General features: G+C 72.2%; 105 protein-coding genes (1 of these 105 only partly in view). 65 read left to right on the top strand and 40 right to left on the bottom strand.

Translation table 11 applies throughout. The features are described 5' to 3' along the window. Positions 1 to 207: 207 nt before the first annotated feature. The 5 genes from DRV96_RS04975 to DRV96_RS04995 form a co-directional block, all read right to left on the bottom strand. Positions 208 to 1,128: an ABC transporter permease gene (locus DRV96_RS04975; protein ID WP_119288441.1), complete on the bottom strand. Its 921-nt coding sequence runs from the start codon at positions 1,126 to 1,128 to the stop codon at positions 208 to 210. Next, the gene (locus DRV96_RS04980; protein ID WP_119288443.1) at positions 1,125 to 2,210 is read right to left on the bottom strand and encodes an ABC transporter permease; all 1,086 of its coding nucleotides are present in this window, start codon (positions 2,208 to 2,210) and stop codon (positions 1,125 to 1,127) included. The genes DRV96_RS04975 and DRV96_RS04980 overlap by 4 nt, the downstream gene beginning before the upstream one ends. Further along, positions 2,203 to 3,753, bottom strand: a complete 1,551-nt coding sequence (locus DRV96_RS04985) for an ABC transporter ATP-binding protein (protein ID WP_119288445.1) — start codon at positions 3,751 to 3,753, stop codon at positions 2,203 to 2,205. The genes DRV96_RS04980 and DRV96_RS04985 overlap by 8 nt, the downstream gene beginning before the upstream one ends. A 64-nt stretch (positions 3,754 to 3,817) precedes the next feature. Further along, complete coding sequence (gene guaD / locus DRV96_RS04990; protein WP_235823289.1) at positions 3,818 to 5,125, bottom strand: guanine deaminase; 1,308 nt, start codon at positions 5,123 to 5,125, stop codon at positions 3,818 to 3,820. After that, positions 5,122 to 6,087 (bottom strand): LysR family transcriptional regulator, encoded by a 966-nt coding sequence (locus tag DRV96_RS04995; protein ID WP_119288447.1) that lies wholly within the window; start codon positions 6,085 to 6,087, stop codon positions 5,122 to 5,124. The genes guaD and DRV96_RS04995 overlap by 4 nt, the downstream gene beginning before the upstream one ends. A 95-nt stretch (positions 6,088 to 6,182) precedes the next feature. Between DRV96_RS04995 and xdhA the strand changes: the two genes are divergently transcribed. The 22 genes from xdhA (at position 6,183) to DRV96_RS05105 (ending at position 27,956) form a co-directional block, all read left to right on the top strand. Further along, entirely contained in the window at positions 6,183 to 7,736 is a 1,554-nt protein-coding gene (xdhA, locus tag DRV96_RS05000; RefSeq protein ID WP_119288449.1) for a xanthine dehydrogenase small subunit, read from the top strand. Positions 7,737 to 7,752: 16 nt separating this feature from the next. Beyond that, on the top strand, positions 7,753 to 10,170 hold the full coding sequence (gene xdhB / locus DRV96_RS05005) for a xanthine dehydrogenase molybdopterin binding subunit (protein ID WP_119288451.1): 2,418 nt from the start codon (positions 7,753 to 7,755) through the stop codon (positions 10,168 to 10,170). After that, positions 10,167 to 10,976 carry a xanthine dehydrogenase accessory protein XdhC gene (gene xdhC / locus DRV96_RS05010; RefSeq protein WP_119288453.1) on the top strand — a complete coding sequence of 270 codons (810 nt, stop codon included), beginning with the start codon at positions 10,167 to 10,169 and terminating at the stop codon, positions 10,974 to 10,976. Before xdhB ends, xdhC begins: the two co-directional genes overlap by 4 nt. 39 nt (positions 10,977 to 11,015) lie before the next feature. Continuing rightward, positions 11,016 to 11,921: a LysR family transcriptional regulator gene (locus DRV96_RS05015; RefSeq protein WP_119288687.1), complete on the top strand. Its 906-nt coding sequence runs from the start codon at positions 11,016 to 11,018 to the stop codon at positions 11,919 to 11,921. A gap of 27 nt (positions 11,922 to 11,948) precedes the next feature. Further along, positions 11,949 to 13,229 (top strand): LysR family transcriptional regulator, encoded by a 1,281-nt coding sequence (locus DRV96_RS05020; protein ID WP_119288455.1) that lies wholly within the window; start codon positions 11,949 to 11,951, stop codon positions 13,227 to 13,229. A gap of 86 nt (positions 13,230 to 13,315) precedes the next feature. Then, positions 13,316 to 14,488, top strand: a complete 1,173-nt coding sequence (locus tag DRV96_RS05025; RefSeq protein WP_119288457.1) for an ABC transporter substrate-binding protein — start codon at positions 13,316 to 13,318, stop codon at positions 14,486 to 14,488. Between the two features lie 92 nt (positions 14,489 to 14,580). Then, positions 14,581 to 15,447, top strand: coding sequence for a branched-chain amino acid ABC transporter permease (locus DRV96_RS05030; RefSeq protein ID WP_119288459.1), 867 nt, complete (start codon positions 14,581 to 14,583; stop codon positions 15,445 to 15,447). After that, complete coding sequence (locus tag DRV96_RS05035) at positions 15,444 to 16,409, top strand: branched-chain amino acid ABC transporter permease (protein ID WP_119288461.1); 966 nt, start codon at positions 15,444 to 15,446, stop codon at positions 16,407 to 16,409. The genes DRV96_RS05030 and DRV96_RS05035 overlap by 4 nt, the downstream gene beginning before the upstream one ends. Then, positions 16,406 to 17,182 (top strand): ABC transporter ATP-binding protein, encoded by a 777-nt coding sequence (locus DRV96_RS05040; RefSeq protein ID WP_119288689.1) that lies wholly within the window; start codon positions 16,406 to 16,408, stop codon positions 17,180 to 17,182. Before DRV96_RS05035 ends, DRV96_RS05040 begins: the two co-directional genes overlap by 4 nt. Continuing rightward, positions 17,179 to 17,916: an ABC transporter ATP-binding protein gene (locus DRV96_RS05045; RefSeq protein ID WP_119288463.1), complete on the top strand. Its 738-nt coding sequence runs from the start codon at positions 17,179 to 17,181 to the stop codon at positions 17,914 to 17,916. The genes DRV96_RS05040 and DRV96_RS05045 overlap by 4 nt, the downstream gene beginning before the upstream one ends. A 4-nt stretch (positions 17,917 to 17,920) precedes the next feature. Further along, the gene (locus tag DRV96_RS05050; RefSeq protein WP_119288465.1) at positions 17,921 to 18,646 is read left to right on the top strand and encodes an alpha/beta fold hydrolase; all 726 of its coding nucleotides are present in this window, start codon (positions 17,921 to 17,923) and stop codon (positions 18,644 to 18,646) included. A 27-nt stretch (positions 18,647 to 18,673) separates the two neighbouring features. Beyond that, positions 18,674 to 19,105, top strand: a complete 432-nt coding sequence (locus DRV96_RS05055) for a nuclear transport factor 2 family protein (protein WP_235823290.1) — start codon at positions 18,674 to 18,676, stop codon at positions 19,103 to 19,105. A gap of 152 nt (positions 19,106 to 19,257) precedes the next feature. Continuing rightward, entirely contained in the window at positions 19,258 to 19,947 is a 690-nt protein-coding gene (locus DRV96_RS05060; protein WP_235823291.1) for a substrate-binding domain-containing protein, read from the top strand. A gap of 22 nt (positions 19,948 to 19,969) precedes the next feature. Continuing rightward, positions 19,970 to 20,995 carry an amidohydrolase family protein gene (locus DRV96_RS05065; protein ID WP_119288467.1) on the top strand — a complete coding sequence of 342 codons (1,026 nt, stop codon included), beginning with the start codon at positions 19,970 to 19,972 and terminating at the stop codon, positions 20,993 to 20,995. An 18-nt stretch (positions 20,996 to 21,013) separates the two neighbouring features. Next, the gene (gene ligK, locus DRV96_RS05070; protein ID WP_119288469.1) at positions 21,014 to 21,697 is read left to right on the top strand and encodes a 4-carboxy-4-hydroxy-2-oxoadipate aldolase/oxaloacetate decarboxylase; all 684 of its coding nucleotides are present in this window, start codon (positions 21,014 to 21,016) and stop codon (positions 21,695 to 21,697) included. Then, entirely contained in the window at positions 21,697 to 22,623 is a 927-nt protein-coding gene (locus DRV96_RS05075; RefSeq protein WP_119288471.1) for an NAD(P)-dependent oxidoreductase, read from the top strand. The genes ligK and DRV96_RS05075 overlap by 1 nt, the downstream gene beginning before the upstream one ends. Positions 22,624 to 22,627: 4 nt before the next feature. Then, on the top strand, positions 22,628 to 23,560 hold the full coding sequence (locus tag DRV96_RS05080) for an amidohydrolase family protein (RefSeq protein WP_119288473.1): 933 nt from the start codon (positions 22,628 to 22,630) through the stop codon (positions 23,558 to 23,560). 5 nt (positions 23,561 to 23,565) lie between these two features. Then, positions 23,566 to 24,009 (top strand): protocatechuate 4,5-dioxygenase subunit alpha, encoded by a 444-nt coding sequence (ligA, locus tag DRV96_RS05085; RefSeq protein ID WP_119288476.1) that lies wholly within the window; start codon positions 23,566 to 23,568, stop codon positions 24,007 to 24,009. A 10-nt stretch (positions 24,010 to 24,019) separates the two neighbouring features. Then, on the top strand, positions 24,020 to 24,883 hold the full coding sequence (locus DRV96_RS05090) for a class III extradiol dioxygenase subunit beta (protein ID WP_119288478.1): 864 nt from the start codon (positions 24,020 to 24,022) through the stop codon (positions 24,881 to 24,883). Position 24,884: 1 nt separating this feature from the next. Then, the gene (locus tag DRV96_RS05095; RefSeq protein ID WP_119288481.1) at positions 24,885 to 25,850 is read left to right on the top strand and encodes a Gfo/Idh/MocA family oxidoreductase; all 966 of its coding nucleotides are present in this window, start codon (positions 24,885 to 24,887) and stop codon (positions 25,848 to 25,850) included. A 60-nt stretch (positions 25,851 to 25,910) separates the two neighbouring features. Next, complete coding sequence (locus DRV96_RS05100; RefSeq protein ID WP_119288483.1) at positions 25,911 to 26,912, top strand: Bug family tripartite tricarboxylate transporter substrate binding protein; 1,002 nt, start codon at positions 25,911 to 25,913, stop codon at positions 26,910 to 26,912. Between the two features lie 102 nt (positions 26,913 to 27,014). Beyond that, positions 27,015 to 27,956, top strand: a complete 942-nt coding sequence (locus DRV96_RS05105; RefSeq protein ID WP_235823292.1) for a helix-turn-helix domain-containing protein — start codon at positions 27,015 to 27,017, stop codon at positions 27,954 to 27,956. 9 nt (positions 27,957 to 27,965) lie between these two features. Here the strand turns inward: DRV96_RS05105 and DRV96_RS05110 are convergent, their stop codons facing one another. After that, positions 27,966 to 28,877, bottom strand: a complete 912-nt coding sequence (locus DRV96_RS05110; RefSeq protein ID WP_119288486.1) for a LysR family transcriptional regulator — start codon at positions 28,875 to 28,877, stop codon at positions 27,966 to 27,968. Between the two features lie 123 nt (positions 28,878 to 29,000). Between DRV96_RS05110 and gcl the strand changes: the two genes are divergently transcribed. From gcl to DRV96_RS05150, 8 genes are all read left to right on the top strand, one after another. Then, positions 29,001 to 30,791 carry a glyoxylate carboligase gene (gcl, locus tag DRV96_RS05115; RefSeq protein WP_119288488.1) on the top strand — a complete coding sequence of 597 codons (1,791 nt, stop codon included), beginning with the start codon at positions 29,001 to 29,003 and terminating at the stop codon, positions 30,789 to 30,791. 11 nt (positions 30,792 to 30,802) lie between these two features. Next, positions 30,803 to 31,582: a hydroxypyruvate isomerase gene (gene hyi / locus DRV96_RS05120; protein WP_119288490.1), complete on the top strand. Its 780-nt coding sequence runs from the start codon at positions 30,803 to 30,805 to the stop codon at positions 31,580 to 31,582. Positions 31,583 to 31,607: 25 nt separating this feature from the next. Further along, positions 31,608 to 32,507, top strand: coding sequence for a 2-hydroxy-3-oxopropionate reductase (gene glxR, locus DRV96_RS05125; RefSeq protein WP_119288493.1), 900 nt, complete (start codon positions 31,608 to 31,610; stop codon positions 32,505 to 32,507). Positions 32,508 to 32,509: 2 nt separating this feature from the next. Further along, positions 32,510 to 33,826, top strand: a complete 1,317-nt coding sequence (locus DRV96_RS05130) for a glycerate kinase type-2 family protein (RefSeq protein ID WP_119288495.1) — start codon at positions 32,510 to 32,512, stop codon at positions 33,824 to 33,826. Positions 33,827 to 33,939: 113 nt separating this feature from the next. Further along, positions 33,940 to 34,461, top strand: a complete 522-nt coding sequence (locus DRV96_RS18750; protein WP_210756973.1) for a prepilin-type cleavage/methylation domain-containing protein — start codon at positions 33,940 to 33,942, stop codon at positions 34,459 to 34,461. Between the two features lie 18 nt (positions 34,462 to 34,479). Then, positions 34,480 to 37,314 carry a putative bifunctional diguanylate cyclase/phosphodiesterase gene (locus DRV96_RS05140; protein ID WP_119288498.1) on the top strand — a complete coding sequence of 945 codons (2,835 nt, stop codon included), beginning with the start codon at positions 34,480 to 34,482 and terminating at the stop codon, positions 37,312 to 37,314. A gap of 81 nt (positions 37,315 to 37,395) precedes the next feature. Next, positions 37,396 to 38,376 (top strand): aromatic ring-hydroxylating oxygenase subunit alpha, encoded by a 981-nt coding sequence (locus DRV96_RS05145; protein WP_119288500.1) that lies wholly within the window; start codon positions 37,396 to 37,398, stop codon positions 38,374 to 38,376. Between the two features lie 2 nt (positions 38,377 to 38,378). After that, positions 38,379 to 39,440, top strand: a complete 1,062-nt coding sequence (locus tag DRV96_RS05150) for an adenosine deaminase (protein WP_119288502.1) — start codon at positions 38,379 to 38,381, stop codon at positions 39,438 to 39,440. A 22-nt stretch (positions 39,441 to 39,462) separates the two neighbouring features. On the opposite strand, the gene DRV96_RS17985 is transcribed toward DRV96_RS05150, so the two are convergent. The 3 genes from DRV96_RS17985 to DRV96_RS05160 all read right to left on the bottom strand — a co-directional run bounded on the left by DRV96_RS17985 (position 39,463) and on the right by DRV96_RS05160 (position 41,886). Then, a complete protein-coding gene (locus tag DRV96_RS17985; RefSeq protein ID WP_162910953.1) occupies positions 39,463 to 39,639 on the bottom strand; it encodes a hypothetical protein in 177 nt (58 codons plus the stop codon). 87 nt (positions 39,640 to 39,726) lie between these two features. Continuing rightward, positions 39,727 to 40,878: an alpha-hydroxy acid oxidase gene (locus DRV96_RS05155; protein ID WP_119288505.1), complete on the bottom strand. Its 1,152-nt coding sequence runs from the start codon at positions 40,876 to 40,878 to the stop codon at positions 39,727 to 39,729. Positions 40,879 to 40,959: 81 nt separating this feature from the next. Further along, positions 40,960 to 41,886 carry a LysR family transcriptional regulator gene (locus DRV96_RS05160; RefSeq protein WP_119288507.1) on the bottom strand — a complete coding sequence of 309 codons (927 nt, stop codon included), beginning with the start codon at positions 41,884 to 41,886 and terminating at the stop codon, positions 40,960 to 40,962. Positions 41,887 to 41,939: 53 nt separating this feature from the next. Here DRV96_RS05160 and DRV96_RS05165 point away from each other — a divergent pair, with 53 nt between their 5' ends. Continuing rightward, positions 41,940 to 42,386, top strand: a complete 447-nt coding sequence (locus DRV96_RS05165) for a YbaN family protein (RefSeq protein ID WP_119288509.1) — start codon at positions 41,940 to 41,942, stop codon at positions 42,384 to 42,386. Here the strand turns inward: DRV96_RS05165 and DRV96_RS05170 are convergent, their stop codons facing one another. The 5 genes from DRV96_RS05170 to DRV96_RS05190 all read right to left on the bottom strand — a co-directional run bounded on the left by DRV96_RS05170 (position 42,387) and on the right by DRV96_RS05190 (position 48,097). Beyond that, on the bottom strand, positions 42,387 to 43,397 hold the full coding sequence (locus DRV96_RS05170) for a 2-dehydropantoate 2-reductase (RefSeq protein WP_119288510.1): 1,011 nt from the start codon (positions 43,395 to 43,397) through the stop codon (positions 42,387 to 42,389). Further along, the gene (locus tag DRV96_RS05175; RefSeq protein WP_119288511.1) at positions 43,394 to 44,917 is read right to left on the bottom strand and encodes a tripartite tricarboxylate transporter permease; all 1,524 of its coding nucleotides are present in this window, start codon (positions 44,915 to 44,917) and stop codon (positions 43,394 to 43,396) included. Before DRV96_RS05175 ends, DRV96_RS05170 begins: the two co-directional genes overlap by 4 nt. Positions 44,918 to 44,924: 7 nt before the next feature. Next, a complete protein-coding gene (locus DRV96_RS05180; protein ID WP_119288512.1) occupies positions 44,925 to 45,431 on the bottom strand; it encodes a tripartite tricarboxylate transporter TctB family protein in 507 nt (168 codons plus the stop codon). Between the two features lie 31 nt (positions 45,432 to 45,462). Next, positions 45,463 to 46,443: a Bug family tripartite tricarboxylate transporter substrate binding protein gene (locus DRV96_RS05185; RefSeq protein WP_119288513.1), complete on the bottom strand. Its 981-nt coding sequence runs from the start codon at positions 46,441 to 46,443 to the stop codon at positions 45,463 to 45,465. 127 nt (positions 46,444 to 46,570) lie between these two features. After that, a complete protein-coding gene (locus tag DRV96_RS05190) occupies positions 46,571 to 48,097 on the bottom strand; it encodes an acyl--CoA ligase (RefSeq protein ID WP_119288516.1) in 1,527 nt (508 codons plus the stop codon). A 239-nt stretch (positions 48,098 to 48,336) separates the two neighbouring features. Here DRV96_RS05190 and DRV96_RS05195 point away from each other — a divergent pair, with 239 nt between their 5' ends. Continuing rightward, positions 48,337 to 49,164: a Crp/Fnr family transcriptional regulator gene (locus tag DRV96_RS05195; protein ID WP_119288518.1), complete on the top strand. Its 828-nt coding sequence runs from the start codon at positions 48,337 to 48,339 to the stop codon at positions 49,162 to 49,164. A gap of 100 nt (positions 49,165 to 49,264) precedes the next feature. Here DRV96_RS05195 and DRV96_RS05200 read toward each other — a convergent pair whose 3' ends face one another. Beyond that, positions 49,265 to 50,104, bottom strand: a complete 840-nt coding sequence (locus DRV96_RS05200; RefSeq protein ID WP_119288520.1) for a class III extradiol dioxygenase family protein — start codon at positions 50,102 to 50,104, stop codon at positions 49,265 to 49,267. 18 nt (positions 50,105 to 50,122) lie between these two features. Continuing rightward, entirely contained in the window at positions 50,123 to 50,479 is a 357-nt protein-coding gene (locus DRV96_RS05205; protein ID WP_119288522.1) for a protocatechuate 4,5-dioxygenase subunit alpha, read from the bottom strand. 119 nt (positions 50,480 to 50,598) lie between these two features. Here DRV96_RS05205 and DRV96_RS05210 point away from each other — a divergent pair, with 119 nt between their 5' ends. Beyond that, the gene (locus DRV96_RS05210) at positions 50,599 to 51,516 is read left to right on the top strand and encodes a LysR family transcriptional regulator (RefSeq protein ID WP_119288524.1); all 918 of its coding nucleotides are present in this window, start codon (positions 50,599 to 50,601) and stop codon (positions 51,514 to 51,516) included. Positions 51,517 to 51,528: 12 nt separating this feature from the next. On the opposite strand, the gene DRV96_RS05215 is transcribed toward DRV96_RS05210, so the two are convergent. Next, the gene (locus tag DRV96_RS05215; protein ID WP_235823293.1) at positions 51,529 to 52,485 is read right to left on the bottom strand and encodes an AraC-like ligand-binding domain-containing protein; all 957 of its coding nucleotides are present in this window, start codon (positions 52,483 to 52,485) and stop codon (positions 51,529 to 51,531) included. A 219-nt stretch (positions 52,486 to 52,704) separates the two neighbouring features. Here DRV96_RS05215 and DRV96_RS05220 point away from each other — a divergent pair, with 219 nt between their 5' ends. The 9 genes from DRV96_RS05220 to DRV96_RS05260 all read left to right on the top strand — a co-directional run bounded on the left by DRV96_RS05220 (position 52,705) and on the right by DRV96_RS05260 (position 63,673). After that, entirely contained in the window at positions 52,705 to 53,916 is a 1,212-nt protein-coding gene (locus DRV96_RS05220; RefSeq protein WP_119288526.1) for an amino acid ABC transporter substrate-binding protein, read from the top strand. 99 nt (positions 53,917 to 54,015) lie between these two features. Then, a complete protein-coding gene (locus DRV96_RS05225; RefSeq protein ID WP_119288528.1) occupies positions 54,016 to 54,897 on the top strand; it encodes a branched-chain amino acid ABC transporter permease in 882 nt (293 codons plus the stop codon). Between the two features lie 17 nt (positions 54,898 to 54,914). After that, complete coding sequence (locus DRV96_RS05230; RefSeq protein ID WP_119288530.1) at positions 54,915 to 55,934, top strand: branched-chain amino acid ABC transporter permease; 1,020 nt, start codon at positions 54,915 to 54,917, stop codon at positions 55,932 to 55,934. Positions 55,935 to 55,992: 58 nt separating this feature from the next. Further along, positions 55,993 to 56,769, top strand: coding sequence for an ABC transporter ATP-binding protein (locus DRV96_RS05235; RefSeq protein ID WP_119288699.1), 777 nt, complete (start codon positions 55,993 to 55,995; stop codon positions 56,767 to 56,769). Continuing rightward, positions 56,769 to 57,572: an ABC transporter ATP-binding protein gene (locus DRV96_RS05240; RefSeq protein ID WP_119288532.1), complete on the top strand. Its 804-nt coding sequence runs from the start codon at positions 56,769 to 56,771 to the stop codon at positions 57,570 to 57,572. The genes DRV96_RS05235 and DRV96_RS05240 overlap by 1 nt, the downstream gene beginning before the upstream one ends. A 16-nt stretch (positions 57,573 to 57,588) precedes the next feature. Beyond that, positions 57,589 to 59,043, top strand: a complete 1,455-nt coding sequence (locus DRV96_RS05245) for an aldehyde dehydrogenase (RefSeq protein ID WP_119288534.1) — start codon at positions 57,589 to 57,591, stop codon at positions 59,041 to 59,043. A 184-nt stretch (positions 59,044 to 59,227) separates the two neighbouring features. After that, a complete protein-coding gene (locus tag DRV96_RS05250; protein ID WP_162910954.1) occupies positions 59,228 to 60,988 on the top strand; it encodes a putative bifunctional diguanylate cyclase/phosphodiesterase in 1,761 nt (586 codons plus the stop codon). Next, positions 60,981 to 61,400, top strand: coding sequence for a BLUF domain-containing protein (locus DRV96_RS05255; protein WP_119288539.1), 420 nt, complete (start codon positions 60,981 to 60,983; stop codon positions 61,398 to 61,400). Before DRV96_RS05250 ends, DRV96_RS05255 begins: the two co-directional genes overlap by 8 nt. Before the next feature lie 173 nt (positions 61,401 to 61,573). Next, entirely contained in the window at positions 61,574 to 63,673 is a 2,100-nt protein-coding gene (locus DRV96_RS05260; protein ID WP_235823294.1) for a TonB-dependent receptor family protein, read from the top strand. A gap of 8 nt (positions 63,674 to 63,681) precedes the next feature. Here the strand turns inward: DRV96_RS05260 and DRV96_RS05265 are convergent, their stop codons facing one another. The 5 genes from DRV96_RS05265 to uraH form a co-directional block, all read right to left on the bottom strand. Continuing rightward, the gene (locus DRV96_RS05265) at positions 63,682 to 63,891 is read right to left on the bottom strand and encodes a 4-oxalocrotonate tautomerase (protein WP_119288543.1); all 210 of its coding nucleotides are present in this window, start codon (positions 63,889 to 63,891) and stop codon (positions 63,682 to 63,684) included. Between the two features lie 24 nt (positions 63,892 to 63,915). Further along, complete coding sequence (locus DRV96_RS05270; protein ID WP_119288545.1) at positions 63,916 to 64,668, bottom strand: class II aldolase/adducin family protein; 753 nt, start codon at positions 64,666 to 64,668, stop codon at positions 63,916 to 63,918. A gap of 22 nt (positions 64,669 to 64,690) precedes the next feature. Next, positions 64,691 to 66,184, bottom strand: a complete 1,494-nt coding sequence (locus DRV96_RS05275) for a nucleobase:cation symporter-2 family protein (RefSeq protein ID WP_119288548.1) — start codon at positions 66,182 to 66,184, stop codon at positions 64,691 to 64,693. 90 nt (positions 66,185 to 66,274) lie between these two features. Beyond that, a complete protein-coding gene (locus DRV96_RS05280) occupies positions 66,275 to 67,486 on the bottom strand; it encodes a urate hydroxylase PuuD (protein WP_119288550.1) in 1,212 nt (403 codons plus the stop codon). A 280-nt stretch (positions 67,487 to 67,766) separates the two neighbouring features. After that, positions 67,767 to 68,117 (bottom strand): hydroxyisourate hydrolase, encoded by a 351-nt coding sequence (gene uraH / locus DRV96_RS05285; protein WP_119288552.1) that lies wholly within the window; start codon positions 68,115 to 68,117, stop codon positions 67,767 to 67,769. Between the two features lie 148 nt (positions 68,118 to 68,265). Here uraH and DRV96_RS05290 point away from each other — a divergent pair, with 148 nt between their 5' ends. From DRV96_RS05290 to DRV96_RS05345, 12 genes are all read left to right on the top strand, one after another. Then, a complete protein-coding gene (locus DRV96_RS05290; RefSeq protein ID WP_119288555.1) occupies positions 68,266 to 69,015 on the top strand; it encodes a GntR family transcriptional regulator in 750 nt (249 codons plus the stop codon). Between the two features lie 16 nt (positions 69,016 to 69,031). Continuing rightward, a complete protein-coding gene (puuE, locus tag DRV96_RS05295) occupies positions 69,032 to 69,994 on the top strand; it encodes an allantoinase PuuE (protein ID WP_119288557.1) in 963 nt (320 codons plus the stop codon). 82 nt (positions 69,995 to 70,076) lie between these two features. After that, the gene (gene uraD / locus DRV96_RS05300; protein ID WP_119288559.1) at positions 70,077 to 71,855 is read left to right on the top strand and encodes a 2-oxo-4-hydroxy-4-carboxy-5-ureidoimidazoline decarboxylase; all 1,779 of its coding nucleotides are present in this window, start codon (positions 70,077 to 70,079) and stop codon (positions 71,853 to 71,855) included. Further along, positions 71,852 to 73,099 carry a M20/M25/M40 family metallo-hydrolase gene (locus DRV96_RS05305; RefSeq protein WP_119288561.1) on the top strand — a complete coding sequence of 416 codons (1,248 nt, stop codon included), beginning with the start codon at positions 71,852 to 71,854 and terminating at the stop codon, positions 73,097 to 73,099. Before uraD ends, DRV96_RS05305 begins: the two co-directional genes overlap by 4 nt. A 118-nt stretch (positions 73,100 to 73,217) precedes the next feature. Beyond that, positions 73,218 to 74,264 carry an ABC transporter substrate-binding protein gene (locus tag DRV96_RS05310; protein WP_119288563.1) on the top strand — a complete coding sequence of 349 codons (1,047 nt, stop codon included), beginning with the start codon at positions 73,218 to 73,220 and terminating at the stop codon, positions 74,262 to 74,264. Next, the gene (locus DRV96_RS05315) at positions 74,264 to 75,124 is read left to right on the top strand and encodes an ABC transporter ATP-binding protein (protein ID WP_119288566.1); all 861 of its coding nucleotides are present in this window, start codon (positions 74,264 to 74,266) and stop codon (positions 75,122 to 75,124) included. The genes DRV96_RS05310 and DRV96_RS05315 overlap by 1 nt, the downstream gene beginning before the upstream one ends. 7 nt (positions 75,125 to 75,131) lie before the next feature. Then, on the top strand, positions 75,132 to 75,899 hold the full coding sequence (locus tag DRV96_RS05320; protein WP_119288701.1) for an ABC transporter permease: 768 nt from the start codon (positions 75,132 to 75,134) through the stop codon (positions 75,897 to 75,899). Next, a complete protein-coding gene (locus tag DRV96_RS05325) occupies positions 75,900 to 76,397 on the top strand; it encodes a nucleoside deaminase (protein WP_119288568.1) in 498 nt (165 codons plus the stop codon). Positions 76,398 to 76,680: 283 nt separating this feature from the next. Further along, the gene (locus DRV96_RS05330) at positions 76,681 to 77,283 is read left to right on the top strand and encodes a UbiX family flavin prenyltransferase (protein WP_119288703.1); all 603 of its coding nucleotides are present in this window, start codon (positions 76,681 to 76,683) and stop codon (positions 77,281 to 77,283) included. A gap of 118 nt (positions 77,284 to 77,401) precedes the next feature. Next, positions 77,402 to 78,280: an urease accessory protein UreD gene (locus DRV96_RS05335; protein WP_235823295.1), complete on the top strand. Its 879-nt coding sequence runs from the start codon at positions 77,402 to 77,404 to the stop codon at positions 78,278 to 78,280. Between the two features lie 30 nt (positions 78,281 to 78,310). Then, positions 78,311 to 78,901, top strand: a complete 591-nt coding sequence (locus tag DRV96_RS05340; RefSeq protein ID WP_235823296.1) for a DUF2721 domain-containing protein — start codon at positions 78,311 to 78,313, stop codon at positions 78,899 to 78,901. 34 nt (positions 78,902 to 78,935) lie between these two features. Next, positions 78,936 to 79,295, top strand: a complete 360-nt coding sequence (locus tag DRV96_RS05345) for a hypothetical protein (protein ID WP_119288572.1) — start codon at positions 78,936 to 78,938, stop codon at positions 79,293 to 79,295. 59 nt (positions 79,296 to 79,354) lie between these two features. Here the strand turns inward: DRV96_RS05345 and DRV96_RS05350 are convergent, their stop codons facing one another. After that, complete coding sequence (locus DRV96_RS05350) at positions 79,355 to 79,807, bottom strand: hypothetical protein (RefSeq protein WP_210756974.1); 453 nt, start codon at positions 79,805 to 79,807, stop codon at positions 79,355 to 79,357. A gap of 134 nt (positions 79,808 to 79,941) precedes the next feature. On the opposite strand from DRV96_RS05350, the gene DRV96_RS05355 reads away from it, so the two are divergent. Both DRV96_RS05355 and DRV96_RS05360 read left to right on the top strand, forming a co-directional pair. Beyond that, positions 79,942 to 81,234 carry a solute carrier family 23 protein gene (locus tag DRV96_RS05355; RefSeq protein ID WP_119288574.1) on the top strand — a complete coding sequence of 431 codons (1,293 nt, stop codon included), beginning with the start codon at positions 79,942 to 79,944 and terminating at the stop codon, positions 81,232 to 81,234. A gap of 151 nt (positions 81,235 to 81,385) precedes the next feature. Then, a complete protein-coding gene (locus DRV96_RS05360; protein WP_119288577.1) occupies positions 81,386 to 84,667 on the top strand; it encodes an EAL domain-containing protein in 3,282 nt (1,093 codons plus the stop codon). Between the two features lie 12 nt (positions 84,668 to 84,679). Here DRV96_RS05360 and urtE read toward each other — a convergent pair whose 3' ends face one another. The 7 genes from urtE to DRV96_RS05395 form a co-directional block, all read right to left on the bottom strand. After that, on the bottom strand, positions 84,680 to 85,372 hold the full coding sequence (urtE, locus tag DRV96_RS05365; RefSeq protein WP_119288579.1) for an urea ABC transporter ATP-binding subunit UrtE: 693 nt from the start codon (positions 85,370 to 85,372) through the stop codon (positions 84,680 to 84,682). Positions 85,373 to 85,376: 4 nt separating this feature from the next. Further along, positions 85,377 to 86,255 carry an urea ABC transporter ATP-binding protein UrtD gene (gene urtD, locus DRV96_RS05370; RefSeq protein ID WP_119288582.1) on the bottom strand — a complete coding sequence of 293 codons (879 nt, stop codon included), beginning with the start codon at positions 86,253 to 86,255 and terminating at the stop codon, positions 85,377 to 85,379. Further along, positions 86,252 to 87,373, bottom strand: a complete 1,122-nt coding sequence (urtC, locus tag DRV96_RS05375; RefSeq protein WP_119288585.1) for an urea ABC transporter permease subunit UrtC — start codon at positions 87,371 to 87,373, stop codon at positions 86,252 to 86,254. Before urtC ends, urtD begins: the two co-directional genes overlap by 4 nt. 10 nt (positions 87,374 to 87,383) lie before the next feature. After that, a complete protein-coding gene (urtB, locus tag DRV96_RS05380; RefSeq protein ID WP_119288587.1) occupies positions 87,384 to 88,979 on the bottom strand; it encodes an urea ABC transporter permease subunit UrtB in 1,596 nt (531 codons plus the stop codon). A gap of 135 nt (positions 88,980 to 89,114) precedes the next feature. After that, entirely contained in the window at positions 89,115 to 90,392 is a 1,278-nt protein-coding gene (gene urtA / locus DRV96_RS05385) for an urea ABC transporter substrate-binding protein (protein ID WP_210756975.1), read from the bottom strand. Between the two features lie 219 nt (positions 90,393 to 90,611). Beyond that, positions 90,612 to 91,562 carry a response regulator transcription factor gene (locus tag DRV96_RS05390; RefSeq protein WP_119288589.1) on the bottom strand — a complete coding sequence of 317 codons (951 nt, stop codon included), beginning with the start codon at positions 91,560 to 91,562 and terminating at the stop codon, positions 90,612 to 90,614. Next, entirely contained in the window at positions 91,537 to 95,055 is a 3,519-nt protein-coding gene (locus DRV96_RS05395; protein WP_119288591.1) for a hybrid sensor histidine kinase/response regulator, read from the bottom strand. The genes DRV96_RS05390 and DRV96_RS05395 overlap by 26 nt, the downstream gene beginning before the upstream one ends. An 86-nt stretch (positions 95,056 to 95,141) precedes the next feature. Between DRV96_RS05395 and ureA the strand changes: the two genes are divergently transcribed. From ureA to ureC, 4 genes are all read left to right on the top strand, one after another. Further along, positions 95,142 to 95,444 carry an urease subunit gamma gene (gene ureA, locus DRV96_RS05400; protein WP_119288592.1) on the top strand — a complete coding sequence of 101 codons (303 nt, stop codon included), beginning with the start codon at positions 95,142 to 95,144 and terminating at the stop codon, positions 95,442 to 95,444. 61 nt (positions 95,445 to 95,505) lie between these two features. After that, positions 95,506 to 96,132, top strand: coding sequence for a HupE/UreJ family protein (locus DRV96_RS05405; protein ID WP_119288594.1), 627 nt, complete (start codon positions 95,506 to 95,508; stop codon positions 96,130 to 96,132). A gap of 1 nt (position 96,133) precedes the next feature. Further along, entirely contained in the window at positions 96,134 to 96,439 is a 306-nt protein-coding gene (locus DRV96_RS05410; protein ID WP_119288596.1) for an urease subunit beta, read from the top strand. Between the two features lie 76 nt (positions 96,440 to 96,515). Further along, positions 96,516 to 98,243 (top strand): urease subunit alpha, encoded by a 1,728-nt coding sequence (gene ureC, locus DRV96_RS05415; protein ID WP_119288598.1) that lies wholly within the window; start codon positions 96,516 to 96,518, stop codon positions 98,241 to 98,243. Positions 98,244 to 98,259: 16 nt separating this feature from the next. Here the strand turns inward: ureC and DRV96_RS05420 are convergent, their stop codons facing one another. Further along, positions 98,260 to 98,646 carry a type II toxin-antitoxin system death-on-curing family toxin gene (locus tag DRV96_RS05420; RefSeq protein WP_119288601.1) on the bottom strand — a complete coding sequence of 129 codons (387 nt, stop codon included), beginning with the start codon at positions 98,644 to 98,646 and terminating at the stop codon, positions 98,260 to 98,262. Further along, positions 98,643 to 98,867, bottom strand: coding sequence for an AbrB/MazE/SpoVT family DNA-binding domain-containing protein (locus DRV96_RS05425; protein WP_119288603.1), 225 nt, complete (start codon positions 98,865 to 98,867; stop codon positions 98,643 to 98,645). Before DRV96_RS05425 ends, DRV96_RS05420 begins: the two co-directional genes overlap by 4 nt. A 66-nt stretch (positions 98,868 to 98,933) precedes the next feature. On the opposite strand from DRV96_RS05425, the gene ureE reads away from it, so the two are divergent. From ureE to lysM, 4 genes are read left to right on the top strand one after another with little or no spacing between them, the layout of a single operon-like run. Further along, a complete protein-coding gene (ureE, locus tag DRV96_RS05430) occupies positions 98,934 to 99,533 on the top strand; it encodes an urease accessory protein UreE (protein WP_119288605.1) in 600 nt (199 codons plus the stop codon). Positions 99,534 to 99,539: 6 nt separating this feature from the next. Then, positions 99,540 to 100,238, top strand: coding sequence for an urease accessory protein UreF (locus DRV96_RS05435; RefSeq protein ID WP_119288608.1), 699 nt, complete (start codon positions 99,540 to 99,542; stop codon positions 100,236 to 100,238). Next, the gene (gene ureG, locus DRV96_RS05440; RefSeq protein ID WP_119288610.1) at positions 100,235 to 100,894 is read left to right on the top strand and encodes an urease accessory protein UreG; all 660 of its coding nucleotides are present in this window, start codon (positions 100,235 to 100,237) and stop codon (positions 100,892 to 100,894) included. Before DRV96_RS05435 ends, ureG begins: the two co-directional genes overlap by 4 nt. Before the next feature lie 43 nt (positions 100,895 to 100,937). Further along, complete coding sequence (gene lysM / locus DRV96_RS05445) at positions 100,938 to 101,441, top strand: peptidoglycan-binding protein LysM (RefSeq protein WP_119288613.1); 504 nt, start codon at positions 100,938 to 100,940, stop codon at positions 101,439 to 101,441. A 31-nt stretch (positions 101,442 to 101,472) separates the two neighbouring features. Here the strand turns inward: lysM and DRV96_RS05450 are convergent, their stop codons facing one another. Genes DRV96_RS05450 through DRV96_RS05465 form a run of 4 tightly spaced genes read right to left on the bottom strand, consistent with a single transcriptional unit; the run spans position 101,473 to position 104,533 of the window. Further along, a complete protein-coding gene (locus DRV96_RS05450) occupies positions 101,473 to 102,498 on the bottom strand; it encodes a S49 family peptidase (RefSeq protein ID WP_119288616.1) in 1,026 nt (341 codons plus the stop codon). Positions 102,499 to 102,511: 13 nt separating this feature from the next. Continuing rightward, positions 102,512 to 102,913 (bottom strand): Rieske (2Fe-2S) protein, encoded by a 402-nt coding sequence (locus DRV96_RS05455; protein WP_119288618.1) that lies wholly within the window; start codon positions 102,911 to 102,913, stop codon positions 102,512 to 102,514. After that, a complete protein-coding gene (locus DRV96_RS05460; RefSeq protein ID WP_235823297.1) occupies positions 102,906 to 103,562 on the bottom strand; it encodes an HAD family hydrolase in 657 nt (218 codons plus the stop codon). Before DRV96_RS05460 ends, DRV96_RS05455 begins: the two co-directional genes overlap by 8 nt. After that, on the bottom strand, positions 103,562 to 104,533 hold the full coding sequence (locus DRV96_RS05465; protein ID WP_119288623.1) for an RluA family pseudouridine synthase: 972 nt from the start codon (positions 104,531 to 104,533) through the stop codon (positions 103,562 to 103,564). Before DRV96_RS05465 ends, DRV96_RS05460 begins: the two co-directional genes overlap by 1 nt. A gap of 653 nt (positions 104,534 to 105,186) precedes the next feature. Between DRV96_RS05465 and DRV96_RS05470 the strand changes: the two genes are divergently transcribed. Continuing rightward, complete coding sequence (locus DRV96_RS05470; RefSeq protein WP_119288625.1) at positions 105,187 to 108,021, top strand: Rne/Rng family ribonuclease; 2,835 nt, start codon at positions 105,187 to 105,189, stop codon at positions 108,019 to 108,021. Between the two features lie 42 nt (positions 108,022 to 108,063). Here DRV96_RS05470 and DRV96_RS05475 read toward each other — a convergent pair whose 3' ends face one another. The 4 genes from DRV96_RS05475 to DRV96_RS05490 all read right to left on the bottom strand — a co-directional run. Then, a complete protein-coding gene (locus DRV96_RS05475; RefSeq protein ID WP_119288627.1) occupies positions 108,064 to 110,238 on the bottom strand; it encodes a 3-hydroxybutyrate oligomer hydrolase family protein in 2,175 nt (724 codons plus the stop codon). Between the two features lie 124 nt (positions 110,239 to 110,362). Then, complete coding sequence (nagZ, locus tag DRV96_RS05480) at positions 110,363 to 111,421, bottom strand: beta-N-acetylhexosaminidase (RefSeq protein ID WP_119288629.1); 1,059 nt, start codon at positions 111,419 to 111,421, stop codon at positions 110,363 to 110,365. Between the two features lie 8 nt (positions 111,422 to 111,429). Continuing rightward, the gene (acpS, locus tag DRV96_RS05485; RefSeq protein ID WP_119288631.1) at positions 111,430 to 111,825 is read right to left on the bottom strand and encodes a holo-ACP synthase; all 396 of its coding nucleotides are present in this window, start codon (positions 111,823 to 111,825) and stop codon (positions 111,430 to 111,432) included. After that, positions 111,822 to 112,299, bottom strand: partial view of a pyridoxine 5'-phosphate synthase gene (locus DRV96_RS05490; protein ID WP_119288633.1) — the 3' portion only. The gene runs 314 nt beyond the window's last position; only the last 478 of its 792 coding nucleotides appear in the window; its start codon lies beyond the right edge, outside the window; its stop codon occupies positions 111,822 to 111,824. The genes acpS and DRV96_RS05490 overlap by 4 nt, the downstream gene beginning before the upstream one ends.

Here is a 112,299-nt window from a genome sequence, read left to right on the forward strand (position 1 = left end):
CGCCGCACCCTCGTCCCAGCGCACGTGCATGCGCCCGCCCAGCGTGTCCACCACCTGCGGCGCGCCGGCCGCCACTTCGGCCGCCAGGGCCACCTCGCGCATGCGTTGTTTGCTCTCACCCATCGGGTGAGTGTGCCAAGACCCGTCAAAGCCGCGCCAGTGCTCGCTTAGCGCGCGATGACGGACGGTGAACTGCTGGATTCAGGATTATGAGCCGGCGTGGAAGGGCCTCCCGAGCGATGCGGGCATGTTGACGCGGATCCACAGCGGGTTGCGGCTGATCAGCGCGAGCACGACGATCGTCGCCAGGTACGGCAGCATCGCGAGCAGCTGGCTCGCGACCTGCACGCCCATGCCCTGCAGCGAGAACTGCAGCATCGTGACGCCGCCGAACAGGTAGGCCCCCAGCAGCACGCGCCCCGGGCGCCAGGTCGCGAACGTCGTCAGCGCCAGCGCGATCCAGCCGCGCCCGGCCACCAGTCCCTCGACCCACAACGGTGCGTAGACGACCGACAGGAAGGCGCCGGCGACGCCGCACAGTGCACCACCCGCCGTCACGGCGGCCAGCCGGATCCAGCGCACGCGGTAGCCGAGCGCGTGCGCCGACTCGGGCGACTCGCCGACCGCGCGCAGCACGAGGCCGGCGCGGCTGCGGTAGAGGAACCACGCCACCGCCACCGCGAGCGCGATCGCGACATAGGCCATCGGGTGCTGCTTGAACAGCGCATCGCCGACGAACGGCAGGTCCGACAGCCCCGGCACCGCGAAGGACTCGCGCGCACCGAGCGTCTTGCCGACGAACTCCTTGCCGACGAAGGCCGAGAAGCCGGCGCCGAACAGGCTCAGCGCGAGTCCGGTCGCGTACTGGTTCGTGTTGAGCCAGATCGCGAGCACGCCGAAGCACACCGCGAGCACCGCGCCCGCAGCCGCGCCGGCGGCGAACGCGACCCAGTCGTTGCCCGTCGTCAACGCCACCGCGAAGCCGGTGACCGCGGCCACCAGCATCATGCCTTCGGCGCCGAGGTTGAGCACGCCGGACTTCTCGTTGAGCAGCAGCCCCAAGCTCGCGAGCGCGAGCGGCGTGCCCGACGCGATCGTCGCGGCGACGAGCAGCGCGATCTCGTTCACGCCGACCTCCGCACCGCGCCCGCCCAGCGCACGCGGTACTGGATCAGCGTGTCGCACGCGAGCAGCAGGAACAGCAGCAGCCCCTGGAACACGCCCGACAGCGCGTTCGGCAGCCCCAGGCGCGACTGGCCGAGCTCGCCACCGATCAGCATCATCGACAGCAGCACGCCCGAGAACACGATACCCACCGGGTGCAGCCGCCCGACGAACGCGACGATGATCGCCGTGAAGCCGTAGCCGGTCGACACGTGCGGCGTCAGCTGCCGCAAGGGCCCGGCGACTTCCATCGCGCCGGCGAGCCCGGCCATCGCGCCCGACAGCAGCAGGGCCGTCCACAGCGCTGCGCGCGACGAGAAGCCCGCATAGCGCGCCGCCGCCGGCGCCAGCCCGCCAACTTGCAGCTGGTAGCCGCGCCACGAGCGGAACATGAAGACCCAGAACGCGAGCACGAGCACGAGTGCGACGACGACACCGACGTGGGCGCGGTAGCCGGTGACGAGCGCCGGCAGCCAGGTCGACGCGTCGAACGTCGGCGTCTGCGGGAAGTTGAAGCCCTTCGGGTCTTTCCACGGCCCGAACACGAGGTAGTTCAGCAGCTGCTGCGCGACGTAGACGAGCATCAGGCTGACGAGGATCTCGTTGGCGTTAAAGCGGTCGCGCAGCACGGCGGTGAGCGCGGCCCACGCGGCGCCACCGAGCACGCCGCCGGCGAGCACCAGCGGCGCGTAGACGCCGCGCGCGCCGGTCACGCCCTGCCCGTGCAGCCACAGCGCGACGCCGCCGCCGGCGATCGCGCCGAGCAGGAACTGGCCCTCGGCGCCGATGTTCCACACGTTGCTGCGAAAGCACACCGCGAGCCCCAACGCGCACAGCACGAGCGGCGTGGCCTTCAGCGCGACCTCGCTGACCGCGCGCGGGCCGTTCAGCGGCTCGACGAGGTAGATGCGCAGCCCTGCGACCGGATCCTTGCCGAGCCAGGTGAACAGCGCCGCCGCGATCACGGCGGTCAGCGCGAGCGCGACGAGCGGCGACAGCCACGCCATCGCCCGCGAGGGCTCGGCGCGCGCCTCGAGCCTAAGCATGCGCGGCCTCCCCGGCCGGCAGGTCCTCGCCGGCCATGCGCTTCGGCCCGCCGGGCCACAGCCCGCTCATCCACGCGCCGATCGTCTCGACCGTCGCGTCGCGCACCGCCACCGGCGGCGACACGCGTCCCTGCGCGATGACGACCAGCCGGTCGGCGATCTCGAACAGCTCGTCGAGCTCCTCGCTGACGACGAGCAGCGCGCAGCCGGCGTCGCGCAGCGCGAGCAGCGCCTGGCGGGTCTGCGCCGCCGCGCCGACGTCGACGCCCCAAGTCGGCTGCGCGACGATCAGGCACTTCGGCTGCGCGTCGATCTCGCGCCCGACGATGAACTTCTGCAGGTTGCCGCCCGACAGGCTGCGCGCCGGCGCGTCGGGGCCGCCGGCCTTGACGCCGAAGCGCTCGATCAGCCGCTGGGCCAGTGCGCGCATCGCGCGCTGGCGGATCCAGCCCGCGGCAGCGAGCGGCTCGGTGCGCGTGAGCAGTGTGTTCAGCGCGAGCGACAGCGTCGGCACCGCGCCGCGGCCGAGCCGCTCCTCGGGCACGAAGTGCAGCCCGAGCCGTCGCCGCGCGCGCGGGCCGGCGCGCGCGATGTCGCTGCCGAACAGCGTCACGCTGCCCGGCGCGGCACGCGGGTCTTCGCCCGACAGCGCCGCCATCAGCTCCTGCTGCCCGTTGCCCGAGACGCCGGCCACACCGACGATCTCGCCGGCGTGTACCGTCAGGTCGACGTCGCGCAGCTCGACGGCGAACGGCGACGACCGCGGCAGCGCGAGGCGCTGCACGCGCAGCACCGGCGCGCCGGTGTTCGCTGTGCGGTGCTGCAGCGGCGGCGGCTCGGCGCCGATCATCAGCCGGCTCAGGCTCGCGTTGGTCTCCTGCGCCGGGTCGACGACGCCGGTGACGCGGCCGCCGCGCAGCACGGTGCAGCGGTGGCACAGCGCGCGGATCTCGTCGAGCTTGTGGCTGATGTAGAGGATGCTGCAGCCGCGCTGCGCGAGCTGGCGCAGCGTGACGAACAACTTGTCGACCGCCTGCGGCGTCAGCACCGAGGTCGGCTCGTCGAGGATCAGCAGCTTCGGCTCGGTCAGCAGCGCGCGCACGATCTCGACGCGCTGGCGCTCGCCGACCGACAGGCTGTGCACCGGGCGCAGCGGGTGCACCTCGAGCCCGTAGGTGCCGGCCAGCTGCTCGATGCGGCGCGTGACCTCGGCCAGCGACATCGACTTGTCGAGCCCGAGCCACACGTTCTCGGCCGCGGTCAGCGTGTCGAACAGCGAGAAGTGCTGGTAGACCATGCTGATGCCGAGCTGCCTCGCCTGCGCGGGGCTGGCGACCTGCACCGGCCGGCCGTCGAAGCGCATCTCGCCGGCGTCGGGGCGCACGGCGCCGTAGACGATCTTCATCAGCGTGCTCTTGCCGGCGCCGTTCTCGCCGAGCACGGCGTGGATCTCGCCCGGCTCGACGCGCAGGTCCACCGCGTCGTTGGCGACGACGGCCGGGTAGGCCTTGCGGATGCCGCGCAGTTCCAGGCGCAGGGTCATGGTCGTCTCGGTCGGGGGATCGCTCGGGGCCAGGGTGCGCATTGTCGCCAGCGTCGCGGCGGCCTCAGTCGGCACGGGCGTGCTGCAGCCGCCCGCCGACGTAGGTGGCCACGAGGTTGCGCTCGTCGCCGAGCGTGATCCACGCGAACACGCGCTCGTGCAGCGTGCGCGCGAGCGCGTCGCGGTGTGTCGCGACCGGGCCGACCGCCCAGTCCCACACCGCGAGGTCGGCCATGCGGCCGGGCTCGAGCGAGCCGATCTCGTCGTCGAGACGCAGCGCGCGCGCCGCCCCGCGCGTGGCCGCGTACAGCGCCTTCCACGCCGTCAGCCGCACCCCCTGCAGCGCCTGGATCTGGTACGCGGCAGCCAGCGTGCGCAGCATCGACAGGCTCGTGCCGCCGCCGACGTCGCTGGCCAGCGTCACTGCGGCACCGGCGGCTTCGAGCGCGGTCCAGCGCAGCAGGCCGCTGCCGAGGAACAGGTTCGACGTCGGGCAGTGCGCGACCTGCGCGCCGGTGGCGGCGAGCAGCGCGCGGTCGGCGTCGTCGAGCCAGATGCCGTGCGCGAGCACCGTGCGTGGCCCGAGCAGCCCGTGGCGGTGGTAGACGTCGAGGTAGCTGCGCGCCTCGGGGAACAGCTCGGCGATCCACGCGACCTCGGCGCGGCTCTCGGCGACGTGCGTCTGCAGGTACACGCCCGGGTGCGCGGCGAGCAGCCGTCCGGCCATCGCGAGCTGTTCGCGCGTGCTCGTGGCGGCGAAGCGCACCGTCAGCGCATACGCGAGCCGCCCGCGGCCGTGCCAGCGCGCGATGCCGTCGAGGCAGTCGCGCTCGGCGCCGGCCACGTCGTCGGTCAGGCCCGCGGGCGCATGGCGGTCCATCAGCACCTTGCCGGCGATCATGCGCATGCCGCGGGCTTGGGCCGTCTCGAACAGCGCGTCGGCCGAGGCCTTGTGCACCGTCGGGAAGACGACGGCGGCCGTCGTGCCGTGCGCGAGCAGCGCGGCGACGAAGCGCTCGGCGCCGGCACGCGAGACCGCGGGGTCGGCGTAGCGCTGCTCGGCCGGGAACGTGTAGGTGTTCAGCCAGTCGAGCAGCTCGGTGCCGTAGCTCGCGATGACGTCGAGCTGCGGCATGTGCACGTGGGTGTCGACGAAGCCGGGCGTCACGAGCCGGCCACGGTGGTCGACGCGCGGCCAGCCGTCGCCCGGGTCGGCGCGCGTGCGCCCGGCGATGCGGCCGTCCTCGACGAGCAGCCACGCGTCGGCGTCGAAGCGCACCGCCGGCGTGTCGACGGCGCCGAACCCGGGGTCGTCGACGACGTCGAGCAGGTCGCCGCGGATCGCGAGCCGCTGCACCGCGCCGGCCGTCACGGCATGGCCCTCGCGCCCTGCGCCTGCAGCTCGCGCGCGAGCGTGCGCACCTGCTCGCGCAGCCAGCGCCCGGCCGCACTGGCGTGCGACAGGTCGTGCCACAGCTGGTAGTACACCAGCGGCGGGAACGCCACCGGGCAGCGCACGATGCGCACCGGGAACTGGCCGACGTAGCGGCTGCAGAACAGCCGCCCGGTGGTCAGCACCAGCCGCGAGCGCGCGACCATCAGCGGCACCAGCCCGAAGTGCGGGCTGCGCACCGCGACGTGCCGCGCCAGGCCCTGCGCGGCCAGGTGCTCGTCGATCACGCCGGGCGTGCCGGCGTGCAGCGGCGTCGGTGCGACGTGTTCGGCGGCGAGGTAGCGCTCGGCCGTCCAGCCGCGCGGGTTCGTCGCCGCCGGGTGGTCGGCCGCGACGAGGCAGACGACCTCGTCGGCGAGCAGCCGACCGAGGTGCAGCTCGCCGGGCGGGCGCAGCCAGTTGCCGATCACGAGGTCGATCTCGCCGTGCGCGAGCGCGTGGCGGTAATCGAACTCGCGCGACAGCGGCAGGATCTCGACGCGCGCGTCGGGCGCGTCGCGCTTGATCCGCGCGACGAGCTCGGGCAGGAACAGCGGGTCGAGGTAGTCGCTGGCGGCGATGCGAAACGTCAGCCGCGTCGTCGCCGGGTCGAACGCCAGCGCCGGCGTGCGCGCACCGAACAGCTGCTCGGCGTGCCGCAGCAGCGCCTCGGCCGGCGCGAGCAGCTCGAGCGCGACCGCGGTGGGCGCCATGCCGGTGCCCGAGCGCACCAGCAGCGGGTCGCCGACGAGCTCGCGCAGGCGCCTGAGCTGTGCGCTGACCTGCGGCTGCGTGGTGGCCAGCTTCAAGGCGGCCCGCGAGACGCTGCGCTCGGTGATCACGGTGTGCAAGACCCTGACGAGGTGGAGCTCGATCTTGTCGAAGGCGGCGCGCCCTGCCATACGTTCATTTCGATAGCCGATATTTCAATTCTGATATGGACAAACGGCGTCGGGGCAGTACCTTTGCAGCCACGCCCACCCCGCTCACCCGAGGCATGAACACCCGTCCGATCCGCTTCTTCCACCGCGGCGCCGTCGTCGAGGTCGACGGCCTGCCGCCGACGACGAGCGTGCTCGCGTGGCTGCGCGAGCACGCGCGCTGCACCGGCACCAAGGAAGGCTGCAACGAGGGCGACTGCGGCGCGTGCACCGTCGTCGTCGCCGAGCTCGCCGAGCGCGCCGACGCGGTCGGCACGCCGTCGGCGCGCGCGACCGTGGTCGGGGGCCTGAGCCTGCGCACCGTCAACGCGTGCATCCAGTTCCTGCCCACGCTCGACGGCAAGGCGCTGCTGACCGTCGAGGACCTGCAGCGCATCGCCGGCGGCGGCCTGCATCCGGTGCAGCAGGCGCTCGTCGAATGCCACGGCTCGCAGTGTGGCTTCTGCACGCCCGGCTTCGCGATGTCGCTAGCCGCCACCTACGAGCGCCACTGCGAACGCGGCACCGCGCCGACGCGCCAGCAGCTCGCCGACGACCTGGCGGGCAATCTGTGCCGCTGCACCGGCTACCGGCCGATCCTCGACGCCGGCCAGCGCATGCTCGAGCTGCCGCGGGTGCGGCTCGACACTGCGCCGATCGCGAGCGCGCTGCGCACGCTCGCCGCCGACCCGCCGCTCGCCTACGCGGCGCCCCACCCCGCCAACGGCCGCGTCGAGCGCTATCTCGCGCCGCGCAGCGTCGACGCGCTGGCCGCCGCCTACGCCGCCGAGCCGCAGGCGCGGCTGCTGGCCGGCAGCACCGACATCGGGCTGTGGGTCAACAAGCAGTTCCGCGACCTGCCGGTGCTGATCCACGTCGGCGCAGTCGACGCATTGAAGCGCATCGACGAGCACGACGGCGTGCTCGCGATCGGCGCCGCCGCGCCGCTGGAAGACGCCTGGGCGGCCCTGGCCGCGCGCATCCCGACGCTCACGGATGTGTGGCTGCGCTTCGCGTCGCCGCCGGTGCGCCACGCCGGCACGATGGGTGGCAACGTCGCCAACGGCTCGCCGATCGGCGACAGCGCGCCGGTGCTGATCGCGCTCGGCGCGCGCGTCGTGCTGCGCCGCGGCGACCGCCGGCGCACGCTCGCACTCGAGGATCTGTACGTCGACTACATGGTCAATCGCCTCGAGCCCGGCGAATTCGTCGAGACGATCGAGGTGCCGCTGCCGGCGCCGCCCACCGCGGTGCGCGCGTACAAGCTCAGCAAACGCTTCGACTGCGACATCTCGGCGGTGTGCGCGGGGCTCGCGGTGACGCTCGAGGGCGACCGCGTCGCCGACGCGCGCTTCGCGTTCGGCGGCATGGCCGCGATCGTCAAGCGCGCCGCGAACGCCGAAGCCGCGGTGCGCGGCCAGCCGTGGACCGAGGCCACGGTGCGCGCCGCGATGGGCGCGCTCGAGCGCGACTTCACGCCGCTGACCGACCTGCGCGGCAGCGCCGGCTACCGCATGCGCGCGTCGAAGAACCTGCTGCTGCGGCTGTGGCTCGAGACGCGCCCCGCGCAGCCGCTGCCGCCTTCGGCGACGCAGGTGTGGGCGACGATGCCGCACACCACAGCCGCCTGAGCCGGGAGACACGACGATGAACAAGCCCGTCGACCCCTTCCTCGAGGCGCCGCTCGCCGCGCCCTTCGTCGACCGCGCGGTGCACGCGGCACGCCGCCTCGACGCCGCGGCGGAGGCCAAGCGCCACGACGCCGGCGCGCGCGTGGGCGTCAGCCGCCCGCACGAATCGGCGCACCTGCACGTGGCCGGTGTCGCGACCTACGTCGACGACATCGCCGAGGTCGACGGCACGCTGCACGCCGCGCTCGGGCTGTCGCCGCTCGCGCACGGGCGGCTGAAGGCCGTCGACGTCGCGCGGCTGCGCGCGCAGCCCGGCGTCGTCGCGGTGCTGACGGCGGCCGACATCCCGGGCGTGAACGACTGCGGCCCGATCGTGCACGACGACCCGATCCTCGCCGACTGCGAGCTGAAATACCTCGGCCAGCCGGTGTTCGCGGTGATCGCGACCGACCGCGATCTCGCGCGCCGTGCCGCGGCGCTCGCGAAGGACGTGATCGACGCCGAGCCGCTGCCGCCGGTCCTCACGGCGCGCGAGGCGCACGCAGCGCGGCAGTACGTCGTGCCGCCGATGCAGCTCGCGCGCGGCGACGCGCACGCCGCCATCGCCGCCGTGCCGCACCGCCTGCAGGGCTCGTTCAGCCTCGGCGGCCAGGAGCAGTTCTATCTCGAGGGCCAGATCAGCTATGCGGTCCCGCAGGAGGACCGCACGTTGCTCGTGCACTGCTCGACACAGCACCCGAGCGAGATGCAGCACGTCGTCGCGCAGGCGCTGGGCTGGCACGCGCACCAGGTGCAGGTGCAGTGCCGGCGCATGGGCGGCGGCTTCGGCGGCAAGGAGTCGCAGTCGGCGCTGTTCGCCTGTGTGGCCGCGGTGGCGGCGGTGACGCTGCAGCGCCCGGTCAAGCTGCGCCTGGACCGCGACGACGACTTCCTCGTCACCGGACGGCGACACGGCTTCGAGTTCGACTGGGACGTCGGCTTCAACGACGACGGGCGCCTGCTCGGCGTCGACATGACGCTGATCGCCAACGCCGGCTGCAGCGCCGACCTGTCGCCGCCGGTGATGACGCGCGCGCTGTGCCATGTCGACAACGCGTACTGGCTGCCTCACGTCGACCTGCGCGGCTACTGCGCGAAGACGAACACGCAGAGCAACACCGCGTTCCGCGGCTTCGGCGGGCCGCAGGGGGCGCTCGCGATCGAGATGATCCTCGACAGCGTCGCGCGCCGGCTCGGCCGTGACCCGCTCGACGTGCGGCGCGCCAACTTCTACGGCGTCGGCGAGCGCAACGTGACGCCGTACGAGCAGATCGTCGAGGACAACGTGATCCACGACCTCGTCGCGCGGCTGGCCGCGCAGTGCGACTACGCGCGCCGCCGCGCCGAGATCGCGGCGTTCAACGCCGCGAGCCCGGTGCTCAAGCGCGGCCTCGCGTTGACACCGGTCAAGTTCGGCATCTCGTTCAACGTCGCGCACTACAACCAGGCCGGTGCGCTGGTGCACGTCTACACCGACGGCAGCGTCCTCGTGAACCACGGCGGCACCGAGATGGGCCAGGGGCTGAACACCAAGGTCGCGCAGGTCGTCGCGCACGAGCTCGGCGTCGGCTTCGAGCGCGTGCGCGTCACCGCCACCGACACGCAGAAGGTCGCCAACACGTCGGCCACCGCCGCGTCGACCGGCAGCGACCTCAACGGCAAGGCCGCGCAGGACGCGGCGCGGCGCATCCGCGAGCGCCTGGCGGCGCTGGTGGCCGCCAAGCACGGCGTCGAGCCGGCGAGCGTGCGCTTCGCCAACGACTTCGTCGAGGCAGGCGGCGTGCGGGTGCCATTCGAGGAAGTCGTGCACGAGGCCTACGTCGCGCGCGTGCAGCTGTGGAGCGATGGCTTCTACGCGACGCCCGGACTGCACTGGGACCGCGAGCGGCTCAAGGGCAAGCCGTTCTTCTACTTCGCGTACGGCGCGGCGGCGAGCGAAGTCGTCGTCGACACGCTGACCGGCGAATCGAAGCTGCTGCGCACCGACGTACTGCACGACGTCGGCACCTCGCTGAACCCGGCGGTCGACATCGGCCAGATCGAGGGCGCGTTCATCCAGGGCATGGGCTGGCTGACGATGGAAGAACTCGTCTGGCACCCGAAGACCGGGATGCTGACGACCCACGCGCCGAGCACGTACAAGATCCCGACCGCCAACGACTGCCCGCCGGTGTTCAACGTGCAGCTGTACGAGAACGCCAACGCGGCCGACAGCATCCACCGCAGCAAGGCGGTCGGCGAGCCACCGCTGCTGCTGGCGTTCTCGGTGCTGCTCGCGATCCGCGACGCGGTCTCGGCCGTCGGCGGCCACCGCGTCGACCCGCCGCTGCGCGCGCCGGCCACGCCCGAGGCGGTGCTCGACGCGATCGACGCCGTGCGCGCCGCCACGGCATGACGTTCGCCGCGCTGCGCGCCACCGCGCAGGCCTGGCTGGACAGCGGCCGGCCGGCGATGGAGGTGCAGGTGCTCAAACACCGCGGCTCGGTACCGCGCGAGGCCGGCACGCGCATGCTGGTGGCCGCCGACGCGGTGGCCGGCACGGTCGGCGGCGGCCACCTCGAGTGGCTGGCGATCGAGCGCGCGCGGCGGCAGCTGGCCGAAGGCGCGACCGCGGTCGACGACTGGGCCGTCGCGCTCGGGCCCTCGCTCGGCCAGTGCTGCGGCGGCGCGCTCGTGCTGCGCACGCAGCCGCTGACCGCCGCGTCGCTCGCTGCGTGGCCCGAACCGCGGCCGCGCTTCGTGCTGCAGCTGTACGGCGCCGGCCACGTCGGCCGCGCGATCGTGCGGCTGCTCGAAGGCATCGACTGCCGCGTGCAGTGGATCGACGAGCGCGAGGCCGAATTCCCGCCCGACCCGCTGCCCGAGCACGTGACGAAGCTGTGCGTCGAGCCGGTCGAGGCCGAGGTCGACGCAGCACCACCGGGCACGTGCTACCTCGTGCTGACGCACAGCCACGACCTCGACCTGCGCATCACCGAGGCGATCCTGCGGCGCGGCGACTTCGCCTACTGCGGGCTGATCGGCTCGAAGACCAAGCGCGCGCGTTTCATCCACCGCTTCGAGCAGCGCGGCGTGCCGGCGGCGGCGATCGCACGGCTGACCTGCCCGATCGGCGTGCCCGGCATCGCCGGCAAGGAGCCCGAAGTGCTCGCGATCGCGGTCGTCGCGCAGCTGCTGCAGGTCACGGGCGCCGCCGACTAAGATCGGCGCCGCGTGCGGCCGCCGCCGCCGCGCGTGTCGATGAACCTCAAGCAGCTCGAATACTTCGTCCGCGTCGCCGAACTCGGCAGCTTCAGCAAGGCATCGCGCGTGCTCGGCGTCGCCCAGCCGGCACTGAGCCGGCAGGTGCGCGCGCTCGAGACCGACCTGCGCGAGACGCTGCTGCTGCGCGACGGCCGCGGCGTGCGCATGACGCAGGCCGGCCAGCGCCTGTTCGAGCACAGCATCGGCATCCTGCAGCTCGTCGCGCGTGCACGCGAGGACATCGCGGCCAGCCGCGACGAGCCCAGCGGGCGCATCGTCGTCGGCATGCCGCCGAGCATCGCGCGGCGGCTGACGCTGCCGCTGGTCGAGGCCTTCGCCGCCCGGCTGCCGCGCGCGCGGCTGGCGATCGTCGAGGGCCTGTCGGCGCACATCGCCGAGTGGACCGTCACCGGCCGCGTCGACGTCGGCGTGCTCTACGACCCCGAGCCGCAGCCCGGCCTCGAGACGGTGCCGCTGTTCGAGGAGCCGCTCGCACTGATCGAGCGCGGCAGCGCGCGCGCCCGCCGCACCGCGGCGACGGTGCCGCTGCACGAGCTGTCGCGCCACCCGCTGATCCTGCCCGAGCGCGCCCACACCTTCCGCAAGCTGCTCGAGACGCAGGCCGCGCACGCCGGCATCAAGCTCGACATCGCGTGGGAGGTGTCGGGCGTGCCGATCATCATCGACCTGGTCTGCGCCGGTCACGGCTGCGCCGTGCTGACGCCCAACGCCGTGTCGGCGTGGCCGCGCGGCGCCGAGCTCGTCGTGCGCCCGATCGTCGAGCCGGCGCTGCGCACCGTGCTCAGCATCGCGACGTCGTCGCGGCGGCGGCCCACGCCGCTGGGCACGCGCGTGATCGCGCTGCTGCGCGAACTCGCGCAGCGCATGGCGCCGGCGCGCTGACCGGCGGCGCCACGCAGCCGACCGCCGATGGACCTCGCCCCGCTGCTGCGCAAGCTGCGCGCCGTGCAGGCGGTGGCCGCGGCCGGCAGCACCGTCGACGCCGCGCAAGGACTGCACGCGTCGCAGTCGTCGGTCGTGCGCGCGGTCAGGGACGCCGAAGCGGCGCTCGGCGCCGCGCTGTTCGAGCGCTCGTCGCGCGGCATGGTCCCGACCGCCGTCGGCCGGCTCGTCGCGCAGCGCGTCGCGCGCGCGCTCGAGCTGATCGCGCAGGCCGACGCACACGCGACACGAGCGCCGCGCAGCCCGTGGCCCGCCCTCGCGTGGCAGCGCAGCCGGCTCGCGTCCGGGATCGGGCACCGGCACGTGCGCACCTTCCTCGCGCTCGTCGACGGCGGCAGCGAATCGCGTGCGTCGCAGGCGCTCGGCGTGAGCCAGTCGGCGGTGCACCAGACGCTGGCACAGGCCGAGCACCTGGCCGGCGAGCCGCTGTTCTACCGCGCGCGTGCCGGCCTGCGACTGAACGACGCGGGCCAGGCGCTGCTGAAGGCGGTCAAGCTGATGCTCGCCGAGCTGGCCCACGCAGCCGACGACATCGCCAGCGCGCAAGGCACGATGCGCGGGCGCGCCGTGATCGGCACGCTGCCGTTCTCGACCGGCCTGTTCGTGCCGCGCGCGCTCGACCGCGTGCTGGCCAGCCACCCCGACCTCGAAGTCACCGTCGTCGACGGCACCTACGCGACGCTGCTGCACCAGCTGCGCTACGCCGAGATCGACGTCATCGTCGGCGCGCTGCGCGACCCGCCGCCGGCCGACGACGTGCGGCAGGAAACACTCTTCGACGACCGCCTGGCCGTCGTCGCGCGCCGCGGCCATCCGCTGGCCGGGCGCGCGCCGCTGCGCCTGCGCGACCTCGCTCGCCGTGCCTGGGTGCTGCCGATGCCGGGTACGCCGGCGCAGGCCGCGTTCGACCAGGCCTTCGCCGCCGAAGGGCTCGCCGCGCCACAGGAGCGGCTGCGCGTCAACAGCACGATGATGATGCAGGCCCTGCTATACGACAGCGACCGCGTCGCGCTGATGTCGCCGCGCCACCTCGAGCGCGAAATCGCCGCCGGGCTGCTGACGGTGCTGCCGGTCGTCGTGCAGCACGCACCGCGGCTGATCGGCATGACCACGCGCGCCGACTACTTGCCGCCGCCCGGCATGCGCGTGCTGCTCGACAGCCTGCGCGCCGCCGCACGCGAGGTCGGCACTGCGGGGCAACCCGCACCGGCGCTCGCCCGCGGCGACTGGTATAAGCAGTCTGCATAGAATCGCCGCCGCTTCGCACTGGCGCGCGGCACGCGGCGCTGCCAAGCTCGCGGCCTCGCCACACACCGCCCTTCAGGAGACCTTCGATGCTCAAGCGAGCCTTTCTGACCAGCGTCGCCGCCGCCGTGCTGGCGATCGCAACGTCGTCCAGCGCCATCGCCCAGGACGACCGCTTCAAGATCGGTCTGATCCTGCCGCTGACGGGCCCGTTCGCGTCGACCGGCAAGCAGATCGAGACCGCCGCGCGCCTGTACATGGCGCAAAACGGCGACACGGTGGGCGGCAAGAAGGTCGAGCTGATCGTCAAGGACGACACCGGCGCGCCCGACGTCACCAAGCGCATCGCGCAAGAGCTGATCGTCAACGACAAGGTCAACGTGCTGGCCGGCTTCGGCCTGACGCCGTTGGCGTTCGCGACTGCGCCGATCGCGACGCAGGCCAAGACGCCGATGGTCGTGATGGCCGCCGCCACCTCCAGCGTCACCGAGGCGTCGCCGTACATCGTGCGCACCAGCTTCACGGTGCCGCAGGTCGTCACCGCGCTCGCCGACTGGGCCGCGAAGAACAACATCAAGCGCGTCGTCAGCCTGGTGACCGACTACGCGCCGGGCGTCGACTCGGAGAAGTACTTCAGCGACCGCTTCGTGCTCAACGGCGGCACCGTCGTCGAGAAGCTGCGCGTGCCGCTGCGCAGCCCGGACTTCGCGCCGTTCCTGCAGCGCGTGCGCGACGCCAAGCCCGACGCGCTGTTCGCATTCGTGCCGTCGGGCCAGGGTTCGGCGCTGATGAAGCAGTTCGCCGAGCGCGGGCTCGACAAGGCCGGCATCCGCCTGATCGCCGAAGGCAGCGTGACCGACGACGACATCCTCAACGGCATGGGCGACGTCGCGCTCGGCGTCGTCACCGCGCACCACTACTCGGCGGCGCACGACTCGCCGCTGAACAAGAAGTTCGTCGAGGCTTTCGCGAAGGCCAGCGGTGGCGGGCGCCCGAACTTCATGGGCGTCGGCGGCTACGACGGCATGCGCGTGATCTACGAGGCGGCCAAGGCGACCAAGGGCGGGCGCGGCGACGCACTGCTCAACGCGATGAAGGGCCAGATCTTCGAGAGCCCGCGCGGGCCGATGTTCATCGACGCGCAGACGCGCGACGTCGTGCACAACGTCTACCTGCGCCGCGTCGAGAAGATCGACGGCCAGCTCTGGAACAAGGAGTTCGAGACGATCAAGGACGTGAAGGACCCGGGCAAGTCCCGCTGAGTCCGGCGTCCGGCCGTCCCCGCGTGCGCGCGGACGGCGCGCCGATGTCCCCCCTGCTGCGTGCTGGCGGCCCCGCCGGCGGCGCCTGATCCATGTTGACGATCCTGTTCGACGGCATCGCCTACGGGATGCTGCTGTTCATCCTCGCGATCGGCCTGTCGGTGACGATGGGGTTGATGAACTTCATCAACCTCGCGCACGGCGCCTTCGCGATGCTCGGCGGCTACGTGACCGTCGTCGCGATGCGCAGCCACGACGTGCCCTTCGTCGCCGCGCTGGGCCTCGCGTTCGTCGTGCCGGCCGTCGTCGGCGCGGTGCTCGAGCGCACGCTGTACCGGCCGATGTACGGCCGCCCGCACCTCGACCAGGTGCTGTTCACGATCGGGCTCGTCTTCATGGCGGTCGCGGCCACCGATTACTTCATGGGCGCGCAGCAGCAGATCGTGCAGCTGCCCGACTGGCTGCGCGGACGCACCGAGCTGTTCGACGGCGCGCTCGGCATGGGGCACTACCGCCTGTTCATCATCGCGGTGTGCGCGCTGCTGACGGTGGCGCTGCAGCTCGCGCTGACGCGCACGCGCTTCGGCAGCCGGCTGCGCGCCAGCGTCGACGACTCGCGCGTCGCTGGCGGGCTGGGCATCAACGTGAACCAGATCTTCGCGATCACGTTCGCGGTCGGCTCGGGGCTGGCCGGCATCGGCGGCGCGCTCGGTGCCGAGGTGCTCGGGCTCGAGCCGACGTTCCCGCTGAAGTTCATGGTCTATTTCCTGATCGTCGTTGCCGTCGGCGGCACGTCGTCGATCGCCGCGCAGTTCGGCGCCGCGCTGCTGCTGGGCATCGCCGACGTCGCCGGCAAGTACTACATCCCGAAGCTCGGCGCCTTCGTCGTCTACTCGCTGATGATCGCGATCCTGGTCTGGCGCCCGCAGGGCCTGTTCACGCGCGGGGCCGCGCGATGACGACGACGCTGCGGCCGTCGAGCGCGCGCTGGCGCGCGTGGGAACCCGTCGTGTGGCTGGTAGCGTTCGCGCTGCCGGCGCTGGTGCCCAGCCATTCGCTCATCGTCAGCGAGATTGCGATCGTCGCGCTGTTCGCGATCTCGCTCGACCTCGTGCTCGGCTACGCCGGCATCGTCTCGCTCGGTCACGCGGCGTTCTTCGGCTTCGGCGCCTACAGCGCGGCGCTGTTCGCGAAGCACCTGTCGCCCGACCCCCTGCTCGGACTGGCGGTGGGCACCGGCGCGGCGCTGCTGCTCGGGCTGCTGTGCGCGGCGACGATCATCCGCGGCAACGACCTGACGCGGCTGATGGTCACGCTGGGCACGTCGCTGATCCTGTGGGAGCTGGCCAACCGGCTCGATGGGCTGACCGGCGGCGCCGACGGCCTGCAAGGCGTCGTGATGGGGCCGGTGCTCGGTCGCTTCGAATTCGACCTCTACGGCCAGACCGCAGCGTGGTACTCGCTGGCGGTGCTGTTCGCGCTGTTCGTGTTCGCGCGGCAGCTCGTGCACTCGCCGTTCGGCGCGACGCTCAAGGCCGTGCGCGACAACCGGCTGCGCGCGATGGCCATCGGCATCCCGGTCACGCAGCGGCTCGTCGTCGTCTACACCGTGGCCGCCGGCATGGCCGGCGCGGCCGGCAGCCTGCTCGCGCAGACCACCGGCTTCGCGTCGCTCGAAGTGTTCGGCATCGAGCGCTCGGCCGACGTGCTGCTGATGCTGGTCATCGGCGGCGTCGGCTGGCTGTACGGTGGCATCGCCGGCGCGATCGTCTTCAAGCTGCTGCACGACGTGATCGCCGACATCACGCCGCAGTACTGGACGTTCTGGATCGGGCTGTTCCTCGTCGTGCTGATGCTCGTCGGCCGCGACCGCCTGCTCAAGCCCTGGACGCGGTGGTCGCGCAAGGGGGCGACGCGATGAGTGCGACCTTGGCCCAGGACCGCCGCACCGTGCTGCGCTGCGAGGGGCTGGTCAAGCGCTTCGGTGGCATCACGGCCACCGACCACGTGACGCTGGCCGTCGAGGCGGGCGCGCGCCACGCGCTGATCGGCCCCAACGGCGCCGGCAAGACGACGCTGATCAACCTGCTGACTGGCGTGCTGCCGCCCACCGAGGGCCGCATCGAGCTCGAGGGCACCGACATCACGACGCTGGCGCCGCACGAGCGCGTGGGCCGCGGGCTGGTGCGCACGTTCCAGATCAACCAGCTGTTCGCGTCGATGACGCCGCGCGAGACGCTGGCGCTCGTCGTCGCGCAGCGCCGCGGCCGCGGCGCGCGCTGGTGGCGCCCGCTCGACCGCGACGCCGACGTGATGCAGCGCGCCGAGCAGCTGCTCGCGCAGTTCCACCTCGCCGAGAGCGCCGACCGGCGCACCGAGCACCTGGCCTACGGCAAGCGCCGGCTGCTCGAGATCGCGATCGCGCTGGCCTGCGAGCCGCGCGTGCTGCTGCTCGACGAGCCGGTCGCGGGCGTGCCGCCGGGCGAGCGCGAGGAGCTGCTGCACACGGTGGCGAACCTGCCGCGCGACGTCTCGGTGCTGCTGATCGAGCACGACATGGACCTGGTATTCGGCTTCGCCGAGCGCATCACGGTGCTCGTCAACGGCGGCGTGCTGACCGAGGGCACGCCCGACGCGATCGCCGCCGACCCGCGGGTGCGCGAGGTCTACCTCGGCCACGGAGCGCAGGCATGAGCGAACTGCTGCGCGTCGAAGGGCTGCGCGCCGGCTACGGCGAGGCCGTCGTGCTCGACGGCGTCGACGTCGCGCTGCCCGAGGGCCACACGCTGGCGCTGCTCGGGCGCAACGGTACCGGCAAAACGACGCTGATCAACACGCTGGTCGGCGTGACGACGCACCACGGCGGGCGCATCGTGCTCGGCGGGCGCGAGGTGCAGCGCCTGCCGTCGCACGCGCGTGCCGCGGCCGGGCTCGGCTGGGTGCCGCAGGAGCGCAACATCTTCAAGTCGCTGACGGTGCACGAGAACCTCACCGCCGTCGCGCGCCCCGCGACACACGGCCGCGCGGCGCGCCCGTGGACGCCCGAGCGCGTCTACGAGATGTTCCCGCGCCTGGCCGAGCGCCGCGGCAACCTGGGCACGCAGCTGTCGGGCGGCGAGCAGCAGATGCTCGCCGTGGGCCGCGCGCTGGTGCTCAACCCGCGGCTGCTGCTGCTCGACGAGCCGCTCGAGGGGCTGGCGCCGATCATCGTCGAGGAGCTGCTGCGCGCGATCCGCCGCATCACGCGCGACGAAGGCGTGTCGGCGATCATCGTCGAGCAGCACCCGCAGGCCATCCTCGCGATCAGCGACCACGCCGTCGTGCTCGACCAGGGCCGCGTCGTGCACGCCGACCGCGCCGACGCGCTGGCCGCCGACACCGAGCGGCTGCACCGCCTGCTTGGCGTCGCCGGCGCCAAGGAGCACTGACGCGATGGCCGCCGACCTCGTCCTCGTGCCCGGCCTGATGTGCGACGCGGCGGTGTGGGAGCCGCTGCTGCCGTCGCTGTCGGCGGTGGCCACGTGCCACGTCGTCGACCACGGCGACGCCGACGACCTCGCGCTGATGGCGCGCCGCCTGCTCGACGCCGCGCCGCCGCGCTTCGCGCTGGCCGGCCACTCGATGGGCGGTCGCGTCGCGCTCGAGGTGATGCGGCAGGCCCCCGAGCGCGTCGAGCGTCTGGCGCTGCTCGACACCGGCTACCGCGCGCGCGCCGCCGGTGCCGCCGGCGACGAGGAAGCGCGCAAGCGCCAGGCGCTGCTCGACGTCGCGCGCACGCAGGGCGTGCGCGCGATGGCGCAGCGCTGGGTGCAGGACATGGTGCACCCGGCGCGGCTGGCCGACGCCGCGCTGATCGAGCGCATCGTTGCGATGTTCGAGCGCAAGAGCGCCGACACGTTCGCGCGCCAGATCCGCGCGCTGCTCGAGCGCCCCGACGCGACCGACGTGCTGCGCCGCGTGCGCGTGCCCACGCTCGTGATGTGCGGCCGCGCCGACGGCTGGGCGCCCGTGTCGCAGCACGAGGAGATCGCCGCGCTGCTGCCGGCCGGCGTCGCGATGCTGCGCGTCGTCGACGACGCCGGCCACATGAGCACGATGGAGCGTCCGAGCGCGGTGGCCGACGTGATGCTCGAGTGGCTGGCCGCGCCCGCGCGCTGACGCCTTCCCACCGAAAGGAGATCGCCCATGGACGCACAGCAACTGGCGGCCGCGCAGGCCTGCCGCGACGTCGTCGTCGCCAGCGCGCACGCGGTCGACGCGCGCGACTTCGACGCCTTCGCCGCGCTGTTCACCGACGACGCCGTCCTCGTGCGCCCCAACGGCGACGCGCTGCACGGCCGCGCCGCGATCCTCGCCGCCTACCGCCAGCGCGACCCGGCGCGGCTGACACGGCACGTGATCGGCAGCCACGCGGTCGAGCTGGTCGACGCGAACACGGCGCGCTCGCGCTGCTACGTCGTCGTCTGGGGCGGCGACGCCAACGACGCGCCGACGCCGCAGGGCCGGCCGGCCGACGCGACGCAGATGGTCGGCGAGTTCGCCGACGAGCTGGTGCGCACCGCCGCCGGCTGGCGCATCCGCCGCCGCGACGCGAGCTTCGCGCTGTTCCGCCGCTGAGGTGGCACGCGGCGGCATCGGGCCATGCCACGGCGACATAGCAGGTATCTGCAGCCATGCCTCGACGGCAATAGTCGGCCGTCCCACAATCGCTCGCTCCTGGCGCGTCAGCCCCGCGCCGTGCCGACCCGCCCCTTGACCCCCGTCCGCTGATGACCCCCGCGATCACCGGCATCTCGTCGATGGCCACCCGCCAGGTGCTGGCCGAACTGGCCGCCGCGTACCGTGCGCGCACCGGCGTCGCCATCGAGATCGAGTCCGTCGGCGGCGTCGATGCGGCCAAGCGCGTGGCGGCCGGCGAGCCGTTCGACGTCGTCGTGCTCGCGTCCGACGCGATCGCGAAGCTCGAAGCCGCCGGCGCCATCGTGCCCGGCAGTGCGACGCCGCTCGTGCGCTCGGCGGTCGCGATCGCGGTGCGCGCGGGTGCCCCGGCGCCCGACGTCGGCAGCGAGGAGGCGCTCCAGCGCGCCGTGCTCGCCGCGCGGACGATCGGCTACTCGACGGGCCCGAGCGGCACCGCGCTGCTGCAGCTGTTCGAGCGCTGGGGCGTGGCCGACGCGCTGCGCGCGCGCGTCGTGCAGGCGCCGCCGGGTGTGCCGGTGGGCACGCTGGTCGCGCGCGGCGACGTCGAGCTCGGCTTCCAACAGTACAGCGAGCTGATGAACGTCGACGGCATCCAGGTGCTGGGCACGATGCCGCCGGGCACCGAGATCGTCACCGTCTTCACCGGCGCGGTGTGCACCGCGTCGAGGCAGCCCGACGCGGTGCGCGCGCTGCTCGACTTCATGCGCTCGCCCGCGGCTGCCGACGCGAAGCGCCGCCACGGCATGGAACCGGCGTGACCCCTTTCCCACGGAGCCCCCGATGATCATCGACTGCCACGGCCACTACACGACGGCGCCCAAGGCGCTCGAGACCTGGCGCAACCAGCAGATCGCCGGCATCAAGGACCCGGCCGTGATGCCGAAGGCCGCCGACCTGCGCATCTCCGACGACGAGATCCGCGAGTCGATCGAGACGAACCAGCTCGCGAAGATGCGCGAGCGCGGCAGCGACCTGACGATCTTCAGCCCGCGCGCGAGCTTCATGGCGCACCACATCGGCGACGTCGCGGTCAGCTCGACGTGGGCCGCGATCTGCAACGAGCTGGTCCACCGCGTCGCGACGCTGTTTCCCGACCACTTCATCGGCTGCGCGATGCTGCCGCAGTCGCCCGGCGTCGACCCGGCGACCTGCATCCCCGAGCTCGAGAAGTGCGTCAAGGAGTACGGCTTCGTCGCGATCAACCTGAACCCCGACCCGTCGGGCGGGCATTGGACGAGCCCGCCGCTGACCGACCGCCACTGGTACCCGATCTACGAGAAGATGGTCGAGTACGACATCCCGGCGATGATCCACGTCAGCACGTCGTGCAACGCGTGCTTCCACACCACCGGCGCGCACTACATCAACGCCGACACGACGGCGGTGATGCAGCTGATCCAGGGCGACCTGTTCAAGGACTTCCCGACGCTGCGCTTCGTGATCCCGCACGGCGGCGGCGCGGCGCCGTACCACTGGGGCCGCTACCGCGGCCTCGCGCAGGAGCTGAAGAAGCCGCTGCTCGCGGACCACCTGCTCGGCAACGTGTTCTTCGACACCTGCGTCTACCACCAGCCCGGCATCGACCTGCTGACGCGCGTGATCCCGATCGACAACATCCTGTTCGCCAGCGAGATGATCGGCGCGGTGCGCGGCATCGACCCCGAGACGGGCCACCACTTCGACGACACCAAGCGCTACATCGAGGCCGCCCGGATCGACCCCGAGGCGCGCCACAAGATCTACGAGGGCAACGCGCGCCGCGTCTACCCGCGGCTCGACGCCGCGCTGAAGGCGCGCGGCCTCTGACCACGAGGACCAACCACCATGTACCAACTCGGCATCGTCAAGCGCCACATCACGCGCGCCGACCCGGCCGCCGTCGAGGCGCTGTCGCGCTTCGGGGTGGCCACCGTCCACGAGGCGATGGGCCGCGTCGGCCTGATGCAGCCGTACATGCGCCCGATCTACGGTGGCGCGCACCTGTGCGGCACCGCCGTCACCGTGCTGCTGCACCCGGGCGACAACTGGATGATGCACGTCGTCGCCGAGCAGATCCGCCCGGGCGACGTGGTCGTCGCCGCCGTCACCGCCGAGTGCACCGACGGCTTCTTCGGCGACCTGCTCGCGACGTCGTTCCGCGCCCAGGGCGCCAAGGGCCTCGTGATCGACGCCGGCGTGCGCGACGTGAAGGACCTGACCGCGATGCAGTTCCCGGTGTGGAGCAAGGCGATCAGCGCCAAGGGCACGATCAAGGCCACGCTCGGCTCGGTCAACGTGCCGGTCGTGTGCGCCGGCGCGCTCGTCCAGCCGGGCGACGTCGTGCTCGCCGACGACGACGGCGTCGTCGTCGTGCCGGCCGCGCTCGCCGCGCAGACCGCCGAAGCCGCGGCCAAGCGCGAGGCCAGCGAGGCCGACAAGCGCGAGAAGCTGGCCGCCGGCGTGCTCGGGCTGGACATGTACAACATGCGCCCGGCGCTCGAGAAGGCCGGCCTGAAGTACGTCGACTGATGGACGCGGACGCCAAGCGCTGGCGCGTCGGCCTCGTCGGCTACGGCGAGGTCGGCCGCATCGTCGCCGAGGACCTGCGTGTGCAGGGCGTCGCCGTCGCCGCGTACGACGTCAAGCTCGACGACGCGCGCGGCAACGCGATGCGCGGCCACGCGGCCGAACACGGCGTCGTGCTCGCGGCGTCGCACGCGGCGCTGGCCGCGCAGTGCGACCTCGTGATCTCGGCCGTCACCGCAAGCCAGGCCGTTGCGGTCGCGCGGGCCATCGCCCCGGCGCTGCGCGCCGGCACCTTCGTGCTCGACCTCAACTCGGCCTCGCCCGGCGCCAAGATCGACGCTGCACGCACCGTCGACGCCGCGGGCGGCCGCTACGTCGAGGGCGCCGTGATGACGTCGGTGCCGCCGTACCGCATCAAGGTGCCGACGATCCTCGGCGGCCCGCACGCGGCCGCGCTCGCGCCGGCGCTCGCGGCGCTGGGCTTCGCCGGCTGCAAGGTCGGCAGCGACCGGCTCGGCGTCGCGTCGGCGTCGAAGATGTGCCGCAGCGTGATGATCAAGGGCCTCGAGGCGATGGTCATCGAGAGCTTCACGACGGCGCGCCACTACGGCGTCGAGGACGCCGTGATCGCGTCGCTGCACGAAACCTTCCCCGGCATCGACTGGGAGAAGCAGGCGGCCTACTTCTTCCAGCGCGTCATCGAGCACGGGCGCCGCCGCGCCGAAGAGATGCGCGAAGTCGCGCAGACGGTACGCGAGGCCGGGCTCGAGCCGTGGTCGGCCGCCGGCACCGCCGAGCGCCAGGCCTGGGTCGCCGATGCGGCCGACGCCGGCTGGTTCGGTGTGCGTGGCACACCGGGCTTTGCGCGCAGCGCCGACTGGCGCACCGAAGCCGACCGCATCCTCGCCCACCTGAAGCCGAAGGACTGAGACGATGAGCAAGCCCACGACGGGCCCGTTCGAGAAGACCCCCGGCTGGCTCGACTGGTTCGACGGCCCGAGCCAGCCGCAGTTCAGGCTGCCGGCCGGCGCGGTCGACGCGCACTGCCACGTGTTCGGCCCCGGCGCCGTGTTCCCGTACGCGCCCGAGCGCAAGTACACGCCGTGCGACGCCAGCAAGGAGCAGCTGTTCGCGCTGCGCGACCACCTCGGCTTCGCGCGCAACGTGATCGTGCAGGCCACGTGCCACGGCGCCGACAACCGCGCGCTCGTCGACGCCTGCCTCGCATCGAACGGCAGGGCGCGCGGCGTGGCCACGGTGCGGCGCAGCGTGACCGACGACGAGCTGCAGCGGCTGCACGCGGCCGGCGTGCGCGGCGTGCGCTTCAACTTCGTCAAGCGGCTCGTCGACTTCACGCCGAAGGACGAGCTGATGGAGATCGCCGCGCGCATCGCCCGGCTCGACTGGCACGTCGTCGTCTACTTCGAGGCGCCCGACCTGCCCGAGCTGTGGGACTTCTTCACCGCACTGCCGACCACCGTCGTCGTCGACCACATGGGCCGGCCCGACGTGTCCAAGCCGGTCGACGGTCCCGAGTTCGCGCTGTTCCTGAAGTTCATGCGCGAGCACCCGAACGTGTGGAGCAAGGTCAGCTGCCCCGAGCGCCTTTCCAAGAGCGGTCCACCGGCGCTGCATGGCGAGCGTGCCCCCTACCGCGACGTCGTGCCGTTCGCGCGCCGCATCGTCGAGACCTTCCCCGACCGCGTGCTGTGGGGCACCGACTGGCCGCACCCGAACCTGAAGGACCACATGCCCGACGACGGGCTGCTGGTCGACTTCATCCCGCACATCGCGCCCACGCCCGAACTGCAGCGCAAGCTGCTGGTCGACAACCCGATGCGCCTGTACTGGCCCGAGGAGGTCTGAGCCCCATGGCCCTGCAAAAACCGTATCTCGACATCCCCGGCACGACGATCTTCGACGCCGACCAGTCGCGCAAGGGCTACTGGCTCAACCAGTTCTGCATGAGCCTGATGAAGCCCGAAAACCGCGCGCGCTACCTGGCCGACCGCCGCGCCTACCTCGACGAGTGGCCGATGACCGAGGAGCAGAAGCAGGCCGTGCTCGACGGCGACCTCAACCGCTGCATCGCGCTCGGCGGCAACATCTACTTCCTCGCCAAGATCGGCTCGACGCACGGCAAGAGCTTCCAGCAGATGGCCGGCTCGATGACCGGCATGACCGAAGCCGAGTACCGCGACATGATGATCGCCGGCGGACGCTCGCCCGAGGGCAACCGCTTCCTCGGCGAGGACGGCGACGCCCAGCCGCAGCACCAGCCGCAGGGCCACGGCAGCGGCCGCCTGTTCGACTGAAAGGACCCCGATGGCCCGCATCACCGCCTCCGTCTACACCTCGCACGTGCCGGCCATCGGCGCGGCGCTCGACCTCGGCAAGACCGGCGAGCCGTACTGGCAGAAGGTCTTCGCCGGCTACGAGTTCTCGAAGCAGTGGCTGAAGGAGCACCGCCCCGACGTCGTGTTCCTCGTCTACAACGACCACGCGACCGCGTTCAGCCTCGAAATCATCCCCACCTTCGCGATCGGAACCGCCGCCGAGTACGCGGTCGCCGACGAGGGCTGGGGCCCGCGGCCGGTGCCCAAGGTCGTCGGCCACCCGGAACTGGCCAGCCACATCGCGCAGAGCGTGATCCAGGACGACTTCGACCTGACGATCGTCAACAAGATGGACGTCGACCACGGTCTGACGGTGCCGCTGTCGCTGATGTGCGGCAAGCTCGACCCGGTGAAGGACGCGTGGCCGTTCAAGGTGGTCCCGTTCGCGGTCAACGTCGTGCAGTACCCGGTGCCGTCGGGGCGGCGCTGCTTCGCGCTCGGCCAGGCGATCCGCAAGGCCGTCGAGAGCTACGACGAGGACCTCAACGTGCAGATCTGGGGCACCGGCGGCATGAGCCACCAGCTGCAGGGCGCGCGCGCCGGGCTGATCAACAAGGAGTGGGACAACCGCTTCCTCGACCGCCTGATCGACGACCCCGCGGGCCTCGCGCAGGTGCCGCACATCGAGTACGTGCGCGAGGCCGGCAGCGAGGGCATCGAGCTCGTGATGTGGCTGATCGCGCGCGGCGCGATGGCCGACGTGGCCGGCGGCCCGAAGCCGAAGGTCGCACACCGCTTCTATCACGTGCCGGCGAGCAACACGGCCGTCGGCCACCTGATCCTGGAGAACTGACATGACCCTCAACGTGGCGCTGGCCGGTGCCGGTGCGTTCGGCATCAAGCATCTGGACGGCATCAAGAACATCCCCGACGTCAAGGTCGTCTCCGTCGTCGGCCGCGAGCTGGCCAAGACGCAGGAGGTCGCCGACAAGTACGGCATCCCGCACGTCGCGACCGACCTCGCCGAGAGCCTGAAGATCAAGGAGGTCGACGCCGTCATCCTGTGCACGCCGACGCAGCTGCACGCCGCGCAGGCGCTGGCGTGCCTCGACGCGGGCAAGCACGTGCAGGTCGAGATCCCGCTGTGCGACCGCCTCGCCGACGGCGAGCAGGTCGTGCAGCGGCAGAAGGAGACCGGGCTGGTCGCGATGTGCGGCCACACGCGGCGCTTCAACCCGAGCCACCAGTGGGTGCGCCGCAAGATCGTCGCCGGCGAGTTCCACATCCAGCAGATGGACGTGCAGACCTACTTCTTCCGCCGCACGAACACCAACGCGCTCGGCCAGCCGCGCAGCTGGACCGACCACCTGCTGTGGCACCACGCGGCGCACACGGTCGACCTCTTCGCGTACCAGACGATGAGCCCGATCGTGAAGGCCAACGCGATCCAGGGCCCGATCCACCCGACGCTGGGCATCGCGATGGACATGTCGATCCAGCTCAAGGCGGCCAACGGCGCGATCTGCACGCTGAGCCTGTCGTTCAACAACGACGGGCCGCTGGGCACCTTCTTCCGCTACATCGGCGACAGCGGCACCTACATCGCGCGCTACGACGACCTCGTGCAGTCGCACAGCAAGGGTCCCGAGACGCCGGTGGACGTCTCGGGCGTGGACGTCTCGATGAACGGCATCGAACTGCAGGACCGCGAGTTCTTCGCCGCGATCCGCGAGCGGCGCGAGCCCAACGCGAGCGTCGCGCAGGTGCTGCCGTGCTACCAGGTGCTGCACCAGCTCGAGCAGCAGCTCGCGGCCGACTGAGCGCGGCCGACTGAGCGCGCCCGCCCCCGACCGACCCCACGACGACAGGAGCCCTTCCCGATGACCCGTCCGACCCCGCGCGATGCGTCGCGCCGCCGCCTCGTCGCCGCCGCCGCCGCGCTGCCGGTGATTGCCGCGCTGCCGCACACCGCGCGCGCGCAGGCGCGCTTTCCCGAGCGGCCGATCACGATCGTCGTGCCGTTCGGCCCCGGCGGCATCGCCGACCTGACGGCGCGCGCCGTCGGCGAGCACATGGCCACGACGCTCGGGCAGTCGGTCGTCATCGACAACAAGCCCAGCGCCGGCGGCATCGTCGCCGCGCAGGCCGTGACCTCGGCCAGGCCCGACGGCCACACGCTGCTGCTGATGAGCAACGCCAACGCGGTCAGCGTCGGGCTGTTCAAGAAGCTGCCGTACGACCCGGTCAAGGACTTCGCGCCGGTGGGCACGCTCGGCTACTTCGACCTCGGCATCTTCGTGCCGGCCAAGTCGCGCTTCGCGACGCTCGCCGACATGGTCGCGTTCGCGAAGGCCAACCCGGGCAAGCTCAACGTCGGCACGATCGCGATCGGCAGCACGCAGCACCTGTCGGCCAAGCTGTTCGAGACGGTGGCCGGCATCGACGCGCTCGTCGTGCCGTACAAGGCCAGCCCGGCGGTGCTCACGGCGCTGCGCGCCGGCGAGATCGACGTCGCGTTCGAGATCGTCGGGCCGATGATGCCGCAGGTCAGCGCCGGCGCCGTCAAGGCGCTGGCCGTCACGTCGAGCCAGCGCAACGCCGCGCTGCCCGAGGTGCCCACCGTCGCGCAGGCCGGCGTGCCCGGCTACGACGTCGCGTCGTGGAATGCGCTCGCGGCGCCGGCGGGCACGCCGGCGGCGGTGATCGACGCGCTGAACAAGGCCGCGCGCGAGGCGATCGCCGCGCCGTCGGTGCGCGAGAAGCTCGGCAAGCTCGGCATGCGGCTGGCCGCGAGCTCGCCGGCCGAGCTGCAGGCGCTGCTGACGAGCGAGATCAAGCGCTGGGGCGACGTGATCCGCGCGGCGAAGATCGAACCCGAATGAACCGGCGCCACCGGTGAGCGTGTGCGGCCCCGCGCCGCGGCGTGTTCGTTGCGCCCCCAGAATCGCGCCATGTCGTCTGCTGCCGCTGGCCGTCGAGCGCCCGTGCCGCCGACACGCGCGCGCGGCGGCGTGCCCGCGTTCGCCTTGTACGGGGAACCGGGTGACCCGGTGCCCGCCGGCGGCGAGATGCTGCACATCGAGCCGATCCAGTCGCGCAGCCGGCTGTACCACTGGGAGATCGACGCCCACGTGCACCGCGGGCTGTACCAGGTGGTGTGGGTCCAGCGCGGCCACGCCGACGTGGACCTCGACGAATCGCACGGCCGCTGCGACGCACCGGCGGCCATCGTGATCCCACCCGGCGTCGTGCACGCGTTCCGCTTCGCGCCCGAGACCGACGGTTTCGTGCTGACGATGGGCCCGCGCTCGCTCGTCGAGGGCGACCTGCCCGCCGCCGGCGAGGCGCTGCACACGCTGTTCGCCGCGCCGCGCGTGCTCGCGTTCGACGCGCAGGCCCCCGACACGCAGCGCACCGCGGCGCTGCTCGACGCGCTGCTGGCCGAGTTCCGTGCGCCGGGCACGGCCGGGGCGCCGGTGCCGGTGTGGCTCGCGCGTGCGGCCGTGTGGCGGCTGGCGCAGCTGACCGCACAGGCGCAGCGCGACGCGCGCCCCGAGCGCGGCCGCGCGCGCCCCGAGCGCGGCCGCGCGCGCCCGCACCGCGCGCTGTTCGCGCGCTTCCTCGCGCTCGTCGAGGCGCACCACCTCGAGCACTGGCCGGTGAGCCGCTACGCGTCGCAGCTGGGCCTGTCGCCGGCGCGGCTGAACCGCCTCGCGCGCGCCGAGACCGGATTGAGCGCGCAGGCCGTCGTGCACGACCGCCTGCTGCGCGAAGCGTGCCGGCGTCTCGTCTACGTCGCGGCGCCGGTGTCGCGGCTGGCTTTCGAGCTCGGCTTCGACGACCCGGCCTACTTCAGCCGCTTCTTCAAGCGCGGCACCGGGCTGGCGCCGAGCGCGTACCGCGAGCGACACGCCACGCCGCACTGACACGCCGGCTCAGCCGGCCTCGCGCGCCCACCAGCGGTCGGGAAACTGGCCCTGCAGCCAGTCGACGAAGCCGCGCACCTTGGTCGGCACCAGCTTCGGCGACGTGTAGACGGCGTGGATCTCCTGCACCGGCAGCGTCCAGTCGGTCAGCAGCGGCTGCACGGCGCCGTCGCGCACCGACGCGTGCGCGACGTACCACGGCAGCACGGCCAGGCCCATGCCGGCGCGCGTCGCCGCGAGGATCGCCGACAGGTTGTTGCTGCGCAGCGGCCCGCGCACCGGCACCTGCAGCGTGCGCCCGTCGGCACCGCTGAAGTGCCAGCGCTCGTCGCCCTGCACGCTGCTGTAGATCAGCGCGTCGTGCTGCGCGAGTTCACCGGGGTGCGCCGGGGTGCCGCGCCGCGCGAGGTACGCCGGCGCGGCGACGAGCACCCACGGGTTGACGCCGAGGTAGCGCGCGCCGAGCTGCGAGTCGGCGAGCCGTCCCATGCGGATCGCGAGGTCGATGCCCTGCTCGACGAGGTTGACGTAGCGGTCGTCGAAGCCGAGGTCGACCTGCAGCCCCGGGTGCTGCTGCATGAAGCGCAGCACCAGCGGCGTCAGCACGCGCCGGCCGAACGCGACCGACGTGCTGATGCGCAGCACCCCCTGCACGCGCGAGGCCATCAGCGACGCGAGGCTGTCGGCCTCGTCGAGCTCGTGCGCGATCGCCTTGCACTTGTCGTAGTACGCCGCGCCGACCTCGGTCGGCGTCACACCGCGCGTGCTGCGGTGGAACAGCCGCGCCCCGAGCTTGGCTTCGAGCGCGGCGACATGCTTCGTCGCGGTCGGCTGCGTGATGCCGAGGTCGGCCGCGGCGCGGCTGAAGCTGCCGGTCTCGACGACGCGGATGAACAGCCGGATGCCAGTGACGCGGTCCATGGCGCATCGTAGCGTCAGCCATTCCACCACGGAATAGCAGCTCTGCCCGCCGTGGCGTTCCGTTGCCGCGCGCGCGCCGCGACGATCGCACCCGTCCGTTCCACAGGCTCGAAGGAGACGCTCATGGCGAAGATGAGGGCGGCGATGGCCGCCGTGCTCGTGATGGAGAAGGAAGGCGTGACCAACGCCTTCGGCGTGCCCGGCGCGGCGATCAACCCGCTGTACGCGGCGCTGCGCGAGCGGCAGAGCATCGCCCACGTGCTCGCGCGCCACGTCGAGGGCGCGTCGCACATGGCCGAGGGCTACACGCGCGCGAAGGCGGGGAACATCGGCGTGTGCATCGGCACCTCGGGGCCGGCCGGCACCGACATGATCACCGGGCTGTACTCGGCCAGCGCCGACTCGATCCCGATCCTTTGCATCACCGGCCAGGCGCCGCGCGCGCGGCTGTACAAGGAAGACTTCCAGGCGGTGGACATCGAGGCCATCGCCAAGCCGGTGACCAAGTGGGCCGTCACGGTGCGCGAGCCGGCACAGGTGCCGCGCGCGTTCCAGCAGGCCTTCCACCTGATGCGCTCGGGCCGCGCGGGGCCGGTGCTGATCGACCTGCCGTTCGACGTGCAGATGGCCGAGATCGAGTTCGACATCGACACCTACGAGCCGCTGCCGGTCTACAAGCCCGCGGCGACGCGCAGGCAGGTCGAGAAGGCGCTCGACATGCTGCTCGCCGCCGACAAGCCGCTGATCGTCGCCGGCGGGGGCATCATCAACGCCGATGCGAGCGACCTGCTCGTCGAGTTCGCCGAGACGCTCGGCGTGCCGGTGATCCCGACGCTGATGGGCTGGGGCGCGATCCCCGACGACCACCCGCTGATGGCCGGCATGGTCGGTCTGCAGACGAGCCACCGCTACGGCAACGCGACGATGCTCGCGAGCGACTTCGTGCTCGGCATCGGCAACCGCTGGGCCAACCGCCACACCGGCTCGGTCGAGGTCTACACGAAGGGCCGCAAGTTCGTCCACGTCGACATCGAGCCGACGCAGATCGGCCGCGTGTTCATGCCCGACTACGGCATCGTGTCCGACGCGAAGGCGGCGCTCGAGCTGTTCGTGCAGGTCGCCAAGGAGCGCAAGGCCGCCGGCGCGCTGAAGGACTATTCGGACTGGGCGTTCCGCTGCGCCGAGCGCAAGCGGCTGATGCTGCGCAAGTCGCACTTCGAGCAGATCCCGATCAAGCCGCAGCGCGTCTACGAGGAGATGAACAAGGCCTTCCCGCGCGACACGATCTACGTGACGACGATCGGTCTTTCGCAGATCGCCGGCGCGCAGTTCCTGCACGTCTACGGCCCGCGCCAGTGGATCAACTGCGGCCAGGCCGGACCGCTGGGCTGGACGATCCCCGCGGCGCTCGGCGTCGTTGCCGCCGACCCGACGCGCACCGTCGTCGGCCTCGCGGGCGATTACGACTTCCAGTTCCTGATCGAGGAGCTCGCGGTCGGCGCGCAGTTCCGGCTGCCCTACGTGCAGGTCCTCGTCAACAACAGTTACCTCGGGCTGATCCGGCAGGCGCAGCGCGGCTTCGACATGGACTACTGCGTGCAGCTCGCGTTCGAGAACCAGAACGTCGACGACCCGGCGCTGCAGGGCTACGGCGTCGACCACCAGAAGGTCGTCGAGGGGCTGGGCTGCAAGGCGCTGCGCGTGACCGACCCCGAGAAGATCGAAGCTGCTTTGCGCGAGGCGCAGCAGTTGGCGCGGCAACACCGGGTGCCGGTCGTGGTGGAATGCATCCTCGAGAAGGTGACCAACATCGCAATGGGCACCGAGATCGACGCGATCAACGAATTCGAGGAGATCGACTGCCGCCACCCCGCTGGCCGGGAGGGCCTGGTGGCCGCCGGCCTGCTCGACTGAAGGAGACGACGATGCCGCGCTTCGCCGCCAACCTGACGATGCTGTTCAACGAGGTGCCGTTCCTCGACCGCTTCGAGCGCGCGGCCAGGGCCGGCTTCGACGCCGTCGAGTTCCTGTTCCCGTACGCGTTCCCCGCCGCCGAGATCAAGACCCGGCTCGACGCGCACGGCCTGAAGCTCGTGCTGCACAACCTGCCCGCCGGCGACTGGGACGCCGGCGAGCGCGGCATCGCGTGCCACCCCGACCGCGTCGCCGAATTCCGCGCCGGCGTCGGCAAGGCCATCGAGTACGCGGCCGCGCTCGGTGTGCCGCAGCTCAACTGCCTCGCGGGCAAGGCGCCGGCCGGCGTCGACGATGCGACGCTGCGCGCGACCTTCATCGACAACCTGAAGTACGCCGCCGCCGAGCTGAAGAAGGCCGGGCTGAAGCTGCTCGTCGAGCCGATCAACACCTACGACATCCCGGGCTTCTGGCTCAACCGCACCGCGCAGGCGATCGCGATCCTCGACGAGGTCGGCGCCGACAACGCCTTCGTGCAGTACGACGTCTACCACGCGCAGCGCATGGAAGGCGAGATCGCCGCGACGCTCGAGAAGCAGCTGGCGCGCATCGCGCACGTCCAGATCGCCGACAACCCCGGCCGCCACGAGCCCGGTACCGGTGAGCTGAACTGGGCCTTCCTGTTCGCGCACCTCGACCGCATCGGCTACCGCGGCTGGATCGGCTGCGAGTACAAGCCGGCGACGACGACCGAGGCGGGCCTCGGCTGGCGCCAGGCCTTCGCCCACTGACCCGATTCCGAAGGAGGAGCTCCCGATGACGACCACCCCGCTCAAGCTCGGCTTCATCGGCCTGGGCATCATGGGCGCGCCGATGTGCGGCCACCTGATCCGCGCCGGGCACCAGCTGTTCGTGCACACGCGCAGCAAGGTGCCGCCCGAGATCGCCGAGTCGAGCGCGACGCAGTGCACGACACCCAAGGGTGTGGCCGAGCGCGCCGACATCGTGTTCACGATGGTGCCCGACACCCCCGACGTCGAGGCCGTGCTGTTCGGCAAGAACGGCGTCGCCGAGGGCCTGTCGCGCGGCAAGGTCGTCGTCGACATGAGCTCGATCAGCCCGATCGCGACCAAGGAGTTCGCGAAGAAGGTCAACGCGCTCGGCTGCGACTACCTCGACGCGCCGGTCTCGGGCGGCGAAGTCGGCGCCAAGGCCGCGTCGCTGACGATCATGGTCGGCGGCCCCGAAGCCGCGTTCGAGCGCGTCAAGCCGCTGTTCGAGCTGATGGGCAAGAACATCACGCTGGTGGGCGGCAACGGCGACGGGCAGACGACCAAGGTCGCCAACCAGATCATCGTCGCGCTGAACATCGCCGCGGTGGGCGAAGCGCTCGTGTTCGCGAGCAAGGCCGGCGCCGACCCGGCCAAGGTGCGCCAGGCGCTGATGGGCGGCTTCGCGAGCAGCCGCATCCTCGAGGTGCACGGCGAGCGCATGATCAAGCGCACGTTCAACCCGGGATTCCGCATCGAGCTGCACCAGAAGGACCTGAACCTCGCGCTGCAGGGCGCCAAGGCGCTCGGTGTCGCGCTGCCGAACACCGCCAACGCGGCGCAGCTGATGCAGGCCTGCGCGGCGCACGGCATGGCCGGCCTCGACCACTCGGCGCTGGTGCGTGCGCTCGAGATCCTCGCCAACCACGAGGTCGCGAAGGCCTGACGATGACGCTCGACCCGCGCCGTGACCCACGCGGGTTCCTGCGCGCGCTGTACGACGCGGCGGTGCAGCGTGCGCTGCCGCAGGCCGTGACGGCGCCGTTCCTGCCCCCGCCGCCGAAGAAAGGCCGCACGCTCGTGCTCGGCGCCGGCAAGGCCGGCGGCGCGATGGCCGCGGCCGTCGATTCGCTGTGGCCCGCTGACGCACCGCTGTCGGGGCTGGTCGTCACGCGCTACGGGCACGTGCCGCCGGCGTACCGGGCCCGCCCGGGGCGCATCGACGTCGTCGAGGCGGCGCACCCGGTGCCCGACGAGGCCGGGCGGCGCGCCGCGCAGCGCATCGTCGAGCTCGCGTGCGGCCTCACCGCCGACGACCTCGTGCTGTGCCTGATCTCGGGCGGCGGCTCGGCGCTGCTGAGCCTGCCGGCGCCCGGGCTCACGTTCGAGGACAAGCAGGCCGTCAACCGCGCGCTGCTGCAGTCCGGCGCCGCGATCGACGAGATGAACTGCGTGCGCAAACACCTCTCGGCGATCAAGGGCGGGCGGCTCGCGGCGCGGTGCGCGCCGGCCCGGGTCGTCACGCTGGCGATCAGCGACGTGCCCGGCGACGACCCCGCGGTCATCGCCAGCGGCCCGACGGTGCCCGATGCGACCACCTGCGCCGACGCGCTGGCGATCCTCGCGCGCTACGGCATCGACGTGCCGGGCGCCGCGCGCGCGGGGCTCGAAAGCGGCGCGTTCGAGACACCCAAGCCCGGCGATGCGCGCTTCGCCGGCCACGAGGTGCACCTGATCGCGACACCGCAGCAAAGCCTCGAGGCCGCCGCGGCGCTCGCGCGGCGGCACGGTGTGGCCGCGCACGTCCTCAGCGACGAGATCGAAGGCGAGAGCCGCGAGGTCGGCAAGGTGCACGCGGCGCTGGCGCGCGCGGTGGCGCGCCGCGGCGAGCCGTTCGCAGCGCCGTGCGTGATCCTCAGCGGCGGCGAGACGACGGTGACGGTGCGCCCGGCCGCCGCAGGCACGCCCCCCGGGCGCGGCGGGCGCGCCACCGAATTCCTGCTCGGCTGCGCGATCGCGCTGCACGGCCAGCCCGGCGTGCACGTGCTCGCCGCCGACACCGACGGCATCGACGGCGTCGAGGACAACGCCGGCGCCGTCGTCGCGCCCGACACGCTCGCGCGCGCCGCCGCGCGGGGGCTCAAGGCCGGCGACTTCCTCGACCGCCACGACGCCTATTCGTTCTTCGCCGCGCTCGACGACCTCGTCGTCACCGGGCCGACCTACACCAACGTCAACGACTTCCGCGCGCTGCTGGTGGCCTGAGGCCGCAGCCTCACGCTGCGGCGCGTGACGTATGGCACGCACGCCCCCGCATGCGCACGCACGTGCGTCGCCGCGGTCAAGACCGCGCGTCGACGGTCGATACCCCCGGGGCAATGAGGGAGACAGCGACACCCCGGGAGGGACGCGTCGGCGCCGCGCGCGCGCCCGGCGGCGGGGCATCGCGGCGCGCGCGCGGGTTCACGGTCGTCGAACTCGGGCTCGTCGTGGCGCTGCTGGCCGTGCTGGCGGCGATCGCGCTGCCGGCGTACCAGGACCATCGCGAGCGCGTGCACCGTGCGCAGGCCGTGACCGACATCGCCGCGATGCAGGCGCTGATCGCCCACTACCAGCTCGAGCACCGCGAGCTGCCGGCGTCGCTGGCCGACGTCGGGCAGGGCGGCCGGCTCGACCCCTGGGGCCGGCCCTATGTCTACGTCGACGTCTCGGGCAAGGGCGGCAAGGGCAAGGCGCGCAAGGACCGCAAGCTCAACCCGCTGAACACCGACTTCGACCTCTACAGCGTCGGACGCGACGGCGTCTCGAAGCCGCAGGTCAGTCACAGGGACAGCGCCGACGACGTGCTGCGCGCGCTCGACGGCGACTTCATCGGCGTCGGCGCCGACTTCACGCGCTGACGCGCAGCAGGCGGCGCGATGTTCGACCGCACCTTCCTGCGCAGCCGCGTCGCGCGCCGCATCTTCGGCCTGTTCCTCGTCTCGGCCTTCGTGCCGGTGCTCGTGCTCGCGCTGCTGGCCTGGCACCAGGTGCGGCAGACCAACGAAACGCACGCGCGCCAGCACCTGCAGGCGCGCGCGGGCGCCTACGCGCGCGCACTGCACGAGCGCCTGCTCAACGCCGGGCTCGCGCTGCGTGCGCTCGCCGAGTCGCCGCTGGACCTCGCGACCGTGCTGCAGGGAGGCGGCCTGCACGAGGAAGTCGTCTTCCGCCGCGTGATCCGCGTCGCGCCGCCGCGCGGCGGCGACGTCGGCCCCGCCGCGACGGCCGACTGGATGCCGGCCGCCCCGTCGGACCACGAGTGGCTGCACCTGGCCGGCGGCCGGGCCGTGCTGCGTGCGCCGACGACGCGCAACGGCGCGCCGTGGCTCGGCGTCGCCGTCGACCCCGCCGATCCCGCCCGCGGGCTGCTGTGGGCCGAGCTCGGCCTGGACTTCCTGTGGGAGACCGACGAGGCCCTGGGCTCCAACGTCGAGGTCTGCGTCGCACAGGCCGCGCAGGTGCTGCACTGCTCGGACCCGGCGCATGCGCACGTCGCACTCGCGCTCGACGGCACGGCCGACGGTGCGCCAGCGCTCGTCGACGGGATGGACGTCGTCGCGCGCTCGGTGCCGCTGAAGGCCGCGTTCGACGCGCCGCCGTGGCGCGTCGTCTTCATGCACCCGCGCGAAGGCGCCGGCGCGACGACGCTCGCCGACGCATGGCGCCTGGGCGCGATGGTGCTGTTCACGCTGCTGCTCGTCGCGTGGCTGAGCGTGCTGCAGATCCGCCGCACGCTGGTGCCGATCGACCGCCTGATCGAAGGCGCCCGGCGCTTCGCGAAGCAGCGCTTCGACGAGCCGGTGGCGATCGACGACGAGCGCGACGAGTTCGGCCAGCTCGCCAGGGCGCTCAACGGGATGGCGCGCCAGCTCGGCACGCGCATCGAGGCGATGCGCGTGCTGGCCGACATCGACCGCGAGCTGCTCGCCGGGCTCGACCTCGATCGCGTGCGCGAGCGGGTGGCGCGGCGCATCGAGAAACTGCTGCCCGGCGCGCAGGTGCGCGTGCTCGCGACGCGCGACGACGAACCTCGCGCTGGCGGCGGCACGTGGAACGGCGCCGCCCCCGACGGCGATGCCGTCACGGCGCCGCCGCGCGCGCTGATCGCGACGCTGACGCTGCGCGCGGCGCTGTGGCTGCGCCGCGACGACGGCACGGCCGCCGACGAGCCGTGGGCGCCAGCCTCGGCGTGGAGCGACGCGCTGCTCGCACAGCTCGGGCTCGAGCGCGGCCTCGTGCTGCCGGCGCTGTGGCGCGACCGCGTCTGCGCGCTCGTCGCCGTCGCCGGCGTCGAGCCGGCGCAGGTCGGCGACTCGGTGCTGCGCCAGCTGCGCGAACTGACCGACCGCGTCGCCGTCGCGTTCGCGGCGCGCGCGCGCGAGCGCATGCTCGAACACCAGGCCAGCCACGACATGCTCACCGGGCTGCCGAACCGCATGCTGCTGAAGGACCGCGTCGAGCGCGACATCGCGGCGGCGCGCCGCAACCAGCAGCGCGTGGCGCTGCTGTTCATCGACCTCGACCGCTTCAAGCAGGTCAACGACACGCTCGGCCACGGCGTCGGCGACGCGCTGCTGACGCAGGCCGTGCAACGGCTGCGCGCCTGCGTGCGCGACAGCGACACGATCGGCCGCCTCGGCGGCGACGAGTTCGCGATCGCGCTGCCCGGGCTGCGCACGCCGCACGACGCCGCGCGCGTGGCCGACCAGGTCGTCGCGACGCTGTCGGCGCCGTTTCGCGTCGGCCACCAGGAGTGCTTCATCGGCGCGAGCGTCGGCGTCGCGATGTACCCGGACGACGGCAAGGGCTTCGACGAGCTGCTCGCGCACGCCGACATCGCGATGTACCGCGCCAAGGGCGCGGGCCGCGGCTGCGTCGTGTTCTTCGAGGCCGAGATGAACGCGCACGAGCGCGACCGCCGGCAGCTGGCGCACGACCTGCGCCGCGCGATCGAGCGGCGCGAGCTCGAGGTGCACTTCCAGCCGCGCGTCGACGCGGCGAGCGGGCGCGTCGTCTCGGCCGAGGCGCTGGTGCGCTGGACGCACCCGCAGCTCGGCGCCGTGCCGCCGGCGCGCTTCGTGCCGATCGCCGAGGAGGTCGGGCTGATCGACGCGCTCGGCGAGCACGTGCTCGCGCAGGCCTGCCAGCGCGTGGCGGCATGGCGGCGCGCCGGCTGCCGTGTCGACCGTGTGTCGGTCAACGTGTCGGCGCGCCAGCTGCGCGGCGGCCAGCTGCTGCACGTGGTGCGCCGCGAGCTGCGCGCCGCCGCGCTGCCGCCCGACACGCTCGAGCTCGAGGTCACCGAAGGCACGATCGTCGATGCGAGCGCCGCCGTCACCGAGCTGCTGCACACGCTGCGCGCCGACGGCGTGCGCATCGCGCTCGACGACTTCGGCACCGGCTACTCGTCGATGAGCTACCTGCGGCGGCTGCCGACCGACGTCATCAAGGTCGACCGCAGCTTCGTCGCCGAGATGGCCGACGACCCGCGCGCGCTGAGCATCGTCGGCGCCATCGTCGCGATGGCCCAGGCGCTGGGCATGAGCGTGACCGCCGAGGGCGTCGAGACGCAGGCGCAGGCCGAGCTGCTCGTCGGCCTCGGTGTCGACGAGCTGCAGGGCTACCTGTACGGGCGGCCGATGCCGGCGGGCGACTTCTCGACGCGACTCGAGCGCGTCAGCACCGTCGAGGCGGCCGCGCTGCCGGCCTGAGCACGCGCCGGCCGGCCGTCGACGCTCGGGCCGGAGGCTAAGATGGCTGCGTGCCCCGCATCGCGCGGAGCCGCCACGCTCATGACGACCTGCCCGACCCCCGAATCCTCCTGGTGGCTGCCGGTGGCCGCAGTGTCCGACGTGAACGGCGGCGGCCCGCTGGCCGTCACGCGGTGCGACCAGCCGCTCGTACTGTGGCACGACGGCGCCGAACTGCGCGCCTTCACCGACCGCTGCCCGCACCGCGGCGCGCGTCTGTCGATGGGACGCGTGCACGGCGGCCAGCTCGAGTGCCCATACCACGGCTGGCGCTTCGGCGGCGACGGCCGCTGCCGCCACGTGCCGGCGCTGCCCGACTTCACGCCACCGGCCGGCCACGCGGCGCACGCCTGGCAGGTGCGCGAGGCGCACGGGCTGTGCTGGGTCGCGCCCGCCGGGGCGAGCGCCGAGCCGCCGCACGCGCCACCGCTACTGGCCGACCTGCCGGCGCGCCGGCTGCTGTGCGGGCCATACGACGTGGCCACCAGCGCGCCGCGCGTGGTCGAGAACTTCCTCGACACCGCGCACTTCGGCCTCGTGCACGAAGGCTGGCTGGGTGCGCGCGATCACCTGCGGGTGCCCGACTACCAGGTCGTGCCCGACGCACACGGCCGCCCCGGCGTGCCCGACTACCGCGCGTGGCAGCCGCGCGCCAGCGCCGTCGCGGGCGCTGGCGCCTGGGTCGCCTACCGCTACCAGGTGCTGTCGCCGTACAGCGCACTGCTGACCAAGAAGGCCGAGGGCGACGCGCCGCAGGAGGCCTACGCGCTGTGGGCCTGCCCGACCGAGCCCGACCGCTGCCGCGTGTGGTTCACGATCTTCACCAGCGACGACACGCTGCCCGACGACGCGCTCGTCGCGTTCCAGGACACGATCTTCAGCCAGGACCGCCCGGTGCTCGAGTCGCAGCACCCGCGCCTGCTGCCGGTCTCCGGCGGCGAGCTGCATTGCGCGGCCGACCGCCTGAGCGTCGCCTACAGGCGCTGGCTGCAGGCGCAGGGCATCACTTTCGGAGTCTGCTGACGATGACGACCCCCGCCCACGACCCGCGCTGGGACGCGCTGCCGCGCGAGCGGCTGCCCGCACTGCTGCGACGCATGCCCAAGGCCGAGCTGCACGTGCACGTCGAGGGCACGCTCGAGCCCGAGCTGATCTTCCGGCTCGCCGAGCGCAACGGCGTGCCGCTCGCGTACCCGAGCGTCGAGGCGCTGCGCGCGGCCTACGCGTTCACCGACTTGCAGAGCTTCCTCGACGTGTATTACGCCGGCGCGAGCGTGCTGCGCCACGAGGCCGACTTCTTCGACATGGCGTGGGCCTACCTCGAGCGCGCCGCAGCCGACAACGTCGTGCACGCCGAGATCTTCTTCGACCCGCAGACGCACACCGCGCGCGGCGTGCCGATCGAGGCCGTCATCGTCGGGCTGCACCACGCGTGCCAGCGCGCGCACCAGGAGTGGGGGCTGAGCGCGAAGCTGATCCTGTGCTTCCTGCGCCACCTGAGCGAAGACGACGCTTTCGCGACGCTCGAGCAGGCGCTGCCCTACCGCGAGCACTTCATCGGCGTCGGGCTCGACAGCAGCGAGCGCGGCCACCCGCCGGCCAAGTTCGCGCGCGTGTTCGCGAAGGCGCGCGAGCTCGGGCTGCACGTCGTCGCCCACGCCGGCGAGGAAGGGCCGGCCGACTACATCCGCGAGGCGCTCGACGTGCTGAAGGTCGAGCGCATCGACCACGGCGTGCGCTGCGTCGACGATGCGGCGCTCGTCGAGCGCCTCGCGCGCGAGCGCGTGCCGCTGACGGTGTGCCCGCTGTCCAACGTCAAGCTGCGCGTGTTCCCGACGCTCGCGCAGCACAACCTGCCCGCGCTGCTCGACGCCGGGCTGTGCGTGACCGTCAACAGCGACGACCCGGCGTACTTCGGCGGCTACGTCGCCGACAACTACGTGCAGACCTTCGCCGCGCTGCCGCAGCTCGGCGCGCGGCACGCGTGGCAGCTGGCGGCGAACGGCTTCGAAGCGAGCTTCGCGAGCGCGGCGCAGAAGCAGCACTGGATCGCCGAGCTCGACCGCAGCTTCGCCGCCGCGGTCTGATCGGCTGCCGCGGTGGCGGTGGTCAGGGCGCGACGGGCCGGGCCGCGCGCGGGCGCAGCCAGCGCCACAGCAGCGATGCGAGTGCGGCGGCGCCGGCCAGCGTTGCCGTATCGACCGTCAGCACCGCGTGGCCAGCCCAGCCGAACAGCGACCACAACGCGAGGAGGACGAGGGCGAGACCCCAGATCAGCAGGTGCATGGCTGGCGTGGGTGATGGCGATGGCCGCGTTGGCCACAACGCGGCAGGCGCGGTTGCGTGCCGCCCACGGGCGACGCACGCCGGCGTTCAGACCGGGTAGGTGCCCGGCAGCAGGATGCGGCGGTCGACGTGCTGGATGTTCGTGTGGCCGCAGAACGCCATCGTCAGGTCGAGCTCCTTGTGGATAATCTCGAGGCACTTCGTGACGCCCGCCTCGCCCATCGCCCCGAGCGCGTAGAGGAAGGCGCGCCCGATGTAGGTGCCGCGTGCGCCGAGCGCCCAGGCCTTGAGCACGTCCTGGCCGCTGCGGATGCCGCCGTCCATGTGGACCTCGATCTTCGAACCCACTGCATCGACGATCGCCGGCAGCGCCTCGATGCTCGACGGCGCGCCGTCGAGCTGGCGCCCGCCGTGGTTGCTGACGATCAGCGCGTCGGCGCCCGAGTCGGCGGCGAGCTTCGCGTCCTCGACGTCGAGGATGCCCTTGAGGATCAGCTTGCCGCCCCAGCGCTTCTTGATCCACTCGACGTCGCCCCAGTTGAGCTTGGGGTCGAACTGCTTGGCGGTCCACTCCGACAGGCTGCCCATGTCGCCGACGCCCTTGACGTGGCCGACGATGTTGCCGAACTGCCGGCGCTTGGTGCCGAGCATGCCCAGGCACCAGCGCGGCTTGGTCGCGAGGTTGATCAGGTTCGCCAGCGTGGGCTTCGGCGGCGCGCTCAGCCCGTTTTTCAGGTCCTTGTGGCGCTGGCCGAGGATCTGCAGGTCCAGCGTCAGCACGAGCGCGTCGCAGCCGGCCGCCTTCGCGCGGTCGATCAGCCGCTCGATGAAGTCGCGGTCGCGCATCACGTAGAGCTGGAACCAGAACGGCTGCGTCGTGTGCGCGGCGATGTCCTCGATCGAGCAGATGCTCATCGTCGACAGCGTGAAGCGGATGCCGAACTTCTCGGCCGCCCGCGCGGCCAGGATCTCGCCGTCGGCGTGCTGCATGCCCGTGAGCCCCGTCGGCGCGAGCGCCACCGGCATCGTCACCGGCACGCCGACCATCTTGGTGGCCGTCGTGCGGTTCTCCATGTTGACCGCCACGCGCTGGCGCAGCTTGATCTTGCGGAAGTCGCTCTCGTTGGCGCGGTAGGTGCTCTCGGTCCACGAGCCGCTGTCGGCGTAGTCGTAGAACATGCGCGGCACGCGCTTCCTGGCCAGCACGCGCAGGTCTTCGATGTTCGTGATCACGGGCATCGCGCGGTCTCCTCGGGGTGAATCGGGCATCGAACGGCCGCGATGCTACCGACACCGCCGCAGGCGCCGGCGGAAAGATGTTCAGCGCTGGGCGGAACGTGCGGCGCGCAAGGCCTCGCGGGCGTCGGCCTCGACGTCGCGGCACACGCCGGCCAGCCACTGCACGAAGTCGGCCGCGGCGTCGCCGCCGCCTTGCGCGCGCACGTGGTACGCGTGCGCGGGCTCGGCGTCGACGTCGAACAGCGGCACCAGCGCGCCGGCGGCCAGCCACCGGCGCGCCAGCGTGGGCCGCGCCAGCGCGACGCCCTGCGCGCTGACGGCGGCCTCGAGCACCATGCCGAGGTCGACCAGGCGCGGGCCGTGCGCGGGCTCGGGCCAGTCGAGCCCGGCAGCGCGCAGCCACGGTCCCCACGGCTCGAGCGGCGTGCGCAGCAGCGGCGCGTGCGCGAGGTCGGCCGGCCGGCGCAGCGGCGGCAGGCGGTGCAGCAGCGCCGGCGCAGCCAGCGGACGCACGCGGTCGCGCAGCAACACGGCGCCGCCGGTGGTGCGTGCATCGCCGCTGCGCACCTCGACGTCGGCGTCGGCCGGCGAGATGTCGAGGAACGGGATCGACAGCACCACCTCGAGCTCGACGTCGGGACGCGCGCGCGTGAACCCCTCGAGTGCCGGCACCAGCACCTCGCGCGCGAAGGTGGGCGGCGCGCACACGCGCAGCCGCTGCATGCGCTGCGCGCTGCGCCGGTGCAGCGGCACCGCAGCGAGCAGCCCGAGTGCCGCGCGCACCTGCCCGAGGTATTCCTTGCCGGCGGCGGTCAGCTGCAACCCGCGACCACGCCGGTCGAACAGCGCGGTGCCGAGCAGATCCTCGAGGGTGGCCACACGCTTGGCCACCGCGCTGGCGGTGACGGCGAGCTCGTCGGCGGCGCGCTCGAACGTGCCCAGCCGCGCCGCCGCCTCGAAGGCGCGCAGACCGTCGATCGAGGGGAAGCGCACGGCGTCGTCGCTCATGAGGCGAGTCTAGGCGCGCGCGCCGCTGGCCGGGCTGCGGCTACGATCGTGCGATGCAAGACGGCGGGGCGTCCCCGCAGGTTCCGGTGCGCGGTCCGGTGCCGCGTCCGTGGTGGCAGCGCGTGCTGTGGCTGGCCGCCGGCACGCTGGCAATGGCCGCCGGCATCGTCGGCATCTTCGTGCCGCTGCTGCCGACGACGCCGCTGGTGATCCTCGCGGCGTGGTGCTTCTCGCGCGGCTGCCTGCGCTGCGAGCGCTGGCTGCTCGCGCACCCGCGCCTGGGCCCGATGGTGCGCGACTGGCGCCGCGACCGCGTGATCCCGCGCCGCGCCAAGTGGCTGGCCTACGCGATGATGACGGTGGGCAGCCTGTGGGGCTGGTTCGCGATGCCGCCGGCGATCCGCTGGATCCCCGCCGTCAGCTGCGCGGCGGTGGCGTGGTGGATGTCGCGCCAGCCGAGCGTGGCGCCAGCGCATCCGCGCGAGCCGGCGGCGCGCTGATCAGGCCAGCGGCTGGATCTGCAGCCTGCCGTGCTGCGCCTGCAGCGTGCGCTGCAGCAGCTGGACCGCGGCGTAGATGGCCTCGATCGTCGGCGTCGGCACACCGGTGATGCGGCCGAGCTCGACGACGGCGCCGACCAGTGCTTCGAGTTCGAGCGCGCGGCCGGCCTCGACGTCCTGCAGCATCGAGGTCTTGTGCGCGCCGACCGCCTCGGCACCGGCGATGCGCTGCTCGAGCCCGATCTTGAAGCGCACGCCCAGCGCCTCGGCCACCGCCTGCGCCTCGGCCATCATGCGCGCGGCGAGCGCGCGCGTCGGCGGGAAGCGGCAGATGTCCTCGAGCATCGCGTGCGTCAGCGCCGAGATCGGGTTGAAGCTGAGGTTGCCCCACAGCTTGACCCAGATCTCGCCGCGGATGTCCTTGCTGACCGGCGCCTTGAAGCCGGCGCGGATCATCGCCTGCGACAGCGCCTCGATGCGCTCGCTGCGGCTGCCGTCGGGCTCGCCGAGCGTGAAGCGGTTGCCCTCGATGACCCTGACGACGCCGGGCTCGACGAGCTCGGCTGCCGGGTAGACGACGCTGCCGATGATGCGCTCGGGCTCGATGTGCGCGGCGATCGCGCCGCCGGGGTCGACGCTGTCGAGCCGGCGGCCCTCGTAGGGACCGGCGAGCTTGTGGAAGTACCACCACGGCACGCCGTTGATCATCGTGACGACCATCGTCTGCGGGCCGAACAGCGCGCGCAGGTCGGGCAGCAGGTCGCGCACCTGATGCGCCTTGACGGTCAGCAGCACCGCGTCCTGCGGGTCGGCGTCGGCGTAGCGCTCGACGGCGCGCACGTCGCGCGCGTGCGCGAGGCTGCCGTCTTCGAGGATCAGGCGGAAGCCGTGGGCGTTGATCGCCTCGAGGTTCTTGCGCCGCGCGATGAACGTGACCTGCTCGCCCGCGAGCGCGAGCCTGGCGCCCAGGTAGCCGCCGATCGCGCCGGCGCCGACGACGGCGATCTTCATGGCGCGGCCCGCCCGTCGGCCAGCATCTCGCGCCGGCGCAGCGCCGACTTGGCGGCGCCGAACAGCGGCCACGCGAGCATCACGACCGCCAGCCCCGCGATGCTGCCCACCAGCGGGTTGCTCCAGAAGATCGCGAGCGACCCGTCGCTGAGCAGCATCGACTGGCGGAAGCTCGACTCGGCCATCTTGCCGAGCACGAGCGCGAGCACCAGCGGCGCCAGCGGGTACTTCAGTTTCTTGAACAGGTAGCCGAGCACGCCGAACACCAGCATCGCGTAGACGTCGAACATCGAATTGTTGACCGTGTAAGCGCCGATGGCGCAGATCACGATGATCACCGGGCCGATCACCGAGAACGGGATGCGCAGTATCGCCGCCCACCACGGCACCGTCGTCAGCACGACGATCAGCCCGACGATGTTGCCGATGTACATGCTCGCGATCAGCCCCCAGACGAACTCCTTCTGCTCGACGAACAGCATCGGCCCGGGCTGCAGGCCCCAGATCAGCAGGCCGCCGAGCAGCACCGCCGCCGTCGGCGAGCCGGGGATGCCCAGCGTGAGCATCGGCAGCAGCGCCGAGGTGCCGGCCGCGTGCGCCGCCGTCTCGGGCGCGACGACGCCCTCGATGCGGCCCTTGCCGAACTGCTCGGGGTGCTTCGACATGCGCCGCGCGATGCCGTAGCTCATGAACGACGCCGGCGTCGCGCCGCCGGGCGTGACGCCCATCCAGCAGCCCACGAGCACGCTGCGCAGGAACAGCTTCCAGTGGCGCAGCAGCTCGCGCCAGGTCTGCCACACGACCTGCAGCTTGATCTTCGCGCTCTTGCCCTTGAACGCGAGGCCTTCTTCCATCGTCAGCAGGATCTCGCCGATGCCGAACAGGCCGATCACCGCGATCAGGAAGTCGAAGCCCTTGAGCAGCTCCGGAAAACCGAACGTCAGCCGCAGGTTGCCGGTGACCGAGTCCATGCCCACCGACGCGAGCGCGAAGCCGAGCATCATCGCGGCGATCGTCTTGGCCGGCGGCTCCTTGCTCAGCCCGACGAAGCTGCAGAACGTCAGCAGCTGCACCGCGAAGAACTCGGGCGGGCCGAACTTGAGCGCGAACTTCGCCACCAGCGGCGCGAGGAACGTGATCAGCAGCACCGCGAAGATCGCGCCGACGAAGCTCGACGTGAACGCCGCCGTCAGCGCCTGCGCGGCACGGCCCTGCTGCGCCATCGGATAGCCGTCGAAGGTCGTCGCCACGCTCCACGGCTCGCCCGGGATGTTGAACAGGATCGACGTGATCGCCCCGCCGAACAGCGCACCCCAGTAGATGCAGCTGAGCATGATGATCGCCGACGTCGGGTTCATGCTGAAGGTCAGCGGCAGCAGGATCGCCACGCCGTTGGCGCCGCCGAGGCCGGGCAGCACGCCGATCAGCACGCCCAGCGTGATGCCAACGAGCATGAAGCCCAGGTTGGGCAGCGTCGCGGCGACGCCGAAGCCGTGCAGCAGGTTCTGGATCTCGTCCACGGCAGCCTCAGAACCCGAGCAGCGCTTCGATCGGGCCCTTGGGCAGCGACACGAGGAACCAGCGCTCGAACACGAGGAAGAACGCCAGCGGCACGCCCACCGCGACCGCCAGCGTCAGCGCGACGGCGTGACGGCCGTGGCGCCACATGAAGAAGCCGATCAGCAGCGTCGACGCGAGATAGATGCCCAGCCACGGGATCAGCGCGACGTAGACCGCCATCGGCCACAGGATCGTCAGCACGCTGCGGATCTGCGCGCGCTCGGCGAAGACCTCGACGCGGCGCCAGCGCACGATCTGCACGCCGGCCGTCCACGCGCCGGCGCCGAACATCGCCAGCGCGATGTAGAAGGGGAAGTAGCCCGACTGCGGGCCGTCGTCGGCCCAGCCGGCGCCGATGCGCCGGCTGTCGAACATCACGACGGCCGCCACGGCCATGAAGCCGAGCGCGACGAGCAGTTCGGGCCAGCGCACGCCGACCGTGCCGCCGTCGGCGGCGTCGTTCGATTCACTCATGGGAGGTCCGGGGGAATCGTGCGGGCGAGCGTCAATTGGCCAGGAAGCCAGCTTCCTTCATCAGCACGCGGTGCTGCTGCTCGGTGCGCGCGAGCCAGTCGAAGTACGGCTGGCCGCTCATCGAGGTCTGGTTGAACGCGCCCTTGGCCATGAACTCCTTCCACTCCGGCAGCGCGCGGACCTTGTCGAACAGGTCGACGTAGAACTTGACCTGCTCGGGCGTCGCGCCCGGCGTCATGAAGATGCCGCGCAGCATCGTGTACTCGACCGGGATGCCGGCCGACGAGCACGTCGGCAGGTCACCCCAGGCCTGCGTGGCGGTGACCTTCTCCTTGTACGGCAGCGGCTTGCTGTCGAACACGCACAGCGCGCGCAGCTTGCCGGCGCGCCAGTGGCTCTCGGCCTCGATCGGGTTGTTGACGGTCGCGTCGACGTGCCTGCCCACCAGCTGCGTGGCCACCTGCCCGCCGCCCGGGTACGGGATGTAGCTCATCTTCTTGCCGGCGGCCTTCTCGAGCGCGACGGTGATGATCTGGTCTTCCTGCTTGCTGCCGGTGCCGGCCATCTTGAGGCTGCGGTCCGGGCCGGCCTTCAGCGCGTCGAAGAACTGCTTGGGCGTCTGGTACGGCGACTCGGCGTTGACCCACAGCACGAAGTTGTCGAGCGCGAGCATCGCCACCGGCGTCAGGTCGCGCCAGTTGAACGGCACCGCGGTGCCCAGCGGTGTCGTGAACAGGTTCGACAGCGTGATGATGATCTTGTGCGGGTTGCCCTTGTCGCCCTTGACGTCGAGGAAGCCCTCGGCGCCGGCGCCGCCGCCCTTGTTGACGACGACGATCGGCTGCTTCATCAGGTTGTGCTTGGCCACGACGCCCTGGATGAAGCGCGCCATCTGGTCCGCGCCGCCGCCGGTGCCGGCGGGCACGACGAACTCGACGGGCTTCGACGGTTCCCACGCCAGCGCGCAGCCGGCGGCGAAGAAGGCGGTGGCAGCGACGAGCGAGCGGATCATGGGCTCTCCACGAAGGTCGGAATCGGGATTCCGACTGTAGAGACGCCCCCCGCTGGGCAACAACTTAGACTTTGTGGGCGCCGCCGCTAAGGGGCGCCTTAGTTTTACGGGCTAACCCTTTCGGGGCTTACCCGGTGAGGCCGAGCTTGGCGGCCAGCCCGATGCGCTGCAGCTTGCCGGTGGCGCCCTTGGGGATCTCGTCCATGAACAGGATCTTCTTCGGCACCTTGAAGTCGGCCGCGCGCGCGGCGACGAACTGCTGCAGCTCGCGCTCGGTGGCGGCCTGGCCCTCGCGCAGCACGACGACGGCGGCGACTTCCTCGCCGAGCTTGGCGTGCGGCATGCCGAACGTGACGACCTGCGCGACCGCCGGGTGGTCCATCAGGATCTCGTCGACCTCGCGCGGGCTGACCTTCTCGCCGCCGCGGTTGATGATTTCCTTGAGCCGCCCGGTGATGCTCAGGTACCCGTCGGCGTCCATCACGCCCTGGTCGCCGGTGCGGAACCACCCGTCGCGGAACGCCTCGGCGTTGGCCTTGGGGTTGTTCTCGTAGCCGGCGGTCACGTTCGGGCCGCGGATCACGATCTCGCCGGTGGCGCCGCGCGGCAGCAGCGTGCCGTCGTCGCCCATGATCGCAATCTCGGGGCCGGCGGCCACCCCCACCGTGCCGGGCTTGCGCACGCCCGGCGGCAGCGGGTTGCTCGCCATCTGGTGCGTCGCCTCGGTCATGCCGTAAGCCTCGATCAGCGGGCAGCCGAAGGTCTGCTCGATCTCGGCGATGACCTGCGGCGGGATCGAGCTGGAGCTGCTGCGGATGAAGCGCAGCGGGTGGCGGGCGATCACGTCGCGGTTCTTGTCGGCGCGCGCGAGGATCGTCTGGTGCATCGTCGGCACCGCGGTGTACCAGGTGGGCCTGGCCTCGTCCATCCACGCGAAGAACTTCAGCGCGTTGAAGCCCGGCGTGCAGAACACCTGCGAGCCGGCCGACAGCGGCGCGAGCACGCCGGCGATCAGGCCGTGGATGTGGAACAGCGGCATGATGTTCAGCCCGCAATCGGCCGGCGTGAACTGCAGCGTGCGCGCGATGTGCTGCGCCGACGCGGCGAGGTTCTTCTGCGACAGCGGCACGATCTTCGGGCGCGACGTCGTGCCCGACGTGTGCAGCAGCATCGACAGGTCATCGGCCTGGGCCGCGCCCGGCAGCGCGGCGGCGGCGCCGGCGTATGGCTCGCGCGGCTCGAGCGTGAAACGCCCGGCCGGCGCCCCATCGGCGACCACCAGGTCGATCACGCGCACGCCGTGCCGCGCGGCGACCTCGATCGCCGGCGATGGGCTGCCGCGCTCGACGATCAGCGCCTTGGCCCCGAGGTCCGACAGGTAGAAGTCGAACTCGTCGGCGCGGTACGCCGGGTTCAGCGGCGCGCTGGCCACCGCGCTGGCGCAGGCGACGAAGCAGGTCGCCATCTCGGGGCCGTTGGGCAGCACGATCGCGACGCGGTCGTTGCGGCCGAGGCCGAGCGCGTTCAGGCGCGCCGTCGTCTCGGCGACGAGCGCGCGCAGCCCGGCGAAGTTCAGCGGTGCGCGCCCGGGCGCCGAGATGGCGGTCGCGCCGTCGGCGCCTTGGGCCAGCAGGGGGTGCAAGGTGGTGTGCATGGACGACGGGCGCGGCGCGCGGGTGCGAAAGAAGGCCCGCGTTATACCGCGATCGCCGGGCACCCCCGACGCCCCGCCACCGGCGGACAGCCGGGCGCCGCGCCATCGCGGCGGCCGCTGCGGGGGTGTCGGCGCATGGCGTTGATCTGGCGCAATCCAGCGCGGGCGGGGCCGCGCGACGATGCGGGCACTGACATGGCCATCGGCCCGCCGCGGCCGCCACAAGGACAGACCACGCTATGAGCACCGACACCGGCACCCTCTCCCCGGCGGCGTCTGCGCGCGGTGTGCCGCGTGCGGCGACGCCGCCGCGGGCCCCGCTGGCCGCTGGGCCGGCGCTGCCGTATCCGGGCGGCGGCGAACGGGCGTCGCCGGCGCGGCGGCTCGCCCCGGCACTGGCCGCGCTCGGCGTCAGCGCCGCCGACGCGCAGGCGCTCGAGCGCGACGCGCGCACGCGGCTGGTCGCGCAGGGGCAACCCGTGTTCCAGCGCAGCGACGTCGCGCACACCGTCGTCGTGCTGCTGCAAGGCGATGTCGCGCTGGGCGTCGCGCTGGCCGACACGCAGTTCCGCCCCGAGCGGCTCGTGCACGCACCGGCCTGGCTTGATCTGGCGTCGGCCTGGCTCGACACCACCTTCCCGCTCGACGCGCGCGCACTGAGCCCGGTGGCGGTGGCCGAGTGGCCGCTCGACGTGCTGTCCCCGCTCGTCGAGCGCCGCCCGACGCTGGCACGCACGCTGATCGACGCGCTGGCCGCGCAGGTGCGCGCGCTGGCGCTGAACACCCACGAGCTGATGCACAAGGACGCGCCGGCGCGCCTGGCAGCGTGGCTGCACCAGCGCTGCGTACCGCGTCCGGGCGTGCCCGGCCAGGCGGTGGTGCAACTGCACGAGCGCAAACGCGACATCGCGTCGCAGCTGGCGATCACGCCAGAGACGCTGTCGCGCCTGATGCGCAGCTTCATGCAGCAGGGTGTGCTCGAAGTCAGCGGCTACACGGTGCACGTGCTCGACCCGGCGGCGCTGGCCGCGCTGGCCGACGGCCAGACGTCCCCCTGCGCCGGCTGAGCACCGCCCTGCCCGCACAGCCATCGCGTCGCACGGTGCGCTGCGGCCGGCGGGGCGCCGTCGTCGTACGGCCCGGCGCCGGCACGCACGCCGGCCGCGTTCAGCGGCGGTTTTCGAGCAGCAGCAGCCCGGCCGCGGTGTTCGAGATCGGGATGTGGTAGTTGCGGTGCAGTTCGCTCACGCGCCCGGTCAGCGCGCCGCGCGCGGCCAGCCAGTTCAGCAGTTCGATGCCCTGCGTGCCGACCTCGCGCACCAGTTCCTTGTTCGAGTACTGCGTCGCCCACGTCGGGTCGGCGGTCAGGCTGTCCATGAACTTCAGGTCGAACGCCTTGTTGATGTGGCCGGCGCGCTCGCCCTCGAGCTGGTGCGACAGCCCGCCGGTGCCGAGCACGAGCACGTTCGCGTCGCGCGGCCAGGCCTCGATCGCGCGGCCGACGGTCTGCCCGAGCTTGAAGCAGCGCGCCGCCGACGGCAGAGGGAACAGCACCGTGTTGATGCACACCGGCACCACCGTCACCGGCCACCGCTGGTCGGGCCACAGCAGCGCCATCGGCAGCGTGAACGCGTGGTCGACGAGCATCTCCTGGCACACCACCGGGTCGAACTCGGCGGCCACGAGCGACTCGACGAGGTGCCACGACAAGTCCTCGTCGCCGCCAAACGGCGGCACCTGCGGGATGCCCCAGCCCTCGTCGGCGTTGCGGTACTCGGGCGCGGCGCCGACCGCGAAGGTCGGCATCTTGTCGAGGAAGAAGTTCAGGCCGTGGTCGTTGTAGAACAGCACGACGACGTCGGGCCGGACTTCGCCGAGCCACTGGCGCACCGGGCCGAAGCCGTCGAAGAACGGCTTCCAGTACGGGTCCTGCTGCAGTTGCCGGGCGATCGCGCCGCCGATCGAGGGCACGTGCGAGGTCATGATGCTGCCGAGGATGCGGGCCATCGTCGTCTCCTTCGGAGTTCAGTCGCGGCCGGCGGCCACCAGCTTGGCCTTGAAGGCTTCTTTGGTCATGCCGGTCTGCTGCGCGCCGATGTCTTGCATGTCCAGCCCGAAGATGCCGGCGAACTTGGCCAGGTAGTACGCGTTGCCGCCGGCGGCCAGCAGTGCGAGCACGTTGCGGCTGCGCACGGCCTCGCGCTGTTCGGCGTTCAGCCCGTACTTCGCGCAGTAGGCGTCCTCGTCGGCGACGAACGCGGCACGGTTCGCGGCGTCGTTGAACGAGTAGCACATCTTGTTCAGCGCATAGCCCTTGCGCGCCATCGCACCGTCGAACAGCACGGTGCCGGGGATCGCGTCGTCGTCGCTCGTTGTGCGCATCGGCGGTCTCCTTTGCGTCGTCTTCGATCACACTCGGCCTGCCGCCACCGCGCGGGCCGCTCGGCCGCAGTGTCGGCACGCCGGCCGCGGCCGTAAACACGCCCGCCTTCATGTCTGACATGAGCCGTTTCGATCATTTGGACCTCGACCCGCGGCTGCTGCAGCTGCTGGTCGCCGTCGTCGAGGAGCGCTCGATCACGCGCGCGGCCGGGCGGCTGGGCGTGACGCAGTCGGCCGTCAGCCACGGGCTCGAGCGGCTGCGCGCGATCGTCGGTGACGCGGTGGTCGTCAAGTCGGGGCGCGGCGTCGTGCCCACCGCGCACGCCGAAGCGCTCGCGGTGCGCGCGCGCGAGCTGCTCGAGGCGCTGCGCGGATTCGCCGCCGCCGGGACGTTCGAGCCGGCGCGGCTGGTGGCCACCGTGCGCATCGCCGCCAACGACCTGCAGCGCGACCTGCTGCTGCCGCGGCTGTTCGCGCGGCTGCACGACGCGGCACCGGGGCTCAGGCTGCACGTCGTGCCGTCGGAGGTGCCCAGTGCCGAGATGCTGCGCGACGACGGCTGCCACCTCGTGATCTCGCCGCGCCCGCCCGAAGCGGGCGACATCGTGCACAAGCGCCTGTTCGAGGACGGTTACCGCGTCTTCTACGACGCGAGCCAGCGCGACGCGCCGTCCACGCGCGAGGCCTACGAGCAGGCCGAGCACGTGACGGTGCTGCGCGACGCAGGCCGCGCGCTGGACATCGACCGCGTGCTCGGCGCCGCCGGCGTGCAGCGGCGCTTCGTCGTGCAGGTGCCCGACTTCGCCGGCGTGCGTCCGTTCGTGCGCGGCAGCCGACGGCTGGCGACGCTGCCCGGTCTGCTGCGCGTGGACCTGCTGCGCGGGCTCGCGCATGCGCCGGTGCCGGTGGCGTGCCCGCCGATGCCGATGTACATGGTGTGGCACCTGCGCTACCAGACCGACCCGATGCACCAGTGGCTGCGCCGCGAGCTCGAGGCGGTCGTCGCGCCCGCGCTGGAGGCGGCGCGCGCGGCGTGACGCGCTGCCGCGTCAGCCGCCGCCGTGCAGCCGGCGGTAGTCGCTCGGCGACATCCCGGTGGCGGCTCGGAACACGCGGCTGAAGTGCGCCAGGCTCGTGAAGCCGCGGTCGAGCGCGATGTCGGTGATCGCGCGATGCGCCTGGCGCGGGTCGGCGAGGTCGGCGCGGCACGCGTCGAGCCGCTGCGCGAGCACGTAGCCGGCCACGCCGTCGGGCTCGTCGGCGAAGGCGTTGTACAGCTGCCGGCGCGACACGTTGAGCGCGCGCGCGATCGCGTCGACGCTCAGCCGCGGGTCGCCGAGGCGCTGCGCGACGTGGCGCTTGATGCGCTCGCGCAGCGCCTCGCGCTGCGTCGCCGCGGTGCCGCGGCCGGCGAGGTCGAGCAGCGACAGGTGCACGCAGTGCGTGATCAGCTCGCCGACACCGCGTGCCGCGTCGGGGCCCATCGTCGGCAGCTCGCGGTACGCGTGGCGCATCGTCTCGAGCGCGAGCCGCGCGACGCCGCCGTCGCCAAGCGGGCGCGCACACAGCTGCGGCAGCGGCAGGCCGCGCTCGACCAGGCTCGCCTTGGGCACCATCACGATCAGGTGTTCGACGCGCACCGGGTTGTCCACCGCGTAGGTGTCGGTGGTGTCGTACAGGCTCCACTGCCCGGGGCCGACCCACGCGCGGCGACCGTGCTGCTCGACGCCGGCGCGCCCCTGCAACGGCGCGACGATCTTGACGTAGCCGGTGTCGCTGCGCCGCACCAGCGAGCGCGAACGCATCACGCGGTGGCGGTTGGCCTCGAGCCTTGTCAGCACGACGTCGCCGGCGTGCGCGCTGACCATGCGCCCGTCGAAGGTGGTGTCGCCGTACAGGTCCGACTCGAGGCCGCCGAACAGGCGGTGGATCCAGTCGGCCCAGAACGCGACGCGCTCGCGCGGCGACACCTCGTCGGTCGTCATCAGCGCGGCAGCGGTGGTCATCGCGGCACCCACGGGTCGTGGCGGAGCGCAAATTATCCCGGGCCCCACCCGCCGCGGCCGCAGCAGGAGCCGTCGCCCGACCTAGGGAAAGTCCGAGGCCACCGTGCACAAATCGTCAAGTCCGATTGCACGCGCAGGCAAGCACGGCCGCGGGCCGCCGCCTAGAGTGCGCGTGCGGCCCGCTGGCTGCCCTCACCCGAGACGACCAGGAGACACGCGATGAGCCAAGACACCCGTTCCCCCGGCCTGACCCGCCGCCGCGCCACGCAGGCGCTGGCCGTCGGCGCCGCCGCGCTGTCGGCGCCGATGCTGTCGCTGGCGCAGGCGCAACCCGTGCGCGTCGGCTACGCGATCGCGCGCACCGGCCCGTGGACCGCCGGCGCGCAGGTCAGCCAGGAGCCCAACTACATCCTGTGGGCCGAGCAGCAGAACGCCGCCGGCGGCCTCAACGTCGGTGGCACGCGGCGCCGCATCGAACTCGTCAGCAGCGACGACCGCAGCGAGATCGAGACCTGCGTGCGCACCTACGAGAAGCTGATGGGCAGCGACAAGGTCGACCTGATCCTGCCGCCGTGGGGCAGCAACGCCAACTTCGCCGTCGCGCCGCTGGCCAACCGCTTCGGCTACCCGTTCCTCGCGCCGACCGCGCTGTCGCGGCGCCTCGTCGAGATGAAGCTGCCGTACTTCTTCCTGATGCTGCAGCAGCCGGCGCCGATGACCCACGCGCTCGTCGAGCTGCTGAAGAGCCAGGGCGTCAGGAGCGTTGCCGTGATCTACGTCGACGACCTCTTCGGGCTCGAGAACTACGCCGCGCTCAAGGTCGCGCTGCAGGGCTCGGGCATCAGCATGGTCGAGGACAAGAGCTACCCCGGCGGCGTCAAGGACCTGTCGCCGGTGCTGCGCTCGATCAAGGACAAGAACCCCGACGCCTTCATCGGCTTCACGTACCCGCCCGACACGATCCTCGCGAGCCGCCAGGCCAAGGAGATCGGCTTCAACCCGAAGGTGTTCTACGCCTCGGTCGGCACCGCGTTCCAGCTGTACCGCAACGTGATGGGCGCCAGCGCCGAAGGCGTGATGGGCATGGGCTCGTGGAACCAGAAGACGAGCCCCGGCGCGAAGGCGTACTTCGACGCGCACACCAAGCGCTTCGACGGCAAGGAGCCCGACCGCTGGGCCAGCGGCGCGTGCTGGGCGGCGCTCGAGATCCTGACCGCCGCCGTCGCGCGCCACGGCCTGGACCGCAAGGCGATCCGCGACTACGTCGCGAACAACGAGCACAGCACGATCCTCGGCAAGATCCGGTTCAACGGCAGCGAGAACGTCGGCACGCCCGGCTCGGTGAGCCAGTGGCAGAAGGGCGAGTTCGAGGTCGTCTGGCCGAAGTCCATCGCCACCGCCGCGCCGATCGCCAAGCCGGCCTGGGCGTGATCCGGACAGGCGACCGTCCCTGCGGACGGTCGCCTCGCCGGATCACGGGCCGAACGCGTCTCGCGCGTTCGGCCGGGGCCTCCATTCGCACGCCAATTCATGTCCCTCGGCGCCTGGCTCGAACTGATCGCTTCCGGTGTCATCACCGGCAGCATCTACGCGCTCGTCGCGCTCGGGCTGAACCTGCAGTACGGGCTGATGCGCATCCTGAACATCGCGCACGGCGAGTTCCTGATGCTCGGCGCCTTCGTGACCTGGGTCGCGGCCACCACCTTGGGCTGGTCGCCGCTGGCGATGATCCCGCTGAGCTTCGCGCTGACCTTCGTGCTCGGCCTCGTCATCCACCGCCTGTGGTTCAAGCGCCTGACCGACACGTCGCCCAACGTCGACGTGTTCGAGGCGCGCGCGCTGATGGTCAGCTTCGGCCTGATGTTCCTCGTGCAGAACTTCGCGTCGTGGGTGTGGGGCGGCGAGCTGCGCGGCTACGACTACCTGACCGACCCGGTCGCCATCGGCGGCGCGCAGTTCGCGGCCAACAAGCTGCTCGTGCTCGCGCTGTCGCTCGTGTTCTCGGCGGCGCTGATCGTGCTGCTGCGCACGACGCTGCTCGGCAAGGGCGTGCGTGCGCTGATGCAGTCGCCCACCGGCGCGCAGCTCGTGGGCATCAACACCAAGACGCTGCACCCGCTGATGTTCGGCATCGGCCTGGGCCTGTCGGGCGTCGCCGGGTGCCTCCTGTCGATGACCTACACGATCGCGCCGGCGATGGGCGAGCCCTACACCGTCACCGCGCTGATCGTGATCACGCTCGGCGGCTTCGGCAGCATGGGCGGCGCGCTCGCCGGCGGGCTGCTGCTGGGTATCGTCGAGGCGGTGGGCATGCACTTCACGAGCCCGTCGCTGAAGTCGCTGCTGTCGTACACGGTGTTCATCGCCGTGCTGCTGCTGCGCCCCAACGGGCTGTTCCACCGCAAGCGCTGAGCCCCGGGGGGACCTGCGTGAACGACCGCCAGATCCTGACCCGCGACCTACTGGTGCTGTTCGGCCTCACCGGCTGGGCGCTCGCGGTCCCGTACTACGGCAGCGAGTTCGCGGTGTCGATGGCGCTGTCGTGCCTGATGTACATCGCGCTCGCGACGAGCTGGAGCCTGTTCTGCGGCACGACGCGGTACCTGTCGCTGGCCACCGCGGCGTTCTTCGGCATCGGCGCCTACACGAGCGCGCTGACGATGGAAGGCCACGGCTGGACGCTGGCCATCGTCTACGGTGCCGGCATCGCGACGGCGGCGGCCGTCGTGATGGGCGCACTCGTGCTACACCTGCGCGGTACCTACTTCGCGGTGCTGACCTTCGGCATGACGGAGCTGATCCGCCACGCGATCACCTACTGGGAGAAGCAGGTCACCGGCACCGTGGGCCGCGTGCTCGTCGTCGTGCCCGAGCGCGACACGGTCTACCTGACGGTGCTCGCGCTCGCGGTGCTCGCGGTCGCGACGTCGATCGTCGTGCGGCGCACGCGCTTCGGCCTGGCGATGCGCGGCATCGGCAGCGACGAGCAGCGCGCGCAGACGCTCGGCGTCGACACGCGGCGGGTCAAGATTGCCGGCTTTGCGCTCACCGCCGCGTTCGCCGGCGCGGTCGGCGCGGCGATGAGCGTGCGCTGGACCTACATCGACCCGACGACCGTCTTCAACCCCTTCATCGGCTTTCAGACCGTGCTGATCGCGCTGATCGGCGGCGCCGCGACGCTGTGGGGCCCGCTGATCGCGGCCATCGTGTTCAGCCTGCTCGCCGAGACGCTGCGCCTGCAGCTGCCGCAGCTGTACATGATGACGCTCGGCCTGCTGCTGATCCTGTCGGTGCTGTACCTGCCGGGCGGCCTGGCGTCGCTGCGCTGGCAGACGCTGCGCGGCTGGTGGAACGACACCCGGGCGTGGTGGAAGGAGAAGCGCTACGAGTGGAGCGGCGACAAGGCCCGCGACGAGCAGCGCGAGAAGGAGCGCAGGGTTGTCATCTGACCCGCACATCAGCCACACGCGGCCCGACGGCACGCCGCACGACGCGCACGTGCCGGTGCTGCTCGACGCGCACGAAGTCACGGTGCGCTTCGGCGGGCTCACGGCCGTCGACGGCGTCAGCGCGCAGTTCCGCGCCGGCGAGCTGGTGGGCATCATCGGCCCGAACGGAGCCGGCAAGACGACGTTCTTCAACGCGATCTCGGGCGTGCAGGAGCCGACCTCGGGCCGGCTCGTGGTTCACGGCCGCAACCTGACCGGCCGCAAGCCGCACCGCTTCGCTGCGCACGGCGTCGCGCGCACGTTCCAGACGCCGCGCACCTTCGCCGAGATGCGCGTGCGCGACAACATCGCGTTCGGCCTCAAGTTCGCCGGCCGCCGGCCACGCAAGTACGTGTTCTGGGGCGACGAGGACGGCGTGCCGTGGGCGCTGCGCACGCCCGACAGCATCCTCAAGCTGATCGGGCTCGACCACCTCGCCGACCTGCCGGCCGCGGCGATCACGCCGAGCCAGCAGCGCCTGCTCGAGATCGGCATGGCGCTGGCCACGCGGCCGAAGCTGCTGCTGCTCGACGAGGTCGCTGCAGGTCTCACGGAAGGCGAGATCGAGGAGATGGCGCGGCTCGTCCGCCGCATGCGCGACGAGCTCGACCTGACCGTGATCTGGATCGAGCACGCGGTGACGATCCTGCTGCGCCACGTCGAGCGCGTCATCGTGCTGCACCAGGGGCGCAAGATCGCCGACGGGCCGCCGGCCGACGTCGTGCGCGACCCCGAGGTCGTCGAGGCCTACCTCGGCGACGAAATGATCGACGACACCGCCGAGGTGACGCCGTGATGTGGTGGCGCCCGGACCCGTTCGTGCTCGGCGGCACCGGCCGCGCACACCTGAAGGTGCAGGGCCTCGCCGCCGGCTACGGCCCGTTCCTCGTGCTGCGCGACCTCATGCTCGAGGCGCGCCCGGGGCTCACGGTGATCCTCGGCCCCAACGGCGCCGGCAAGACGACGCTGCTCAAGGCGCTGGCGGGCCTGATCCCGCGGCGCGGCATCGTCACGCTCGACGGCGACGACCTGCCCGAGAAGACGCACGAGATCGTGCGCGCCGGTGTCGCGCTGGTGGCCGAGGGCCGGCAGCTGTTCCCACAGATGACGGTCGCCGAGAACCTCGAGCTCGGCGGCTGGCTCGTGCCCAGGGCCGAGCGCGCGCGCCGCATCGACGAGGCGTTCACGAACTTCCCGAAGCTGCGCGAGCGCGCGAACCAGCTCGCCGGCACGATGAGCGGCGGCGAGCAGCAGATGGTCGCCGTCGCACGCGCGATGGTCAGCCACCCGCGCCTGCTGATGCTCGACGAGCCGTCGCTCGGCCTCGCGCCGAAGATGGTCGACGAGCTGCTCGCGATCGCGCGGCGCATCGCCGACGCCGGCACGACGGTGCTGATGGTCGAGCAAAACGTCAAGAAGGCGCTCGCGGTGGCCGACCGCGGCTACGTGCTCGAGCGTGGCCAGCTCGTTGCCAGCGGTGCCGCGAAGCTGCTCGCCCGCTCGACGGTCGTGCGCGAGGCCTACCTCGGCGCCGCCGAGTCCGACACCACCACCGCCGCCGACGCGGCGCACCGGCGCCGCACCGCGACGCCCGCCTGACCCGAAGGAGAACCCCATGTCCGACCTGTCGATGCTGATCAACGGCCTGAAGGTGACGGCCGAGAAGAACGCGACGTTCGAGCGGCGCAACCCGCTCGACGGCACCGTCGCGACGCGCGCGCCGGCCGCCTCGCCCGCCGACGCCGTGATGGCCGTCGAAGCCGCCGCCGAGGCGTTCAAGACCTGGAGCGAGACGGGCCCGAGCGCGCGCCGTGCGCTGCTGCTCAAGGCCGCCGACGCGCTCGAGGCCAAGACGCCGCAGTTCGTCGAGGCGGTGCCCGCCGAGACCGGCGCCACCGGCATGTGGGCCGGCTTCAACGTGATGCTCGCCGCCGGGATGATCCGCGAGGCCGCGGCGCTGACGACGCAGGTCGCCGGCGAGGTGATCCCGTCCGACGTGCCCGGCAGCCTCGCGATGGGCGTGCGCCAGCCCGCCGGCGTCGTGCTCGGCATCGCGCCGTGGAACGCGCCGATCATCCTCGGCGTGCGCGCGATCGCCACACCGCTGGCGTGCGGCAACACCGTGATCCTCAAAGGCAGCGAGAACTGCCCGCGCACGCACGCGCTGATCGTCGAGGCGTTCCAGGACGCGGGCTTTCCGCCCGGCGTCGTCAACTACATCACCAACGCGCCGGCCGACGCCGGTGCGGTGGTGGAAGCGATGGTCGCGCACCCGGCGGTGCGGCGCGTCAACTTCACCGGCTCGACGCGCGTGGGCAAGATCATCGCGATGACCTGCGCGAAGTACCTGAAGCCCGTCGTGCTCGAGCTCGGCGGCAAGGCGCCGCTGGTGATCCTCGACGACGCCGACCTCGACGACGCGGTCAACGCCGCCGCGTTCGGCTGCTTCGCCAACAGCGGGCAGATCTGCATGTCGACCGAACGCATCGTCGTCGACCAGAAGGTCGCCGACGAGTTCGTCAGGAAGTTCGCCGACAAGGCCAAGAGCCTGCCGCTGGGCGACCCGCGCAAGCCCGAGCCCGTCGTGCTCGGCTCGGTGGTCGGCATGGCCACCGTCGAGCACTGCAACGCGCTGATCGACGACGCGCTGGCCAAGGGTGCCAAGCTGGTGTGTGGCGGCAAGGCCGACTCGACGCTGATGCCGGCGACACTGCTCGACCACGTGACGCCCGAGATGCGCATCTACCGCGAGGAGACCTTCGGCCCCGTCAAGGCCATCGTGCGCGTCAGGGGCGTCGAGGAGGCGATCGCGTGCGCCAACGACAACGAGTACGGCCTCTCCGCCGCGGTGTTCGGACGCGACATCGCGCGCGCGTTCAACGTCGCGCGCAAGATCGACTCGGGCATCTGCCACGTCAACGCGCCGACCGTGCACGACGAGGCGCAGATGCCTTTCGGCGGCGTCAAGGGCTCGGGGATCGGGCGCTTCGGCGGCAAGGCGGGCATCGCCGAGTTCACCGAGCTGCGCTGGATCACGGTGCAGACGCAGCCGCGGCACTACCCGTTCTGAGCCGGTGCTCGCGTGCCGGCGGACAGGGGCCTGCGCGCGCGTGACATCTTGCGCGGCGCAGTGCCTGCGTGGCACTGTCCTGCGGTCGCAGACGGCTCAAGCGGCTTCACCCATGTGCCGATGACCACGGTGAGCCGAGTTCGCGGCCCCCTCGCCGGGCGGTCGTCGTACGATGACCGCCACCGTGTCCACCCGTGAAACCGCCGCGCCCACGACGCCCGCCGCGACACCGGCGGGCGACGGCGCGGGCGTGCTCGGACTGGCGGCCGAGAACGCCGCGCTGCGGCTGGCGATCGAGCGGCTGCCGCACGGGCTGTGCATGTTCGACAGCGCCGACCGGCTCGTGTTGGCCAACCGGCGCTACCGCGAGATCTGGGACCTGCCCGAGGCGCTGATGCGCCCCGGCACGCCGTTCGCCGAGGTCCTCGCCGCCACGCGCGGGCGCGAAGCCGAGTGGAGCCGCCTGGCCGAGCTGCCGCCGCCCGACCGCGACCGCACGCGCCGGCGTGAATGGGTGATGGACGACGGGCGCACGATCTCGATCGTCGTCACGCGCCTGGCCGACGGCACCGCGATCGCGGTGCACGAGGACGTCACCGAGCAGCGGCGCACCGAGGCACAGATCGCACACCTCGCGCGCCACGACGCACTGACCGGTCTCGTCAACCGCGCGGTGCTGCGCGAGGAACTCGAGCGGCTGCTCGCGCGCAACGCGCGCGGCGAGGACCTCGCGCTGCTGTACCTCGACCTCGACCGCTTCAAGGCCGTCAACGACAGCCACGGGCACCCGGTGGGCGACGCGCTGCTGCGCGAAGTCGCCGCGCGGCTGCGCGCCTGCGTGCGCGACACCGACCTCGTCGCGCGGCTGGGCGGCGACGAATTCGCGATCGCGCAGTGCGGCGCGCCGCAGCCGACCGCGTCGCGCCGGCTCGCGCAGCGCCTGATCGAGGCGCTGTCGGCGCCGTTCGAGATCGCCGGCGTGCAGGCGCACATCGGCACCAGCGTCGGCATCGCGGTGGCGCCGTTCGACGGCGACGACCCCGACACGCTGCTGAAGAACGCCGACCTCGCGCTGTACCGCGCGAAGGCCGACGGGCGCGGCACGATGCGCTACTTCGAACCGGGCATGGACGAGCGCGCCCGCCGGCGCCGTACGCTCGAGGCCGATCTGCGGGAGGCGCTCGCTCTGCAGCAGTTCCACCTCGAGTACCAGCCGGTGGTGCGCGTGGCCGACGCGGCCGTGTGCGGCGTCGAGGCGCTGCTGCGCTGGCGGCACCCGTTGCGCGGCATGGTGTCGCCCGCCGAGTTCGTGCCGCTGGCCGAAGACACCGGCCTCATCGTGCCGATCGGCCGCTGGGTGCTCGAGCAGGCCTGCCGCGACGCGCTGCGCTGGCCGGCGTCGGTGCGCGTCGCGGTCAACGTGTCGGCCGTGCAGTTCCGCCACGGCGCGCTGCTGCGCGACGTCGCGCACGCGCTGGCGCACAGCGGGCTGGCGGCCGGGCGGCTCGAACTCGAGATCACCGAGTCGGTGATGCTGCGCGAGCCGGCGCAGGCCGTCGCACAGCTCGCGCAGCTGCGCGCGCACGGCGTCGGCGTCGCACTCGACGACTTCGGCACCGGCTACTCGTCGCTGTCGACGCTGCACGCCTTCCGGTTCGACCGGCTCAAGATCGACCGCTCGTTCGTGCACGACCTCGGGCGCAACCCGGGCGCGCGCTCGATCGTGCGCGCCGTCGCCGGGCTGGGCCGCAGCCTCGGCATCGCGACGACGATCGAGGGCGTCGAGACGGCCGAGCAGCTCGCCATCGCGCGCGACGAAGGCTGCGTCGAGGCGCAGGGCCACCTGTTCAGCCGGCCGCGCCCGGCCGACGAGATCACCGCGTTCGTCGCGGCTGCCGCCGCGCGCGGCGCCGACGCACGCGCACGGGAGGACGCCGATGTTTGAACGCCTCGTCTACGTCAGCCGCGCAGCGCCCGGCGTCGGCGCGCGCGACGCCTACGACATCGTGCGCACCGCGCACAACCGCAACAGCCAGCTCGGCCTGACCGGGGCGCTCGTCTTCGTCGACGGCCACTTCGTGCAGGTGCTCGAGGGCGATGCGTTCCACCTGCGCCAGCGCTTCGCCGTCATCGCCGCCGACCCGCGCCACACCGACGTGCAGGTGCGCGAGCACGTCGCGATCGACGAGCGCCTGTTCCCCGACGAGTGGATGGCGCTGCGCCACGGCGACGAGGTGCCCGAGACCATGCGGCGCGAGTTCGTCGACGCGGCGGGCGCGGCACCGCACCACTGGTCCGCCGAGCGCCTGCTGGCCTATGTGCGTGCGGCCTGCGCCGGTGCCGCAGCGCCGCGCTGACTCCGGCGTCGGGCCCGCTGCGGGCCTTCTTCAGTCCGCGCCCACGGGCCTGGCGGACGCGACCGCCCCGCTATCATCGATCGGTGACCACGCACCTGCGAGCCAACGAGATGTCTGTGCCGTTGCGGCCCCGTCGCCCCCCTCGCTGTCCCACTGCGCCGGATCTTCGCCGCGTGCGCGGCGTCGCCGTCGCCGCGGCCATCGCGCTGTCGGCGACGTCGGCCGCGGCGCAGTCGACGGCCGATGCGACGACGCGTGTCATCGTGACCGCCAGCGGCGCCGAGCTGCGCCTGTTCGACACACCGTACGCCGCCGGCGTGATCGATGCCGACGAGCTGCGCGCGGCCGGCCCGATGGTCAACCTGTCGGAGGCGATGGCGCGCGTGCCGGGGGTCGTCGCGAACAACCGCCACAACTACGCGCAGGACCTGCAGATCCACTCGCGCGGCTTCGGGGCACGCGCCTCGTTCGGCGTGCGCGGCATCCGGCTGTACACCGACGGCATTCCCGCCACCGGCCCCGACGGCCAGGGACAGGTGTCGCACTTCGACCTCGCCGGCGCGCAGCGCGTCGAGGTGCTGCGCGGACCGTTCTCGGCGCTGTACGGGTCGAGTTCGGGCGGCGTGATCTCGCTCGTCAGCGCGGCGCCGACCGAGCGGCGCTGGCTGCTCGGCGGCGACGTCGGCAGCGACGGGCTGTGGCAGGCGCGCGCCGGCGTCGAGGCGCCTTTCGACGGCGGCTTCAGCCTGCGCGCGAGCGCGAGCCACTTCGAGATCGACGGCTTTCGCCCGCACAGCAGTGCGCAGCGCACGCTGGGCAACGCTCGCCTGGGCTGGGACGGGGCGCGCGACCGCGTCGTGCTGATCGTCAACGCGCTCGACCAGCCCGCGCTCGACCCGCTCGGGCTCACGCGCACGCAGTTCGAAACCGACCCCGACCAGACGACGCCGCAGGCGCTGCTGTACGACACCCGCAAGAACACCCGCCAGGAGCAGGCCGGGCTCGCATGGCGCCACCGCTTCGACGACGCCGGCGCACTCAGCGAGAGCCGCGTCGCGGCCTACGTCGGCCAGCGCTCGGTGACGCAGTGGCAGGCGATCCCGTTCACGGTGCAGGCATCGCCGACGCACCCCGGCGGCGTGATCGACTTCGACCGCGACTATGGCGGCGTCGACGCGCGCCTCGTGTGGCGCTGGGCGCTGGCTGGCGAGCGCAGCGCGCAGCTGGTGGCCGGTGCCAGCGTCGACGGCAGCATCGAGCACCGGCACGGCTACGAGAACTTCGTCGGCACGACCGACGCCGACCGCGTGCTCGGCGTCACCGGTGCGTTGCGGCGCGACGAGCGCAACCGCGTGACGACGCGCGACGTCTACGCGCAGGCCGAGGCCGACCTCGCACGCGACTGGACCGCCACACTGGGCGTGCGCCACGGCCGCGTCGAGTTCCGCAGCGACGACCGCTACCTCGTCAACGGCGACGATTCGGGCTCGCGCGCCTTCGGCTACACGAACCCGGCGGCGGCGCTGCAGTGGCGCGTGACGCCGGCGCTGAACCTGTACGTCAGCGCCGGCCGCGGCTTCGAGTCGCCGACGTTCAACGAACTCTTTTACCGACCCGACGGCCTGGCCGGCTTCAACACCGGGCTGAACGCACAGACCAGCCGCCAGTGGGAGGCGGGGCTGAAGTGGCGCGACGCGTCGCGCGGCCTCGCGTTCGACGTCGCCGTGTTCGACATCCGCACCGACGACGAGATCGGCGTGGCCAGCAGCAGCGGCGGGCGCACGACGTTCCGCAACGTCGGGCGCACGCTGCGGCAGGGTGCCGAGTTCGATCTGCGCTGGCGCATCGCCGACGGCTGGCGCGCGCAGCTCGCCGCGAGCTGGCTCGACGCGACGTACCGCGACACGCTGCCGTCGACGCCGATCGTCGCCGGCAACCGCATCGCCGGCACGCCCGACGCCTGGGGCTATGCCGAGCTGGCGTGGCTGCCGGCCCGCGGCGTCGAGCTCGCACTCGAAGCCCGCGGCCAGAGCGACGTGCCCGTCAACGACGCCAACACCGACTTCGCCGAGGGCTTCGTCCTGACGGCGCTGCGCGCGCGCTGGCAGCGCGACCTGGGCGCGGGCCGGCTCGAGCTGCTGGCACGGCTCGACAACCTCGCCGGCCGGCGTGTCGCCGGCAGCGTGATCGTCAACGAGGCCAACCAGCGCTACTTCGAGCCGGCGCCCGGGCGCACCTGGCTGCTCGCGGCGCGCTGGAGCGCGCCGTTCTGAACGCCGCCTCAGCCGCCGGCCGGCTTCGGCAGTGCCTTGTCGCTCCACAGCTGGCCGCCGGTGGCCCAGTCGTGGCGCGCGATGTCGTAGAACAGGATGTCGACGCCGTCGGCACTGCCGCCGAGCGTCCTGACGCAGGCTTCGGTCAGCGCCTGCGCCAGCGCCCGTTTCTGCTCGACGCTGCGGCCTTCGAACAGTTCGACGCGGATCGTGGGCATGGTCGGTCTCCTCGGGGGTGAAGTTCAGTCGCGGTAGCCGGGCATGACGCGGTCGAGGCGGCGCAGCAGCGCCGGCCACTCGACGTCGCCGTCCCACTCGCGGCCGTCGCCGACCCACTGGCGGTAGGTCGCCTCGGCCAGCGCGGGCGCGACGCCGGTGACGCGGCCGGGTGCCGCGGCCATCGCGCGCAGCTGCGCCTGCGCGGCGCGCTCGAGCAGGTGCATCAGCATGTAGGCCTCGGCCACCGTGCGCCCAACGACGAGCGGCCCGTGGTGCTCGAGCAGCACGCCGTCGAGTGGCCCGAGCCGCTGCACGAGCCGCCGCTGCTCGTCGGGCCCGAGCGCGAGCCCCTCGTAGGCGTGGCGACCGAGACGCCCCCACAGCCGCATCGCCCACTGCGACGTCGGCAGCAGCCCTTCGGGCAGCGCACACAGTGCCACGCCCCACGGGCTGTGCAGGTGGATCACGCACTCGACGTCGGGCCGCGCCGCGTGCACCGCGCCGTGGATCGCGAAGCCGCTCGGGTTGACCGCCGCACCCGAGCCGTCGACGACGCGGCCGGCGACGTCGACCTTGACGAGGTTCGACGCGCAGACCTCGTCGAACGCGAGGCCGAAGCGGTTGATCAGGTACACGCCCGGTTCGCCCGGCACGCGGGCCGACAGGTGCGTGTAGACGGTGTCGTCCCAGCCGGCCAGCGCCGCCAGCCGGTACGCGGCCGCGAGGTCGACGCGCACCTGCGCTTCGGTGCGGGGCGGGCGGGGCGGCGTCGTCACGGGGTCGTCGCTCGGCCGTGACTCAGTGCGCCTCGGCCGTCTTCGCGGCCTCGACCGCGCCGACGGTGTCGCCCTTCGCGCCGTTGAAGAACAGGTTCAGCGCGACGGCGCTGATCGCGGTGAGCAGGATGCCCGACTCGAGCAGCGGGTGCAGCCCGTGCGCCATGTGCTGCGTCCAGCGCGGAGCCACCAGAGGGATCAGCCCGAAGCCGATCGACAGCGCGACGATGTACAGGTTGTGGCGGTTGCCCTTGAAGTCGACCGTCGACAGGATGCGGATGCCGGTGGCCGCGACCATGCCGAACATCACGAGGCCGGCGCCGCCGAGCACGAAGGTCGGGATCGACTCGACGAGCGCCGCCATCTTCGGCAGCGTGCCGAGCACGATCATGATGACGCCGCCGGCCACGCACACCCAGCGGCTCTTGACGCCGGTGACGCCGACCAGCCCGACGTTCTGCGAGAAGCTGGTGTACGGGAACGTGTTGAACACGCCGCCGATCACGGTGCCCAGACCGTCGACGCGCAGCCCGGCGGCGAGCTCGGCCTGCCCGATCTTCTTGCCGGTGATCTCCGACAGCGCGAGGAACATCCCGGTCGACTCGATCATCACGACGATCATCACCAGCGTCATCGTCAGGATCATCACGAGGTCGAAGGTCGGCATGCCGAACGCGAACGGCGTGACGACGTCGAACCACGCGGCCTTGCCGACCTTGTCGAAGTGCATCTTGCCCAGCGCCACCGCGACGACGCAGCCGAGCACGATGCCCAGCAGCACCGCGACGTTGGCGACGAAGCCGCGCGTGTACTTGACGAGCAGCAGGATGAACACGAGCACGAGGCCGGCCACCGCGAGGTTGTCGAGCGCGCCGTAGTTCGGGTTGTCGACCATCGGGATCGGCCCCGGCAGCTTGACCGCGGGCGGCGCGGCGCCCGGCGCCACCGGGGCGTTCAGCGCCGGCTCGATCAGCTTGGTCATCTCGACGAGCTTCGGCACGTCGACGCTCTGCGCGAGCGTCGGCGGCCCGCCCATCGCCCAGCCGACCCCCACGCGCATCAGGCTGATGCCGATGATCGCGATGATCGTGCCGGTGACCACCGGCGGGAAGAAGCGCAGCATCCGGCTCATCAGCGGCGCGATCAGCACCGACAGCACACCGGCGCCGATGATCGCGCCGAAGATCGCGCGCGCGCCCTCGACGCCGCTTTGCGCGTTGGCCATCGCGACCATCGGCCCGACGGCGGCGAAGGTGACGCCCATCATCACTGGCAGCCGGATGCCGAAGTACTTCGTGAAGCCGAGCGACTGGATCAGCGTGACGATGCCGCACGCGAACAGGTCGGCCGAGATCAGCATCGCGACCTGCTCGGGGCTGAGCTTGAGCGCGCGGCCGACGATCAGCGGCACCGCGATCGCGCCGGCGTACATCACCAGCACGTGCTGCAGGCCGAGCGCGGCGAGCCGCCCGAGGGGCAGTCTTTCGTCCACCGGGTGGACGGCGTTCGTGGTCATGCGGGTGTCTCCTCGTCGTTCGTGTCGGTGCGACGCCAATCCCCGGTCGCGAGGGGGTGTGGCCGCGGTGCGGCCGTGCCAGGAAAGGGGTCAGTCGACCGGCGCGCCGCTGTCGAACCAGCGCTTGACGAGCGCGCGCTCGGCGTCGGTGATCTGCGTCGCGTTGTTCAGCGGCATCAGCCTGAGCACCGCGGTCTGCTGGTAGACCGCCTGCGCGTGCTGCCTGAGCAGCTCGGGCGTGTGCAGCGCGACGTTCTTGTTCTGCACCTGCGCGTTGTGACAGACGACGCAGCGCTGGTCGATCACGGCGCGCACCTCGGCGTAGGTGGGAGGCTGCGCGGCGGCAGCGCGCTGCTCGGCGCTTTGCGGCGGCGGCGCGAGCCACACCGCCAGCCCGACGAGCACCGCGGTGCCGACCACGGCGTGCTCCCACGGCGCGCGCCGCCCCTCGACGTGCGCCTTGTGGCGCGCGACGAAGCTGTGGCGGATCAGCGCGCCGGCGAGCATCAGCAGCACGAGCACGAGCCAGTTGTGCGGCCCCTGGACCAGCCAGCCGTAGTGGTTGCTCAGCATCGCGACGATGACCGGCAGCGTGAAATAGGTGTTGTGCACGCTGCGCTGCTTGCCGCGCCGGCCGTGGATCGGGTCGGGGTCGCGCCCGGCGCGCAGGTCGGCGACGACCTTGCGCTGGCCCGGGATGATCCAGAAGAACACGTTGGCGCTCATCGCCGTGGCGATCATCGCGCCGACCAGCAGGAACGCCGCGCGCCCGGCGAACAGCTGGCACGCGAGCCACGACGCAAACACGACGAACGCGAACACGAACACGCCGACGACCAGGTCGCCGTGGTGGCGCTGGCCGAAGGCACGGCAGATCACGTCGTAGACGACCCAGAACGCGACGAGGAAGCCGAGCGCCGCGGCGATCGCCGCGCCCGGCGACCAGTCGAACACCGTCTTGTCGACGAGGAAGGTGCCGGCGTTGAACAGGTACAGCACCGTGAACAGCGCGAAGCCGGTGAGCCACGTGCTGTAGCTCTCCCAGTACGACCAGTGCAGGTTCTCGGGCAGCGGCCGCCAGCGTGGCGCGACCAGGTACTTGTTCGAGTGGTAGAAGCCGCCGCCGTGCACGGCCCACATCTCGCCGTCGACGCCCTTGGCCTTCAGGTCGGCGTCGTGCGGCTTCGTCAGGCTGTTGTCGAGCATGACGAAGTAGAACGACGAGCCGATCCACGCGATCGCGGTGATCACGTGCGCCCAGCGCAGCAGCAGGTTGGCCCAGTCGAGGAGGTATGCGTCCATCAGGCGCTCACCGTCGCGCAACACGCACCGGCACGCCGGTGCACCCTCCCCTCACCACAGCGGGCTCTGTGAGGAGCGAACGTCGCAAACCGCAGGCGGCGGGCCGGGCCCGTCGCGCGGGCGCCGCGGCGACGTCGGCAAAGTGTATACACGACGGTGCACGATGCCGCACGGGTTTACCCTGCCACTTCGTCGCGCGGCAGTCAAAACTGAGGGTCGCGCGACGTCATCGATGCCGCCGGGCGGGGGCATCGAAGGAGCACTGCCCGCCGCCTGCCGCTCAGCTGCCGCGGTAGGTGCCGTAGCTCCACGGACTGGCCAGCAGCGGCACGTGGTAGTGGGCCGCCGCATCGGCGATGCCGAACTCGATCGGCACCTCGTCGAGGAACGGCGGCTCGGGAAGCGCGGCGCCGCGGCCGCGGAAGTACGCTGCCACTGCGAACACGAGCCGGTAGCGGCCGCGCTGCAGCGCCTCGCCCTCGAGCAGCGGCGCGTCGGCGCGGCCGTCGTGGTTCAGCACCACGGTCTTGAGCACGCGCTCGCCGCCGTCGAGTCGCAGCAGCGTGACGCGCATGCCGGCCGCGGGGCAGCCGTTGGCGGTGTCGAGAACGTGCGTGGTCAGTTTGCCCATCGTGTGTGCCTCGGGGCGACGCGGGGTGCGGCGTCGCGGTGCGGTGGAGAGTCGGATATCGAGGGAGAACCCTGAACGCGCAGCACTTGCGCGTCGCGACCGAGTGTATACACTTGAGCACACACGTCAATCGACGCCGCCCCGCCCCATGCCGCGCAGCCGTGCCCAGCTCCAGGTCGTCGACGCCACCGGCGGCCGTCGCGGCGCCGCGCGGCGCACGAAGGCCGCCGAGGCGTCGACGACGCAGCGCATCGTCGAGTCGGTCACGACGGCGATCGTCGAACGCCGCCTGATGCCGGGCACCAAGCTCGCCGAGCAGCCCATCGCCGACATCTTCGGCGTCTCGCGCACCGTCGTGCGCCAGGCCCTGAACCAGCTCAGCCGCGACCACCTCGTCACGCTCGAGCCCGCGCGCGGCGCCTTCGTCGCGACGCCCAGTGTCGAGGAAGCGCGCCAGGTGTTCGAGGTGCGCGCGATGCTCGAGGCCGCGCTCGTGCAGCGGCTCGCCACCAGCATCACCGACACGCAGCTCGCCGAACTGCGCGCGCACCTGCGTGCCGAGCGCGAGGCGCTCGCACGCACCGACGTGCCGGGCCGCACGCGGCTGCTCGCCGACTTCCACGTCGTGCTCGCACGCCTCCTCGGCAACGACGTGCTCGCCGAACTGCTGGCCGACCTGCTGCGCCGCTCGTCGCTGATCGCGCTGATGTACCAGTCGTCGCACTCGGCCGAGGTCTCGCACGCCGAGCACGAGCGCATCGTCGACGCGCTCGCGCAACGCGACGGCAAGGCCGCCGTCAAGCTGATGTCGCACCACCTGCACAGCGTCGAGCACAACCTGCACCTGGACCCGCGCGTGCCCGACCTCGCCGCCGCGCTGCGCCCGCCGCGTGCCTGAACCCCTCGAAGCCACGATGACCCCCGCCCCTTCGAACCCCGGCCGCTACCCGCGCGACCTCGCCGGCTACGGCCGCAACCCGCCGCACCCGCACTGGCCCGGCCAGGCGCGCGTCGCGGTGCAGTTCGTCCTCAACTTCGAGGAAGGCGGCGAGAACAGCGTGCTGCACGGCGACGCCGCAAGCGAAGTCTTCCTGTCGGAGATGTTCAACCCCGCGGCCTACCCGGCGCGCCACCTGTCGATGGAGTCGATCTACGAGTACGGCTCGAGGGTGGGCGTGTGGCGCATCCTGCGCGAGTTCGAGCGCCGCGGCCTGCCGCTGACGGTGTTCGGCGTGTCGATGGCGCTCGAGCGCTGCCCTGACGTGACCGCCGCCTTCGTCGAGCTCGGCCACGAGATCGCGTGCCACGGCTGGCGCTGGATCCATTATCAGAACGTCGACGAGGCCACCGAGCGCGAGCACCTGCGCATCGGCATGCAGATCGTCGAAAGGCTGACGGGGCAGCGCCCGCTGGGCTGGTACACCGGCCGCGACAGCCCGAACACGCGCCGCCTCGTCGCCGACCACGGCGGCTTCGAATACGACAGCGACTACTACGGCGACGACCTGCCGTTGTGGCTGCAGGTGCGCAAGAGCGACGGCACGCTGGCGCCGCACCTGGTCGTGCCGTACACGCTCGACTGCAACGACATGCGCTTCGCGCTGCCGCAGGGCTTCAGCCACGGCGACGAGTTCTTCGAGTACCTGCGCGATGCGTTCGACGTGCACTGGGCCGAAGGCGCGGAGCGCCCGGCCATGATGAGCATCGGCATGCACTGCCGCCTGCTCGGCCGCCCCGGGCGCATGCGCGCGCTGCAGCGCTTCCTCGACCACATCGAGGCGCACGATCGCGTGTGGGTCGCGCGGCGCATCGACATCGCCCGGCACTGGAAAGCCACGCACCCGTTCGACGCGGCCACCGCCTTCGTCTGGGAATGAAGCCCATGCCCCCACGCTCACTTCGTTCGCTGCCCCCCGAGGGGGCGCGGGCCTCCCTTGGGGCGGCCCGGCAGGAGGCCCGATGCCGCTGACCCTCGACCAGCTGAACGCCGCCTCGCAGCCCGAGTTCGTCGCGCTGCTCGACGGCACCTACGAGCACTCGCCGTGGATTGCCGAGCGTGCGTGGCACCGGCGCCCGTTCGCGAGCCTGGCTGCGCTCAAGCACGCGCTCGTCGAGGTGCTGCGTGACGCCGGGCACGACGCGCAGCTCGCGCTGATCCGCGCGCATCCCGAGCTCGCCGGCAAGGCGATGGTCGCGAGAACGCTGACCGCCGAGTCGACGCACGAGCAGGGCAAGGCCGGCCTCACCGACTGCACGCCCGACGAGTTCGCGAAGATCCAGCGCCTGAACGCCGAGTACAACGCCAAGTTCGGCTGGCCGTTCATCCTCGCGGTGCGCGGGCCACGCGGCACCGGCCTCACGCGCGCCGAGATCATCGCCACGTTCGAACGGCGGCTGGCCGGCCACCCGGACTTCGAGTTCGCCGAGTGCCTGCGCCACGTCCACCGCATCGCCGAGATCCGCCTGAACGACAAGTTCGGTGTCACGCCCGAGCTCGGCAACCTGGTGTGGGACTGGGCCGAGGAACTCGCCACCGAGAGCGACCCCGGCTTCAAGGAGCACGGCCAGCTGACGGTGACCTACCTCACCGACGCGCACCGCGCCTGCGCGCACCGGCTGCAGGCATGGATGAAGCACGCCGGCTTCGACGAGGTGTCGATCGACGCGGTGGGCAACGTCGTCGGCGTCTACCACGGCCGCGACGCCGGCGCGAAGCGGCTGCTGACCGGCAGCCACTACGACACGGTGCGCAACGCCGGCAAATACGACGGGCGGCTCGGCATCTTCGTGCCGATGGCCTGCGTGCGCGAACTGCATCGCGCCGGGCGGCGGCTGCCGTTCGGTCTCGAAGTCGTCGCCTTCGCCGAGGAAGAGGGCCAGCGCTACAAGGCCACCTTCCTCGGCTCGGGTGCGCTCACCGGCCACTTCGACCCCGCCTGGCTCGGCCAGGCCGACGCCGACGGCATCACGATGCGCGACGCGATGCGCGCCGCCGGCCTGCCGGGCACGATGGACGCGATCGTGGCGCTCAAGCGCGACCCGGCGCGCTACCTCGGCTTCGTCGAGGTGCACATCGAGCAGGGGCCAGTGCTCAACGAACTCGACCTGCCGCTGGGCGTCGTCACGTCGATCAACGGCAGCGTGCGCTTCCTCGGCGAAGTCATCGGCATGGCCAGCCACGCCGGCACGACGCCGATGGACCGCCGCCGCGACGCGGCGGTGGCCGTCGCGCAGATCGCCGTCTACCTCGAGCAGCGCGCCGCCGCGGTGCCCGACGTCGTCGGCACGATGGGCCAGCTCGAGGTGCCCGCCGGTTCGATCAACGTCGTGCCGGGGCGCTGCCGCTTCAGCCTCGACATCCGCGCGACGACCGACGCGGCGCGCGATGCCTGCGTCGCCGACGTGACCGCCGAGCTCGAGCGCATCTGCCGCCAGCGCGGTCTGACGTACACGCTCGAGGAGACGATGCGCGCCGCCGCGGCACCGAGCGACCCGGTATGGCAGCGGCGCTGGGAGAACGCGGTGGCCGCGCTCGGCCTGCCGGTGCACCGCATGCCCAGCGGCGCCGGCCACGACGCGATGAAGCTGCACGAGGTAATGCCGCAGGCGATGCTGTTCGTGCGCGGCCTGAACGCCGGCATCAGCCACAACCCGCTCGAATCGAGCACCAACGACGACATCGAGCTCGCGGTGCGCGCGTTCCAGCACCTGCTCGACCAACTGGCCGAAACGGCATGAACCCCGCCCACGAACGACTCGACGCCTGGGTCGACGCGCACTTCGACGAGCAGGTGCGCCTGCTGCAGGAACTCGTGCGTGTGCCTACCGACACGCCACCGGGCAACAACGCGCCGCACGCCGAGCTCACCGCCGAGCTGATCGCACCGCTGGGCTGGGCCGTCGAGAAGCACCCGGTGCCGGCCGACGAGGTCAAGGCCCACGGCCTGCAGTCGATCACCAACCTGATCGTGCGCCGCCGCTACGCGCCCGGCGGGCCGACGATCGCGCTCAATGCGCACGGCGACGTCGTGCCGCCCGGCGAGGGCTGGACGCACGACCCCTACGGCGGCGAGGTCGTGGACGGCAAGCTCTACGGCCGCGCCGCCGCCGTCAGCAAGAGCGACTTCACGACCTACCTGCACGCGGTGCGCGCGCTCGAAGCCGTCTGCGACGCGCTCGGCGCACCGGCCCGCGGTGGCGTCGAGCTGCACTTCACCTATGACGAGGAGTTCGGTGGCGAGCTCGGCCCGGGCTGGCTGCTGTCGCACGGTCTCACGAAGCCCGACCTGCTGATCGCCGCCGGCTTCAGCTACCAGGTCGTCATCGCGCACAACGGCTGCCTGCAGCTGGAAGTCACGGTGCTCGGCGAGATGGCGCACGCCGCAATCCCGCACACCGGCATCGACGCGCTGCAGGGCGCGGTCGCGATCCTGAACGCGCTGTACCGGCAGAACGATCTCTACAAGGGCGTCACGTCGGGCGTGCCCGGCATCACGCACCCGTATCTCAACGTCGGGCGCATCGAGGGTGGCACCAACACCAACGTCGTGCCGGGCAAGGTCGTGCTCAAGCTCGACCGCCGCATGATCCCCGAAGAAGATCCGGCGCAGGTCGAGGCCGACCTGCGCCGTCTGATCTCCGAGGCCGCCGCCGCGGTGCCCGGCATCCGCGTCGAGATCCGCCGCCTGCTGCTCGCGCACGCGTGGAAGCCCGACCCCCGCAACGCCGCACTGGTGGCCGCGCTGCAGCGGCACGGTCAGGCCGTGTTCGGCGAGCCGATCCCGACCAGCGGCACGCCGCTGTACACCGACGTGCGCCTGTACGGCGCCGCCGGCGTGCCGGCCGCGATCTACGGCGCCGGGCCGCGCACCGTGCGCGAGAGCAACGCCAAGCGCGCCGACGAACACATCGTGCTCGACGACCTGCGCCGCGCGACGAAGGTCGTCGCACGCACCTTGTTCGACCTGCTGCACCAGGAGTGATCGCGCCAGCACCACGACAGGGCTATCTCCGGGTTCACCATGGTGCAGCACCCGGGCACCCTGCGCACAGAATTTGCAGACCCCGCCCGAAGCCCTGAACCACCCCCGGAGTCTCGCCATGACCTTGCGTTCCCCGATCCGCCGCGCCCTCGTCGCCACTGCCACCGCGCTGCTCGCCGGTGTGGGCCTGCACGCCCACGCGCAGGAGACCGCGATCAAGTTCCAGCTCGACTGGCGTTTCGAAGGCCCCTCGGCACTGTTCCTGACCCCGGCGGCCAAGGGCTACTTCAAGGACGAGAAGCTCAACGTGACGATCGACGCCGGCAACGGCTCGGGCGGCACCGTCACGCGCGTGGCCAGCGGCACCTACGACATGGGCTTCGCCGACCTCGCGGCGCTGATGGAATTTCACGCCAACAACCCCACCGCGCCGAACAAGCCGGTGGCGGTGATGATGGTCTACAACAACACCCCGGCGGCGGTGCTCGCGCTGAAGAAGAGCGGCATCAAGAGCCCGGCCGACCTCAACGGCAAAAAGCTGGGCGCACCGGTGTTCGACGCCGGCCGCAAGGCGTGGCCGATCTTCGCGAAGGCCAACAACGTCTCCAACGTCAGCTGGACGTCGATGGACCCGCCGCTGCGCGAGACGATGCTCGTGCGTGGCGACATCGATGCGATCACCGGCTTCTCGTTCACGTCGCTGCTCAACCTCGAGGCGCGCGGCGTCAAGGCCGACGACGTCGTGATCCTGCCGTACCCGCAGTACGGGGTGAAGCTGTACGGCAACGCGATCATCGTCTCGGAGACCTTCCTCAAGAGCAACCCAGAGGCGGTGCGCGGGTTCCTGCGCGCGTTCACGAAGGGCGTGAAGGACGTGATCGCCGACCCGAAGGGTGCGATCGCCTACGTCAAGGCGCGCGACGGCATCATCAACGAGGCGCTCGAGCTGCGGCGCCTGCAGCTCGCGCTCGATGCCACCGTCCTGACCCCAGACGCGAAGGCCGAGGGCTTCGGCAACGTGATGGGGCCGCGCCTGGCGCTGATGGCGAGCCAGGTCGCCGACGCGTTCGCGACCAAGGAGCGCATCAACCCCGATGCGGTGTGGAACGGCAGCTTCCTGCCGCCGGCGGCCGAGCGCAACATCTTCGCGACGGCGCGCAAGTGATGGCCGCCACCGTCGGCCACGCCGTTGCCGGCGGCGCGCGTGCCTTCGTCGATTTCCGCAACGTCTGGCTGGCGTACAACGACGACCTGCTCGCCAAGGGGCAGTTCGCCGTCGAGGACATCACGCTGCAGGTCAGCGCGGGCGAGTTCATCGCCATCGTCGGCCCGTCGGGCTGCGGCAAGAGCACGTTCATGAAGCTCGCCACCGGCCTGAAGCGGCCAAGCAAGGGCACCGTCGTCATCGACGGGCGCGAAGTCGACGGGCCGCTGAAGATCACCGGCATGGCGTTCCAGGCGCCGAGCCTGCTGCCGTGGCGCACGACGCTCGACAACGTGCTGCTGCCGCTCGAGATCGTCGAGCCATACCGCTCGAACTTCCGCGCCAAGCGTGCCGAGTATGCCGACAAGGCCCGCCGGCTGCTGCAAAGCGTCGGCCTCGGCGGCTACGAGGACAAGTTCCCGTGGCAGCTGTCGGGCGGCATGCAGCAGCGCGCGAGCATCTGCCGCGCGCTGATCCACGAGCCCAAGATGCTGCTGCTCGACGAGCCGTTCGGCGCGCTCGACGCGTTCACACGCGAGGAGCTGTGGTGCGCGCTGCGCGACCTGCAGGCGGCGCAGAAGTTCAACGTGATCCTCGTCACGCACGACCTGCGCGAGAGCGTGTTCCTCGCCGACACCGTCTACGTGATGAGCAAGAGCCCGGGGCGCATGATCGTGCGCCGCGAGATCGACCTGCCGCGCCCGCGCGACCTCGAGATCACCTACACCCCGGCGTTCACCGACATCGTGCACGAGCTGCGCGGCCACATCGGCGCGATCCGCCAGCCGGTGGGCAAGGTCGGTGCGGCGCTGCCGCAGTGAGGCCACGATGCACCGCAAGACCCTCGAACGCTGGTCGCCGCTGATCCTGCTGGCCGCCACACTGGCCGTGTGGCAGCTCGTCTGCACCGCCTTCGACGTCAGCGAGTTCATCTTCCCGAGCCCGGCGCGCATCGCCGAGCAGTTCTGGGAGTTCCGCAGCACCATCCTCGGTCACGCCTGGCGCACGTTCTGGGTCACGATGGCCGGCTTCGCGATCGCGATCGTCGTCGGCGTGCTGCTGGGCTTCCTGATGGGCAGCTCGCGGCTGGCGTACAACGCGATGTACCCACTGATGACGGCGTTCAACGCGCTACCGAAGGCCGCATTCGTGCCGATCCTCGTTGTGTGGTTCGGCATCGGCATCGGGCCGGCGATCCTGACGGCGTTCCTGATCTCGTTCTTCCCGATCATGGTCAACATCGCGACGGGCCTCGCGACGCTCGAGCCCGAGCTCGAGGACGTCCTGCGCGTGCTCGGCGCCAAGCGCTGGGACGTGCTGACCAAGGTCGGGCTGCCGCGCTCGCTGCCTTACTTCTACGGCTCGCTGAAGGTGGCCATCACGCTGGCCTTCGTCGGCACGACGGTGTCGGAGATGACGGCGGCCAACGAGGGCATCGGCTACCTGCTGATCAGTGCCGGCAGCTCGATGCAGATGGGCTTGGCGTTCGCTGGTCTGGTCGTCGTCGGCATCATGGCGATGCTGATGTACGAGCTGTTCTCGCTGGTCGAGAAGCGCACCACGGCGTGGGCGCACCGCGGCTCGCAGAGCCACTGAATGGCCGACGCGCGCACCGAACCGACGCGCGAGCAGGTCGTCGCGCTGCTGCGACGTGCGCAGGCCCTCGCCGAGCGCGCGATGCGCGCCGGGCACCATCCGTTCGGCGCGCTGCTGGTCGGGCCCGACCACGTCACGGTGCTGATGGAGCAGGGCAACGTCGACAGCGTCAACCACGCCGAGGCGGTGCTCGCGCGCGAGGCGTCGCGCCGCTGGGGCGCCGACGAGCTGTGGCCGTGCACGCTGGTGACCACGGTCGAGCCGTGCGCGATGTGCGCCGGCACGCAGTACTGGGCGCACATCGGCCGCGTGATCTACGGCATGAGCGAGCGCGACCTGCTCGCACTCACCGGCAGCCACGCCGAGAACCCGACACTGGACCTGCCCTGCCGCGACGTGTTCGCGCGCGGGCAGAAAGACGTGCGCGTGATCGGGCCGGTGCCCGAGGTCGCCGCCGAGATCGCCGCGACGCACCGGCGGTTCTGGCGCTCGCGCTGATTCCTGGAATCGGGGTTCCGGCTCGACATCCAGCGCCCGCTCGGCGCACTGCTGTCGACCATCGCCACCGGCGTCGTGCCGTTCATCACGATGCCGGCACCGTCGAACGCAGGGTCGTACCAGGCATTGCTGGCGCAAGTGGTCAGCGGCGCGCGTCCGACCCTGAAGTGGCTGCTGTGCGCCGGGCGCATCGTCGCGCAAGACGATAGAGTGCCGGGACTGGACCTGGCGCAGCTTCGCGCCGACGCACGCGCCGCAGGATGGCGCTGTTGGAAGGATGAACATGGGGGCACAGCGTCGCATCGTCGTGGGCATCAGCGGCGCCTCGGGATTCGTCTACGGCCACCGGCTGCTGCAGCTGCTGCGCGGCATCGACGGGCTGGAGGTGCACCTCGTCGTCAGCCGCGCCGCGAAGCTGACGATGGCCAGCGAGACCGACCTCAAGCTCGCCGACGTGCAGGCGCTGGCGCACCAGGTGCATGCGAACGACGACGTCGGCGCCTGCATCGCGAGCGGCTCGTACCGCACGCTGGGCATGGTGATCGCACCGTGCTCGATGAAGACGCTGGCCGAAATCGCCACCGGCCACACGACGACGCTGATCGGCCGCGCCGCCGACGTGATGCTCAAGGAACGCAAGCGTCTCGTGCTGCTCGCACGCGAGACGCCGCTGACGCTGGTCCATCTGCGCAACATGGTGGCCGTCACCGAGATGGGAGCGATCGTCGCGCCGCCGGTGCCGGCGTTCTACGCGCGGCCGGCCTCGCTGGCCGAGATGGTCGACCACACGCTCGGGCGCATCCTCGACCTGTTCGATCTGGACGTCGGCACCGCCTACCGCTGGGCCGGCGTCACGGCCGCCCGCGGCGCCTCGCTGCCGCAGTGAACGGCCAAACGCGCGCTGCTGCCGGGTGGGCGTGGCCGCTGGCGTGATCCTGATCATGCGCGGCGGCACCGCTGGCGTGGGTCCACCTCGCGTCGTGCGTTCGTCGACAATCCGGGCGTTGACCGCCCACGTCCCGCCCGCACACGCCAGCGCCGCGCCCACGCCGGATGCGCCGCGCTGGCACGGCCGCCTGCAGCTGCACTACCGCCGCGACGGCGAGCGCACCGTCGCGCGCGACCGCCACGACGGGCCGCTGCGCGTGCTCAAGGCGCTGCACCCCGAAGGCCCCGGCGTGTGCCACCACGTGCTGGTGCACCCGCCCGGCGGCCTCGTCGGCGGCGACCGGCTCGACGTGACGCTGCACGTGGCGCCCGGCGCGCACACCCTCGTCACGACGCCGGGCGCGACGCGCTTTTACCGCAGCAGCGGCGCGCCGGCGCTGCAGCACGTCGACGCCACGGTGGACGCCGGCGGCCGCCTCGAGTGGCTGCCGCTGGAAGCGATCGCCTACAGCGGCTGCCGCGCCGAGAACGTCTTGCGCTTCGCGCTCGCCGAGGGCGCCGAGATGATCGGCTGCGACCTGCTCGCGCTCGGCCTGCCCGCCGCCGGCGAGTCGTTCGAGGGCGGCCACGTGCTGCAGCACCTTGAGGTGCCCGGCCGCTGGCTCGAACGCGGCCGCATCGCCGCCGACGACCGCCGGCTGCTCGACGGGCCGCTGGGCCTGGCCGGCCACCGCGTGCTCGCGACGCTGTGGTTCGCCGCCGGCACGCCGATCGATGCCGCGCGGCGCGACGCGCTGCTGGAAGCCGCGCGCGGCGGCGACACCGACGCGACACTGTTGCAGGGCGCGACCGCGCCCAACGACCACGTCGTCGTGCTGCGCCTGCTGGCAGCGCGCGTCGAGCCGGCGTTGGCGCGCGTGCGCGAGGTGTGGGCGGCGTGGCGGCGCGTCGTGTGGACACGCGAGGCGCACGCGCCGCGGGTGTGGCGGACCTGACCGCGTCAGCGCCGCTGGCGAGTCACCCCCGTGCCCCGCGCCGGTCGTTGGCACATCCCGCGCGAGCCCGCGCGCCGGGCTGCCTGCACGGCGATGCGTCGGACGGTTGACAATGGCGTGCGTCGCCTTTCCTCGCGCACCCGCCGCGTGCGCCGCTTGCCCGTGATCTCGCTCGGCAGTCCCGCCCCCGATGTCGTCCACGCGATCCAGCTCGCGCTGGCACCGGCGTTCCTGCTCACCGGCATTGCCGGCATGCTCAACGTGATGACCGGGCGGCTCGGTCGGATCATCGACCGCGGGCGGCGGCTCAAGGAGCGGCCGTTCGATGCCACCGGCCTCGACGAGGCGGCGCTCGTCGACGAACTCCGGGGCCTGGAGCGCCGTCGCAGGCTCGCCAGCACCGCGATCACGGCGTGCACGCTGGCGGCGCTGCTCGTGTGCATGGTCATCGCCACACTGTTCCTCGAGGAGATGCTCGCCCTGCGGCTGCGCTGGCTCGAGGGGGTGCTGTTCACCGGCTCGACGCTGGCGCTCGTCGTCGGGCTGGGGTTCTTCCTCGTGGAGGTGCATCTGGCGACGCAGACGATCCGCGTGCATGCCAACGACGGCGATCGCCCCTGACGCGCGATCGTCCCACCTGCAGGAGCCTGCCCCGATGACCCTTCGTCCCTCATCCCCGTGGCGAGCGCCGGCGCGGCGTGCGGCCGCCGCACTGCTCGCCGCCTGGCTGACCGCCGCGGCGCACGCCGACGACGACGCGCGCCGCCACGTGCAGTTTGTCGAAGAGCCCACCGGCACCTGCGTGACGCGCAACGGCGTGCAGATCCAGGTGCGCAACACGCACCCGACGCGCACGCTGCGCGTGTGGCTGGACCGCTACTTCATGGGCGTCGGCACCGGCGATCGTTCGCGCACCGTGCTGCGCCCCGGCGCGGACCCGGAGCCGCTGGGCTGCTCGCGCAATCTGAACGGGCCGCAGGAGTGGCGCATCGTGCGCGCGGAGTGGGTCGACTGACGCGGCCGGCGCGGCGCGCAACGGCCGAGGCCGTTCGCCCCGGCCGCAGGCGGGGCGCGTCAGAAGCAGGGCTCGGGGCCCAGCTGCAGGCGGCAGCTCCACAGGAAGCGCTCGGCCTGCTGCTTGCCCGAGCGGCGGTACACCGCGGTGGCTTCGGCTTCGATGGCGGCGGGCAGCGGCACCGCGAGCGGCGCGCCGCCGGGGTTGGCATAGAAGTTCACGAAGCAGGTCGGCCGCTGTGCGCACAGACGTTCGATCTGCCGCGCGTAGGCGGCACGGTCGCGCACCCGCTCCGCCGGCACGATGACGTATCGCACCAGCCCTTGCTCGCCGGCCACCGGCCATGCCGCGTCGTCGGCTTGACCCGGCGCCGAGAGCGCAAAGCCGAAAGCCGCCACGGCGAGCACGCGTGCCCAACCCGGGCCTCGGCGCAGCCGGCGCCGAGATGCCGGCACCGCCGCGGGCCGATGCCGGCCGCGGTGCACGTTCGGCAGAAGGTCGGCACCGTCCATGGCCAGCGATCGTATCGCCCCGGCCCATGGCTTGCTTCGAGTCGACGGTGCTGCGGCACCCCAGTGCCGGCCCGCGTCCGCGGCTAGACTCGCGCGCCGCACAACACCCACACCGTTTTCGAGGAGGAATCCCGATGAGTTCGTTGCTGAGCTGGCGCGAGGTGCGTCCCGCGCCGGGCGCCGTCGTCGCGCCCGACGAGCGGCTGCCGTGGCCGCAGACCGCGGCGATGGGCGTGCAGCACGTGATCGCGATGTTCGGCGCCACCGTGCTCGCGCCGATCCTGATGGGGTTCGACCCCAACGTCGCGATCCTGATGAGCGGCATCGGCACGCTGATCTTCTTCTTCGTCGTCGGCGGCCGGGTGCCGAGCTACCTCGGCTCGAGCTTCGCGTTCATCGGCGTCGTGATCGCCGCCACCGGCTACGCCGGCTCGGCGCCCAACGCCAACCTGGGCGTCGCGCTCGGCGGCATCGTGGCCTGCGGCGTGCTCTACACGCTGATCGGCCTCGTCGTGATGGCCACCGGCACGAAGTGGATCGAGACGCTGATGCCGCCAGTGGTCACCGGCGCGGTGGTGGCCGTGATCGGGCTGAACCTGGCCGGCATCCCGATCAAGAACATGGCGCCGACGCCGTTCGACGCGTGGATGCAGGGCATCACGTTCGTCTGCGTCGCGCTCGTGGCCGTGTTCACGCGCGGGATGACGCAGCGGCTGCTGATCCTCGTCGGGCTGATCGTGGCCAGCATCGTCTATGCGGTGCTGACCAACGGCCTCGGGCTGGGCAAGCCGATCGACTTCTCGGGCGTAGCCCGCGCGGCGTGGTTCGGCGCGCCGACCTTCGCCGCGCCCGTGTTCGACGCGAAGGCGATGCTGCTGATCGCGCCGGTGGCGATCATCCTCGTGGCCGAGAACCTGGGCCACATCAAGGCGGTGAGCGCGATGACGGGGCGCAACCTCGACCCGGTGATGGGCCGCGCCTTCGTCGGCGACGGCATCGCGACGATCGTTTCGGGCGCCTCGGGCGGCACCGGCGTGACGACCTACGCCGAGAACATCGGCGTGATGGCGGCCACGCGGATCTACTCGACGGCGATCTTCGTCGTCGCGGCGCTGATCGCGATCCTGCTCGGCTTCAGCCCCAAGTTCGGTGCGCTGATTCAGGCCATCCCGCTCGCGGTGATGGGCGGCGTGTCGATCGTCGTCTTCGGCCTGATCGCGGTGGCCGGTGCCAAGATCTGGGTCGACAACCAGGTCGACTTCTCCGACAACCGCAACCTCGTCGTCGCCGCAATCACGCTGGTGCTGGGCACCGGCGACTACACGCTGAAGTTCGGCGACTTCGCGCTCGGCGGCATCGGCACCGCGACCTTCGGCGCGATCGCGCTGTGGGCGCTGCTGCGGCGCGGGGGCGGCGCGAAGGCTTGACCGAGGCGGCGACCGGAGCGCGCCCCGCCCGCCGGCGCCGGCGCCCGGCTGCCGCCCGCGGCCCGGCAACGCGGCACACCCTGCAGCGGCAAGTCGCCGCTGAGGCGCCGGCCGCCATCAAGCCCCGGCCGCAGCGGCCGATACCGCGCGGATGGGGATCGGACTCTTCGCCGGCACCGCCCGCTGGCTGCGCGTCGCGCTGCTGGCGCTCGCGGCGTGGGCGGGCCTGGCGGCGGCGCCCGACGCGCAGGCCGCGCGGCCGCGCGACGTGTTCGTGCTGCACTCCTACAGTCAGGAGTACCCGTGGACCCGGCGGCAGCACGAGGGTTTCCTCGCCGGGCTGGCCGCCGACGCGGCCCACGCCTACGAGGTGCGCGCCGAGTACCTCGACACCAAGCGCGTGCCGTACGACGCGGCCTACGCACAGCGCGTGGCCGACCACCTGGCCGAGAAGTACCGCGACTACGCGCCGGACGCCATCTACGTGACCGACGACAACGCGCTGGTGTTCGCGCTCGAGCACCTGCGGCGCGTGTTCCCGAACGCCCCGGTCGTGTTCTCGGGCGTGAACGATGTCTCGGCGCGTGCGCGCCTGGACCCCGACCGCGTGACCGGCGTGTTCGAGCGCAAGGAGATCGGCCCGAACCTGGAGCTGATGCGGCTCGTCGCCCCGGACGCGTCGGACGTCGTCGTCGTCGGCGACGACTCCGAGACCTACCGCGCGATCGAGCGCGAGATCCGCGCACAGCTCGCCGGGTACCCCGGTGTGCGCGTGCGCTTCGTCGCCGAGCGCCGGCTCGACGCGCTGCTGGCCGGCGTGCAGGCCGGCCATGAGCGCTTCCTGTTCCTGACGACGCTGGGCGCACTCACCGGCGCCGACGGCACGCCGCTGACGCTGCGCGAGAGCATCGCAGCGATCACCGCGCTCGGGCGTCATGCGGTGGTCAGCATGGAAGACGTCTACCTGCTGCCGGGCGTGCTCGGCGGCTACGTGACGAGCGGCACCGCGCAGGGCCGCGCCGCGGCGCAGCTCGTCGTGCAGCACCTCGCAGGCCAGCCGCTGCGCGACCTGCCCCCCATCGAGGCGAGCCCGAACGAGTACCTGTTCGACGCGCACGAGCTGCAGCGCTGGGGCATCGCGCTGCCGCCGGCGATCGCCGCGCGCGCGACGGTCCTGCGCCCGCTGCCGAGCCTGGTGCAGCGCTACCAGCACGAAATCGTCCTCGTGCTGTACGCGCTGGCCGGCACGCTCGTGCTGTCGCTGGCGGCGTCGCTCGTCGTCGTGCTGCGCAAGAACCGCCAGATCCGCGCCCACGCCGCAGCGCTGCAGGCCCAGGCGGCCCGGATGGCCGAGGCGCAGGACCGGCTCGTGCGCGCGCAGCGCATCGCCGGGCTGGGCCACTGGGACTGGCGCATCGCCGAGAACCGGCTGGAGTGGTCCCCCGAGATCTACCGCATCTTCGGTGTCGACCCGGAGCGCTTCGCCGCGCGCTACGAGGCCTTCCTCGAGCGCGTCCACGCCGACGACCGCGCGCGCGTCGACGCCGCGGTGCGCCGCGCGCTAGCCACCGGCGAGCCCTACGACCTCACGCACCGCGTCGTGCTGCCCGGCGGCGCAGGGCGCGTCGTGCGCGAGAACGCCGAAGTCCTGTTCGACGGCGAGGGCCGGCCGCTGCGCATGATCGGCACCGTGATGGACGTCACCGAGCGCGAGCGCACGCTGCACGCGTTGCACCGCAGCGAGGAGACGCTGCGCCGCGTCATCGAGGGGCTGCCGGTCGTGCTGTGGATGCTCGACGCCGACGGCCGCTTCGTGCTGTCGGAGGGCAAGGGGCTCCAAGCGCTGGGGCGCCGGCCCGGCGAAGTCGTCGGCCAGTCGGTGTTCGAGCTCTACCGGGGGTTTCCGGACGTCGTTGCCGACACGCGCCGCGTGCTCGCCGGCGAGGCCTTCGCGTGCACGTGGCAGATCGGCCAGCTGGTGTTCGAAACACACTACTCGCCGCTGCGCGACGCCGCCGGCAGCGTCAACGGCGCGATCGGCGTTGCCATCGACGTCACCGAGCGCAAGCGCAACGAGGACCGGCTGGCCTATCTGGCCAACTTCGACCCCGTCACCGGGCTGCCGAACCGCACGCTGTTCCGCGACCGCCTTGCCCACGCGCTGCACACGGCCGACCGCCAGCAGCAGCGCGTCGCGCTGCTGTTCGTCGACCTCGACAACTTCAAGCACGTCAACGACTCGCTCGGCCATGCCACCGGTGACGAGCTGCTGCGGCAGGTCGGCGCGCGGCTGCGTGCGGCGGTGCGCGTCAGCGACACCGTGTGCCGGCTCGGCGGAGACGAGTTCACCGTCATCGCCGAGGGGCTCACGAGGGACGAAGACGCGGTGCACGTCGCGGCCAAGGTGCTCGAGCAGTCGTCGCGGCCCTACCGACTCGGCGAGCGCGAGGTCTACGTCACCGCCAGCGTCGGCATCGCGCTGTACCCGCGCGACGGCGACAGCGCCGACGCGCTGCTGATGAACGCCGACGCGGCGATGTACCGCGCGAAGGAGAGCGGCCGCTGCGGCTACGAGTTCTTCACGCAGGCGATCAGCGCGCGCGCGCAGCAGCGCCTCGAGCTCGGCAACGAGCTGCGCGGTGCGCTCGCGCGCGGCGAGTTCGCGGTGCACTACCAGCCGAAGGTCGCGATCGACGGCGGCGAGGTCATCGGTTTCGAGGCGCTGCTGCGCTGGCGCAACGCGCGGCTGGGGGCCGTCTCGCCGGCCGTCTTCATCCCGATCCTCGAGGAGACGGGGCTGATCGTCGAGGTCGGCGAGTGGGTGCTCGCCGAGGCCTGCCGCTGGGCGGCGCGGCTGCCCCGGCGCGGCGCGCGCCCGCCGGGCGTGTCGGTCAACCTGTCGGCGCGGCAGTTCCGCCACCCGCACCTCGACGACGTCGTGCAGCGCGCGCTCGCCGGCGCGGGGCTGAGCGCCGGCCGGCTCGAGCTCGAAATCACCGAGTCGATCCTGGTCGACCGGCAGGCCGACCTGCAGACGATGCAGCGGCTGAAGTCGCTCGGCGTGGGCCTGTCGATCGACGACTTCGGTACCGGCTATTCGTCGCTGTCGTACCTCAAGCGCTTCCCGGTCGACCGGCTGAAGGTCGACGCGTCGTTCGTGCGCGACGTCGCCGACGACCCCGACGACGCGGCGATCGTCGCGGCCATCGTCGGCCTGGCGCACCACCTGCAGCTGCGCGTCATCGCCGAAGGCGTCGAGACCGCCGAGCAGCTCGCGTTCCTGCGCCGGCACGGTTGCGACGAGGTGCAGGGCTACCTGTTCGCGCGGCCGATGGCGGGCGACGAGGCGCGCGCGTGGTTCGTGGAGCGAGCGTCCGACGAGGTGCCCGTCGAAGCCGAAGCGGCAACCGAGCCGCTCGGGCACGAGGCCTGAGCCGGCGTGGGCTCAGATCGCCATCAGCCGCCGCACGCCGTCGCGCTCCATCTCGGCGCCGCGCCCGCGCGCGACGATCTCGCCGCGCTCCATCACGAGGTACTGGTCGGCGAGCTGCGCGGCGAAGTCGTAGTACTGCTCGACGAGCACGATCGCCATCGTCTTGCGGTCGGCGAGCATGCGGATCACGCGGCCGATGTCCTTGATGATGCTCGGCTGGATGCCTTCGGTGGGCTCGTCGAGCAGCAGCAGCTTCGGGCCCGCGGCGAGTGCGCGCGCGATCGCGAGCTGCTGTTGCTGGCCGCCGGAGAGGTCGCCGCCGCGGCGGTGCAGCATCTGCTTGAGCACCGGGAACAGCTCGAACAGCTCGCCCGGGATCGGCGTGCCGCCGCTCTTGTACGCGAGCCCCATGCGCAGGTTCTCCTCGACGGTGAGCCGGCCGAAGATCTCGCGCCCCTGCGGCACGTAGCCGATGCCGGCGCGCACGCGCTCGTAGGGCGTGGCGCGCGTGAGGTCGCGGCCGTCGAGCGTGACGGTGCCGGTTTTCACCGGGACCACGCCCATCAGGCTCTTGAGCAGCGTCGTCTTGCCGACGCCGTTGCGTCCGAGTACGACGGTGACCTCGCCGAGCGCCGCGTCGAACGAGACGTTGCGCAGGATGTGGCTGCCGCCGTAGTACTGGTTCAGGCCCTCGACCTTCAGCATCGCGCTACCGGCCCAGATAGACTTCGATGACCCGCTCGTTGGCCTGCACGTCGGCCAGCCGCCCTTCGGCGAGTACGCGGCCCTCGTGCAGCACGGTGACCTTCTTGCGGCCCTCGGTCAGCTGCTCGACGAACTTCATGTCGTGCTCGACGACGACCAGCGAGTGCTCGCCCTCGAGCAAGAGGAACAGCTCGGCCGTGCGCTCGGTCTCCTCGTCGGTCATGCCCGCCACCGGCTCGTCGAGTAGCAGCAGCTTGGGGTCCTGCACGAGCAGCATGCCGATCTCGAGCCACTGCTTCTGGCCGTGGCTCAGCAGCCCGGCAGTGCGCTGCGCCTCGCCCTTCAGGTGGATGCGCTCGAGCACGGCGCCGAGCCGGTCGAGCTGCTCGCCCGTGAGGCGCGAGAACAGACTCGCGCGCACGCGGCGGTCGGCCTTCAGCGCGAGCTCGAGGTTCTCGAACACGCTCAGGTCCTCGTAGACGGTGGGCTTCTGGAACTTGCGGCCGATGCCGATCTGCGCGATCTCATTCTCGCGCAGGCGCAGCAGGTCGACGTTGCTGCCGAAGCTCACGCGGCCGGCATCGGGTTTCGTCTTGCCGGTGATGACGTCCATCATCGTCGTCTTGCCGGCGCCGTTCGGGCCGATGATGCAGCGCAGCTCGCCGACGTCGATCGCCAGCGTCAGCGCGTCGAGCGCCTTGAAGCCGTCGAAGCTGACGGTCACGTCGTCGACGTACAGCGCCACACCATGCGTGAAGTCGGGCTCGCCGTGCACGACGGCGCGGCCGAACGCGGCGCCGCGTCCGCCCGACGGCGCGGCCTGCTGCTTCGCCCGCCAGGCGGCGAGTCGCTGCGCGCCCTGCTCCATCAGGTCGGGCGTCACGAGCGCGTCTCCCGCGTGCGGCGGAACAGGCCGACGATGCCCTGCGGCAGGAACAGGGTCACCGCGATGAACAGCGCGCCGAGGAAGTACAGCCAGTACTCGGGGAACGCCTGCGTGAACCAGCTCTTCGCACCGTTGACGAAGAACGCGCCGACGATCGGCCCGATCAGCGTCGCGCGCCCGCCGACCGCCGTCCAGATCGCGATCTCGATCGACGCCGCCGGGCTCATCTCGCTCGGGTTGATGATGCCCACCTGAGGCACGTACAGCGCCCCGGCCACGCCGCACATCACGGCACTGAGCGTCCAGATGCTGAGCTTGTAGGCGATCGGGTCGTAGCCGCTGAACATCACGCGGCTCTCGGCGTCGCGGATCGCCTGCAGCACGCGGCCGTAGCGGCTGTGGACGATCGCGCGCGCGAGCAGGTAGAAGCCGATCAGCGTCAGGCCGGTGATCACGAACAGTGCCATGCGCGTCGTCGGCGTCGCGATCGGGATGCCCAGGATGCGCTTGAAGTCGGTGAAGCCGTTGTTGCCGCCGAAGCCGGTCTCGTTGCGGAAGAACAGCAGCATCGCGGCGTAAGTCATCGCCTGCGTGATGATCGAGAAGTACACGCCCTTGATGCGCGAGCGGAACGCGAACCAGCCGAACACGAACGCCAGCAGCCCCGGCACGAGCACGACCATCGCCATCTGGAACGCGAAGCCGTCGCTGAAGGTCCAGTGCCACGGCAGCGCCTTCCAGTCGAGGAAGACCATGAAGTCGGGCAGGTCCGACTGGTACTGCCCCTCGCGGCCGATCTGGCGCATCAGGTACATGCCCATCGCGTAGCCGCCGAGCGCGAAGAACAGGCCGTGGCCGAGCGACAGGATGCCGGTGTAGCCCCAGATCAGGTCCATCGCGAGCGCACAGATCGCGTAGCACATGATCTTGCCGACCAGCGACACCCAGTGGTCGCCGAGGTGCCAGACGCTGTCGGGCGGCACCACGAGGTTGAGCACCGGCACGAGCACGGTGACGGTCACGAGTGCGGCCATCACGCCGCTCCAGCCCTTGGCGCCGAGCAGCAGGCCGGCGCGAGGGCGCGGGATCGCGGCGGGGGGCAGGACGGCGCTCATCGTCGTGCCCTCATGCCTCGGCGCTGCGGCCCTTCATCGCGAAGAGGCCCTGCGGCCGCTTCTGGATGAAGACGACGATGAACAGCAGCACCATGATCTTGGCCAGCACGGCGCCGGCCCAGCCCTCGAGCACCTTGTTGAGCACGCCCAGCCCGAGCGCGGCGACCACGGTGCCGGCGAGCTGCCCGACGCCGCCGAGCACGACGACGAGGAACGAGTCGACGATGTACTGCTGGCCGAGGTCGGGACCGACGTTGCCGATCTGGCTCAGCGCGCAGCCGGCCAGCCCGGCGATGCCGGCGCCAAGCGCGAACGCCAGCGTGTCGACGCGCGCGGTGTTGACACCCACGCACGCGGCCATGCGGCGGTTCTGCGTCACGCCGCGCACGAACAGGCCCAGCCGCGTCTTCGCGATCAGCAGCGCGACGCCGGCGAGCACGAGCAGTGCGAAGACGACGATCGCGATGCGGTTGTACGGCAGCGTCAGGTTCGGCAACGCCGCAATGCCGCCGCTCATCCACGACGGGTTTTCGAGCGGCACGTTCTGTGCGCCGAACAGCGAGCGCACCGACTGCATCAGGATCAGGCTGATGCCCCAGGTAGCGAGCAGCGTCTCGAGCGGGCGGCCGTAGAGCCAGCGGATCACGCCGCGCTCCAGCAGCGCGCCGACGCCGGCGGCGGCGAGGAACGCGACCGGGATCGCGGCCAGCAGGTAGGCGTCGAACCAGCCCGGAGCGAATTGGCGGAACAGGTTCTGCACGACGTAGGTCGCGTACGCGCCGATCATCATCAGCTCGCCGTGCGCCATGTTGATGACGCCGAGCAGCCCGTAGGTGATCGCCAGCCCGAGCGCGACCAGCAGCAGGATCGAGCCGAGACTGATGCCGGTGAACAGCACGCCCAGCCGCTCGCCCCACGCGAGGCGCGACTCGACCTGGCGCAGCGCGGCGCGCAACGCGTCGCGCACCGCGCCGTCGGGCTCGACGCCGGGCGCGAGCCGCTCGAGCAGCAGCGCGCGCGTGGCCGGGTGGCCGCTCGCGGCCAGACGCTCGGCGGCGGCCAGGCGCCGTGCGCGGTCGGGCGCCGCGACGAGGATCGCTGCCTGCAGCCCCTCGAGCTGCGCCTTCAGCGCGGCGTCGGTCTCGGCGGCGGCGGCGCGCTCGAGCAGCGGCAGCCGCGACGCGTCGGCCTCGCGGCGCAGCCGCTCGATGGCCTGCGCGCGCTCGCGCCGTTCGGGCGAGAACAGCTGCAGCGCGGCCTGCGCGGCCTGCAGCTCACGGCGCAGGCGGTTGTTGATCGTCACGTCCTGCGCGTCGGCGGGCAGCGTGGCCGCGGCACCGGTGACGACGTCGACGGCCGCGCCGTCGCGCAGCACGAACACGCGGTCGCCGGCCACGCGCGCGTCGCCGTCGAGCATCGCCTGCACGAGCGTCGCCAGCGCCGGGTCCGACCGCACCGCGGCGGCCTGCAGCGCAGCGACGCGCTCGTCGGTGCTGTCGCCGGCGGCGATCACGCGCGCCTGTTCGGCCGTCAGCGCGTGTGCCAGCGCCGCCGTCCACAGGCTCAGAACGAGCGACCAGCGCAGCAGGCGACAGAGGATCGGCATCGGCGGGACGAACGCGGCGCGAAACGGGTCGTCGAGGTCGGCGGGCGCGGCCGCGGATTCACCCGCGGCCGCGACGCGGTGCCGCGCCAGGCGTCGCGACCGCGATCGCGCGCCGGCACGCCACCGCTCGCACGGTCACTTGGCCTGCGCCATGCGGGCCGGCTCGTCCTTCTTCTTCTCGTTGCCGGGGATGAACGGGCTCCACGGCTGCGCACGCACCGGGCCCGGCGTCTTCCAGACGACGTTGAACTGGCCGTCGGCGCGCACCTCGCCGATGAACACCGGCTTGTGCAGGTGGTGGTTCTTCTCGTCCATCTTCGCGACGAAGCCGCTCGGGGCGTTGAAGGTCTGGCCGGCCATCGCGACGCGCACCTTGTCGACGTCGGTGCTCTTGGCCTTCTCGACGGCCTGCGCCCACATGTGCACGCCGATGTAGGTCGCCTCCATCGGGTCGTTGGTCAGCGGCTTGTCCTTGTGGCCGGGGATGTTCTTGGCCTTCGCGTAGTCGCTCCAGCGCTTGATGAACGCGTCGTTGGTCGGGTTCTTCAGGCTCATGAAGTAGTTCCACGCCGCCAGGTGCCCGACCAGCGGCTTGGTGTCGACGCCGCGCAGCTCCTCCTCACCGACCGAGAACGCGACGACCGGCACGTCGGTGGCCTTCAGGCCCTGGTTGCCGAGCTCCTTGTAGAACGGCACGTTCGAGTCACCGTTGATCGTCGAGACGACCGCCGTCTTCTTGCCCTCGCTGGCGAACTTCTTGATCTTCGCGATGATCGACTGGTAGTCGCTGTGGCCGAACGGCGTGTACTCCTCCATGATGTCGGCTTCGGCGACACCCTTGGACTTCAGGAACGCGCGCAGGATCTTGTTCGTCGTGCGCGGATACACGTAGTCGGTGCCCAGCAGCACGAAGCGCTTGGCCTCGCCGCCGTCCTTGCTCATCAGGTACTCGACGGCGGGGATCGCCTGCTGGTTCGGCGCCGCGCCGGTGTAGAACACGTTGCGCGAAATCTCCTCGCCCTCGTACTGCACCGGGTAGAACAGCAGCCCGTTGAGTTCCTCGAACACCGGCAGCACGCTCTTGCGGCTGACGCTGGTCCAGCAGCCGAACACGACGGCGACCTTGTCCTGCGTCAGCAGCTGGCGCGCCTTCTCGGCGAACAGCGGCCAGTTGCTCGCCGGGTCGACGACGACCGCCTCGAGCTTGCGGCCGAGCACGCCGCCCTTGGCGTTGATCTCGTCGATGGCCATCAGCACGGTGTCCTTGAGCACCGTCTCGGAGATCGCCATCGTGCCCGACAGCGAGTGCAGCACGCCGACCTTGATCGGTGCCTGCTGCGCGAGCGCGAGGGCGGGCAGGCCGAGCGCGGTGACGGCGGCCAGGGCGGTGACGGAACGGCGGGAGATCTTCATGGTGCGGGCACTCCTTGAACGGTCGTGAAGGGATGCCCCAGAGGCTACGGACGAAGCGCCTGCGCACCTATACGCAAGGTGGCGTAGATCCGCTGCGTCCGCCGCCGGATGCGTCGGCCCGGCCACCGGCCCAGCGCATGGACCCGGACCGTCGCGGCCGTTCGCCAAGGGCTGACTGCGACGGTCGATGCGTGGCACCAGCCGCGCCTGCCGCAGCCCTCAGCGCGCCGGTGCTCCCACGCGCGCCATTGCCAGCGACGCCGCCGCGGTGCGCGTCTCGACGCCGAGCTTGCCGAACACGTGCTCGAGGTGCTTGTGCACCGTGCGCGGCGACAGCGACAGGATGTCGCCGATGTCGCGGTTGGTCTTGCCCTGGACCACCCAGTACAGCACCTCGACCTCGCGCGCGGTGAGCGCCGGGAACGCCCGCGCCAGCGCGTCGAGCAGCGCGGCTTCCGAGTCCTCGCGCAGCACGACGAGCCACTCGCCGTCGCCGCTGTCGTCGATCGCGTGCATCGCGAACGTCAGCCGGCGCGAGCCCTGCCCGACCCTGAAGCCCTGCGGCTCGGCGCCGGCACGGCGGCGCAGCGCCTCGCGCGCGACCCAGGCCATCACCGGCGGCGGCGTCAGCACCTCGGGCACGGTCGGGAAGTGCTGCCGCAGCAGCTCGCGCGCGAGCGCCGTCTGCCACAGGCGCCGGCCGTCGCGCTCGCGCACGACGAAGGTCGCGTGGCCGAAGGCGTCGAGCGCGCGGCGAGCCTGGCCCTGCGCGCGCGCGGTGCGCAGGTGGCTCTCGATGCGCGCGATCAGCTCGCGCGTGCGCACCGGCTTGGTCACGTAGTCGACGACGCCGGCGCCGAACGCGTCGACGACGTGCTCGGTGTCGGTGAGCCCGGTCATGAAGATGATCGGGATGCCGGCGGTCGCGGCGTCGGCCTTGAGCCGGCGCGCGACCTCGAAGCCGTCGAGGCCCGGCATCACGGCGTCGAGCAGCACGATGTCGGGCCGTGCCTGCGCGACGGTGGCCAGTGCCGCCTCGCCCGAGGTCGCGACGAGCACGGTGTAGCCCGACTCGTCGAGCGCGTCGTGCAGCACGGCGAGGTTGTCCGGCACGTCGTCGACGATCAGGACGACGTCGGTCTCGTCAGCGGCGGTGCGGTTCGGGTTCATCGAGGGCCTGGTCGACGACGGCACGCAGCGCGTCGAGCTGGAAACGCTGCGCCAGCGTGCGCAGCCGGGCGACGAAGCGGGCCGCCGCGGCGTCGGCGGCCTCGATCTCGTCGAGCTTGCGCTGCACGCCGCGCAGGTAACCCACCGCGATCAGCTGCCGCAGCGCGCGCAGCTGGTCACGCTCGGGCAGCGGCTCGCAGCCGGGTGCTGCGTCGGGCACGGCGGGCGCCGCCGGCGGCGGCGTGATCCACGCGAGATCGAGGCGTGCGCCGAGCCAGTCGAGCAGCCGCGCGCAGCGCACCGGCTTGACGAAGAAGTCGTCGGGCCCGATGCCGACGTCGTTGTCCAGGCCACGGTCGAACGCGTTGGCCGACACGACCGCCACCGGCTGTGCGTGGCCGGCCGCGCGCAGCCGGCGGATCGTCTCCCAGCCGTCGATGCCGGGCATCGCGAGGTCCATCAGGATCGCGTCGGGCCGCGGCTGCGTCGCGTCGGCCAGACGTGCCAGCGCCGCCTCGCCCGACGCGACGCCGTCGATCGCGAAGCCCAGCGGCTGCAGCAGGTCGCGCATCAGCGCGCGGTCGGCCTCCTCGTTGTCGACGACGAGAATGCGCCGGCGTGGCCCCTCGTAGCCTTGGCGCAGCCCGGGCGCCGGCGCCGCACCCGGCGCCGGCGCGACCTCGGGCAGGAACAGCCGCACGCTGAACGTGCTGCCCTCGCCGCGACGGCTGGTCGCGGTGAGCTCGCCGCCCATCAGTTCGACGAGCATCTTCGCGATCGTCAGCCCGAGCCCGCTGCCGCCGGCCGCGCTGCCACCGGCGGCCGAGCCGCGCGCGAACGGCTCGAAGATGCGCGCGAGCTCGGCGTCCTCCATCCCCGGACCGGAGTCGACGACGTCGAAGCAGGCCATGTCGCGCACGTGGCGCACGCGCAGCTCGACGCGCCCGCGCGCCGTGAACTTGACGGCGTTGCCGAGCAGGTTGATCAGGATCTGGCGCAGCCGCCGCTCGTCGGCGCGCACGACCTCGGGCAGTGGCGGCTCGAACGCGCGCACGAAGCCGATGCCCTTGGCTGCGGCCTGCAGCTCGAACAGGCGCGCGATCTCGTCGAGGCCGTCGCGAAAGCGCATCGGCTCGACCTGCAGCGCGAGCTTGCCGGCCTCGATGCGCGCGAGGTCGAGCGCGCCTTCGATCAAGCCGAGCAGGTGGTCGCCGCCACGGCGGATCACCGCGACGGCCTGGCGGCGGTGCGCCGGCATCGCCTCGTCCTCCTCGAGCAGCTGCGCGTAGCCGAGGATGCTGTTGAGCGGGGTGCGCAGCTCGTGGCTGATCGCGGTGACGTAGCGCGTCTTGGCCTGGTTGGCGGCCTCGGCGGCGCGCTGTGCGCTCTCGGCCTGCGCCTTCGCGCGCTGCAGCGCCTCGTCGGTGCGGCGGTGCGACGCGATCTCGGCGCGCAGCGCCTGCGTCTGCCGGTTGGACTCCTCCTGCGCGACGCGACGGCTCTGATGCGCGAGCACGAGCCACCAGCAGGCCACCGCGGCGACGACGAGCAGCAGCAGGTATACGTGCACGAAGCTCGCGCGCAGCAGCGCGAGCACCGGCGCCGCGTCGGCACTGGCGACTTGCGCGGCCAGCGAGCGTGCGCCGTGCTGGTACAGCACGCCGAGCAGAAGCGCGAGCCCCGGCGCGACGGCGGCCATCAGCAGCAGCCAGTGGCCGAGCCCGGCGTCGAGCGTGGGCCACAGCCGCCGCGGCAGCAGCCGGTGCAGCAGCGCCGTCCACTGCGCGGCCAGGCTCGCGTGCGGCTTGCACAGGTCGCCGCAGCGCGCGTCGAGCGTGCAGCACAGCGAGCAGATCGCCCCGCCGTAGGCCGGGCAGTGCGCCATGTCCTCGCCCTCGTAGTCGCGCTCGCAGATCGTGCAGCGCTGCGTCGCCGCGGGCTTCAGCCGCGCGTAGGCGCCGTGCGCGGCGTCGCCATCTGGCGCCGCCGGCGTGCGCGCGAGGTAGTAGCGCCCGCCGGTGGCCCAGGCGATCAGCGGCGACGCGACGAACGCGGTCACGAGTGCGATCGCCGCCGAGTAGGCCTGCGCGACCTCGCCGTACAGCCCCAGGTGCGCCGTGACCGACAGCAGCGACGCGAGCGCCATCGCGCCGACGCCCACCGGGTTGACGTCGTAAAGGTACGCGCGGCGGAACTCGATGCCCGGCGGCGACAGCCCCAGCGGCTTGTTGACGACGAGGTCGGCGACGACGGCCATGATCCACGCGATCGCGACGTTGGCGTACAGCCCAAGCACCTGGCCCAGCGCCTGGAACACGTCGAGCTCCATCAGCACGAGCGCGATCGCGGTGTTGAACACCATCCACACGACGCGCCCCGGGTGGCTGTGCGTGACGCGCGAGAAGAAGTTGCTCCACGCCAGCGACCCGGCGTAGGCGTTGGTGACGTTGATCTTGAGCTGCGAGACGATGACGAACAGCGCGGTGGCCGCCACCGCGAGCCCGTAGTGCGAGAACACGAACTCGTAGGCCACGAGGTACATCTGGTTCGGGTCGACGGCGCGCTCGGCCGGCACCATGTGCGTGATCGCGAGGAAGGCGAGCAGCGCGCCGCCGAGCATCTTGAGCACGCCCGGCAGCACCCAGCCCGGGCCGCCCGCCAGCACGGCGGCCCACCAGCGCCAGCGGTTGGCGGCGGTGCGCTCGGGCATGAAGCGCAGGTAGTCGGCCTGCTCGCCCATCTGCGTGATCAGCGCGATGCCCACCGTCGTCGCGGCACCGAACGCGATCGGGTCGAAGCCGGCGCCGCCGCCGCCCTCGCCGCCGTAGCGCACGAGTTCGGTCAGCACGTCGGGCTGCTGGACGAACACCGCCACGTAGGGCACGACGAGCAGCGCCAGCCACAGCGGCAGCGTCCACGCCTGCAGGCGGCTGAGCGCGGTCACACCGTGCACGACGAGCGGGATCACGACGAGCGCACAGACGAGGTAGCCCCACGCCGGCGGGATGCCGAACGCGAGCTCGAGCGCGTAGGCCATCACCGCCGCCTCGAGCGCGAAGAAGATGAACGTGAAGCTGGCGTAGATCAGCGACGTGACCGTCGAGCCGATGTAGCCGAAGCCGGCGCCGCGCGTGAGCAGATCCATGTCGACGCCGTGGCGCGCGGCACAGACGCTGATCGGCAGCCCCGCCAGAAAGATCACGAGGCCGGTGACGACGATCGCCAGCGCGGCGTTGACGAAGCCGTGCTGCACCAGCAGCGTCGCGCCGATCGCCTCGAGGATCAGGAACGACGCCGCGCCGCCGAACGCGGCGTGCGCGACGCGCCAGGTGCCGCCGCGGCGGAAGCTGCGCGGCGTGAAGCGCAGCGCGTAGTCCTCGATCGTTTCGCTGGCGACCCAGCTGTTGTAGTCGCGCCGCACCTTGACGACCTGCTGCGGCGCCTCGGCGGGGCCGGACGCCGGCAGCGGGGTGATCGGGATGGTGCGCGCCATGCCTTCGCTGCTACAAGAAACGCACCAGCCCGTTGCGGCGATGCGGGCGCGCTTAACATGGCATCGAACCTGCAACCGACCGGGCCATGGAACTGACGCCGCGCGAGAAGGACAAGCTGCTGATCTTCACCGCCGCACTGCTCGCCGAGCGCCGCAAGGCACGCGGGCTCAAGCTGAACTACCCCGAGGCGGTGGCGCTGATCACCGCCGCGATCATGGAAGGCGCGCGCGACGGCAAGAGCGTCGCGACGCTGATGAGCGAAGGCAAGACGGTGCTGACGCGCGCCGACGTGATGGACGGTGTGGCCGAGATGATCCCGGAGATCCAGGTCGAGGCCACGTTCCCTGACGGCACCAAATTGGTGACGGTTCACCAGCCTATCACCTGATATGCACCGCGAACGGGCACTGCACCCGCGCCCGGCCGCACGACACGAGGAGAGGATCCCGATGAAAGCCAACCCCACCCGCCGCGACGCCCGGCAGCCGGGCCGGATCGCCGCTGGGCGCACCGCCGGCGTCGCGACGCTGCTCGCCGGCCTGCCGCTGTGGGCCACCGCCCACGTCGGCGGCGACCACGCGCACGACGGCCTCTTCGCCGGGCTGATGCACCCGTTCACCGGCACCGACCACCTCGTTGCGATGCTCGCGGTGGGCTGCTGGAGCGCGCTTGTCGCGCGCCGCGCGCGGCCCGACCTGTGGCTGGTGCCGCTGGGCTTCGTCGTCGTGCTCGTGCTCGGCGCGCTGCTCGGGGCCGGCGGCGTGCCGCTGCCGGCGGTCGAGCCGCTGATCGCCGCGTCGCTGGTCGCACTCGGCCTACTCGTGGCGGTGCAGGCGCGGCTGCCGCTGGCGGCGGCGGTCGCGCTGGTCGGCGCGTTCGGACTGTTCCACGGCCACGCGCACGGTGCCGAACTCGGCGCCGGTACCGCGCTGGTCGGCATGGCACTGGGCAGCGCGCTGCTGCATGCGCTCGGCATGGCCGCCGGGCTGCTGGTGCGCGAGCGCAGCCGCTGGTGGCCGCGGCTGGCCGGCGCGGCGACGCTGGCCTTCGGGGCGGCGCTGCTCGTGGGCGGCTGAGATGATCCCCGGCGAACTGTTCACCGACGGCCCGGATCACGTGCTCAATCCCGGACGGCGCACCGTCACGCTGGTCGTCGAGAACGCCGGCGACCGGCCGATCCAGGTCGGCTCGCACTACCACTTCGCCGAGACGAACCCGGCGCTGCGCTTCGACCGCGCCGCGGCGCGCGGGATGCGGCTGAATATTGCCAGCGGCACCGCGGTGCGCTTCGAGCCCGGTCAGCAGCGCACCGTCGAACTCGTCGACTACGCTGGCGCGCGCGAGGTCTGGGGCTTCCGCGGCCTGGTGCAAGGAAAAGTCTGATGACCCCCACGCTCACTTCGTTCGCTGCCCCCCGAGGGGGCGCCAGGGCCCTTCGGGCGGCCGGGCGGGCCCTGTGATGGCCACGATCGGCAGGCGTGCCTACGCCGAGATGTTCGGCCCGACGGTCGGCGACCGCGTGCGCCTGGCCGACACCGAGCTGATCATCGAAGTCGAGGCCGACTACACGCTGCGCGCCGGCGGCTACGGTGAAGAGGTCAAGTTCGGCGGCGGCAAGGTGATCCGCGACGGCATGGGACAGAGCCAGGTCGTCAACGGCCCCGGCGCACACGAGGCGGTGGACTGCGTGATCACCAACGCGCTGATCGTCGACCACTGGGGCATCGTCAAGGCCGACATCGGGCTGAAGGGCTGCCGCATCGCGGCGATCGGCAAGGCCGGCAACCCCGACGTGCAGCCGGGCGTCGACATCGTGATCGGCCCCGGCACCGAGGTCATCGCCGGCGAGGGGATGATCGTCACCGCCGGCGGGTTCGACAGCCACATCCACTGGATCTGCCCGCAGCAGATCGAGGAAGCGCTGATGTCGGGCATCACGACGATGACCGGCGGCGGCACGGGCCCTGCCACCGGCACCAACGCGACGACCTGCACGCCGGGGCCGGCCAACATCGCGCGCATGCTGCAGGCCGCCGACGCGTTCCCGATGAACCTCGGCTTCATGGGCAAGGGCAACATGAGCCGGCCCGACGCCGGCCGCCAGCAGGTCGAGGCCGGCGCGATCGGCCTGAAGCTGCACGAGGACTGGGGCACGACGCCGAGCGCGATCGACTGCTGCCTGTCGGTCGCCGAGGCCACCGACACGCAGGTCGCGATCCACACCGACACGCTCAACGAGAGCGGCTTCGTCGAGGACACGATCGCCGCGTTCAAGGGCCGCACGATCCACACCTTCCACACCGAAGGCGCCGGCGGCGGCCACGCGCCCGACATCCTGAAAGTCGTCGGCGAGGCCAACGTGCTGCCGAGCTCGACCAACCCGACGCGGCCGTACACCGTCAACACACTCGACGAGCACCTCGACATGCTGATGGTGTGCCACCACCTCGACGCGTCGATCGCCGAAGACCTGGCGTTCGCCGAGAGCCGCATCCGCCGCGAGACGATCGCCGCCGAGGACATCCTGCACGACCTCGGCGCGATCAGCATCATGAGCAGCGACAGCCAGGCGATGGGGCGCGTCGGCGAGGTGATCACGCGCACGTGGCAGACGGCGCACAAGATGAAGGTGCAGCGCGGCGCGCTGCCCGAGGACTCGGCGCGCAACGACAACTTCCGCGTCAAACGCTACATCGCCAAGTACACGATCAACCCGGCGATCACGCACGGGATGAGCCACGAGATCGGCAGCGTCGAGGTCGGCAAGTGGGCCGACCTCGTGCTGTGGAAGCCGGCGTTCTTCGGCGTCAAGCCGTCGCTCGTGCTCAAGGGCGGCTTCATCGCCGCGGCGGCGATGGGCGACCCGAACGCGAGCATCCCCACGCCGCAGCCGGTGCACTACCGGCCGATGTTCGGTGCCTTCGGCGGCGCGATGCACCGCACGTCGATCACGTTCGTCTCGCAGGCGGCGCTGGCCAGCGGGGTGGCCGAGGCCTACGGGCTGCACAAGCACCTGGCCGCGGTCAAGGGCTGCCGCACCGTGAAGAAGACCGACATGGTCCACAACGGGTACCTGCCGGCGATGCAGATCGACCCGCAGACCTACGAGGTGCGCGCCGACGGGCAGCTGCTGACCTGCGAGCCGGCCGCGGTGCTGCCGATGGCGCAGCGCTACTTCCTGTTCTGACGCGGTGCGCGAGCGTTCAGCGCGCCACGGCGTGGGCGCGGATCCACGCGGCGAAGTCGTCTTCGGCGAGGTCGCCGGCCGCCACGGCGAGCATCGTCAACACGCAGTCGGCGTCGTCGGCCGTCATCTCGAAGCCGTTGAGTGCGAGGAACAGTTCGACGGCGACGAAGGCCGTGCGCTTGTTGCCGTCGACGAACGGATGGTTGCGCGCGATGCCGTAGCCGTAGGCGGCCGCCAGCGCGGCGGCGTCGGGCTCGCCGTAGGCCGCCAGGTGCTGCGGGCGGGCCAGCGCCGATTCGAGCAGTCCCGCATCGCGCGTGCCCGGGGCGCTGCCGTGCTCGGCCAGCTGCTCCTCGTGGACCGCGCACACGACGGCCGGGTCGAGCCAGACCCAGTCGCTCACTTGGCGAGTTCGCGCAGCACGGCGCGGCGCTTCTTCATGATGCGGCGCGCCTCGCCCATCTGCGCCTCGAACTCGGGGCTGTACGGCGTCAGCAGCATGCCGTTGGCCGCCTCGGTGACGAACACCGTGTCGCCCTTCTCGAGCTTCAGCCGCGCGAGGATCTCCTTCGGCAGGATGACGCCGACCGAGTTGCCGATCTGCGTGAGCTTCAGTGCCGTCATCGTCGATCCCGGTAGTTATAACGTTCGTTATACTAACTGCGCTCCGTCTCCGCTTCAAGCCCGCCGATGCTGACCGTCCACAAGCTGATCCCCCAGGGCCGCGGCCTCGCGCCGGTGCTGGTGCGGCGCGCGGCGCACGTCGCGCTCGACTGGGACACCCGGCAGAAGAGCCGCTTCGACGCCACCGACTCGGCCGGGCGCCACCTCGGCGTGTTCCTGCCGCGCGGGCAGGTCGTGCGCGGCGGCGACGTGCTGGTGGCCGAGGACGGCTCGCTGATCCGCGTCGACGCGGCACCGCAGCCGGTGCTCGTCGTGCGCGCCTGCGCCGAGCACGGGTCGGCGTTCGACCTGCTGCGCGCCGCCTACCACCTCGGCAACCGCCACGTGCCGCTCGAGGTGAAGCCCGACCACCTGAAGCTCGAACCCGACCACGTGCTGGCCGAGATGCTGCGCGCGATGCACCTGGTCGTGCACCAAGAGCACGCGCCGTTCGAGCCGGAGGCCGGCGCCTATGCCGCCACGGGTCACGGCCATGCCCACGCCGCGTCGGCCGCGACGCACGGCCATGGTCATGCGCACGGCCATGTCCATGGACCGGGATGCAGCCACGATCACGGCCACGATCACGGCCACGGACACGGGCATGGTCACGGTCACGACCACTGACGGGCCGTGAGCGAGGCGACCACGCTTTCCGCCGCGGCGCTGCTGCAGCTGATCTGGCTCGCGTCGCCGGCGCTGCCGGTGGGCGGCTTCAGCTACTCCGAGGGGCTCGAAGCGGCGGTCGACGCCGGCGTCGCGATCGACGAAGCGAGCACCCGCGACTGGCTGCTCGACCAGCTCGTGCTCGTGCAGGCGCGCAGCGACCTCGCCGCGGCCGCGTCGGCATGCGTCGCGTGGCAGGCGGGCGACCTCGCCCGTGTGCAGGCGCTCAACGCGTGGGTCGCCGGCACGCGCGAGTCGGCCGAACTGCGGCTGCAAAGCGAGCAGATGGGCCGCTCGCTCGCGCAGTGGCTGCGCCAGCGCCACCCCGGCGACGCGCGCATCGCGGCGCTCGACGCGCTCGCGCCGGCGCCGACCTGGCCCGTCGCGTTCGCGCTCGCCGCGGCGGCCACCGGCGCGCCGGTGCGCGATGCACTGCTCGCGATGGCGTTCGGCTGGGCCGAAAACGCCGTGCAGGCCGCCGTGCGCGCGGTGCCGCTCGGCCAGAGTGCCGGCCAGCGCATCCTCGCCGCGCTCGCCGACGCGATTCCCGCCGCCGTCGACGACGCACTCGCGACGCCCGACGACCGCCGTCAGGCGTTCGCGCCGGGGCTCGCGATCCTGTCGGCGCGCCACGAAACCCAGTACTCGCGCCTGTTCCGCTCATGAACCCCCTGCACTCGATTCCCGGCCGCACGAAACCCCTGCCCCCGCTGCGCGTGGGCGTCGGCGGGCCCGTCGGTTCGGGCAAGACGACGCTCGTCGAGATGCTGTGCAAGGCGATGCGCGAGCGCTGGGACCTCGTCGTCGTCACCAACGACATCTACACCAAGGAAGACCAGCGCCTGCTGACGGTGGCCGGCGCGCTCGAGCCCGAGCGCATCATCGGCGTCGAGACCGGCGGCTGTCCGCACACCGCGATCCGCGAGGACGCGTCGATCAACCTCGAGGCCGTCGACCGCCTGCTCGCGAAGTTCCCCGATGCCGACATCGTGTTCATCGAGTCGGGCGGCGACAACCTCGCAGCCACGTTCAGCCCCGAGCTGAGCGACCTGACGATCTACGTCATCGACGTCGCCGGCGGCGAGAAGATCCCGCGCAAGGGCGGGCCCGGCATCACGAAGAGCGACCTATTCGTCATCAACAAGACCGACCTCGCGCCGCACGTCGGTGCCGACCTCGCCGTGATGGAGGCCGACACCCGACGCATGCGCCCGAACCGGCCCTACGTGATGACCAACCTGCGCACGCAGCAGGGGCTGCAGCAGGTGATCGAGTTCATCGAGCGCAAGGGGCTGCTGACGGCATCGGCCACGTCACCCTGATCGCCTATAGTCGGCCGGCACCGTCACACGTCAGGAGGTCGCGATGGGTCTGATCAGTTTCATCAAGGAAGCCGGCGAGAAGCTCTTCGGCAAGGGCGAGGCCAAGGCCGCGCAGGAGGCCGCGGCGCAAGCCCCGAACCCGGAGAACATCGCGCGGTTGAACAAGGCCGCGGCCGACGCGATCGTCGCCTACATCGACACGATGGGGCTGAAGGTCGACGGACTCGCCGTCGAGTTCGACGGCGCCACGCGCACCGTGACGGTGTCGGGCCAGGTCGCCGACCAGGCGACGAAGGAGAAGGTCGTGCTGTGCTGCGGCAACGTCGAAGGCGTGGCCGCCGTCAACGACATGCTCGTCGTCGCGACGCCGCAGCCCGAGTCGAAGATCTACGTCGTCGTCAAGGGCGACACGCTGTCGAAGATCTCGAAGGAGTTCTACGGCACGCCGAACAAGTACATGCTGATCTTCGAGGCCAACAAGCCGATGCTCACGCACCCCGACAAGATCTACCCGGGGCAGGCGCTGCGCATTCCGCCGGCGGCCTGAGCCGCCGGCGCCCGGCGGGCCGCGCGCGCAATCAACGCAGCGCCGGCGCCAGGTGCCGCAGCGCGATCGCGAGGCTCTCGCCGACGCCCGCGCCGAAGCGCCGCGCGAGCCGCTCGGCGAGGTTGCCGCGCTGCGTGTAGTCGATGATCTCCTCGGCCTTGACGATCTCGCGCGCGACGTAGTCGAGGCTGCCGGTGCGGTCGGCGAGACCGAGCTCGATGGCCTGCTCGCCGTTCCAGAACAGCCCCGAGAACAGCTCGGGCGTATCCTTGAGCCGGTCGCCGCGGCCCTGGCGCACGACGGCGATGAACTGCTGGTGGATCTGGTCGATCAGCGCCTGCGCGTGCGCGACGTGGCGCTCGTTCTGCGGCGAGAACGGGTCGAGCATGCCCTTGTTCTCGCCGGCGGTCAGCAGCCGGCGCTCGATGCCGAGCTTGTCCATCGCGCCGGTGAAACCGAAGCCGTCCATCAGCACGCCGATGCTGCCCACCAGGCTCGCCTTGTCGACGAAGATCTCGTCGGCCGCCGCGGCGATGTAGTAGGCGCCCGAGGCGCAGACCTCCTCGACGACCGCGTACACCGGCTTGCCGTGCAGCGCCTTCAGGCGCCGGATCTCGTCGTGCACGATGCCGGCCTGCACCGGGCTGCCGCCGGGGCTGTTGATGCGCAGCACGACGGCCTGCGCGCCCTTGTCCTCGAATGCGGCGCGCAGGCCCGAGACGATGGTGTCGGCGCTCGCCTCGGCGTCGGCTGCGATCGCGCCACTGACCTCGACCAGCGCGGTGTGCGGCCCGGCCGGCGCCGCCGGGCCGCGGCTCTCGACGAAGATCGCATAGGCGACCGCGACGAACAGCCCGAACCACGCGAGGCGGAAGAACACGCGCCAGCGCCGCTCGCTGCGCCGGTCGCGCAGCAGGTCGTGCACGAGGCGCTCGACGGTGTGCTCGAGGCTGGGGTTGCCGGCTGGCGGCGGCACCGGGCGCGTGGCTGCGGGTTCGAACGCGCCGCCGGCGCCAGCGGGCGACGGCGACGCGGGGGTGTCGTCGGTAGGGGTCATCGGGGGAGCGGGTTCAGGTGGGCGCGCGGCCGCTGCGCGCAGCGGGGCGGATCGCCGGCGAAGGATACCAATACACCCCGTCGGCGCGCTCCTCGACGGCGATCGCGGTCAGACGCCCGTGGCCGCACGGTCCGCCGACGCAGCGGCCGCTGCCCGCCTCGTAGGTCGCGCCGTGCACCGCGCAGACGATGTGGCGCCGATCGGCGTCGAGGAACTCGCCGGGTACCCAGTCGAGCTCGCTGGGCACGTGCACGCAGCGGTTGACGTAGGCGACGACGCGCCCGTCGACGCGCAGCGCGAACGCGCGCACCGCCTCGCCGTGCCAGACGACGTCGAACAGGTGCGCGCGGCCGCGCTCGGCCAGCGCGTCGCCGGCACAGAGGAACAGCGCCTCGCCGGCGTCGGGCTCAGCCATGCGCGAGCAGCCAGTCGTGCAGTTCGCGCGGGCTGTGCGCGACCGCCAGCGGCGCAAAGCCCGCGAACGACTCGTGACCGTGCGCGCCGTAGGTCACCGCGACGCTCGCGGTGCCGGCATTGGCGGCGAGCTGCAGGTCGTGCGTCGTGTCGCCGACCATCAGCGTGCGCTCGGGCGGCACGTCGAGCTCGTCCATCAGCTCGAGCAGCATGCGCGGGTGCGGCTTGCTCGCCGTCTCGTCGGCGGTGCGCGTCGCGTCGAACACGCCGCGCAGCTGCGCGTGCGCGAGCGCCTCGTTCAGGCCCTGGCGGCCCTTGCCGGTGGCCACCGCGAGCAGCTGGTTGCGCGCCTTCAGCGCCGCCAGCATCTCGAGCACGCCGTCGAACAGCGACAGCGCGTGCTGGCGCGCGAAGTAGTGGTGGCGGTAGCGTCGCCCGAGCTCGGGGTAGCGCTCGGGCGGCAGCGCCGGTGCGGCGTGGCGCAGCGCATCGTGCAGCCCGAGCCCGATCACGTAGGCGGCGTCGGCGTCGCTCGGCACCGCGATGCCGAGGTCGCGGCACGCGTCCTGGATGCAGCGCACGATCAGCGCCGTCGAGTCGAACAGCGTGCCGTCCCAGTCGAAGACGACGAGGTCGAAGCGGCGGGTCATCACGCAGAGGTGGGGCCGCGCAGCGTGTCGATCAAGGCCGCGCATTCTGCCGGCAGCGGCGACTCGAGGTCGACCGCCTGGCCGGTGGCCGGGTGCGCGAAGCGCAGCCGCCGCGCGTGCAGGAACATGCGCGCGAAGCGCACGCCGGCGAGCACTTCGCCACGCGCCCACGCGCGGTTCCACGCGAAGTCGCCGTACTTCGGGTCGCCGAGGATCGGGTGGCCGCCGTGCGCGAGGTGCACGCGGATCTGGTGCGTGCGCCCGGTCTTGATCGTCACGTCGAGCAGGCTGCACGCCACCGGCGCGTCGGCGCGGGCGCCGAAGCGCTCGAGCGGGCGCACCAGCGTGATCGCGCGGCGCGCCTGCTCGTGCGCGGCGTCGACGACGCGCACGTGGCGCTCGCCGGCAGCGTCGAGCGTGCGCAGCAGCGGCAGGTCGATCACGCGCTGGCGCGCCGGCCAGTGCCCGCGCACCAGCGCGGCGTAGACCTTGTCGGTGTCGCGCGCGCGGAACTGGTCCTGCAGCCGCACGAGCGCGCTGCGCTTCTTGGCCAGCAGCAAGATGCCCGAGGTCTCCTTGTCGAGCCGGTGCACGAGTTCGAGGAAGCGCTCGCCCGGGCGCGCGCGGCGCAACTGCTCGATGACGCCGAAGCTCACGCCGCTGCCGCCGTGCACCGCGACGCCGGCGGGCTTGTCGATCGCGAGCAGGTGCTCGTCCTCGTACAGCAGCGCGAACTCGCGCGCCGGCACCGCGGGCGCCGGCGCAGCCGCCGCCACGCGCACCGGCGGCACGCGCACGACGTCGCCGGCGGCCAGCCGCGTGTCGGCCGCGGCGCGGCCCTTGTTGACGCGCACCTCGCCGCCGCGGATCAGCCGGTAGACGTGCGTCTTCGGCACGCCCTTGAGCAGGCGCAGCAGGAAGTTGTCGAGCCGCTGTCCGGCGCTCGCCTCGTCGACGCCGACGTGCCGCACCTCGGCCGCGACGGTCGCAGCGCCCGCCCCCGTCTGGCCGGCACCGACGCCGCTTTTCCGCCGCTCGGCCGCCCCGGGGCCAGGCCCTATAATTCGCGCGCGCACCCGATGCAAGTAAGTGCTTGATTCGATTCAGTGTACCCGGGCACTTGCCGGGCGTTGGGAAGGCGCAACCCCGGTGATGCAACACCGCCGGGCGGCGACGGGTGCGGTCCCGACGTGACCGTGCAGCCGCCGGCCGGAGGTGGAAGAGACGCCACCAGAAGAAGAATCCCGCCGCGACGCGATGGCCTCGCGGCACCGACCAGGTTGATCGACGCAACGGCGGTCACGCCGTTCGCGCCCGCGCCGCAGTGAACGCGCATCCGTCCTCCCCCTGCCTTGCCGATCCGCAGCCGCCGGTGTCACGAGCACCCGCGCGCGGGGCGCGTCGCACCGACGCGCCGCCAGGCGGGCCCGAGGGTCGGGCGCACGCCCGCACCGACGCGCACGTGGCTCTGCCAGCGCGCTGACCGCCTCGCGGTTGGCGGCCGGCCCCGGCCAGTTCCTCCCCGGTTCTTCTTCGGCGGCTCGTGCATCGATGCGCCGTCGGCCGCGTGCCGCCGGCGCGCTGCAGTGCGGCCGCGCGACGCGCGGCCATCGATGGAGTGCACATGAAACGCATGCTGATCAACGCCACGCAGCCCGAGGAGCGGCGGCTGGCGATCGTCGACGGGCAGAAGCTGCTCGACTTCGAGACCGAGATCGAGGGGCGCGAGCAGCGCAAGGGCAACATCTACAAGGCCGTCGTCACGCGCGTCGAGCCGAGTCTGGAGGCCTGCTTCGTCGACTACGGCGAGGACCGCCACGGCTTCCTGCCGTTCAAGGAGATCTCGAAGAACTACTTCCGCGAAGGCGTCGACGCCAAGACCGCCAAGATCGGCGACGCGATCAAGGAAGGCCAGGAACTGCTGGTGCAGGTCGAGAAGGAGGAGCGCGGCAACAAGGGCGCGGCGCTGACGACCTTCATCAGCCTGGCCGGGCGCTACCTCGTGCTGATGCCCAACAACCCGCGCGGCGGCGGCGTGAGCCGGCGCATCGAGGGCGAGGACCGCGAGGAACTCAAGGAGGCGATGGACCAGCTCGAGTACCCGAAGGGCATGAGCCTGATCGCGCGCACCGCCGGCATCGGGCGCAGCGCCGCCGAGCTGCAGTGGGACCTGAACTACCTGCTCAAGCTGTGGGACGCGATCGACGGCGCCGCCAAGGCCGGCAAGGGCGCGTTCCTGATCTACCAGGAGTCGTCGCTGGTGATCCGCGCGATCCGCGACTACTTCACTGCCGACATCGGCGAGATCCTGATCGACACCGACGACATCTACGAGCAGGCGCACCAGTTCATGAACCACGTGATGCCCGAGATGGCTTCACGGGTCAAGCGCTACCGCGACAACGCGCCGCTGTTCAGCCGCTTCCAGATCGAGCACCAGATCGAGACCGCGTTCAGCCGCACCGTGAACCTGCCTTCGGGCGGCGCGATCGTGATCGACCACACCGAGGCGCTGGTGGCGGTCGACGTCAACTCGGCGCGTGCCACGCGCGGCACCGACATCGAGGAGACGGCCACGCGCACCAACCTCGAGGCGGCCGATGAGATCGCGCGCCAGATGCGGCTGCGCGACCTGGGCGGGCTGATCGTCGTCGACTTCATCGACATGGAGGAGAGCAAGAACCGCCGCGAAGTCGAGCAGCGCCTGCGCGACGCGCTGCGCCAGGACCGCGCGCGCGTGCAGTTCAGCTCGATCTCCAAGTTCGGCCTGCTCGAACTCAGCCGCCAGCGGCTGCGCCCGGCGCTCAGCGAGGGCAGCCACATCACCTGCCCGCGCTGCAACGGCACCGGCCACATCCGCGACACCGAGAGTTCCGCGCTGCAGATCCTGCGCATGGTGCAGGAAGAGGCGATGAAGGAGAACACCGCCGCCGTGCACGTGCAGGTCCCGGTCGAGGTGACGAGCTTCCTGCTCAACGAGAAGCGCAACGAGATCACGAAGATCGAGCTGAAGCAGCGTGTCACGGTGCTGCTGATTCCGAACCCGCACCTCGAGACGCCGAACTACAAGCTCGAGCGGCTGCGCCACGACGACCCGCGCCTGGAGACCTACCGCGCCAGCTACACGATGATCGAGGAGCCCGACGACGAGGTCGGCATCACGCGGCGCGAGAAGGCGCGCACCAAGCAGGAGCCGGTGATCAAGGGCGTGCTGCCCGACGTGCCGGCCCCGGTCGAAGCGAAGCCCGCGCCCGCCCCGGCGCCGGCGCCCGCCGCGGCGCCCGCACCGGCCCCTGCGGCGGCCGCCCCCGCGCCGGCCGCACCGGCGGCCGAGGCGCCGCCAGCAGCCGGCAGCGGCTTCTTCGGCTGGGTGCGCAAGCTCTTCGGTGCCGCGCCCGCCGCGGCGCCCGCGCCGGCCCCTGCGGCGGCCGCCCCCGCCGCGGCCGCCGAGACCACCGAGACGCGCCGTGAGGGCCGCGGCGACGAGCGACGCGGCGAACGCGGCGGCCGGGGCCGCGGCGGCGAGCGACGCGGCGACCGCCGTGGCGACGAACGCCGCGCCGAACGGCGCGAGTCGGCCCGCGCCGCCGAGGCCGCGAAACCGGCGGCGGCCGACACCGACCGCGCCGCGCGCCCCGAGCGCAGCGCCGCCGAGGTCTCGCTGACCGAGGCCGAGCTGGCCACCGCCTTCGCCGACACGCAGCCCGGAAGCGACGCCGGCAACGGCGAGGGCCGTGAGGGTCGCCGCCGCCGCGGACGCCGCGGCGGGCGCGGCCGCGACACCGCGCGCAACGGCGGCGCCGGCGAACGCGTGGCCGAGGGCGGCGCCGAGTTCGACGCAGCCGAACCGGCCGAGACGCTGCCGCCGGCCGCCGTCGCCGAGACGGCCCCGACGGCCGACATGCCCGCCGAGGTCAGTGCCGCCGGCCTGGCCGAAGAAGTCGTGGCCGACGCCGCTGCCGGCGAGGCCGAGCGGCGCGGCCGCCGCCGCCGTCGCCGCCCGCGCCGCGAGCGTGCCGAAGGCGAGACCGCGCTGGCCGAAAGCGACGTGATCGACAGCGACGCCGTCGAAGGCGAGGCGGCCGAGCCGCAGGCGCTGGCCGCCGCGCTCGACGAGGTCGCCGAAGGCCCGGCCGCCGAGGCGCCGGTGCCGGCGCCCGCGGTGGCGGCGCCGGCGCCCGTCGTGACGCCGGCGCCCGTCGCGCGTGTCGAGCCCTACGTGCTGCCGGCGGCCGAACTGGTCGCGGTGGCGCAAGCCGCCGGGCTCGAGTGGGTCCACACCGACGCCGACAAGGCGCGCGCGGCCCAGGAGGCGATCGCCAACGAGCCGCAGCCGATCCGCGTGCCGCGCGAGCGCAAGCCGATCGTCGTCGCCGACGAAGGCCCGCTGGTGCTGGTCGAGACGCGGCGCGACCTGTCGCAGATGAAGCTGCCGTTCGAGATCGGCGCGCGGCACTGAGGCGCGCCGCGGCCCGCCGCGCGGCGGCGGCGGGCGCCCCGCTCAGTCGGGGATGCGCATCGTGCGCCCGTCGAACGTGATGCGGTCACCGGCAGCGGGTGCTGCCGACCACGGCGGCACGTTCGCCGCGGTGATCGGCACTGCCGCGTCGCCGCGCGGCGTCGTGCGCACGACCTGCGACGGCGGCAGCGGCGCGCCTTCGGTCAGGTGCGCCCACATCGCGTCGAGCGCGCGGTTGAAGTAGACGTGCAGCGGCACGTAGCGCGCCGCGTAGTCGGGAAACGGCAGGAACGCGTCGAAGTGCTGCGCGTTCGTGACCTCGATGTAGCTCAGCCGGCTCGCTGCGCCGTCGGCGAGCCAGCTCTGCGCCGCATACGGCCGCGAGCTGAAGTTCACCGGCACCAGCGTGTCGGCGCGGCCGTGCACGATGATCGTCGGCTTGCCGTTCAGGCGGCCGCGCTGCTGCACCTGCGCGATGCCCTTGCGCACGCGCTCGGCGGCCGGGCCGCTGCCGACGACGAGCTCGCGCTGGCAGCGCGCGCCGTCGACGTTGAGGTCGAAGCGCCCGGTCGAGGTCGAGTACGACAGCGTCTCGAGGACCGGCCCGCCGAGGCTGTCCGGGTTGAGGTCGTTGATGATGCCGATCCCCGCGCCCGGCGGCACGCCGTTGCCGGTGCCGAAGATGCCCTGCAGCGCCGCCGGCGGCGCGATCGGCAGGCCGGTCGTGGTGTCGAAGTAGGCGAAGCTCAGCCCGCACAGCCGATCGGCGACCGAGAAGCGGCCGTAGGTGTTCGCGTAGGTGTTGGCGATCGCCGGCGTCGCGAAGCGCCAGTGCGACACGTGCAGCGGAATCGTCTCGGCCTCCCAGCCGTAGGCGAGCAGCTTGTCGAGCGCCTCGTCGGCCTGCGCGGCGAGCGTGTCGGCGGCGAGCAACCCCAGGTCGCGCAGCGACGCGCAGCGGTTCTGCGCCAGCGGCAAGAACGCGGCCGGGAACGGCTGCAGCGAAGCCGCCGCGCGCGCCGACAGCGCCGCACACGGCTGGTACAGGTTCGCGTACGTGAAGTAGTCGAGCAGCGGCCGGCTGCCCGCCGTGTACGGCGCGCCGCTGCCGCGCTGGATCACGATCGAGCGCTCGGCGCGCGAGCGCGCCACCGTCTGCACCTGCGGCTCGCTGACCGCGACGCCGTCGATCAGGCCGTGGCGGTCGAGCTCGGCGGCGGCGAGCGCCGCGCCGGCGCCGTTGGACACGCTCGACGCGATGACGATCGTGCTCTCGGGCCGCAGCAGCCGCGCCTTCTTGCCGCTCGGCAGCGCGGGCGCGAACTGCTCGTTGAGCACGTAGAACGCGAACTCGATCGCGCGCAGCGTGTCGGCGCCCCACTCGGCCTCGGGGTTGAGCTGCGAGTGCGCGTGCTTGACCGCGAGCCGGTTCGGCGTGCGTGCGTTGTACGCGGCACGCTCGGCGTCGGTCAGCGCAGCGGTGAAGTTCGACGCGCTGCCCGCGGCCGCCGCGTCGGCGCGCACACCGTCGATCAGGTTGACGGTGTGGCCCTGCAGGTCGTGCACGCCGTTGCCGGTGCCCTTGTCGGTGTAGGCGACGGCGCAGCCGCGCTTGAGGCCCCACTCGCCCGACGACCCGATCGCGCCGTAGACGCCGCGCGAGCCGCTCGACGTGCCGGTGACGATGCACGGGCGCCGCACATCGAAACCCGCCGGCACCTGCACCATCATCGTGACGTTGCGCCGCCCGCCGCCGGCGTTCGCGTAAGCGAGGTACTCGGTGCCGGCGATCTTGCCGTCGCCGGCGGTCGGCACGCCGTCGATGCCGACGTTCGGGCCGTACAGCGACAGGTAGCCGCCGGCCGGCGCGATGTCGAGGATCGCGCGGTAGTTGTTGTAGATCGCGAGCCGGCGCAGCTCCACCGCCGTCAGCGACGGCGCGGTGGCCGGGTTCGGCACGCCGGCACCGGTGAGCAGTCCGAGGGCACCGAGCCCGGCGGTCAGCAGGTCGTCGCTGTCGCCGTCGTAGTGCTTCACGCTGACCGGGCCGAGCCACGGTGGCGCGATGTTCGGCGCGCGGTCGAGGCCCTTGGCCTTGGCGCCTGGCGGCGTCGCGACCGCGCCGGTGCTCGACAGTGCGGTGATCGCGGCCACGAGCAGGGACGCGACGGGCGTGACGGTGGCGCGACGCGCGCGCAGGCGGACGGACGGTGACATGGCGGCGGGGCTCCTGCGCCTCGGCGGGCGCTGCGGTTGCGGGCGTGCGCTGCAGTGTCGCAACCCCATGCCGGCCGGCAACCGGGGATTCCCGGTGCGCGGCGCAGCCCCGCGAATGTGCCGGTCAGGGCAGACGGTCGAGCGCGTGCAGGTACGCCGGGGCGTGCATCAGCTCGTCCCACGGCAGCGGCGCGGTCTGCGGCAGCAGCGCCAGACGGCGCGATTCGCTGGCCGCGCTCGGCTGCCAGGTGCCGCGCGCCGCGGCGCGCTCGAGGCCGTCGAGCAGCGCATCGACCGCGCGGCCGCCATCGACGCTCTGGTTGCACAGCAGCACGAGGTCGCAGCCGGCCGCCAGCGCAGCGGCCGCTGCCTCGGTGTGGTCGACCTCGCGGCCGTCGATGACGCGCGCGCCGGCCATGCTGAGGTCGTCGCTGAAGACGGCGCCGGTGAAGCCCAGCCGCCCGCGCAGGATCTCGCGCAGCCAGCGCGCCGAGAAGCCGGCCGGCCGCGTGTCGACCTTCGGGTAGACGACGTGCGCGGGCATCACACTGGCCAGGCTCGTCGACAGCCATTCGTACGGCTTGGCGTCGTCGGCGAGGATCGCCTTCAGCGCGCGGCGGTCGACCGGGATCTCGGTGTGGCTGTCGGCGGCGACGAAGCCGTGGCCGGGAAAGTGCTTGCCGCAGTTCGCCATGCCGGCCAGCAGCAGCCCGTGCATCAGGCTCTTGGCGAGCAGCGTGACCACGCGCGCGTCGCGGTGGAACGCACGGTCGCCGATCACGCCGCTCGGGCCGTGGTCGAGGTCGAGCACCGGCGTGAAGCTCAGGTCCACACCACAGGCGCGCAGCTCGCTCGCGAGCACGAAGCCGCACGCGGTCGCGGCGTCGGTGGCGGCCATCGCGTCGCGCATCCACAGTTCGCCGAGGCGGCGCATCGGCGGCAGCGGCGTGAAGCCGTCGCTGCGGAATCGCTGCACCCGCCCGCCCTCGTGGTCGACGCAGATCAGCAGGTCGGGGCGGATCGCCTTGCACTCGGCGGTCAGCGCGACGAGCTGGCGACGGTCGACCCCGTTGCGCGCGAACAGGATCAGCCCGCCGACGAGCGGGTGCGCGAGGCGGCGGCGGTCGTCGGCGTTCAGCGTGGTGCCGGCGACGTCGAGCACGACGGGAGCGTGGGCGGTCAAGGTGTGTCCTAGGGCAGGGTTTCGACGACGACGAAGCTCACGGCGTAGTCGCTCTCGTCGCTGAGACTGACGTGCGCACGCAGGCGCCGCTCGGCGAACCACGCCGCCAGCGCGCCGTGCAGGCGGATGTACGGCTGGCCGCTCGCGTGGTTGAGGATCTCGCAGGCGCGCCACGTCATCGGCATGTGCATGCCCAGGCCGATCGCCTTCGAGAACGACTCCTTGGCCGAGAATCGCGTGGCCAGGTATGCGAGCCCGCGCGCGGCCGAGCGCGCACGACGCGCGCGGAACACCGGCAGCTCGCCGGGGCCGAGCACGCGCTCGGCGAAGCGCTCGCCGCGCCGCTCGTAGGTGGCGGCGATGCGGCGGATGTCGCACACGTCGGTACCGACGGCGAACATCATGCGCGCGGGTCGAACGCGCGCTGGATGCAGCGCTGGTAGTCGCGCACCGTCTCGGCGTAGCCGAGCTCGAGGGCGTCGGCGATCAGCGCGTGGCCGATCGACACCTCGAGCACGCCGGGCACCGCGCGCAGGAACGTCGTCAGGTTCTCGCGGTTGAGGTCGTGACCGGCGTTCAGGCCCAGGCCGGCGGCCAGCGCGGCTTGCCCGGCGGCGACGTAGCGCGCGAGGACGGCATCCTGATCGGGCGTGCCGTACGCGCGCGCGTAGGCCTCGGTGTAGAGCTCGACGCGGTCGGCACCGGCCTCGCGCGCGAAGCGCATCGCCTCGGGCAGCGGGTCCATGAACAGGCTCACGCGCACGCCGAGCGCGTGGCACTCGTCGATCAGCGGGCGCAGCGTGGCCACGTCGGCCGGCAGGTTCCAGCCGTGGTCCGACGTGAACTGGCCCTCGGCGTCGGGCACGAAGGTGGCCTGG

Origin of the sequence: Azohydromonas sediminis, assembly GCF_003574675.1 — a bacterium.
In the GTDB taxonomy this organism is placed as follows: Bacteria; Pseudomonadota; Gammaproteobacteria; order Burkholderiales; family Burkholderiaceae_C; genus Calidifontimicrobium; species Calidifontimicrobium sediminis.

What these genes read in the sequence shown, in the direction of transcription:
- DRV96_RS05360 (WP_119288577.1), top strand. Translation starts at nt 81,386, where the DNA reads ATGGGGATCGGACTCTTCGCCGGCACCGCCCGCTGGCTGCGCGTCGCG.
- DRV96_RS05275 (WP_119288548.1), bottom strand. Translation starts at nt 66,184, where the DNA reads ATGACCACGAACGCCGTCCACCCGGTGGACGAAAGACTGCCCCTCGGG.
- DRV96_RS05150 (WP_119288502.1), top strand. Translation starts at nt 38,379, where the DNA reads ATGACGACCCCCGCCCACGACCCGCGCTGGGACGCGCTGCCGCGCGAG.
- DRV96_RS05240 (WP_119288532.1), top strand. Translation starts at nt 56,769, where the DNA reads ATGTGGTGGCGCCCGGACCCGTTCGTGCTCGGCGGCACCGGCCGCGCA.
- DRV96_RS05310 (WP_119288563.1), top strand. Translation starts at nt 73,218, where the DNA reads ATGACCTTGCGTTCCCCGATCCGCCGCGCCCTCGTCGCCACTGCCACC.
- urtA (WP_210756975.1), bottom strand. Translation starts at nt 90,392, where the DNA reads ATGAAGATCTCCCGCCGTTCCGTCACCGCCCTGGCCGCCGTCACCGCG.
- glxR (WP_119288493.1), top strand. Translation starts at nt 31,608, where the DNA reads ATGACGACCACCCCGCTCAAGCTCGGCTTCATCGGCCTGGGCATCATG.
- DRV96_RS05405 (WP_119288594.1), top strand. Translation starts at nt 95,506, where the DNA reads ATGAAAGCCAACCCCACCCGCCGCGACGCCCGGCAGCCGGGCCGGATC.
- DRV96_RS05100 (WP_119288483.1), top strand. Translation starts at nt 25,911, where the DNA reads ATGACCCGTCCGACCCCGCGCGATGCGTCGCGCCGCCGCCTCGTCGCC.
- DRV96_RS05080 (WP_119288473.1), top strand. Translation starts at nt 22,628, where the DNA reads ATGAGCAAGCCCACGACGGGCCCGTTCGAGAAGACCCCCGGCTGGCTC.
- ureG (WP_119288610.1), top strand. Translation starts at nt 100,235, where the DNA reads ATGAACCCCCTGCACTCGATTCCCGGCCGCACGAAACCCCTGCCCCCG.
- DRV96_RS05130 (WP_119288495.1), top strand. Translation starts at nt 32,510, where the DNA reads ATGACGCTCGACCCGCGCCGTGACCCACGCGGGTTCCTGCGCGCGCTG.
- ureA (WP_119288592.1), top strand. Translation starts at nt 95,142, where the DNA reads ATGGAACTGACGCCGCGCGAGAAGGACAAGCTGCTGATCTTCACCGCC.
- urtE (WP_119288579.1), bottom strand. Translation starts at nt 85,372, where the DNA reads ATGCTGAAGGTCGAGGGCCTGAACCAGTACTACGGCGGCAGCCACATC.
- DRV96_RS05215 (WP_235823293.1), bottom strand. Translation starts at nt 52,485, where the DNA reads ATGACCACCGCTGCCGCGCTGATGACGACCGACGAGGTGTCGCCGCGC.
- DRV96_RS05060 (WP_235823291.1), top strand. Translation starts at nt 19,258, where the DNA reads ATGACCCCCGCGATCACCGGCATCTCGTCGATGGCCACCCGCCAGGTG.
- DRV96_RS18750 (WP_210756973.1), top strand. Translation starts at nt 33,940, where the DNA reads ATGAGGGAGACAGCGACACCCCGGGAGGGACGCGTCGGCGCCGCGCGC.
- DRV96_RS05145 (WP_119288500.1), top strand. Translation starts at nt 37,396, where the DNA reads ATGACGACCTGCCCGACCCCCGAATCCTCCTGGTGGCTGCCGGTGGCC.
- DRV96_RS05245 (WP_119288534.1), top strand. Translation starts at nt 57,589, where the DNA reads ATGTCCGACCTGTCGATGCTGATCAACGGCCTGAAGGTGACGGCCGAG.
- DRV96_RS05280 (WP_119288550.1), bottom strand. Translation starts at nt 67,486, where the DNA reads ATGGACGCATACCTCCTCGACTGGGCCAACCTGCTGCTGCGCTGGGCG.
- DRV96_RS05095 (WP_119288481.1), top strand. Translation starts at nt 24,885, where the DNA reads ATGACCCTCAACGTGGCGCTGGCCGGTGCCGGTGCGTTCGGCATCAAG.
- DRV96_RS05460 (WP_235823297.1), bottom strand. Translation starts at nt 103,562, where the DNA reads ATGACCCGCCGCTTCGACCTCGTCGTCTTCGACTGGGACGGCACGCTG.
- DRV96_RS05330 (WP_119288703.1), top strand. Translation starts at nt 76,681, where the DNA reads ATGGGGGCACAGCGTCGCATCGTCGTGGGCATCAGCGGCGCCTCGGGA.
- acpS (WP_119288631.1), bottom strand. Translation starts at nt 111,825, where the DNA reads ATGATGTTCGCCGTCGGTACCGACGTGTGCGACATCCGCCGCATCGCC.
- DRV96_RS05065 (WP_119288467.1), top strand. Translation starts at nt 19,970, where the DNA reads ATGATCATCGACTGCCACGGCCACTACACGACGGCGCCCAAGGCGCTC.
- ureC (WP_119288598.1), top strand. Translation starts at nt 96,516, where the DNA reads ATGGCCACGATCGGCAGGCGTGCCTACGCCGAGATGTTCGGCCCGACG.
- ligK (WP_119288469.1), top strand. Translation starts at nt 21,014, where the DNA reads ATGTACCAACTCGGCATCGTCAAGCGCCACATCACGCGCGCCGACCCG.
- DRV96_RS05190 (WP_119288516.1), bottom strand. Translation starts at nt 48,097, where the DNA reads ATGCACACCACCTTGCACCCCCTGCTGGCCCAAGGCGCCGACGGCGCG.
- DRV96_RS05205 (WP_119288522.1), bottom strand. Translation starts at nt 50,479, where the DNA reads ATGCGCACAACGAGCGACGACGACGCGATCCCCGGCACCGTGCTGTTC.
- DRV96_RS05050 (WP_119288465.1), top strand. Translation starts at nt 17,921, where the DNA reads ATGGCCGCCGACCTCGTCCTCGTGCCCGGCCTGATGTGCGACGCGGCG.
- DRV96_RS17985 (WP_162910953.1), bottom strand. Translation starts at nt 39,639, where the DNA reads ATGCACCTGCTGATCTGGGGTCTCGCCCTCGTCCTCCTCGCGTTGTGG.
- DRV96_RS05395 (WP_119288591.1), bottom strand. Translation starts at nt 95,055, where the DNA reads ATGGCGCGCACCATCCCGATCACCCCGCTGCCGGCGTCCGGCCCCGCC.
- xdhA (WP_119288449.1), top strand. Translation starts at nt 6,183, where the DNA reads ATGAACACCCGTCCGATCCGCTTCTTCCACCGCGGCGCCGTCGTCGAG.
- DRV96_RS05090 (WP_119288478.1), top strand. Translation starts at nt 24,020, where the DNA reads ATGGCCCGCATCACCGCCTCCGTCTACACCTCGCACGTGCCGGCCATC.
- DRV96_RS05450 (WP_119288616.1), bottom strand. Translation starts at nt 102,498, where the DNA reads ATGACCCCTACCGACGACACCCCCGCGTCGCCGTCGCCCGCTGGCGCC.
- hyi (WP_119288490.1), top strand. Translation starts at nt 30,803, where the DNA reads ATGCCGCGCTTCGCCGCCAACCTGACGATGCTGTTCAACGAGGTGCCG.
- DRV96_RS05320 (WP_119288701.1), top strand. Translation starts at nt 75,132, where the DNA reads ATGCACCGCAAGACCCTCGAACGCTGGTCGCCGCTGATCCTGCTGGCC.
- DRV96_RS05075 (WP_119288471.1), top strand. Translation starts at nt 21,697, where the DNA reads ATGGACGCGGACGCCAAGCGCTGGCGCGTCGGCCTCGTCGGCTACGGC.
- uraH (WP_119288552.1), bottom strand. Translation starts at nt 68,117, where the DNA reads ATGGGCAAACTGACCACGCACGTTCTCGACACCGCCAACGGCTGCCCC.
- DRV96_RS05325 (WP_119288568.1), top strand. Translation starts at nt 75,900, where the DNA reads ATGGCCGACGCGCGCACCGAACCGACGCGCGAGCAGGTCGTCGCGCTG.
- DRV96_RS05020 (WP_119288455.1), top strand. Translation starts at nt 11,949, where the DNA reads ATGGACCTCGCCCCGCTGCTGCGCAAGCTGCGCGCCGTGCAGGCGGTG.
- DRV96_RS05055 (WP_235823290.1), top strand. Translation starts at nt 18,674, where the DNA reads ATGGACGCACAGCAACTGGCGGCCGCGCAGGCCTGCCGCGACGTCGTC.
- DRV96_RS05265 (WP_119288543.1), bottom strand. Translation starts at nt 63,891, where the DNA reads ATGCCCACGATCCGCGTCGAACTGTTCGAAGGCCGCAGCGTCGAGCAG.
- DRV96_RS04995 (WP_119288447.1), bottom strand. Translation starts at nt 6,087, where the DNA reads ATGGCAGGGCGCGCCGCCTTCGACAAGATCGAGCTCCACCTCGTCAGG.
- DRV96_RS05160 (WP_119288507.1), bottom strand. Translation starts at nt 41,886, where the DNA reads ATGAGCGACGACGCCGTGCGCTTCCCCTCGATCGACGGTCTGCGCGCC.
- DRV96_RS05170 (WP_119288510.1), bottom strand. Translation starts at nt 43,397, where the DNA reads ATGAAGATCGCCGTCGTCGGCGCCGGCGCGATCGGCGGCTACCTGGGC.
- DRV96_RS05255 (WP_119288539.1), top strand. Translation starts at nt 60,981, where the DNA reads ATGTTTGAACGCCTCGTCTACGTCAGCCGCGCAGCGCCCGGCGTCGGC.
- DRV96_RS05475 (WP_119288627.1), bottom strand. Translation starts at nt 110,238, where the DNA reads ATGTCACCGTCCGTCCGCCTGCGCGCGCGTCGCGCCACCGTCACGCCC.
- DRV96_RS05225 (WP_119288528.1), top strand. Translation starts at nt 54,016, where the DNA reads ATGTCCCTCGGCGCCTGGCTCGAACTGATCGCTTCCGGTGTCATCACC.
- DRV96_RS05165 (WP_119288509.1), top strand. Translation starts at nt 41,940, where the DNA reads ATGCAAGACGGCGGGGCGTCCCCGCAGGTTCCGGTGCGCGGTCCGGTG.
- DRV96_RS05290 (WP_119288555.1), top strand. Translation starts at nt 68,266, where the DNA reads ATGCCGCGCAGCCGTGCCCAGCTCCAGGTCGTCGACGCCACCGGCGGC.
- ureE (WP_119288605.1), top strand. Translation starts at nt 98,934, where the DNA reads ATGCTGACCGTCCACAAGCTGATCCCCCAGGGCCGCGGCCTCGCGCCG.
- DRV96_RS05140 (WP_119288498.1), top strand. Translation starts at nt 34,480, where the DNA reads ATGTTCGACCGCACCTTCCTGCGCAGCCGCGTCGCGCGCCGCATCTTC.
- DRV96_RS05180 (WP_119288512.1), bottom strand. Translation starts at nt 45,431, where the DNA reads ATGAGTGAATCGAACGACGCCGCCGACGGCGGCACGGTCGGCGTGCGC.
- DRV96_RS05030 (WP_119288459.1), top strand. Translation starts at nt 14,581, where the DNA reads ATGTTGACGATCCTGTTCGACGGCATCGCCTACGGGATGCTGCTGTTC.
- DRV96_RS05425 (WP_119288603.1), bottom strand. Translation starts at nt 98,867, where the DNA reads ATGACGGCACTGAAGCTCACGCAGATCGGCAACTCGGTCGGCGTCATC.
- DRV96_RS05035 (WP_119288461.1), top strand. Translation starts at nt 15,444, where the DNA reads ATGACGACGACGCTGCGGCCGTCGAGCGCGCGCTGGCGCGCGTGGGAA.
- xdhC (WP_119288453.1), top strand. Translation starts at nt 10,167, where the DNA reads ATGACGTTCGCCGCGCTGCGCGCCACCGCGCAGGCCTGGCTGGACAGC.
- DRV96_RS05210 (WP_119288524.1), top strand. Translation starts at nt 50,599, where the DNA reads ATGAGCCGTTTCGATCATTTGGACCTCGACCCGCGGCTGCTGCAGCTG.
- ligA (WP_119288476.1), top strand. Translation starts at nt 23,566, where the DNA reads ATGGCCCTGCAAAAACCGTATCTCGACATCCCCGGCACGACGATCTTC.
- DRV96_RS04980 (WP_119288443.1), bottom strand. Translation starts at nt 2,210, where the DNA reads ATGCTTAGGCTCGAGGCGCGCGCCGAGCCCTCGCGGGCGATGGCGTGG.
- DRV96_RS05040 (WP_119288689.1), top strand. Translation starts at nt 16,406, where the DNA reads ATGAGTGCGACCTTGGCCCAGGACCGCCGCACCGTGCTGCGCTGCGAG.
- DRV96_RS05195 (WP_119288518.1), top strand. Translation starts at nt 48,337, where the DNA reads ATGAGCACCGACACCGGCACCCTCTCCCCGGCGGCGTCTGCGCGCGGT.
- gcl (WP_119288488.1), top strand. Translation starts at nt 29,001, where the DNA reads ATGGCGAAGATGAGGGCGGCGATGGCCGCCGTGCTCGTGATGGAGAAG.
- DRV96_RS05025 (WP_119288457.1), top strand. Translation starts at nt 13,316, where the DNA reads ATGCTCAAGCGAGCCTTTCTGACCAGCGTCGCCGCCGCCGTGCTGGCG.
- DRV96_RS05345 (WP_119288572.1), top strand. Translation starts at nt 78,936, where the DNA reads ATGACCCTTCGTCCCTCATCCCCGTGGCGAGCGCCGGCGCGGCGTGCG.
- DRV96_RS05200 (WP_119288520.1), bottom strand. Translation starts at nt 50,104, where the DNA reads ATGGCCCGCATCCTCGGCAGCATCATGACCTCGCACGTGCCCTCGATC.
- urtC (WP_119288585.1), bottom strand. Translation starts at nt 87,373, where the DNA reads ATGAGCGCCGTCCTGCCCCCCGCCGCGATCCCGCGCCCTCGCGCCGGC.
- DRV96_RS05355 (WP_119288574.1), top strand. Translation starts at nt 79,942, where the DNA reads ATGAGTTCGTTGCTGAGCTGGCGCGAGGTGCGTCCCGCGCCGGGCGCC.
- uraD (WP_119288559.1), top strand. Translation starts at nt 70,077, where the DNA reads ATGCCGCTGACCCTCGACCAGCTGAACGCCGCCTCGCAGCCCGAGTTC.
- DRV96_RS05470 (WP_119288625.1), top strand. Translation starts at nt 105,187, where the DNA reads ATGAAACGCATGCTGATCAACGCCACGCAGCCCGAGGAGCGGCGGCTG.
- xdhB (WP_119288451.1), top strand. Translation starts at nt 7,753, where the DNA reads ATGAACAAGCCCGTCGACCCCTTCCTCGAGGCGCCGCTCGCCGCGCCC.
- DRV96_RS05455 (WP_119288618.1), bottom strand. Translation starts at nt 102,913, where the DNA reads ATGGCTGAGCCCGACGCCGGCGAGGCGCTGTTCCTCTGTGCCGGCGAC.
- DRV96_RS05110 (WP_119288486.1), bottom strand. Translation starts at nt 28,877, where the DNA reads ATGGACCGCGTCACTGGCATCCGGCTGTTCATCCGCGTCGTCGAGACC.
- DRV96_RS05350 (WP_210756974.1), bottom strand. Translation starts at nt 79,807, where the DNA reads ATGGACGGTGCCGACCTTCTGCCGAACGTGCACCGCGGCCGGCATCGG.
- lysM (WP_119288613.1), top strand. Translation starts at nt 100,938, where the DNA reads ATGGGTCTGATCAGTTTCATCAAGGAAGCCGGCGAGAAGCTCTTCGGC.
- puuE (WP_119288557.1), top strand. Translation starts at nt 69,032, where the DNA reads ATGACCCCCGCCCCTTCGAACCCCGGCCGCTACCCGCGCGACCTCGCC.
- DRV96_RS05410 (WP_119288596.1), top strand. Translation starts at nt 96,134, where the DNA reads ATGATCCCCGGCGAACTGTTCACCGACGGCCCGGATCACGTGCTCAAT.
- DRV96_RS05315 (WP_119288566.1), top strand. Translation starts at nt 74,264, where the DNA reads ATGGCCGCCACCGTCGGCCACGCCGTTGCCGGCGGCGCGCGTGCCTTC.
- DRV96_RS05155 (WP_119288505.1), bottom strand. Translation starts at nt 40,878, where the DNA reads ATGCCCGTGATCACGAACATCGAAGACCTGCGCGTGCTGGCCAGGAAG.
- DRV96_RS05015 (WP_119288687.1), top strand. Translation starts at nt 11,016, where the DNA reads ATGAACCTCAAGCAGCTCGAATACTTCGTCCGCGTCGCCGAACTCGGC.
- urtB (WP_119288587.1), bottom strand. Translation starts at nt 88,979, where the DNA reads ATGCCGATCCTCTGTCGCCTGCTGCGCTGGTCGCTCGTTCTGAGCCTG.
- DRV96_RS05305 (WP_119288561.1), top strand. Translation starts at nt 71,852, where the DNA reads ATGAACCCCGCCCACGAACGACTCGACGCCTGGGTCGACGCGCACTTC.
- DRV96_RS04985 (WP_119288445.1), bottom strand. Translation starts at nt 3,753, where the DNA reads ATGACCCTGCGCCTGGAACTGCGCGGCATCCGCAAGGCCTACCCGGCC.
- DRV96_RS05390 (WP_119288589.1), bottom strand. Translation starts at nt 91,562, where the DNA reads ATGAACCCGAACCGCACCGCCGCTGACGAGACCGACGTCGTCCTGATC.
- DRV96_RS05220 (WP_119288526.1), top strand. Translation starts at nt 52,705, where the DNA reads ATGAGCCAAGACACCCGTTCCCCCGGCCTGACCCGCCGCCGCGCCACG.
- DRV96_RS05185 (WP_119288513.1), bottom strand. Translation starts at nt 46,443, where the DNA reads ATGATCCGCTCGCTCGTCGCTGCCACCGCCTTCTTCGCCGCCGGCTGC.
- DRV96_RS05045 (WP_119288463.1), top strand. Translation starts at nt 17,179, where the DNA reads ATGAGCGAACTGCTGCGCGTCGAAGGGCTGCGCGCCGGCTACGGCGAG.